The organism is Roseibium sp. AWQ4_290 (assembly GCF_056160985.1).
In genome coordinates, this window is sequence record NZ_JBSWYG010000010.1 from 1 (window position 1) to 113,939 (window position 113,939).

Consider the following 113,939-nt stretch of genomic DNA (forward strand, 5'->3'; position numbering starts at 1 on the left):
ACGTCGGCGTAGGCGGCGGTGGCGGTGGCGGCGGCGGCGTAGGCGGCGGCGGCGGCGGCGGCGGCGGCGGGTACCATATCCTGGGCTGGATATTTGCGCGCAGCCCAGGATATGAGGCTCGCCCGGAAAACCTGCAAAAGCAAATCTTTTTGTATAGGCACTTTGACAGACGATCCGGTGACCAGATAGCTCAGCGGCTGCACTCTAAGTGCCGCTCGAACGGCAATCACCTGCGCCCAGTCAGCCGGTTTGTCCTGGAGCCATTCTTTCAGGCCCTCTTTTGACGAAATTGTAAGTGCCACGCCCGCGCCCTAATCCCGTTACAGCACCGCAAAGTTGCAAATCCCTCCCGGGCCTGCAACTCTTTTCGTAACGGAAGGTGCGGGCAAGGGCATCGGCCGCAGGCGCCCGCCGCCTTGACAGCGCGCCCTCCTCTACCGGGTCCCGGCTCTTCGCTACGCTAAGGCCGGGACGGCAAGCTGGCCCCCTCAGAAGCCAGCCGTCCCCCCTTGCCCCAGACCTGCCGGAGGCGTGCCCGAGGCGCCTCCCGAGGCGTCTCCGGCGCCGTCACGCGGCTGCGGCGCTGTCCGGGATCAGGGTGCTGAAAATATCCAGATCGGCTGGCAGAAGGGTCCCGTCCGGAGACACCCAGGCCGGCTCGCCGAGGAGCTTGGTGTCCGTGACCCCCAACGCCGGAAAGGTGAGCCCCATGGAATGGGCCGTGGCAACGCGGCGGCCCGGCTTTGGGTTCAGCCCGCAGCAGATGTCCCGGGTGCCCAGTTTCAAATGGTGGGCAATGTCCCATTCCAGCACCACGCCGTCGTGGCGGGTGACCACCCAGCAATGGCCGTCTTCGCAGGTGCCGTTCTTTTCGTCCGGGAAGAAATAGCCATAGACATAGCCCGCCTGAAACCCGGCAGCCCGCAGGGAGGCGATCAGATAGGTGTTGATGTCCACGCAGGAGCCTTCCGTAGTGCCGCAGGCCAAATAGGGAATTTCCTCGCAGCCATCATTGAAGCGCACCTTCGGATGGGCGTAGTGGAATTTTTCCGCAGCCGCATTCACCAGCGCCTGAATGGCGCCATGACCATCCCCTGCGGCCTCCGCGATGGAGATTGCATCCGCCACCAGATCCCGCGCGGCCCGCGTATAGCGGTTGAGGCGCGGGGTGAACAGGGCGTCCGGATACCCGGAGCCACCGTCCTGGAACAGATAGGTGACCGTGACCGGCTGGCCCGGCTCCGGCGTGATCAGTGCCGCCATCTGGCCGGTGGCGGTCTCGCCGCTCAATTCCATCCCTCCGCCGGACACCTTGAAGGAGACCGGCGTTTGATGCGGGGTCGGGATGCCGGCCGGGACCAGCAACTGGCGCGCCCCGCCATCATGAGGGGCAATGGTTACGGAAACAGACGTCTGCATTGTTGCTCTCTCAGATCACAAGCTGGAAAATCAGGCCGGACAGCACCGCACCGGCAAAGCCAAGGCCCAGATACGTGGCAAACACTTTCGGCTTGACCAGCGACCAGACCGCCGCCATGGCCGGGATGGAGCTGACCGCACCGGCAATCATGAAGGCCATGGCCGCCCCCGCGCTCATGCCCTGGTCCATCAGGCCGGACAGGAGCGGCGGGGCCACATAGCTGTTGAGGTAAGCGGGCATGCCGACAAGGGCCGAGATCACGATGGCGCCAATGCCGTCCCCGCCCACGGCCCCGGCAATGAGGCTGGCCGGAACATAGGTGACGAGCGCAGCCTCCAGCACATAGGCAAGGGCGAGCCATTTCACCAGAAAGAACGCATTGGATTTCAGCTCGCCAAAAAACGAGGCAGTGCGATCCGCCTCCCTCCAGAAAGCCCAGACGGGACGGCCGGTTTTGGGCGAGGCGCCGCAGCCGCAGCCGCTGGCCACGGAGCCGGGCCGGACCGGATTGGCAAAGGCGCCAGACCGGGTCAGAAGGGAGACCAGAAAGCCGCCAAACAGACCAAGCGCCACGGCAAACACCGCCTTGCCGATGGCAAAGGGCCAGCCAAGGGCGCCTGCGGTGATCAGCAGGGTGGGCGGATCAATCAGCGGCGAGGACAGCCAGAAGGCCATGATGGCCGACAAGGGCGCTCCCACGGCCAGCAGCCCGGCAATGAAGGGAATGACCTCGCAGGAACAGAAAGGAGCAAGCCCGCCAAAGAGGGCCGCCAGCAGGATCGCCTGGGTCTCGCGTCCTTCAAACGCCCGGCCGACATAGGCTTCGGCGCCAGCCGCCTTCAGCCAGGCAATCAGGACCACCGCAAAGGCAATATAAGGCAGCGTGCCGAGAAACGCTGTGACCGCGAATGTCACAAAGGGCACGAATTGCATCCGGTCGAGCACCAGCACCAGCGCCGGGCCGCCCACAACAAGGGTCCAGGTCGACAGGAGCCAGTCCTTTGCGGGCAGGCGCTGCCACCAGCTTGTGGGCGCGTCCGCGCCCGGGCAACAAGTGGTTTTCGGGGCGCAGCTGCTGGCGCCGCTACCATCCGCCTCAAGCTCGATCCGCTCAGCAGTCTCTGACATATGCCTTCATCCTTCTTGGGCCTGGTATCAGCGGGTTTCGTCCGCGCAGCACTCTTTCAAGATATAACCGGCAAGGTTCTGGAGATGGCCGAAGGCCGCCCGGCTCACCACCGACCGGCCATCCTTTTCCTGCACCACCAGGCCCGCCGAGGCGAGAAACCTGAGATGATGCGCCAAGGTGGACGCCGCCATGCCGGTGCGGGCCTGAATATCGCCCACCGTCAATCCGCCCTGCCCCGCCTTGACCAGCGTCAGAACCACCTGAAGACGCGCTTCAGACCCCAGGGCAGCAAACCCTTGTGCCGCTTCTTCCAGATCCATTCCTGCCTCTCACTATATAACCATATTTCTAGTTATATAGTTTTTAAAGCCCTGTCAACGGGCGCGCAGGCAAACCGGCCCGCAGCCTGCAAGATGCGACGCCAGATCAGAGCAGAGCAAAGCAGGCTGCGCAGATGACCGGCAGCCAGAAAGGTCAAGGAAAGATCAGGGAGGACCGGACCGGGTCAGCCCGCAGCCGGGACAGGTTCCCCGGCCCCTTTGACCTGATCGATCCAGGTCTGAAGATTGTAATAGGTGGTGATGCGGGCGATCTTGCCGTCCCGGATCTCAAAGAAGGACCCTGCGGGCAGATCGTAGGTTTGCCCCTGGGCCTCCGGCAGGCCTTCATCGGTGTCGATATAGGTGCCGTGGACGACAAACTCGGCCGCCGCTCGGGTGCCGTCGCGATTGACGAACAGAACAATGTCCGACAGCCGCTCCTTGTAACAGCGGCTCATATGCACATTGAAAGACCAGAACTTGTCCTTCCCGATCCGGCGTTCACCCTGGTTGACATCATGAACCAGGTCTTCCGCGACGAGGCTTTCCATCTTTTTGGTATCGCCCGCATTAAAAGCAGCGAAATAAGTATCAATGAGAAAGCGCGATTGCTTGTTGGGCATGGGATCTCACAAAGGCAGGATGGCAATCGGGCCGAGTGTGCCTCCGGGCCCGCTGCAGCGCAAGAGGAAAGCGGCAGCGCTGGTTTACAAATCCTTCCTGGAATTTATCCAAATGGACATCTGCTCATCCCGGCCCGCCCGAAGCTAATAGTTGCCAAAATGCAACTAAACGTTACTCAAAAAGCACATGCTCGGAAGATCATAAAATTGTAACTTGAACGCAGCTCCGCTTTCGGCGTATGACATCGCCACCGATCAGAAAATCTGGCGCAGACGTCTTTGGAAAGGCTATTTCCTGCCGCCCGCGTGATCCGGCCCTGCCGTCTTCACGTCCGGATGCTGCTCAGATGGGTTGGTGACCTCACATGTAGCTCAGCAGGTAGAGCATCGGGATTGTTGCCCGAAGGTCACAGGTTCAAGTCCTGTCATGTGTACTTGGTTAGCTCATGTGGTTATACCAATCACACTTGATAGAGACCTATCTGATGGCTTTTTCCAATTTGCAGGCAAGGCGCGGTGTGCAGGACGGCCTGGTTGGCCGTTCAAGCAGCGCAACGCTGTCCGGCAGGTTGGAAAAAGCCACCGGAGGCCGGTTTGGGAGCCCCTTCGGACTTTGTTGCAGATCTTGCCCGATACCGGTATCGCGCTGCGATCTGCGCCTCGCCGAAAGACCTCCAAAACCGGTCAGATGGGTCTCTGTCATGTGTGGTTGGTATAAAGCGCTGGACTGGTAATCCGGAGGCGGCGGGTTCGATCCCCGCCACAAAGGTCAACGCTTTGCGTTCGGGTTCGACTCCCGATCCGCTCCTCGCGGGGCGGCAGCTTTAAGCTGTTTTACAACATGGGATCTGAAGGGAGCTTGCGGAGGCAGGCGGACGTGCGCCTGCGGGTGCCCGCACCGGTCTGCCAGAGCCAGGTCTTCCGTCCGGTGTCCGCCCAAGTCCGCGCCGTGGACCGGCCGCAACCACCTGTTTTCGAATGGGCGCGCCCTACCGGTCCACCGCAAGGCCCTCTGGCCGGTCCCCCGCCGCAAGCCCTCGTGCTCGCTTCAGGTCTCCCGCTTTTTGGCAGGACACCCCTGCCCAACCGTTTTCATCCCGGCACGCCGATCCCGGCGCTCCGGACATCGTCAACCTCAAACTATCCGAAACCCGAGAAAGGACAGCCACGTGCCTTAGAGCCATGGAAGGAGTAATGAAATGATGACTTTTCTCGACAAGATCCGCGGGCGGACCCGCGTATTGATTTCCGAAAACGAACGGGCGCTGCACCTTGTAAAAGGCGAGCTCCAGGGCATTCTGGGGCCTGGCGAGCACATTCTGGCCAAGGGAGACGGCACGCTTGTGGTCGACCGGCACCCGCTAACGCAGCCCGAGTTCAAGTCCGGATATGAGAAAGCGCTTTTCGACAAACTCCCGGATGTGGCCAAAAAGCACCTGACCGTTATCCGGACGGGCCCCGGCGAAGTCGCCATCATCCAGCGGGACGGCCGCCTGCACACAGTCCTTGGGCCTGATACCCGGCTGGTTCTGTGGACCGATGCCGGACCATGGACCCATGAGCTGGTCGACACGGAGGCGGAACCGCAGCTGCCACCGCAGCTGATGCGTCGGCTGGGCGAGGCCAAGCTCGGACAGCACTACGTGGTTGTTCCGGTTTCTGAAGGTAACGTTGCGCTGCTCTTTCTTGACGGCGTGCTGGTCCGGACCCTTGCGCCCGGCGTGCACGGGTTCTGGAAGGTCGGCCGGACGGTGACCCAGCGGCTCATCAACATGATGCGCCAGAACCTGGACGTCACCGGTCAGGAAGTCCTGACCCTCGACCGGGTCACGATCCGGATCAACCTGTCTGCGGATTACCGCGTGGTGGACCCGGTGAAGGCGGCGACCGAGGTGAAGGAATTCACCGTCACGCTGCACCGGGCCTTGCAGATGGTGTTCCGCAAACAGCTGGGCGCCATGAAGCTGGATCAGATCCTGGAACGCAAGGGAGAGGTCAATGCGGATGCGACCGCTCGGATCAAGGCTGATATGGCCGAGATCGGGGTGGAGATCTCCGACATCGTCCTCAAGGATGTGATCCTTCCGGGCGACATGCGCGAGATCCTGAACATGGTGGTGACGGCTGAAAAGGAAGCCGAAGCTAACGTGATCCGGCGCCGCGAAGAAACCAACGCGACCCGTTCGCTGCTGAACACTGCCAAGGTGATGGCCGAAAACCCGGTCATGCTGCGGCTCAAGGAACTGGAAGCGCTGGAAGCCATTGCCGGAAAGGTGGACCGCCTGACGGTCCACAACGGCACCGGCGGCCTGATGAACGACCTCGTCAAGCTGCGGGACGAACCGGCAGCTTGAGGGCAAAACGGCGCGGAGCACTCTGCGCTGTTTTTTGCCGTTTGGGGGCCATTTTCCCGGCCCCTCGCCCCTTCCGGACTGCCCCCAAGAGCCGCCTAAAACGAAACAGCGCCGGGCAAGGCGCGACACCCAATTTAAAAAAGTGATCAAGAACAATGACTGACGATAAAAAAATCTCAAAACAAATGTCTTTCTGGCTGCGCCACAAGCCGGAGGATGCCGGGCTTGACCTGAGCCGTGCCGGCTGGGCCGATGTGGCCGCTCTGCTGGAAGCGCTCAACAAAAAGGGCCTTGCCTGTGACAGAGCCAGGCTGACCGCCCTCGTTCAGACCAACGACAAGAAACGGTATGAATTTTCCGGAGACGGGCACCAGATCCGGGCGAGACAGGGTCATTCCGTCTCTGTCGATCTGGGCCTTGCCCCGGTCCTCCCCCCGGATCGTCTTTTCCACGGTACCGCTGAGCGGTTCTTGCCTGCGATCCTTAAGGATGGGCTCAAGCCGATGAAACGGCATCATGTGCACCTGTCCGGCGACACAGACACCGCCCTGAGCGTTGGCAGGCGCCATGGAAAGCCGGTGATCCTGACGGTTCAGGCCGGTGACATGGCCGCAAACGGGCATGTGTTCTACCGGACAGACAACGGTGTCTGGCTTGCCGCCTCCGTTCCACCCGGTTTTCTCGCCCTGACATCAGACCCTCGTTGATCTGGCGCCAGATCAACGGAACCGGAGACCGGTCTAGCACCTGGGATGGTTAAAGAGTCTAACGCGTGCAACCGCTGTCAAGCGGCCTTGTCTCTTGCGTTGACATCTCTGAGGTCAGGCCGCGAAAGACACATCCAATCAAAAGCGATTTGCTCCAAATCCAGAACGCGAAGTGCGCTGAGGCCGCTTCAACAGGCCCTTTTTGTCTCGCCCCGAAATAAAATAATATTTTGCTTTCTATATTTGAACGCCTAATTTAGAAAGGAATATCTTTTCATATTGAGGTTCCCATGTCTGTCTTTTCGCCTGCGCGGCGGCCCGCCACCGGCAGCTCTCTCACCACATCCCTGTTCACGCCGGGCCGGATCGCCAGCACGCTGGCGCTCATTCTGGGTGTCGGCTCCCATGCCTTGAACGGTTTTGTGACAACAGCAGTTCTGCCGGACATCCTGCGCGACCTTGGCGGTCAGGACCGGGCTTTCTGGGTCTTCAGTTCCTTTGAAATCATGGCCCTTCTGGCGGGATGCCTCACAGGGGCGGCCAAGATCCGGCACGGGGCACGGCTGCCCTTTCTCGCCGCCACCTGCCTTCTGGCGGCCGGATCGGTCCTGGCCGGTCTCAGCCCGTCTTTGGAATGCCTGATCGCCGGGCGGGCGCTGCAGGGCTTTGGGGAAGGCATGATTGTCGCGCTGTGCTATTCCCTGATCCCGGACCTGTTTCCCGCAGCGGCCGCCCCGCGTGTCTTCGCGCTGCTGGCCGGGGTCTGGGCGCTCGCCGCCGGAATTGGCCCGGTCTCGGCCGGAATGCTCACCGAGGTCTGGTCCTGGCGGGCAGCTTTTCTTGTCAACATACCCCTGACCGTGGTTCTGTTCCTCTTGATGAATTCGGCCCTGCCGGAAACAGCGCCCGCACTGGGCCGTGCCACTCACGGAACATCTGTCCGGTCAGGCCCCCGGCTGCCGCTGCGCCTTGCACTTTTGACCCTCACCATTCTTCTGCTGACCCTGATCGGAAACATCCATGAGCCGCTGCCACTTGCCGCAACCACCCTCACCGGTCTGGCAACCGCCGCACTTCTGCTGAAACTCGACCGGGGCAGCCGCCCGCGCCTCTTCCCGAAGGATGCATTCAGACCCCGGACCCTGATTGGGCTGGGCACCTGGATCGCGTTCCTGATGTCCGCAACCGTGGCCGTGCGCGCCCTCTTCATGACCACATTTGGGCAAGTCTTCTGGGGGCTTGGCGTCACCCAGGCCAGCTATGTCGCCGCAAGCCTGGCATTTGCCTGGTCCTTTTTCGCCTGGATCTCGTCCCGTGCGCCGTCCCGGGCCCGGGAACTCACCTATCTCGTCACCGGTCCCGTGCTCGTGAGCGCCGGGATGGTGCTGACTGCCGCAGCTCTTGTGGTGGCCTCCTTGCCACTGTTTGTGCTGGCTGCGCTGGTGGCCGGAGCCGGTCACGGCCTGTACAACCAGATCCTGCTGCGCAGCCTGATGTATTCTGCGCAAGACACGGAACGGGATCTGGTCTCCAGCATCCTCCCGGCCCTGTCTTCTGCCGGAATAGCGATCGGCGGCGGTTTTGCCGGTCTCATTGCCGTCTTAAGCGGTCTCGTGCCTCCGGAAACCGGCACACTGGTGACCCATGAGGCCATCGCCCGGTCCGGCCCCGTCGTCTTTCTCATCCCGGCAGCCCTGTCTCTCCTGCCCGCCGGGGCCATGCTGGTGCTGCGGCACCGGCTCAGACAAGAAGAGCGGGCAACAGCGCAAAGTGTGACGTAGCGGCATTGACGGGTGCGCGGTCTGCGCCGACACTGGGGCACGTTCAATGCAAAGGATTGCCTGACACATGGGATTTCCAGCCGCGCGCGTGACCGATATGACCGCCTGTCCGATGATGACCCCCGCCGTCGTGCCCGTGCCCCATGTGGGCGGTCCGATCATCCCGCCCTGCTGCCCCAGGGTTCTCACCGGCAAGATGCCCCAGGCCCGGGTCGGGGATATTTCTGTCTGTGCGGCGGGCGGCCCTGCCACCATCATCACCGGGGCCTGGAATGTTCTCGTCGGGGGCTCGCCGGCGGCGCGGATCACGGACAAGACCAACCATGGCGGCATGATTGCGACCGGCTTCGTCACCGTGCTGATCGGCACGTCTGCGGGAAGCGGTGGCGGCAGCCCGGCCGCCGGTGTGACAACGGGGCTGGGCGCCGATGTGGATGATCTGGTTGCCCTCTCCCCCAGTTTGAGCGCCAAGGTGGACGGCCTTTTGCAGGATGGCTGGACAATCGAAGGGCGCGATGGCGGCGGCTCGGCCACCAACCGCGCTGAAAAGACGATGTATATCGACACAAGCGAAGGACGGTCGGCGGAAGACCAGGTCAGGAGCCTGTCCCACGAGGCCGGGCATGCGGCCTTTGACACCGGACCAGCTGTGCCCCCGGACGGCCTGACCCGCGAGGAATATATCGAAGCCAACACAAATCAGCGGGTGCGCGGGGAAGGGGAAGCAACGCTTTCCAACATCGAGGCGCGCAACGAAATCGCCGCCAATGGCGGGCCGGATATCGGGATCTCCGGCAATTCGGACAATCACGCCGATTATCAAAGATCCTACGAAGACTATCAAAGGACCGGGGACCGGGAAGCCGCCAGAGAGGAAATCGGCGGCACCTTTCTGGACGGCGAGACAACCAGTACAACCAATGAATCTTACAGGGATTTCTACGAAAGACAGTACGGTGCGCATTATGACCGGGCGCAGAACTAGCGCTTTTTTCAAAACGCTCACCCTTTCGTTCCTCCTGCCGATCTGCGGAGCAGCCATGGCCACGACAAAATTTCAGGATCTGCGCAAGACAGTCGAAGCAATTGCACTGGAAAAGACACTCGACCCGGACCGCCTCGGGGTGCTGCTAACCGGCGAGTTCCAGCCGACCCGCAAGATGACGGCCTATCACCAGACCTATGAAGGCAAAATGGCGCCCGGCTCGCTCTTCACCGGCTGCGAGTTGCGCTATCCGAAATCCCCCAAGGCCAAGAGCGCCGTACTTGTCTGCCAGCTGTCCCCGCAGGTCCAGGTGCACCAGAGCGAGGTGGAGGCTGCCTATAAAGGCCATGTGGATTTCACCCCCTCGCCCGCCAGCGGGCTTGCGGGCGATCCTGCCTACCTGTCCGTGTCGGACGACACGACAAAAATCAGCTTCGGCTTTCCCGGCAACACGGAGCGGGCCTCCGTGGTTGTTGTCGATATGAAGATCCAGTGAGCCAGTTCAGAGCGTACCGCGTTCGTGCGGATTGAAGTCATTTAGTCTTTTGCATGAGAAGCTATGATTTCAGTCCGCCAACGGCAAAGCCACACCCAATTCAACGCGGTTTGTTTTAAAATCCCGTCAGCCCCCGGCTGAGCCATTGTGACTTCGGAATTTCATTGCCGATCCGGAAACCAAATTTTTCCACCCTTGTTACGCCGCTGTCGGTTTCACAGCGGAACGACACGTCAAACCAGCGCCCGAGGCTGCGGAACGCCGCCCGGCGGGGCTCCAGAACAGTGCCACCGCGCGGCCGGAAGCTGGGCAAAAGCTCTGGCGGCACCGCGCTGGCCGCGCTCAACTGGGCGCGCAACTCCGTCATGCATAACAGATTGAGCCGCTGGCCCTCTGGCATGCCGCGCATGGCGGTGCGGGCGCGCTGGTCCCCGAGAATGTCACTGGAATAAAGCTGGCGCGCAGCGATCAGATTGCCACCGCCGCCACCGCCCGACGGGGCCTCCCGGCGCTGACCGCCGCCGCCGCCCTGCCTTTGGCCCTGTCGGCCCGTCTGGCGACGGGAGGGCGCTGGCGGTTTCAAGGCGGGCACCGCCGCCGTCACAATGGGGCCGACGGTTCCATAATCCTCCGGCGCGATCTCGTCTGCCTCGCCGACATTCACCTCAGCCCCGGTCCCCGCGTCCCCGGTTTCCTGCGGCTTCACTTCCGGAACGGGCAACTGTGTGCTCGCGGTCCCGCTTTGCGGCCCGGCCAGCGGGTCCACCTCTTCTCCCAGATCCGTCTCCGCCTGGTCTTGCGACTGAACCTCGTCCTGCACGTCTTCGCTTGTTTCTGGCGGGGGCTGAGCCGCAAGATCCTCCGGCGCGGCGTCTTCCGTGCCCTGATCCGTCTCCCCGTCAGCGGCCCCAGCAGCGCCAGACTGCTCCCCGGCATCCGCCTGGCTCTCCTGTGCAGGCTCCTGTGTGGTGTTATCCGTCACCACCCCGGGCGCCTCGGCCTCCGGCCCCTCGCCCGGCCGCACATCGGCAGGCGCACTTTGATCCTGGCTGGTGGTTTCAGCATCCGGGGCCGTGTCCTGCGGTTCGGCCAGCGGTGCGTCGGAAGTCTGGGCCGGAGCACTGTCCTCTTCGGCAAATTCCTGCACCGGCTGCATCACGGAGGCTGCCGGCTCGGCGTCAGCGGTCTCTGCCGGCGCGGGCGCAGGTTCTTCTTCAGGGGCCGGTTCGGGCTCTGGCTCTTGCGGTTTTTCTTCTGCCTGCTCCTGGAGTTGCTGCCGGGTCTGCTCCGGCGGCACTTGCTGCTCCTGCTCCTGCGCTTGATCCTGTGGCTGGTCCTGCTCCGGGGGCTGGTCCTGCGCAGGTGGCTCTTCGGCGGCTGGCGTTTCCTGCTGCGGTTCGGGCGGTGTTGTCTCTTCCGGCAGCTGCAGTTCGGGCACCGGGACAATCTGAACGTCAATCGGCGTCTGGCCCGGCTGGGTTTCGTAGCCGGAGATCTTGCCCAGCAGCACCAGCGCCACCAGACCATGCAGCAAAATGGCAGCCAGCAGACCCCAGACAAAGTCCAGCCGGTCAGTCTTTCCCGGATCCGGCACCGGCCGGTTCACATCTGCGGTTATCGTCAAAAGACGCCTCGAACAGAAACTGTCAAAAGGGGCATATCTTCCAGAGCACTTCCAGCCAGAACAGACAACGGTTTCACATCCGAAAGTGCGCAAAACCACTCAGAGCGAGCCGTTCTGCCGGGCCATAGCCTGTTGACCGGGTCTGACCCCGTCCCCAGGGACGCCTGTTTCAAGCACCCACTTGGAGCGATTCTGGGGCAACTGCCAAGGGGGAGGGCCCTGATCCCCCGAAAACCGGGACCAAAGGAAAAGTGCAGGAAGAGAGACCCGTCTTCAGGGAAGCACAGGCCCTGACAGTCCGGCTGACAACCTCCGGACGCGAGACCGGAAGGCGGAAATGTCCACCGCCTTCCCTTAAAAACAGCCTGATAGCGTGCCGTGTTCTACCGGGAAACCGGTTTGTCATTCGCGGTGAACTCTCTGAGTTCAGATAGCGAAAGACAAATCCGGTGACACGCGATGGGCGTTAGCTGTCGAGGAACGAGCGCAGCTTGCGGGACCGGCTCGGATGCTTCAGCTTGCGCAGCGCCTTGGCTTCGATCTGGCGGATACGTTCCCGGGTGACCGAGAACTGCTGCCCGACTTCTTCCAGCGTGTGATCAGTGTTCATGCCGATGCCGAAGCGCATGCGCAAAACGCGTTCTTCGCGCGGCGTCAAGGATGCCAGAACGCGGGTTGTGGTTTCGCGCAGGTTCGACTGGATGGCCGCGTCGATGGGCAGAACCGCATTCTTGTCCTCGATGAAGTCGCCCAGATGCGAATCTTCCTCATCGCCAATCGGCGTTTCGAGGGAAATCGGCTCCTTGGCAATCTTCAGAACCTTGCGGACCTTTTCCAGCGGCATCTGAAGCTTTTCAGCCAGCTCTTCCGGGGTCGGCTCGCGGCCGATTTCATGCAGCATCTGGCGCGAGGTCCGCACAATCTTGTTGATCGTCTCGATCATATGGACCGGAATCCGGATGGTGCGGGCCTGATCGGCAATCGAACGTGTAATGGCCTGCCGGATCCACCAGGTCGCATAGGTGGAGAACTTGTAGCCGCGCCTGTATTCGAATTTGTCCACCGCCTTCATCAAGCCGATATTGCCTTCCTGGATCAAATCGAGGAATTGCAGGCCGCGGTTGGTATATTTCTTCGCAATGGAAATCACGAGACGCAGGTTGGCCTCGACCATTTCCTTCTTGGCGATGCGTGCTTCGCGCTCGCCCTTTTGCACCATGGCCACGATGCGGCGGAATTCGGTGATTTCAAGGCCCGTTTCGGTGGCGAGCGTCTGGATTTCCTGACGCAGTTCGCGAACGGTTTCCTTTTCCTTGGCAATGAAGTTTTTCCAGCCACGGGTGGACAGGTTTGCCACCTTGCGCAGCCAGTTCGGGTCCAGCTCGGCCCCCTGATACTGTTTCAGGAAGTCGGTCCGGTCGACATTGTAGCTGTCGGCCAGACGCAGGAGGCGGCCCTCATAGCCCATCAGCCGCTTGTTGATGTCGTATAGCTGGGCAACGAGAGCATCAATACGGTTCTGGTTGAGCGAAAGGCTTTTCACATCAACAATGATGTCTTCCTTCAGCTTCTTGTAGCGGCGCTCCTGGCTCGGCGACAGGGTCTTGTTGGCCAGCTTGTTTTCAACCAGCTGATCCTGCAGACGGCGCAGCTTCTTGTAATTGTCGGCGATGTTGTCGAACGTTTCCAGAACGCCCGGCTTCAGCTCGGCTTCCATGGCGGACAGAGAGACATTGGCCTCGAACTCGTCGTCGTCCTCTTCGCTCTCGCCTTCCCCGCCTTCGGCTTCCGTGTCTTCGGAGGCACCGCTCTCGGCCGCCTTTTCCCCGGACTGCTCGCCCGGCGCCACATCGTCGTTGGCCACGGCAGGCCCCGCCTTGGCGTCCGGACCGGCGTAAGTGGCTTCCAGATCGATAATATCGCGCAGAAGCACCTGGGCTTCGTTCAGTTCGTCACGCCAGATGATGATAGCCTGGAATGTTAGCGGGCTTTCACACAGCCCCGCGATCATGGCTTCCCGACCCGCCTCGATACGCTTGGCAATTGCGATCTCGCCTTCGCGTGACAGAAGCTCGACCGAGCCCATTTCGCGCAAATACATGCGCACGGGGTCATCGGTCCGGTCGGCCGGTTCCTTTGCCGTGGTGGTCTTGGCTACGGCGGTGGTATTCGCTGCGACCAGCTCACCCCCGTCCACTTCCTCCGGTCCCTCTTCCGCCTCTTCGGAATCGATCACATTGATGCCCATGTCCGACAGCATGGACATGGTGTCTTCAATCTTCTCCGAAGAAACCTGCTCTGACGGCAGAACCTCGTTCAATTCATCATAAGTGACATAGCCGCGTTTTTTGGCGGCCTTTATCATCTTCTTGACGGCTGCATCCGAGAGGTCGAGCAGCGGGCCGTCCGGGCCGTCCGCACCTGATTCCTGCGTCTCGTCTGCTTGTGTCGCTTTCGCTACCATATCGTGCTCCAGTTCGTGGCCCAAAAGGCCACGCACGCCCCATTACCGGCTTAAAATCAGCTCAACTCCAGCGCGCCAGCATCTGTTGCGGCCGCGTCCGGAAGAATCAGTTTGAATAGATTTGTAAGCCGTGTCCCTTAAGTCCCAATTAACCGTGTCCGCATCACCATTGACAAAATTCTGAATCAATGACGCTCACAGCCTTCTTTTTCAGAGCTTCCAGACCGGGAAGCGCCGAGCGGTATTCAACGGGTTTGCAGCGTTGTTCAGACTATCTGCCGCCAGCTGGCTTTGAGCTGCGGCGCTTTGAGGGCTGCAAAACTTCTATTTAGCTCGGTGAGCGTGATTCGCAAGCCTGATTCGTCATTGGTCAATCAGAAAATGCACTTTTTCTCGGCTCACACACATGTTGCAGAGCCTTCCACTGCAAACGAAGCCTGTCCGGCGGGATCCCGTCTGGCAAGCCAGGCCCTACTGGGCCGCGGCCATCGGCGGGGCGGATCTGATTTTCTTTGCCCGTTCAGCAAGATCCGCTTCGTCGCGGGCGCACTCCTCCCGACGGCGGCTCAAATCCTGGGTGAGCGCCTGAATGCGCGACCAGGACTGCTCGTCCAGTTGCTCGTCCGCCTCGGCCAGTTCCCCCGACAATTCCTCTTCCAGCGCATTGAGCTCCAGAAGATCAAGGAAATGAACGAAAGCGGCTTCGACAAAATCCTCAGGCGGGTTGGATTTCAGAAGCGGGAAACGGTGGTTCAAGGCAAAGAACTCTGCCTGGCGTTGCTCCTGCAGGCCGATCGTCTCCAGCATCATCTCTTCCATAATGACGCGCAGCGGCTCCTCAAAACCCGAAATGAGCTCGGCCACGGGCGCGTCTTCCAGATCGTCGACAATGCGGCATAAAATGTCCCGCACCTGCCGGTGCAGTTCGTTGGTGAAAGGCAGGCGCGAAAAGCGCTCGAAATTCTTGTCGAGCAAATGTGGAAAGCGCAGGCCAAGGCCCAGAACCAGCCGCTCCGTTCCAAAGTCATTGCTGGCGGCCACCCGCTCCCGCCCCTCTTTCAGGGAGGGGGAGGTTTCCGCGCCCTTGCCCCCCTTGCCCCCTTTCCGGCTCTGGCGGGCCTGTTCGAAAAACAGGTTCGACAGCTTGAATTTCAGATCCAGCTGATAGCGACGACGCACCCGCTCATCGCGGATGGTCGCGATTAGATCATCGAAACGCTTTTCCAAGGCGGCCTTGCGCTCCGGCGTGTCCAGCCGCGACACGGATATCTCACGCTCCCAGACCGCATCAAACAGCGCCTGCGCCTTGGCAACTTCCTCCTGAAAGCCGGTCAGCCCCCGCTGCTTGATCAGATCATCCGGGTCCATGCCGTCCGGCAGAAAACAGAACTGGAACGAATACCCGCTCTTGAGCACGGGAAAAATCCGGTCAATCGCCCGGTGGGCAGCCGAGACCCCAGCCGCATCACCGTCAAAGCAAATCACCGGTTCAGGCGCAAATTTCCACAGGCGCACCACCTGGTCTTCAGTGAAGGCCGTGCCCAGGGAGGCCACCACATGGCGGATGCCTGCCTGCCACAGCGCTATGGCATCCATATAGCCTTCCACCACGACCGCCTCCCCGGCCTTGAAGGCTGGTTCGCGCGCCCGGTGGGCGTTGAACAGCATCACCCCTTTGTGAAAAAGCGGCGTTTCGGGGGAGTTCAGATATTTCGGCTGACCGTCGGGCAAAAGCGTACGCCCGCCAAAGGCCACCACCCGGCCACGCTCGTCATGGATGGGGATCATCAAGCGCCCCCGGAACCGGTCATAGGCCGGGCGCCCGTCCTCCGGCTTGATGGTCAGCCCGGCTTCCACCATGGCCGCTTCCGGCACGTCCCGCGCAGCAAGATAGGACTTCAGCGCATCCCGGCTGTCCGGCGCAAAGCCAAAGCGGAATTCCGACAGGATTTCCGGGGTCAGCCCCCTTTTTTGAACATAGGAGCGGGCTCCGGCCCCACGGCCACCGGCAAATTCGGCCTGGAAGAACTGGGCGGCCATTTCACAAATATCGGCCAGCCCGGCCCGTTTTTTCTCTCGCCGGGCGGCTTGGGGATCTGGCGCCGGCAGCGCAACGCCTGCCTGTTCGGCAAGCCGTTCAACGGATTCAGGAAAGCTCAGGCCTTCCGTCTCGCAAAGAAACGTGAAGTGGTCGCCGGAGGCCCCGCAGCCAAAACATTTGTAGCGGTTGCGCCGGTCATCGACATGGAAACTCGGGCTCTTCTCCTGATGGAACGGGCAGCAAGCCCAATAATCCCCTTTGCCCGGCTGGGTCTTGCGGCGGTCCCAGGTCACCCGGCGCGCGACAATATCCGACAGGGTCAGCCGGGCGCGGATTTCATCAAGGAGACGCGGTTCAAAACGCATGTTCGGATCGGTTTGCCAGGTTCATTGGGTTGAGCAGGCTCAAAGAAACATAGCCGACCGGCGGTGCCGCTTACCGCCGCCGGGGGTCTCCCAAAATAAACAGTCTTCCCCGCCCACGCCAGAGGGATGGGCCCTTAGGTGTCCCATTTTGGATGACCTGTTGATAGAGAGCCTTCCCACCCATTGGTGAAAAGGCATGTTTGGCGAAAAGGCTTGGGCCCCTGCCAAGCTCCACCAGATGTTCCAGGGAGCGGCCGGCGTCAGTCCGTGCCGGCTTCATCCCCCCCGGGTTTGGCCTGGCTGCCATTTCCGTTGGCCCGGAGCATGTCCTTGACGAAACAGGACGCCTGCACAAAATCCATCTTACCCGGATAGCGTGCCTTCAGCTCGCTCATGCAGCGCCCGATGTCACGCAGGCCATGGGCATCAATGTCCTTGAGCGTGCTCTCACACAGATCCCGGATCTCGTCATCGCTCAGCTGAACAGGCAGGAATTCCCGCAGGATTTCCTGTTCCTGCCGCTCCTGTTCGGCCAGGTCCAGCTGACCTCCGGTCTCGAATTCCTCCGCAGAGCTTTCCCGCTGGCGGACCATCTTTTGCAGGATCTCGACAATTTCCGCCTCACCGACCCCGTCCCTGCCATTCTCACGGGCAGCCGCTTCCCGGTCTTTGACGGCTGTCTGGATCAGCCGCAAGGTTGCGCACCTGCGCTTGTCGTCTCCAGCCTGCGCTTCTTTCAGCGCAGCATTGATTTTGTCGCGCAATTCATCGCGCATGGTTCACCCTACCCCTGCCGCACTGAGGCCGCGAGTGCACGGGCACTCTTTTCAAGCGGTCAGTCAAGCCTTTGAATTTTAATGATCTTTTTTCAACGGATCAATATTGACGATCCAAGCCGCTTCCCATAGAGTCCCGCGCTTAATGCAGGCGGCCAGATGCAGACTTTTCGGCCTGCCCCAGACGCCTTTCCTGCAGCGCATGATGTCACCAACAGACTCTGGATACAAGACATGACGACTGCAGACGCATGGTCTGAGACCCCGGCGACCGCCCTGCTTGTGCTTTCCGACGGGAGCATCATCAAGGGCCAGGGCCTTGGCGCCACCGGCCAAGCCGTTGGTGAGATTTGCTTTAACACTGCCATGACCGGCTATCAGGAGATCCTGACAGACCCGTCCTATTCCGGCCAGATCATCACCTTCACCTTTCCCCATATCGGCAATGTCGGCACCAATGACGAGGACATTGAAACCGTCAACATGGCGGCTGACAGCGGCATCCGGGGCGTTGTGCTTGCGGCCGGTATCACCGATCCGGCCAATTACCGGGCGGCGCGACATCTGGACACCTGGCTCAGGAGCCGGAACCTGATCGGCATTTGCGGCGTGGACACACGGGCCCTCACCGCCCTCATCCGCGAGAAAGGGGTCCCCAACGGGGTGATCGCCCATGCACCGGACGGAAGATTTGATGTGGACGCGCTGACGGCAACGGCCGCCGACTGGCCAGGGCTGGTGGGCATGGATCTGGCCAAGGACGCTTCCACCACCCAGTCCCATTCCTGGTCCCAGACCACCTGGGCCTGGGACAAAGGCTTCGGAGAAGCAAAAGGCGGCCAATTCAAGGTGGTTGCCATCGACTTTGGCATCAAGCGCAACATTCTGCGCCTTCTTGCCGATGCCGGCTGTGACGTGACCGTTCTTCCGGCAACCGCCACTGCGGAAGACGTTCTGGCCCACACCCCGGACGGGGTGTTCCTGTCAAACGGTCCCGGCGATCCGGCAGCGACCGGCACCTACTCCGTCAGCATGATCAAACAGGTGATCGATGCGGGCGTTCCGACATTCGGGATCTGCCTCGGCCACCAGATGCTGGCGCTGGCGCTGGGCGGGGAAACGATGAAAATGCATCAGGGGCACCACGGCGCCAATCACCCCGTGTTCGATCACACCACAGGCAAGGTGGAGATCACCTCGATGAACCATGGCTTCGCCGTGGATGCCAAGAGCCTGCCGGATAATGTCGAGCAGACCCATGTCTCCCTCTTCGACGGCTCGAATTGCGGTCTGGCAATGAAAGACAAGCCGGTCTTTTCTGTGCAGTACCACCCGGAAGCCTCCCCCGGCCCCCGGGACAGCCACTACCTTTTCCAGCGCTTCACCGACCTGATGCAATCGGCAAAATCAGCCTGACAAAACGGGCCGGGAGCAACGCGTCTTTGGAAGGCCAATTCAGCAGACGCGGGCACCGGTTCGTATCCGCCTTTGCAACTGTCTGCAGGGTGAAAGCAATTGCGCAGCTTTGCCTTCAATGCTCCCGCCAAAGCGCATGACGCGGCCGGTCATGTGGTACTGAAAACGGTCAGTGCCGCCGTGTCTTTGAAGAGAGCCGCATTCATCTGACGTCAAACCAGTTTGCCTTTTGCATTGACAAATCTGGTTTCAGGACGCGCAAGGCAAATCAGATTGAACGCGATTTGCTCTATGGCGAGGGAACGTGTTGTTTTTCTGAAGCATGCGCTAAAAGAGTGGATGAAGATGATCATAAACCCGATCAAGTCATTCCCAAACAAATTCAGAAAACCGACGCAACTCTTCTGAAACACAAAGATATCTTCCAGTGCAAGACGCTGAACTGAATCCTGATCCACGTTCATTTGATGGATCAACCACTCAACGCCGCGACAAACACTCCTGCAAAACCGGGCAAAATTAAGCAGCAGCGCGATACGAACGCAGGCTCAGGCAAGATCTCTCCCGGTTCAGAAAGGCCTCCAAACCGGTCAGATGGGTCCATCAGGTGAGAGTGGCAGAATAGAAAAAGGCACCGCAGCCCGCACCACCTCGGCGCAAACAAAAGACAAATCAGCCTGAAAGGAAAGAATATCTCAGCCCGCAAGGGTGAAAGCTTGCGAGGCTATCCCAAAGAGGCTCCCCCGCCCGTCACGAAGCCTGGAGAGGCGTCAGCAACCTGCAAAGGGAAAGCGCGAACATAGGTTCGCACAACCTGATTTAGACGTTAAAAGGCCTATAAAGCATTCGGCCCCGGCTCCCCTTAGGGACCGGGACGGAATGAAATTCGGAACCTGACCTAAGCAATCAGCTCGTCAAAAGCCATCAGAATCTGCTCGACTTCTGCAACCTGCTCGTCGAGCATCTGCTTCTGTTCGATCAAGATCTCTTGCTGTGCTTTGCAGATTTCCTGAAGTTCCTTGAACTGGTCCTGCTTGTTGGTCTTTCCTTCGACCAACTTGATCACCCTACGGATTTCCGCAAGTGTCAAACCGATCTTCTTCGCCTGAAGAATGACCTGCATCCGCGACACGTCACGCGTTCCATAGAACCGGCGCGCCCCTTTGCGGACAGGGTTCAAAAGACCCTTTTCCTCATAGAAACGCAGCGTACGCAACGTAACATTAAACCGCTCTGACATCTCAGAGATCGCAAGAACGCGGTCTTCAAGCGTCAAGTCCAGTCCCACACCAGCAATGTCTGGGATTGCGACCATATTGGTTGCAGCATTGTTCATAGTTTATAGCCCGATCTTTTTCTTTTGATCCGAGTTCTGCTGTCTCCTCCAAAGCTCCTGATCAACCGGTCCCACTTCCGGTTTTTCAGGTCCCACTAGCCCTGCAAAAAACAGCGTCTCAGCTTTTGCTATCGCACATGACGAAAAGCCCCAATCAACATACTGGGACGTAGCATTCAGACCAATACACCCGTTTGATAGATAAAATCTAGGAAAAAATGAGATTTATTGACCATTTTTCGCAAAAATTTCAGAAGAACGAAAATTAAAATTATTCCAATAGAAACAAGAGCAGACAACCGCCCAAATTTAATTGATCACAAGGATGTCGAAAGGGTATAAATATTAATTATCGATAACGCCGCATCAATAAATCGCGCTTTCATTCTAGGGAAGTCAAAACTTCAGAACCCTACGGTACGCCGCTAAGCCGAAACGCAAAAAAAACAAATAAAACAGAATATTGTCAAAATTAACCTTTCGCGAAAGTTTCTTTCGCCGCCGACTCATTCCCCCCCAACGAAAACATGAAGTATAAGTCATGTTTCACAACTTATAGACGTTACATTTAATAAATACTCTTTTTTAGATATGCGCCCATCAGATGCTTCAGTTTTAGAATTATTCCACATTTTACCTCTAGGGGACTTTTGTCACCCCAACACATGCCTTCAAAACACGCCTGACATAGCCTGAGAGCTCGAACTTAGAACATAAGACTAGGTTCTTCTTTTGCTAGGGAACGCCTCAATTCATGCCATCAAAAAACTTTTTCCGGCAACTTGAAGGCAGATCCCCGCCTTAAAAAGAGCACATTGTGCACTTCCCGATTGACAAAGCCTGATCCAGGTTATTTGTGTCAATCAAATCAGCGCCAGAGACAAATCTGCGCGTGTGACATGAAGAGACTGTGGACTATTGTGAAAATGCCCGATTCAAAACCAAAAACCTCTGTGCCTGGAATGACACCTCAACAATTCCGCACCTGGCGCCGGACTCTCGGGCTCAAACAAAAAGATGCAGCTGACCGGCTGGGCCTGAAAAAGCGTATGATCCAATATTATGAAAAAGGCAATCGGGACGGCCGCCCGGTGGAGATCCCCAAATCCATCCGCCTGGCTTGTTACGCCCTGTCCAAAGGCATCGGCGACTTTGACGGTCAAGCGACAACGCCCCTGGTTCTCGAGCCGGTCGAAGCCGACTGACTCCGGACCATTTCCCCGGCATACGAAAAACATGCCGTTATCGGTCCGCCGGGGTTTCCTAGTGCAGCGCTTTTGCCTATAAGACGCGCTCAGCCAACATAGTCATTCACCACTTGATCGTGTCAGACCGAATATGCCCGAGTGCTTATCCGGACTGGCCGCTGCGAGCTGCGAGCCGAGATGCCAAAACGCACAGATATCTCTTCCATCCTGATCATTGGCGCGGGCCCGATTGTCATCGGCCAGGCCTGTGAATTCGACTACTCAGGAACCCAGGCCTGCAAGGCCCTGCGCGAAGAGGGCTACCGCATCATTCTGGTCAACTCCAACCCGGCCACGATCATGACCGACCCGGATCTGGCCAATGCCACTTATATCGAGCCGATCACCCCGGATCTTGTGGCCCGGATCATCGAAAAAGAGCGGCCTGACGCCCTGCTGCCCACCATGGGCGGGCAAACCGCCCTGAACTGCGCCCTGGACCTGGAGCAGATGGGCGTTCTGGAAAAATACGGCGTGGAAATGATCGGTGCCCGCGGCGACGTCATCGAAAAGGCGGAAGACCGGGAAAAATTCCGGGCCGCCATGGACAAGATCGGTCTGGAGAACCCGCGTGCGGCCATCGCTTCCTCCCCGGCCATCCGCGATGACAATGGCAAGATCACCGGATATGACCGCAATGCGGGCTATCTGGAAGCCATGCGCGCCCTTGACGAGATCGGCCTGCCAGCCATCATCCGTCCCGCCTTCACGCTTGGCGGCACGGGCGGCGGCGTTGCCTATAACCGGGAAGAATTCGAGACCATCGCGCGCTCCGGCATCGACGCCTCGCCGGTCGGCCAGGTTTTGATCGATGAAAGCCTGCTAGGCTGGAAAGAATATGAAATGGAAGTGGTCCGCGACAAGGCGGACAACTGCATCATCATCTGCTCCATCGAGAACGTGGACCCGATGGGGGTTCACACCGGCGATTCGATCACGGTTGCCCCGGCGCTGACCCTGACCGACAAGGAATACCAAATCATGCGGGACGCCTCGATTGCGGTCCTGCGGGAAATCGGCGTGGAGACAGGCGGTTCCAACGTTCAATTTGCAGTCGATCCCGACACTGGCCGCCTTGTGGTCATTGAAATGAATCCGCGTGTCTCCCGGTCTTCAGCCCTGGCCTCCAAGGCCACCGGCTTCCCGATCGCCAAGATCGCCGCCAAGCTGGCGGTTGGCTACACGCTGGACGAACTGGAAAACGACATTACCGGCGGCGCGACCCCGGCCTCCTTTGAGCCGACCATCGACTATGTCGTGACCAAGATCCCGCGCTTTGCCTTTGAAAAATTCCCCGGCTCCGAAGCCACCCTGACCACGGCCATGAAGTCGGTCGGTGAGGTCATGGCCATCGGCCGGACCTTCAATGAAAGCCTGCAAAAGGCCCTGCGCGGCCTGGAAACCGGCCTCAACGGCCTGGACGAGACCGACATTCCGGGCCTTGATCAGGGCGACGACCGGAACGCCTTGCGCGCAGCCGTCTCCACACCGACACCGACACGCCTTTTGAACGTGGCCCAGGCCATGCGCCTTGGCATGAGCGTTGAGGAGATCAATCAGGCCAGTGGCATCAATCCCTGGTTCCTGGAGCAGATTGCGGACATCCTGGCCATGGAAGCCAAGGTGCGGACCGTTGGCCTGCCCCGGGATGCGGCCAATATGCGCAAGCTCAAGTCCATGGGCTTTTCCGACGCCCGCCTGGCCAGCCTGGCCGGAACCGATGCCGAGGAGGTGGTGGCCCTTAGAACGGCGCTGGATGTTCATCCAGTCTATAAGCGCATTGACACCTGCGCGGCGGAATTCGCCTCCCCTACCGCCTATATGTACTCCACCTATGAAGCCCCCTTCATGGGCAGCCCCGCCTGCGAGGCCGCACCATCCGACAAGAAGAAGGTGGTCATTCTGGGCGGTGGCCCGAACCGGATCGGCCAGGGTATCGAATTTGACTATTGCTGCTGCCATGCGGCCTTCGCCCTGAACGATGCCGGTTATGAAACCATCATGGTCAACTGCAATCCGGAAACCGTGTCCACGGACTACGATACGTCCGACCGGCTCTATTTCGAACCGCTGACCCCGGAAGACGTTTTGGAAATCATCCGAACCGAGCAGAAGAACGGCACGCTGCACGGGGTGATCGTCCAGTTCGGCGGCCAGACCCCGCTCAAGCTGGCACAATCTCTTGTGAAAGCGGATGTGCCGATCCTGGGCACCGCGCCGGACATGATCGACCTGGCGGAAGACCGGGACCGGTTCCAGAAGCTCCTGGTCAAGCTGGACCTGAAGCAGCCGGAAAACGGCATCGCCTATTCAGTGGAACAGGGACGGTTGATTGCCGGCCAGCTTGGCCTTCCTTTGGTCGTGCGCCCGTCTTATGTGCTCGGCGGCCGGGCCATGCAGATCATCCGCGACGACGAGGCCCTCAATTCCTACCTGCTCGGCACCCTGCCCGAGCTGGTGCCGGCGGAAGTGCGCGCCAAATACCCCAATGACAAGACCGGCCAGATCAACACGGTTCTGGGCACCAATCCGCTGCTGTTCGACCGCTATCTGGAAGGCGCTATCGAGGTGGATGTGGACGCCCTGTGCGACGGCAAGGACGTTTTTGTCTGCGGCATCATGGAGCATATCGAGGAGGCTGGCATCCATTCCGGCGACAGCGCCTGCTCCCTGCCGCCCTTCTCCCTGTCGCAGGATCTGATTGCGGAGCTGAAGCGGCAGACAAAGGCCATGGCCCTTGCCCTTGAGGTCGGCGGCCTGATGAATGTGCAATATGCCATCAAGGACGGTGAGATCTACGTTCTGGAAGTCAACCCGCGCGCGTCCCGAACCGTGCCCTTTGTCGCCAAGACCATCGGCGAGCCCGTTGCCAAGATCGCCAGCCGGGTGATGGCGGGCGAGAGCCTGGCCTCGTTCGGCCTCAGCGAGAAAACCCTCGACCATATCGCGGTCAAGGAAGCCGTCTTCCCGTTTGCCCGGTTCCCCGGTGTCGACACGATCCTCGGCCCGGAGATGCGCTCCACAGGGGAGGTCATGGGTCTCGATACGGCCTTCGGCACCGCATTTGCCAAGTCCCAGATCGGCTGCGGCACCGGGGTTCCCGAACAGGGCACCGTGTTCGTGTCCATACGGGATGCGGATAAGGAAGGCGTTGTAGAGGCGGTTCGCCGCCTTGAAACTGCTGGCTTTACAATCATTGCGACCGGCGGCACCCAGAAATATCTGGAGCAGCGGGGTATTGCGGTGAAGAAAATCAACAAGGTGCTTGAAGGCCGACCCCATATCGTTGATGCTGTGAAGAACGGGGAGGTTCAGCTCGTCTTCAATACGACAGAGGGCGCGCAAGCCATCGCCGACAGCCGGTCGATGCGCCGGGCGGCGCTCTTGAACAAGGTTCCGTATTACACGACCCTCGCAGGATCTGTCGCAGCAGCCAAAGGCATTGCCGCCCACAAGGCGGGGCGCCTTGAAGTAAGACCTTTACAATCCTACTTCGGCTAAGGCTATTATACTCGTTGACCGGCCGGGAAAGCGCGCCTTTCCCGGCTTGGTTTGTTTTTGTAAATGCGCGGTCCCTGCAACAGGCCGAACAGGCTGACAAGGGACCCAATAAGCTGAAGGTCTGAGACCCATGGAAAAAGTTCCGATGACCTCTGCCGGGTACAAAATGCTTCAGGATGAACTGAAGGAACGTACTGCGGTCGAGCGTCCGCGCATCGTGGAGGCCATTGCTGAAGCCCGTGCCCACGGCGATCTGTCGGAAAATGCCGAATACCATGCGGCTAAAGAAGCCCAGAGCCTGAATGAAGGCCGTATTTCGGAACTGGAGGACAAGCTGTCGCGCGCCGAAGTCATCGACGTTACCAAGCTGACCGGCGATGTTGTCAAATTCGGCGCGACCGTCTCCCTCATCGATGAGGATACGGAAGAGGAAAAACACTACATGATCGTCGGCGACGTGGAGTCCGACGTGAAGCAAAACAAAGTGTCGATTTCCTCTCCGATTGCCCGCGCTCTGATCGGCAAGTCCGTCGGCGACAGCGTCGAAGTGGCCGCCCCCGGCGGGGCCCGGTCCTACGAGATTGTCGAAGTCAAATTCGCCTGATTTCACTGACCTTTGCTGCCCTTTCGACGGATCAGAGCCGGACGAAAAACAACCCTGGGTAAGCTTTTCCTTTGACCGCCACCGGTCAGCCGCTAAACTGGTGGCTCAACGTGTCGGAGGGCAAGCAATGGTCTTTCATGCAATTGGCATGTGGCTGCTGGCGGCAGCCGTTCCGCTCTGGATCTACCGCTGGATTGTTTTTGCCCGGCTGGACCCGCGCGAGCGTCAGATCTTCCGGCGTCTTGTGCGGCAGCGGCACGAAAGCGCTCTGGCCTTTGTTGTGAAAATGTTCGGCTTTTTGGTGGTTCTGGCCGCGTCCGTGTTTGCGCTGATTTACGGCCTCAGCTACGTCAAACGCGGCAGCCTGGACATAGGTGCCTATAGCGATACGGTGCGCAGCCGCCTCTATTCAGGGCTGGAGCCTTTGGATCAGGCTCTGGATGCCTATCACTACGACCAGCTGCTGCCCGTGGCCATTATGACCACATGCGCCCTGTTGAGCGTCGCGTTCACACTGGCCGCCACCGCCCTCAGGGACATCACCCTAGCCACCCGGCTGCACCGCAAGGTCACAGGCCTGCGCCACCGGCAGGCCGTTGCCAGCTGACGCAAATTGCCTGTTGCGTTCAAATCGCTCAAACCGGTTTGTCTTTTGCGTTGGCATCTGTGACTTCAGGCAGCAGACAACCGGCCTTTACAAACCCGGCTGGCGTCAGCCTTCAATCGGGACGACCGGCTCATCCTTGGTGCGCCGGATTGTCAGTGCCGTGCGCACACTGTCCACATTGGGCGCGGCGGTCAGATCGCGGATGACAAAGTTCTGGAAGGTCTGCAGATCGGGTGAGACACATTTCAGCAGAAAATCCACCTCTCCTGACAGCATGTAGCTTTCACGCACCAGCGGCCAGTTCGTAACCACCTCTTCAAAGGCGATCAGATCCGCTTCCGTCTGGCTGTGCAGCCCCACCATGGCAAAAGCGGTCACATCATATCCGAGCTGCTTTTCGTCCAGCAGCGTCCTGTACCCCTGGATAAGGCCTGCCTCTTCCAGCGCCCGCACCCGGCGAAGACAGGGCGGCGCGGAAATGCCGACCCGGCGGGCCAGTTCCACATTGGTCATGCGTCCGTCGCCTTGCAATTCTTTCAGGATTTGCCAATCGATGGCATCGAGCCGCGCTTTCAATCCTGTCTCCTTCGGACTGTTTCCAAGGGGGCTGCCTGTGGGCAGAGCCGGATCAAGAGGAACGTCCCCTTGCCGCCGGCCAAGGCGCCACGATAACCTGTCTGTGCGTGCCGGATTATGATTTTTTACGCGATTGTGCAAGACTATAACAAAATCGCGCACGATTCAGAAAGTTCACGACAGGGAAACTTCTCCATAAATGCAAGCTGAGCCGGAGACCTTCCCCGCCTCCATCTGGGTCCTGACCGATGGCAAGGCCGGCGATCTCGCGCAATGCGCCGGTGTGGCCGAGGCCCTTGGAGCCCCTTACGAGACACGTACGGTTGCTCCACGCCCGCCCTTTTCCTGGTGGCTGCCTTTCGGACCAACCGACCCGCGCGAGTGGGAAGGCAGGACAAGCAGCCCGATTGCCCCCCCTTATCCGGACATTGTCATCGCATCGGGACGGCGGGCCGCTGGCTATCTGAGACGGATCAAGCGGCGGTCCGGTGGACGCACCTTCACGGTTTTCCTCAAGGACCCCAGAACCGGTCCGAAGGCCGCCGACCTCATCTGGGTTCCCGAACATGACGGCCTGCGCGGCCGCAATGTGCTGGTGACCCCGACCTCGCCTCACCGGTTTTCCGCAGAGCGTCTGGCGGATCTTCGCGCAGCCCCGGCCGTGGAGATCGACGCACTGAAGTCACCGCGGGTTGCGGTCCTGATTGGCGGCGACAGCCACCACCACACCTTTCTGGAGGCTGATCAGCAACGCCTGTTGACCGGCCTGCGGCAGGTGGCCGCTCAGGAGAACGCCCGCTTCATGATCACGGCCTCACGCCGCACGCCCGCCCCGCTGGCCTATGGATTGTCCAGCCTCGCCAAGTCGGGCGGCCATCTATACTGGACGGGACAAACGCCCAATCCGCTCGGCGCTTACCTCGCCAAGGCAGATGCCATCGTCGTGACCGCCGATTCGACCAATATGATCAGCGAAGCCACCGCAACCGGCAAACCCGTCCACGTGTTCCATCCCAGTGGCGGTCACAGGAAAATCACTCGTTTTTTGTCGGCTTTGGACCGGTTGGGCGTGACACACCCCTTCCCAGGACCGCTAAAAACAACTACCTACGAGCCGATAGACGCAACGCCGATCATTGCCGGGCGCATCCTTGACGAGTTCTCGGCCTTCCGGCAGCACCAGACGACCACGTGACCCTTCCCGGACCGAAGGGGCAGGCTGACACAAGAAGACGAGGAAAAAGGTGGCCTCATGAGCACGGAACACAGCAAGCTTTTGATCATCGGCTCCGGCCCGGCCGGTTATACCGCCGCCATCTATGCCGCCCGCGCCATGATCCAGCCGACACTTGTTGCTGGCATCCAGCCCGGTGGCCAGCTGACCATCACCACAGATGTGGAAAATTATCCGGGCTTTGCCGATCCGGTCATGGGCCCATGGCTGATGGAACAAATGCAGAAGCAGGCAGAAAATGTCGGCACGAATCTGGTCTATGACACCATCGTGAAAGCAGACCTCTCCCAACGCCCGTTCCGCCTGGAAGCCGACAGCGGCACCACCTACACCGCCGATACGCTGGTCATTGCCACAGGGGCCCAGGCCCGCTGGCTCGGCCTGCCGTCCGAACAGGACTATATGGGGGCCGGCGTGTCGGCCTGCGCCACCTGCGACGGCTTTTTCTACCGCAACAAGGATGTCGTTGTCGTCGGAGGTGGCAACACGGCGGTCGAAGAAGCTCTCTATCTCGCCAATCTGGCTTCAAAAGTTACCCTTGTGCACCGGCGCGACAGCCTGCGTGCGGAAAAGATCCTGCAGGACCGGCTGTTCCAGAACCCGAAAATCGAGGTGGTCTGGGACCATCAGATTGATGAGATCCTGGGCGGCGGCACACCCAAGGCCGTCACCGGCGTGCGGTTGAAACACACCAGCAGCGGCGAGACACGGGAGCTGGCGACGGACGGTGTCTTCATCGCCATCGGCCATGCCCCTTCTGTTGAGCTGTTCAAGGATCAGCTGACTTTGAAACCCAATGGCTATCTGGAAACGGCCCCGGATTCGACCAAAACCTCCATTCCGGGCGTGTTTGCCGCCGGGGACGTGACCGACGATATTTACCGCCAGGCGGTAACCGCCGCCGGCATGGGCTGCATGGCCGCACTTGAAGCGGAAAAGTTTCTGGCCGAACATGAAGCGGCATCCACACAACAGGCGGCCGAATAAGGCCGTCTGAGGTTGAACGGAGGGGCTCGCATGGACTGGGACAAACTACGCATCTTTCATGCGGCGGCGCAGGCCGGCAGTTTCACTCATGCGGGCGATACCCTGCATATGAGCCAGTCAGCCGTCAGCAGGCAGGTCAGCGCCCTGGAGCAGGACCTGGGCGTAGCCCTGTTCCATCGCCATGCCAGGGGGCTTTTGCTGACCGAACAGGGCGAACTGCTCTACCGGACCGCAAGCGACGTGCTGATGAAGCTGGAATCCGTCCAGTCCAGCCTGACGGACAGCAAGGAAAAACCATCCGGTGTCCTCAGGGTGACCACAACTGTTGGCCTTGGCTCCACCTGGCTCACCTCACGCATCAAAAATTTTATCGACCTTTATCCGGAGGTTGACCTGCGCCTCCTGTTTGACGATGACGAGCTGGATCTAGGCATGCGCCAGGCAGATGTGGCCATCCGCCTGCGCCAGCCGACCCAGCCGGACCTGATACAACGTAAACTCTTTACCGTGCATTTCCACGTCTTCGCCGCGCCGGAATATGTGCAGCGCTTCGGGGCGCCAACATCGATTGAAGACCTGGATGATCACCGCATCATCACCTTCGGGGAGCAGGCCCCTGCCTATCTGCGCTCCATGAACTGGCTGGAATCTGCCGGAAAACCCACCGGCGAGACCCGGCGCTCCGTGTTGAAGGTCAACAATATCGTTGCGATCCGCAGGGCTGTTCAATCCGGTGTCGGCATCGCCATGCTGCCGGATTACATTATTGACCACACTACGAATGCGGTGCCCGTCCTGACCGAGCAGGAGGATAAGGTGCCTTCGTTCGACACCTATTTTGTCTATCCGTCCGAACTCAAAAACACCGCCCGCGTGACGGCCTTCCGTGAATTTCTGCTGTCCAGCGCGGAAAAGTGGACCTATTGAGGTTGCCGCGGCGTCAGACCGCCAAACGGCCCAATTTCTAAGCAACGTGAAATCAGACGCTTTGTTAAGCAAACCCGCCTTCGAAGGCGGTATCCAAAATTTTTTTAGCCTGCTTGTCTATTAAGCTCAGGTGAAAATGTCGAAATTAAACTCCCTAATAGACTGTTTTTAAAGGATTTTAGACATTTCGCGCAGAACTGGCAGAGAGCTCTGCGTAAAACGCATATCAGAATTGCGCGCCTGCCACTTGTTTATGCAGCTTGTGCACCGCATATAAGCATCACTGTTGGTCACACGGACATCACGTCCTCCTCCCAGTGATGTTCTGACCAGCTGTTCCCCTCTGGAAGGTGATTCCACTGTTTTCAGTGAATCAAATCAAACTGCCGGGTCCTTGGGCCCGGCATTTTTTTTGCCTGAAAAGCAGATGCCGCGCAAAAAGCGCCTGTCCTAACAGGCGCTGAAACGCCTTTGCCCACCCCCCCTGCACTCAAGAGCAAAACGTTATGACGACGGTCACTTTTGCCTCCACTCACCCAGCACACCCTGGTCCTGATGCGGCAGCACCCCTTGCGTCCAGCCGGTCCCGGCGTACCGCCCCGATACATACCAAAAAACCAGACAGCCAAGCAGGCTTGGAACGGAGAAAAACAAAAGGTCAAAACTCAAAACGAAGTCTCTTTTATCACTTAAAATATAAACGACAAAACACATGATAAAAAACGCACAAATCAAATGAAAACAAAGGCTTCTTATGGATAAAACCTCAGAAATCACAACGAATAAGATGAAGGGGACAATTGTAAAAATTACAATCCAGAGACACAAAACAAAAACCATAAAAGAAACTAAAAATATTATATCTAATACTTCATGCTGATGAGTCGATTTAGATAAAAAAATCCAGGGAATCAAAAGGGAAAAGGCAGCAACAACGCAAGCCAAAAGATAACCTTTGAATATTCTCAACGTTGCCAAATAAGCCCCCTTAACTGAAACCGGCTGTTCGTTTTGCCGGATCGATACGCCTTCAAAGTATTGGCAACAAATGAAACAAACCTTTGCAGAACGGGCTTGAGGCAAGTCACGTTTCAGCGGATTTGACTTGCGCAGGCTGAAATCAGGGAGTGCAACGCAAAAGAGGGACCCAAAGAGCCCCTCTTTGCGTCACCGTCCAGGACAAACCACCTCAGGCGGCCTGTTTGCCGGAGCGCTGCAGCGCCAGTTCCGCCGCCTTTCCGGACAGCTCTGCCATATGATCAAACTCGGACGTATAGCTGGCAACCCCGGCGGTCGCTGATCTCAGCTCCACAATCAGGTCTCCGATTTCCGCTTCTGGCATCAGCGCCTGCACCTCGTCCCAGCCGGGCCAACCGGGCCTGGCATCAAAGCCCAGAAGCTGGCCCCGGCGGGCGGAGACAATGGCATTGACCCGCGCCGTGGTCTCGCTCGGGCAGACCACGGCCACCTTGTGGATCGGCTCCAGCAGGACCGGTTTGCAGTCGGGCAGGCCCTCGCGGATTGCCAGAATACCAGCCATCTTGAAAGCCTGATCGGAACTGTCCACCGAATGATAGGACCCATCCGTCAGGCAGACAGCCACATCCACGACCGGAAAGCCCAGCGCCCCCCGCTGGAGCGCTTCCAGTACCCCGTCCCGGACGGAGGGAATATATTGTTTGGGCACCACCCCACCGGTGATCGTGTCGGTAAACTGGACGCCTTCGCCCCTGGGCAAGGGCGTAATCTCAAGAACCGCATCCCCGAACTGGCCATGGCCGCCCGACTGTTTCTTGTGGCGTCCCCGCACCTTGGTTTTCCCGCGTATTGTCTCCGCATAGGGCACATGCGGCGTGCTTGCAGAAACCGTGAGGCCGTATTTTCCCGCAAGCCGCTCCTGGGCAACCCGCAAATGCATTTCCCCCTGCCCCTGGAGCAGGGTTTCAGCCGTGGTCTGGTTCTGGCTGACCGACAAGGACGGATCCTCTTCCTCCAGCTTGGCCAGGGCGGCCGACAGGCGCACCTCATCCTTGCGCTGGGCTGCCGCAACAGCGGCGGCCAGCACCGGCGGGCGGGGCACCAGCGGCTGGCTTGAGCGTATCGGCCCCTCTTCATGGCTCAAGACATCTCCGGTCATGACATCCTCCAGCCGCCCGAGGGCCACCAGATCCCCCTTCCGGGCGGCTGGGATCTTGCTGGCATGCTGCCCCAAAATAGAAAAGAGCCCGGACACCTTCACCTCTTGCCGCCCGTTGCGGAACAGACTGTCCCCATCCGACACCTCTCCTTCCAGAATGCGGGCAATGGAGAGTTTGCCGCCATGCTGGGTGTGCAGGGTCTTGACCACATGAAGCAGCGCACGCTGTCCGGCTTCTGCAAGACGGTGTTTGAGCACATCCACACCAGGCGCCTCATGGCGCAGCGCCTTCAGAAGACGGCCCACCCCGTTGCCATGCTCGGCAGAGCCGAAAAAGACCGGACAGATCAATCCGTCGCGCATGTCCCTGACCAGATCGGCAAACACCAGATCCCGATCGGGGGCGATATCCTCCAGCAGCGCCTCCATCAGATCATCATCGTGATCGGCCAGGTGCTCAAGCATGGTGAACCGCGCCTCGTGTTCGCGGGTCCGGTCTTCGCTGGACATGTCGATCCGCGTGCTCGGCTCCTTTTCGTGATAGACATGAGCCCGTTCCAGCGCCAGATCGATGAAGCCGGTCGCCTGCCCGTTCTCCCAGATCGGGATCTGCCGCAAGACCAGCGGCACAGCGGAAGCAGGCTGCAGCAAGCTCAAGACATCGCGCACCCGGCGGTTGCTCTTGTCGATCTTGTTCAAAAACAAAACCCGCGGAATGGCGCGGGCTTCAAGGGCTTTCAGGATCAGCTGCAAGGCTGGCACCTTGCGCTCATCATCCTCCGCCACCACGACGGCAAGATCAGCGCCGCCAAGCACACCGTCCATTTCGCTCAAAAATTCCACCGAACCGGGGCAATCGGCAAAAACAAACCGGTCTCCCAAATACTCCGCCCCGGCGATATTGACCTCAACACTCATGCCATGGGCCCGCGCCTCCGGCGAAGCGTCTCCAACCGTATTGCCATCTCCAACCGTCCCCTGCCGGGCCAGATTATCCGTTCGGGCCAGCAAGGCCTCCAGCAAGCTGGTTTTGCCGCTGCCAAAGGGTCCGACAAGGGCAATGCAGCGCGGCGTTGCGCCGGCAGCAGATCCCTTTTCTTTTGTAGTGTGTGCCATAATGAGCCTCCCGTTGTGAACGAGGAATCCCTCGGTACAACGCGGCAAGGCCGTTGGACGCGGGCTGCCGCGTCTCGCCCCGATTTCTTGCAGGCCCTGTACAGGCCAGACGCGCCAAGCCTGAAACGGGCCGGACGGCCGGGGGCGCCCAGGTATCGTCGCGCCGTTTCAGGGGCAAAAGCAAGGGAATCTTACGCCGCAGTGCAGCAATACCGGACTCCTTGCGCCTGCCCCATTTCCCGGGCAAGCTGGCCAAGCTATCCGTAACGGCAGATCTGTCATCACAAAGGACCTGAGACATGGCCAAGCTGCGTCGAAGAAAATTCCCTCAGAGCAGGAAGCTGTCGACCGTCAGTCAATCTGAAGCCGCCAGATGCATGGCCCTGCCGGCCATGCTTGTCTCCGCTGCCCTTGGCGCCCTGCCCGCACAGGCACAAAGCACCCAACTGCGCGGTTTGCCGGAGAGCGGCTCCTCCCTGCTGCCTTCGGCCCAGCAGCAGCTCAACCAGAATTTGACCCGCCAGAAAACCGACTTCACCATTCAAAGGCGGATCGACCAGATCAACCGGCTCAACCGGACCGAAAACCTCAACCGGCAGAGTGTGGAGCGGGCCAGACGAGCCGCCCAGGACGCGGCCTGTGAAACCCCGCCCTGCACCGGGAAACGATGACAAACCCCGCTGCCCGCCGGGCAGAAGCTCCAGCGGGCAGACGGTCCTCCCGTGTGAAAAAAGGGCTTGCTGTTACTTGGAGGCTTCCAGCGTCAGCTTGCTGACACCGAGGGTCAGATTGGTGCCCGTCTGGCTTTCCAGACTGAACGGATTGAGGGCAATCGACCGGTCCAGCCCCCCCAACAGGGCATTGGCCTTGAGGCCCGCGCCAAGGCTCACCCCCGCCGTCACACCGCCATAGGTTCCCGTCAAGAGGCCTGGTTTGTGGTTCGCCGAGGGAGCCAGAACGCCCCAGACAAGCTCGGCATTGCTGGTCTTGCCGATATCAAGACCATAGTCGCGGATCTTGCCGTGATACGGCTCGGCCACCCCGCCATCGGCCGGGGCAAAGCTGCAGCTGAGCTCCGCAGAAGACCCGACCAGGAAGCTGTGCTCTCCTTCCACCTGGCAGCTGAGTTTCCCGATTTCAATCTTTGGATTGACCGCGGCCGCCTGGGACGGGACTGCCAGAAGACACAGGGACACCGCAAGCACCAGACATTTCAAACGCATTGACTTCACTCCATTCTGCTGGGGCTCCTCAAACCTTGGCGCACTGGAGAGACGCCCTGGTGCAATGGATCAACCGGGACCGGAGCGTATGTGAAGGGTCAGGCGTTTCAAGGCCGGAGCAGACAGCATGTGGGAAGCCATCACGTCAAAATCTGGGCGGACCTGAATTCGCCCCTCCGGCGCGGGCCTGCCCTGTGTCAGCCAACAAAAAAGGCGGCCGAAAGCCGCCCTTTTCCAGCTCAGCTGCCAACGCAGCTTATTTCAGATTGCCACAGAACCGCTGAATGCGGGTGCAGGCTTCTTCCAGCGCTTCCGTCGAGGTTGCATAGGAGATCCGGAAATTCGGGCCCAGCCCAAAGGCGGAGCCGTGGACAACAGCAACACCTTCGGTCTCCAGAAGCTCGGTGACAAAATCCTCGTCGCTTTCGATCACCTTGCCGGACGGCGCGGTCTTGCCGATGGTGCCAGCGCAGGACGGGAACACATAAAACGCCCCTTCCGGCACTGGGCAGCTGAGGCCTGTGGCCTGGTTCAGCATGGACACCACAAGATCCCGGCGCCCCTTGAAGATCTCGTTGTTTGCAGGGATGAAGTCCTGCGGACCGGACAGGGCTTCCAGCGCCGCCCACTGGGCAATCGAACACGGGTTGGAGGTCGACTGGGACTGTACCTTTGCCATGGCCTTGATCAGATCGGCCGGTCCACCGGCATAGCCGATCCGCCAGCCGGTCATGGCATAGGCCTTGGACACACCATTCACCGTCAGGGTGCGCTCATACAAGGACGGCTCGATCTGGGCCGGCGTCGTGAATTTGAAATCGTCATAGACGAGATGCTCATACATATCATCCGTCATGACCCACACATGCGGATGCTTCACGAGCACCTCGGTCAAGCCCTTCAGTTCCGCTTCCGTATAAGCGGCTCCGGACGGGTTGGACGGGGAGTTGAAGATCAGCCATTTGGTGCGCGGCGTGATTGCCGCCTCCAGCGCCTCCGGCGTTATTTTAAATGTGGACTTGTCCGCTTCCACGATCACCGGCTCGCCACCTGCCAGCAGCACCATGTCCGGATAGCTCACCCAGTAAGGTGTCGGCACGATCACCTCGTCGCCCGGATTCAAGGTGGCGATCAGAGCATTGTAAAGCACCTGCTTGCCACCCGTCCCGACGGTGATCTGGCTGGTGGTGTAGGTGAGGCCATTTTCCCGCTTGAATTTCTCGACAATTGCCGCTTTCAGCTCCGGAATACCATCGACGGCAGTGTATTTGGTCTTGCCGCCATTAATGGCGGCAATGGCAGCGGCCTTGATGTTTTCCGGGGTGTCGAAATCCGGCTCGCCAGCGCCGAGGCCGATCACGTCGCGGCCTGCGGCTTTCAGCTCGCGCGCCTTGTTGGTGACGGCGATGGTCGCAGAAGGTTGAACACGCGCCAATGCGTCAGCAAGAAAGCCCATAAGATCCTCCAGAGGGAAACGGAATTAACAGCGCGCGGACCGTAGAACCGCGCGCCCTGGAAGACAAGACTTGTTTGTAAAATGACGCCGGGACGGACAGGCCCCTTGCAGGCCCCTTGACGCTTCGATCCCCCGCGCCCGGACTTACTACCAAGCCCAGTTGCTGCTGGCTGCAGACCATCCAAGCGCGGTCACATGGGGCATGATCAGTTGTGCTGGGTATTACTTGCGCTCGAGCGTTTCCAGCATCGTCTTGCACTCTTTCAGAAACGCGCTGTCCTGGAGCCGGTCCAGCAGGTCTTGAATGGTGACCGCTGCGTCGGAAACGGAATTTCCGTGATTTTCCAACCGCTGAAACTGATCTGCAAGTCCAGACGATGTCTTTTCCTTGAAGAACCCACCCGAAACGCCTTCGTTGAATTCCTGAAACATATCAAACTCCGAGCTGTTTGGCTGCAAGATGGGCGAATTCTCTTAAGAATGCGTTTATTTTTGCCGCTTAAATTTTATGAGGTGCAGGAAAGGCCGATCTAAGCCACGCAAGCAGGTTAACAGATGGTTTATTTTCAAAAGGGCTACGATATTGGAGACATTCCCAATCTCGATCTGATCGTGAGAATGGCAGAAGGCCTGAAAACCGCAGTCGTCATCACCGGCCCGCAGATTGACCGGCCCGGGCCCTATATTGCCTATGTGAACCCGGCCTTTTCCCACATGACCGGCTTCGACAGGACCAGCGTGATCGGCAAGTCGCCGCGTATTCTGCAAAAAGGCGTCAAGCGCACCTCCTTCTTCCGAGGCATCACTCAGGCGCTGAAACTCCGGAAACGCTTTCACGGCGTGCTGGAAAATGCGCGCTCAAACGGCGATCTTTATTATTGCGAGGTCGACATCACCGCGCTTTTCGCTGCAGATGGAACCGCTGGCGGGTTTCTGGCTTTTGAGCGGGAAGCCATCCGGCGCAAGGGGCGCCCGTCTGCCGGCAACGCCAACCGGTTCACCCCCTTGCTGCCGGAAACGCAAAACGAGATCCCCGGAGCCTTCGGGGACGCATGACACGCTTCATGCCCACCCCAACGGAGTGACATCGGCCTGATGGGGCCGGTCTGCAAGCACCGGCGCGCGCCCCCAAGGCCTTCCTGTCCACCCTTGACAAGATTATCAACCCAAATAAAAACATGTATAAAATTTGAAAAACCACAATTTCTACTTGGTGTAAGAAAATTTTTTAATGGTTTTAATTTTTCTTATTCTCATTAGGGATCGATTAAATTTTTAAGGGGATCGTCAAGAAACATAAATTGGGAGAGAATTGCATGACAAGCGTGTTTTCGACTGAAAAACTATTCGGAAGGAGCGCATTCGACGCCACGTCGATAATTGATAATCTTCCCATTGCTATTATGACGTGCGAGCTCGACGGGTTTTGCATTGACTATGCGAATGAAGCCTCGCACAAGATGCTGTCGAGCCTCACCCATGTTCTGGATCTTGATCCGGACAAGATTGTCGGCACCTGTATTGACCGGTTCCACAAGGCGCCGTCCCATCAGCGCAAGCTGCTCTCCAACCCGTCAAATCTGCCTTTTGAAACGCAAATCACACTCGGGGAAGAGTATCTGGACCTGAATATCTTCCCGCTCTTCAACTCCAAGGGAAAATACTACAAAGCCGCTCTTGTCTGGGCGGTCGTGACGGAGCGCGTTCGCGCGGAAAAGGAGCAAAAGCGGCTGTTGCAGATGATCGACAAAATGCCGATCAACGTGATGACCTGCGACCCGCAGACCTTTGAAATCAACTACGTCAACCAGACCAGCATCAACACGCTTGCGCCCCTGGAGCAACACCTGCCTGTCAAGGCCTCTGAACTTTTGGGCCAGTCGATCGACATCTTCCACAAGAAGCCCGAGCATCAGCGCAAGCTTCTGTCCGATCCGGCCAACCTGCCCTGGCGCGCCAACATCCGGGTCGGACCGGAAGTACTCCGGCTCGACATTTCCAGCATTCAGGACGAGCACGGCACCTATCTCGGCCCGATGCTGTCCTGGTCGGTGATCTCCGATCAGATCGCTGTCGCAGAACAGGTGACAGAGGTTGTCGGCTCCATGAACGGGATCGCCGACGGGCTCGTCTCGACCTCGACAGAACTGATTTCCATCGCGGAATCGGCCAAGTCGCAGAGCACATCCGTAACCTCTGCCGCCGAAGAAATGACCGCATCGATCGCGGAAATTTCCGACCGCATGAACCAGGCTGCCGAAATCTCCAAGGCGGCAATCTCCCGTGCAGACGATGCATCAAAGCAGATCGAAACCCTGAAATTGGCGTCAGAGCAGATTGGCTCTGTCATGGGCACAATCCAGTCCATTGCGGACCAGACCAAACTGCTTGCCCTCAACGCAACCATTGAAGCGGCCCGGGCAGGAGACGCCGGACGGGGCTTTGCGGTCGTTGCCGCTGAAGTCAAGGAACTGTCCGAGCAGACCACGTCGGAAACAGACCAGATCCGCAGCCAGATCGAGACCATGCAGCATGAGACGAATGAAGCGCTAACTGTGATTGAAACGATTGCGAAGGTGATCGCCGAACTGGATGAACATGCGGTTGCTGTGGCGGGCGCCATGACCGAGCAGCAGGCCGCAGCCCAGGAAGTGGCGCGCGCCATTTCAGGGGTCACGGAGGCCAGCACCTCAACGGAGACCTCCGCCCGCTCGATTGAGTCCATTACCCGCGAGATGGAAGGTCTGAAATCCGCCAACGAGGACATTCAAAGGTTCTTGAACGACCGCTGAGCCCAGCAAGGCAAGCACACAACAAGAGAAAAGGGCGGTGCAGGTGCACAGCCCTTCAGCCCCTCAGCCCATGTTCCCAGCCACACCTGACAGGGCCCCGGCGGCCCCGCCCCGGACGGCTACCGCCGTAGCGCTTCCGTGGAGACCCTGCACCAGAGTGTCCGCCCCCAATTCCTGCGAGAAAGCTGCGCCGTCAAAAGCCTGGGACCAAACACCTTGAAACACGGCACTCACGTGGAGCGCCGCCAGCGCCTGTCAGCTGCGCGTTTCCAGGATCAGCTTGGGTTCCGCCTTGTCCTCGTCGATCAGGCTGCACTTGAACCGCTTTTTCTTGGTCTGGCCATTGAGGATATTGACCGGAACCGACAGGGGCACATCCGAGGCCTGTTTGGCCGCGCCCAGAAGCGACTGAAAGCTGTCCGCATGCAGCAGCACCTCCGTCACAGGCTGGACGTCCAGGCTTTCCGGGGTCAGGTGATAGGTCTTCATAGCCGCCTTGTTGGCTGCGATGATCATGCGCGACTGGACATTGATGACCAGAATGGGCGCACTGCAGATTTCAAACACCTTGGCGAAATCAACATCACCGCCCACATGACCTGCGGAAAACAAGACCCCGCCGACAGATCCGCCGACGCGGAAATACATGGCGTCGTAGTTAAGTTCGAGACTGTCACTGGTGGCCAGAAGAAACTTGCCCCGCCCAGTCGCGCTGGCCCGGCGGGTCAGAGCGGCCAGAGCCAGGGAGACGATGGTCCGGCCTACCCGGTTCTGGATATGGGCAATGTTCCGCCCCAGGATCAGCCGGGCATCCTCGATCTGGAAACTCTTCAAAAAGCCGTCGCTGGCAAAGCGCACATAGCCGAAATTGTCGATCAGAAGCACAACCCGGGTGGAGGAGGCGACGAAGTGTTGCAGGATCGGCGCCAGCCCGAGCACAACCTTGCCCGGATTGTCATCACTCTCGCCAATGGAGGGAAAGCAGATGGCCAGAATGCGCCCGTCCGGCAGCTCATAGCGGTAGGCCACAATCGGAATGCCGGGGATACGGTGATCCGGCCCGCCGCCCACGTCGAACGGCCCCGACTGACCGTCCCGTATGGCCCCTTGCACAAGCCGCAGAATGGTCTTCCGGTCTTCCGGCGACAAATGCCGGAGGGCTTCATTGGAAGGGGCTTCCTGAAGGTCTTTGACTTCGCTGCTGAAGCTCTGGCTGCCGACCTCATGCCACAAGATGGCCTTGCGGCTGATATCAGCGATAAAAAACTGCAGCCCGGCCAGAGAGAGGGCCGGACCTTCCTTGTCCCCCTTATAGGGTTCCAGAACCTTTTGTGCTGGCTCCGGAGCGTCACCGGTGTCTGCTGGCTTTTGGGCTAAGGCGCGCTGCGCCGTGTTGACTGTCATTCCCTGCCCGACCTGTTTGAAACGTGATCTCCCGGAGATAAATCATGCCGCGAAAAAGCAAATAAAGATTAAAACCTGAGGCGAAAATCAGCACGACCGGTAGCCTGTCACCGCCCAAAAACGCTGATGTCTTGAGTATTGCAGCACTGTCCGGCCTGGCGAAAATGCCTCAAAATTGTCACGAAATTTCGCAGCTATGCCCGAATGCAGTCGGCCTGGAGGCTCAATTTTCCATCAGTCTGGATTTTGGAAAGACGATGGAGGTCCCCATGCGCCATTGGACATCGACGGCCAATCATGTTGGCGAAACTCAGCCAGGCTTCGGCCCGGCGCTGCTGTTCCTGGCGGCAGCGGCTCTTTTGACCCTGATGTCTTTGGCCGAAGCGTCGGCCGCCGCCCTTCCCCTTGTCGCCTTTCTGGCCATGGCCGGAGCGACCCGTAGTTTGGGCCTGCGTCTTTGTAACGACCTGGTCCACGCCGGCAGCACCGGCGCATCAAGACCTCAAGACGGTCGCGCAACTTCAGCCAACCGGTCCACGGTCTGGCCTGCAGAAGTGCCTGGAACAAAGAACTAAGAGCCCTTCCTGGGCGCTGCACCCCAGGAACCGGCTCCAGATCCCAGAGAGAGAGACGGCTGACGAATGACAATGGCAGACCTGAAATCCACGCCCCACCGCAAGGACAACGACCGCAGCACCATAATGCGGGACGCCAAACCCCTCTTGCAGGCCATCTTCCTGGGCATTGTATTGGCCAGCGGGCTCGTCGCCGCCGCCGCGCTCGCCAATTCCGACACAGGCAAGGAAATCAGCCGGCACAACCCGTTCCAGAACCGTCTGACCTATGACACCGGGCATTCGGCCACGCCAAATGGCGTCTTTTGAAGCACACACATCCGCAGGATTGCAGCGCACTCCAAGACACAAAACCCCGGCAGAGAGACACCGGGGTTTTGTTTTTTATTGTTGTTCCAGACCGCTGGGGCCAGACGTGCGGTTGCCCTTCAGGCGGCCAGGTGGACCGAGGTCCTGAAAAGGGCGCTGTTGGCAGCGACAATGGCAACGGCATTCATGCGGTTTTTCGCGCCGAGACGTGTAATCGCATTGCGGATATGAACCTTTACGGTGGCCGTTGAGACACCAAGGTCATAGGCAATCTGCTTGTTCACCTTGCCCTCACACAAAAGCAGCAGGATTTCCAGCTGCCGCTGAGTGAGACGGTCACAGACACTTAGCGGCCGCTGACCGCTGGTGGCAGAAGCGGCATGCGCAAGGGAACCAGCCTTGGTGTCGAGGGCAACATGAACAGTCATCTCGGGGTCCAACTTGTAGCGTTTCCAATTTTTATGGACCGACTTTCCCTCAATCGCATCATGTTGTAAAATGTTAAAAAGCGTACTAAATATTGCTAAATTTTAGCAATTTACCAATGGACCGCCATGAACAGGAAGCTCTATTCCGGCCACACCTTGCGCCAGATCCGAACCGATCTCGGCCTGTCCCAGACCGACTTCGCCAAGAAAATCGGCCTGTCCACCGCCTATGTGAACCAGATCGAAAACAACAACCGTCCTGTCACCGCCTCGGTGCTGATCACGCTCAACCGGACCTTCGGCATTGATCTGGCCGCCTTTGAGAAGAACGATCTCGACCGGCTGGTGCAGGATCTGGAAGAGGTGTTCGCCGACACGCAGTTTCACAATGCAGATGTCAGCCGGCAGGAAATCCAGGAGCTGGTCACCCGCGCCCCTTCCGTCACGCGGGCGATCATGGATCTTTATGGCGCCTTACGCGGCTATCACGACCGGGACGTGCTGGAAGATGACCTGGTTCAGATGAGTGGCGCCGAGGACCAGGGCACAGGCGTCCAGAAGTCCGCCTATGACGAGGTCCGTGACTATTTCCACTATACGGACAACTATATCGACAGCCTTGACCGGGCCGCCGAGAAGCTCTCCTATGAGATCAGCCTGCACACTTGCCAGAGCAAGTTTGACCGGCTGACCGCCTGGCTGCGCAAACGGTTTGACATCACCGTAGACCAGACCCTCGACGATCCGGACACCTTGATCCGGCACCAGGATTATACGCGGACCATCTCGATCTTCCGGGCCATTCCTCAATCCACCAAGAACTTCCTGCTCGGCTCCGTCATCGCCGAATTGTGCGTGAGGGACCTGATCGGCGAAGAAGTCAAACGCGCCAATTTCCGGAGCGGGTCCGCGCGCAGCATCGCCACGCTCGCCCTGCGCAACTATTTTTCCGGCGCCCTGCTGCTGCCCTATGACGACTTCCTGCGCACAGCCACAAAATGCCGACACGACATCCAGTTTCTCGCCAACCACATGGATGCCAGCATCGAGACCGTCTGCCACCGGCTATCGACCCTGCAGCGCCCCGGTGCAAAGGGACTGCCGTTCTATTTCGTCAAGATTGACCGGGCCGGAAATGTCGTCAAACGGCACAGCGCCACACGCTTTCAATTCGCGCGGTTCGGCGGCTCCTGCCCGCGCTGGAACGTGCATCAGGCCTTTGAGCAGAATTCAGGAAAATTCACAGCCCAAGTCGCCCAGATGCCCGACGGGGTCGAATATCTCTCGATTGCCACCAGCATCACCAAACACCAGGCCGATTACCATACGGGCGAGCGCCGCTATGCCCTCGGGCTCGGCTGCGAGGTGAAATATGCCGATGCGATTGTCTATGCCGACGGGCTGGCGGTGACAGAAACGGCCTCACCGGAGCCCATCGGCGTCAACTGCCGGATCTGCCCCAGAGATGACTGCGACCAACGCGCCTTTCCCGCGATCGGCAAGGAGCCCTTCATCGATCCCGCGCAGCGCGGTATCCTTCCTTACCGGGTGAAGGAAGCTGAGCAAAAAACACTCGGGAAAATGGATGGCTGAACGTCCTTGACCCGAACGGAGGCTCTAGCGCGCGGCTGCCGGAAGCATCACCTCTGCCAGACGGACCGCCGCCGAAACCCCATCGACAACCGGCACCCGAAATTCCCGGGACAGAGTGCCGGCCAGACCAGCCATGCCCGCACAGCCAAGGGCAATCGCCCCGGCGCCATCCTTTTCAACGGCTGCGGCGATTTCACCGCGCAATTTGCCTAAGGTTGCCTCGCTGGCCTCTTCCAGTTCCAGGACCGGAATTTCGGAGGCCCGCACGCTTGCGCAGCGCGGGGCAAGGCCCTGGACCTGCAGATTGTGCGTCAGAACAGGCACGGAGACCGAGAGGGTCGTCACAACGGAAAACCGCTCCGCCTGCAGCGCAGCCAGGTGATAGGCCGCCTCCCCGATCCCCAGAACCGGAATGGACAGCGACGCCTTGAGATCCCAGAGCCCGGTGTCATCGAAACAGGCAATCACTAGTGCATCATAGCGCTGGCCGGAGGCGAGCGCTTCCCCCACCAGCGCAAACAGTCCGGGCAATGCCGCAGCCCCATCTTCCGGCCCCTGAATGGCGGCGGGTCCCGACGGCGGATTGATGGCCGTAATCCGCGTGCCTGGCCCCGCCGCCGCTCGGGCGGCCTCCCCGATCTTGCCGGTCATGGAAACCGTTGTGTTCGGGTTGATGATCAGGATGTGCCGGCTGCCAGGCGCCCCAACCATCTCAGACCAGCCCTTTGCCCGCATCCGATCCCTGGCGTGCCTGCCGCCGGCGCAACAGCGCAAAGCCGGTCAGGAACGACCCGATGATCAGAAGCGAAAACACGGTGGTCAGCGTGCCGAGCGCATAGAGAACAGGCGACGTGACATTGGTGGTCATGCCGTAGATCTCAAGCGGCAGCGTGTTGTAGGACCCGCTGGTCAGAAGCGTTCTGGCAAATTCATCATAGGACAGCGTGAAGCCGAACAGGGCGACCCCGATCAGCATGGGCGCGATGATCGGCAGCACCACATGCCGCACGGTCTGCCAGGAGCTGGCCCCAAGGTCGCGCGCGGCTTCCTCATAGGATTTGTCAAACCGGTTGAAGACGGCAAACATGATCAGCAAGCCAAAGGGCAGCGTCCAGGTCAGCTGCGCTCCGAAGCCGGAGGTCGCCCAGTGCACTTCCCAGTCCAAAATGTTGAAGATCAGGCCCACCCCGAGCGAGACCAGAATGGAGGGAATGATCAGGCTGGCCACGATAATGTAAAACAGCAGGCTGGATCCGCGGAACCGGTTGCGGAACGCCATGCCGCCCATCACCGAGACCACAACAGTGACCAGCATAACCATAAGCCCCAGTGCAAGGGAGCGCCGGAACGACCCCCAGATGTCGCCAACCGCCTGCTCCTGAAACAGGTCATAGAACCAGTGCAGCGACACCCCGTTCATGGGGAAGGTCAGCCCGCCATTCGGCCCCTGGAAGGACAGAATGCCGATGGTGACCACGGGTCCATAGAGAAACAGCAGGAACAAGGCAAAAAAGGCAGCGAGCACATAAAAGGAGCGGCTTCGTTTCTCCATTCTCACAGCTCCTTTCGAATGTCGACAAAGCGCATCATGATGCCGATCATCAGGAGCACGGTGCACAGGAGCACGACGGAAGACGCCGCTGCAGCCGGGTACTGCAGCAGAGAAATCTCGTTGGAAATGATCCGCCCTACCGACGCGCTCTGGCCGCCCGACATGTGCCGGACGGTGATGAAGTCGCCCATAACCAGCGTGACCACAAAAATCGAACCGATCATGATGCCCGGTTTTGCCAGCGGCAGGACCACATTCACAAGGATCTGAAATCCGCTTGCGCCCGCATCCCGCGCAGCTTCGATCAGGGATTTGTCGATGCGCATCATGGTGTTGAAGATCGGCACGACCATGAACAGCGCATAAAGATGCACAAAGGCCAGAACCACGGCAAAGTCGGAATAGAGCAGCCACTCCAGCGGCGCGTCGATCACTCCGAGTTCAAGCAAGGTGGAATTGGCAATGCCGTTGCGCCCCAGAAACGGGATCCAGGAAATCATCCGGATGATGTTGGAGGTCCAGAACGGTATCGTGCACAGCAAGAACAGCGCGATCTGCATGGGCAGGGTGCGCACATGAAAGGCCAGGAAATAGGCCACCGTGAAGCCGATGGCGGTGCAGAACACCCAGGTCAAAGCCATGAATTTCATGGTCTTCAGATAGGTTTTCCAGGTGACCGGGGATGTCAGGTGGAAGACATAGTTCTCGAAGATGAAATCGGGAAAAAACGACCACTCGTTGTAATTCCAGAAGCTGACCACAACGATGATCGCGATTGGCAGCAGCAGAAACAGCCCCAGAATGCCGACCAGCGGTGTGACCAGCAGCCAGCTCACACGCTCCGCCCGTTGTGCCGGATCAAGGCGGCGGCGGGCCGGTTTGGCCGGACCGGACGAGGGGGCCCCTGCCCGGCTGTCCGCCGGGCAGGTTTCGACATGCGCTTTTGTCATGCTGCGATGAACTCGTTCCATTTGCGGACCATGTATCGGTTTTCGTCCATGACCGCGTTCCAGCAGGCCACAGCACCCATGCGGTCGTAGAAGGAGCCGCCATCGCGCACGGCACCGGCTTTTTCCATGACATCTCCAAACGGGTTGACGATGTCCTCGGTCGCCGCCTTGCCCTCGAACCAAAAGCCCCATTCATTGTCGGACATGTAGTTCTTGGAGGTTTCCGGCACGGCGGAATAGTAGCCCTGACGCATCAGGAAGCCGCCGACCCAGCCGTCGAGATACCAGTTGATATATTCGTAGGCCGCCTCCAGCTCCAGGCCGGACAGGTTCTTGGACAGGCCCAGACCGCCGCCCCAGGACCGGTAGCCTTCCTTCAGGGGCTGATAGACACAGGGGATACCCTTGGAACGCACAGCGGTGATCGCCGGGGACCACATGGACTGGATAACCACTTCGCCGGACGCCATCAGGTTGACGCTTTCGTCAAACGACTTCCAGAACGCGCGGAACTGGCCATTCTTCTTGGCTTCGGTGAAGATCGCCATGGTCTTGTCGATCTCTTCGCGGGTCATGTTGCCCTTGTCGCCATATTTGATTTCACCCATGGCCTCACAGACCATAGCCGCATCCATGATACCGATGGAGGAAATGTCGAGAATGGACGCCTTGCCTTTGAATTCCGGGTTTAGAAGTTCCGTCCAGCTTTCAATCGGGCGGCCGATCAGGTCCGGCCGTATGCCAAGCGTATCGGCGTTGTAGATGGTCGGGATCAGGGTCATCCAGCCGGTTTCTTCCGAGGCAAAGGTCTTGCCGTCCGGCCCATCGACGAAGCCGACCGTGTGCGGGGCCGTGCCCTGGGCGATGGTGGACTCAGGCGTCAGCTTGCCGTTTTTGAAAATGCCGACGATCTTGTCGTAATTCTTGATCTTGGACGTATCCATCGGCTGCAGGTTGCCCGCACCCCAGACCTTTTTGCAGATCCAGTATTCAATGTCGGCAATGTCGAAGCTTTTCGGCTGGGTGGCCGCCCGCTGGGTGACGCTGTCACTGTCGAGCGCGGTCATTTCCAGTGTGAAGCCGAGATCTTCCTTCACCTTCGTGGCGACTTCATTCAGGTTCGACACCCCGGTTCCGAACTGGCGCAGCGTGACGTCCTTGATATTCTGCGCCCAGATGGTCGGAAATCCTGTCATGGCTCCGGAGCCAAGCGCGGCGCCGGCAGCCGCCGCACCGCCCTTCAGGATGCTGCGGCGGCTGACGCCCTTCCCGTTTTTCATATCTGTCATGACTGTTACTCCTCGTCCCTTTGAAGGTTGTGCCCTTGTCCCGGGCAGTACGGCAGCGCTCAAGCCGCCAGATTGTGCGCATCTTCCGGCTTCCAGGAGAGGAAGACGGTCGCGCCAATTTCGATCGGATCGTTGAAAAAGATCTGGTCCGGCAGGGCTGCGGTCAGATCTCCCAGAGCGGGTGAGCTGACGGCCACATTCACCGAAGAGCCGAGATATTCGACATCGCGGACACTCGCCTCATAACTGCCACTTGCGCCTCTCGACGTTTCGACACTCAGACGGTCGGCACGGACGGCGACAGCCCCCCCGTCCACCTGGAGCACATTGTGCCCCCCGATGAAGCGTGCGACGAATTCCGTTTCCGGCGTATTGAAAACGTCCTTGGGCGGTCCGGCCTGCTCGATATGGCCACCATTCATGACGATGATATCATCTGCCAGCGCCAGGGCCTCATCCTGGGAATGGGTAACATGAATGAAGGAAATGCCGAGATCCCGCTGCAAGCGCTTCAACTCCAGCCGCATCCGGATGCGCAAAAATGGATCAAGCGCCGACAGGGGCTCATCCAGCAGCAGGACGGAGGGTTCGGTGATCAAGGCCCGCGCCAAAGCCACCCTCTGCTGCTGGCCGCCCGACAGCTGGGACGGCAGCCGCCCCGCATAATCCACCATGTCGACCAGCTCCAGGCGCTCCAGCGCCCGCGAGCGCCGGGTGGCCTTGTCCACGCCGCGCATTTTCAAGGAAAACGCCACATTGTCGGCCACACTTAAATGGGGAAACAGGGCATAATTCTGGAACATCATCGCCGTACCGCGCTTGGCTGGCGGCAAATCGGTGATGTTCTGCGCTCCCAGCAGAATATCTCCGTCGCTGACATGTTCATGACCTGCAATCATGCGCAGGGTCGAGGACTTGCCGCAGCCGGACGGTCCAAGCAGGCAGGAATAGGTCGCCGCCTTGAACCGGTGATTGATCGCATCAACGGCAATGGTGCCGCCATAGCGCTTGGTTGTTGCAATAAGTTCGAGATTTTCAGTCTTGGCCATGAACACACTCTTGGAACCGCAGTATCCCGAGCGTGTTTGCACGTCGCGTGCCAATCTAAAAAAAACGCCGTTTCTTGCGATTTCGAACCTTTAGCGCCACCAAAGACCCCAATTTCGTGCGCAAAAAATAGTCAATTTACATACAACCTGACCAAAAATTGTATACGATCTGATTTGCGATCGAACACAGTGACCTGTATAAATTTCTAGAATACCTTTCACCTGATCCTGTTCCACCCAATGATATTCAAATGGTCAGATCACTGACAGATCCTTCCGGCTTTGGAGCCGCTGCGACGGACGAGACCTTTCAGCTCCCGCCGGGCCGCACACTCGATATTTGCCTGAAGCTGCATACGGCCATTCTGGAACACCGGCTTGCCCCGGGCATGAAACTGTCGGAGGATGAAGTCGGTGAGATTTACGGGGCCAGCCGGACCGTCGTGCGCGCAGCGCTGCAGGCGCTCGCCCATTCCGGCCTGGTGACGATTGCCCGTAACAGGGGCGCCTTTGTTTCCCGCCCCAGCATTCGCGAAGCCCAGGAAGTGTTCGAGGCCCGCGCCCTGATCGAGCCACGGATTGCCCGGCTTGCCGCCGAGGCGGTCAAGCCGCCGGATCTGAAAAAGCTGAAACAGCATATGGATGCGGAACATGCCGCACTGGCCTCCGGCGACAAGGGCAAGGCGCTTGCCCTTTCCGGCGCGTTTCATATTGCCATTGCCGAGATCGCGGACCAGCAGGTTCTGTCACATATGGTGCGCTCTCTCATCTCCCGCTCGTCGCTGATCATCGCTCTTTACTGGCGCCGGGCCGACACAACGTGCGAGAGCCACGCCCACCATGCCCTGCTGAAAGCCTTTGCCGACAAGGACGGCGCTGCGGCGGAAGAGATCCAGAAAAGCCACATCATCGACCTGCATTCCGGCCTGGACCTGCGCGAAGCAAAACAGCCCAACTCCTCGCTCGCCGATGCGCTGAAAGCCGACTGACATCCTGTGCCAGCACCCAAAGCGCCGGGCTCCGGTAAGGGGCCACGGCCAAGATTTATGGCCCAAAGTGTGTGGCCCCAGGGGCGAAGCCAAAAGGGCGCGGAGCGCAGCCCCCCGCGGGCTTAACGGCACGTCCAATCACGCAGCTTGAGTGGAAAAGAGGACCCGGGCCCACGCCTGTCGCGTGAGCACCGGGTCTGAAGTGCCCGGTCCGCCCCGGTAGCCGACATTCCTGTCTTTGCCCGCCCCAAAAAAAGCGCAAAACGCTTCCCCGTGAAACGTAAATACCTTAGGGGCCCGATAGGGTTTGATGCGGGTCAAGGACAGAAAAAATTTCGTCGGACAAGTAAAGCAAGAGCGGTATGCCCCTGCAAGAGACTTTGCCAGGGCGACGTTCACCTGTCCGTCAATTAACTCGATCCGAGTTTAAATATAAGAATTTCCGTTGATAACCTTGGGGAAAGTTTCGAGATGGCGAATGAAAAGGAAATCGCTTGATGACCATTGCCAACAGAGAAATCAGGACCGATAAAGAAATGGCAGGAATGTCGGAGGCGGCCATGGAACTGAACCTTTCTCTTTCGGCGGATACGATCCGCATGCTCGTACAGAAAACACGCGCGGCCGCATCTGTGATGCGCGACACATTCGAGGATGGCCATGAGGGCGAGGTTGAATTTGATACCGAAACGCTTGAGGAAGGCCACAATCACGACGGCCTGGCCGAAGAAGAAAATGACGACCTGTCCGATGAGGAAGTGCGCGAGCTGATCGAAGACCTCAACGTGGATGAAGCTGCCGAACTGGTGGCGGTTGCCTGGATCGGCCGCGGCGATTTTGAGGCCGAAGATTTTGCCCAGGCCACCAACGAAGCCCGCGAACGCGCTGTCGGCTCGACCGCCACCTACCTGCTTGGGATTCCCCTTCTTGCCGACTATCTGGAAGCCGGGCTCGACGCTCTGGATCTCTAGAGTCCAGCCCTTGGGCTGGCAGAAGCGTTCGTCCGGACTGCAGTGAGAGACCGGCACTGGAGACAGAAGAAAGGTCTTGTCTTCCGGTACCTGCGTTAAAATACGGTCCCCGGCATCACATAGGTTGAAGTCAAGATCCGTTCCGCCGGTCAGGAGCAGTCCCTTTTGTGGCGCTTCGAAAAGAAATGCCCCCCCATCACACTCAATGGCGCATTTCAGGTAGTCACCACCCGGTGCGCAAAACACATCGGTTTTCTGGGCCAGTCTCTTTCCTGGTGCAGGTCGTGACCTAGAAAAGCCACGGCATGAAAGCGTTCCGCGGTGTCGCGCGACCTGGACAATGCGCCACATCGCCCTGCGACACGCACCTTGCTGAACGCTCTCATGTCGCGGTCGAATAGGGCCTCATACCAACCTCAATAGATAGAAAGGGCTTGCGTCTGGCCCCTCCGTGGCTCGCCCTGTATCTGCCCCCATCCGTGATGGAAACCCCACACCCCGGAACAAACCGCCCTGGCACACAAGCCTGCGGCCCGCAGAGAAAGAAAGCGGCCTCGGGCTGCCCCCTCCGAGCAGTAGATAACGCTCCGCGTCCAATAGGTTGCAAAGGTCAACAGGCAAGACGTTGTTTTGTCGGATACTCCACACCTGAATGTTTTTCTTGGGAAAACAAAAGCGGAGACCATTTCTGATCTTTTCGAAGACCACAATTTGTCTCACTGTCGCCCCACTTCATGGTGGTAGGGAGTTGAGGGCAATGCTGCAAGATCCAGCGAACCGCGATGCGTTTACCGCACACCGTCCGTCTCCATGGCCCTATGTGGGCGCTATGATCGGGGCGACCGCTCTGATTACGGGCTTGGTCATGGCCTTTGGCAGCTGATACCGGGCACAGCATTTCAAGCGCCTGTTCCTGTAGCGCTCAAGCGCGGGGCAGCCCCGGCCCGGAGAAATGGGGAATGCCCATTCAGGCACCTTTTTGCTGCCGCCCGGGTTACGTCCCCAATACCCATCGCAACTGATAGGGTCCGTTCAGATGGGTCTCTATCACTTGAGTTGGGTATGTCCCCTGCTTTCATGCGGCCTTCAGTGCATGCCGCCCCGCCCAGAAGATAGCCTTTTTTCGCTGTTCGGGACCGGAAACCTGCCAGGGTTCCCGCACTCTCACGCCATGAAAAGACCCATTTCGTCTGCGACCTGACAGCGTGTTATAAATCCGTCCCTGAGAGCAAGGCGCATCGTATCGGGTTTGCCTTTCGCTGCCTGAAATCACAGGTTTCAACGCGAAAGACAAAACGGTTTGAATCCATATGAACGCGGCATGCTTGAGCCCACAGATCAGGAAAACCTGAATATGCCAACAACACGTTTGGCCGTGCCGGATCTGGCCCGCGGTCTCGCCGTCGTTGCCATGGTGATCTATCACCTGTCCTGGGATCTTTACTGGTTCGCCTTTGTCGACTGGCCGGTCGCGCAAGGGCCGGGCTGGCGCGCCTTTGCGGCCATGATTGCAGGCAGCTTCCTGTTTCTAGCCGGGTTCAGCCTTGATCTTGCTCATCACCGGTCTCTCCGCTGGCACGCCTTCTGGCGCCGTTTTGCAGTGATTGCGGCGGCAGCCGCTGCCGTCTCGCTAGTCACCTCCTTTACATTCGGCAGTAGCTATGTCCGCTTCGGCATCCTGCATTGCATCGCCGCCAGCAGCCTCATCGCCTTGCCCTTTCTGCGCTGGCAGCTCCTGCCAGCCCTGGCAGGTGCCGTGTTCTTTCTGACCCTGCCTTTCTGGGCAAGCTCGTTTATATTCAATGGCCAGCTCTGGCTCTGGACCGGACTGGGCACTCCGGACTTTGGCAGTGTCGACTATGTGCCCCTTGCCCCCTGGACCGGTGTCTGCCTGTCCGGGCTGGCCGCCTCCAAAGCCTGCAGGCGCTTGGCTCTCTGGGACAAGATTTCAGCGCTCGCGTTTGAGGGCAAGGCGGGCCGCAGCATCCGCTTTCTCGGCCGGCATTCCCTGCCGATCTATCTGCTGCATCAGCCGCTGCTTTATGGCCTTGTCTGGAGCCTGTCCCTGCTCGCCCCGCACCATGACCGGGCCGCAGATGCTTTTGTGCAGAACTGCTCGGCCAGCTGCCAGGACACGCTGGGAGCGCCGGATATCTGCGAAGAGGCCTGCAGTTGCACCCTCTCCTTTCTGGAAGCCGACGGCACCTGGACCCTGCTGACATCAGACCCCGCCAATCAGAACCTCAGATCCCGCATGAACGAGCAGTACAAGGCCTGCCTGGCCGACCCCGCCATGCGGCCGCCCATTGTCGACTGATATCAACCTCAATAGATAGAAACCCATCTGATGGCGCTGGTCCGGATTGGCCGGCAAGGCGCGTTGCGCAGGACGGCCTGGTTGGCCGTTCAAGCGGCGCAACGCAGTCCGGCGGGCCGGAGCAGGCCACCGAGGCCGTGTTTGAGGACTGTTCAGCTGCGTCCCAGGTTTTGAACGATAAACCATATCGCCCTGCAACCGGCTCCTTGCCGAACAGTCCCCAAACACGGTCAGATCGGTTCCTATCTATTGAGGTTGGTATGAGCTGGGCTTTAAAAGGAGTCCAGATGCGACAGCGCCCGATCCCGCCGCAACCGCGCAAAGGTGCGGAAATCAGTCTTGGCACTGCCCTTCATGAGTTGCTCATAGGCCCAGAGCGCGGAGACCGTATCCGCCAGGGCCTTCATCAGGGTAAGTCCGAGTGGTGCCGGGACCTGCCCGCCGCCCGACCGGTACCCGGCCAGAAACCGTTGTTCCTCCGCTTCAGAAAAGCCATGCTCCAGAGCCGCATAGGCCAGGTCCCAGGCCGGGTCCGCCATTCCGGAGTACTCCCAGTCGATCAGCCACAGGGCCTTCCCGCTCGAAAGGCAGTTCCCCGGTGAAAGGTCTCCGTGACTAGGCACGAGGATCAGCCCACCGTCTTCTTCTCTTTTGTCTTCCGCTTTCAGGCGGACCTCCCGCAGCGCTCTGACAAGCGGAGCGATATCTGCCGATAAATCGGAGAATGGTGCAAGGCTCTCGATCTGCCGGTCTATGACGACATCGGGCGCCAGCCTGCCCTGGAACGGAACACCGGAGCCATGCAAACACGCCAGAACCGCCCCCAGCCGAACCGGCAGTTCAAGACCGGAAGCTTCCTGCGGCTCAATAGCGTGCGTCAGCAAAATTCCCGCTTCCGGACTGCAAAATAGCGGCGGCAAGGCAATCCCAAGAGCCACGGCCTGACAGATATTCTGCGCCTCAGCAAACCGGTCCACCATTCCGGCCGTTTCGGCCCGGGGCAAGCGCAAAAAGAACGCGCCCCTTTCCGACGTCAAACGGTAGACCCGGTTGCTCAATCCGGCCTGGGGCACTGCTGCTTCGACAAACCCGCATGTCTGCGCAAGCTCTGGATAGCTCTCAAACGCGGAAAGCAAAGCGGCAGACACACCGTCTGGTATTTTGGTATCGAAATATGGCACAAGCGCCGTGCTTCAATTCTTTACAAAAAGGTCAGACCCCGTGTCCGACAGTCTGAAACCCCATATCACCATCACCTATTGCCGCCAATGCAATTGGCTGCTGCGCTCCGCCTGGATGGCCCAGGAGATCCTGAGCACCTTCTCAGAGGAGGTGGGCGCCGTTTCACTTGTGCCGGGAACCGGTGGAATCTTTACAATCTCCTGCAACGGGGACCTCTTGTGGGAGCGCAAGGTGGATGGTGGCTTTCCCGAGGCCAAGGTCCTAAAGCAAAGGTTGCGGGACCGGCTCTGGCCCGACCGGGATCTGGGACACGCCGACCGGCCCTCAGACTGACAACTTGGAGGGCCGGATAGGCGCTGCCTCCCACGATCTGAGCAAAGGAACTCTCCACTCAGGGCTTCTCCTATCCGCAACCCGGAAGTGCAAAATTTTTCAGCGGCCCCTAGGTAATTTGCACAAAAACTCAACTCTTTAAGCAAAGATATTTGAGGTTTCTTCGGCTCTTGTTAAAGATTTAAGATAAGACTCCTTCGCGCCTCAGGAATTCGGAGCCGTTGAATGAAGTCCTCTCCAAACCTCTCTGCGACCACCGGACCGCAGAGGTTCTTTTTTGACTGGTCGATCAAGAAGCAACTGCAGATTGGCTTTGGCGCCCTGCTGATTTGTACCATCGGTGTTGGTACGAGCGGCCTCATTGCCGCGCTTAAGGTGCAGGACTCCGTAACCACCGCCAAGACCGCCAACGAGCTTCTTGGCCGGGTTCCCGAACTCTTGACCACCGCACAGTCCTTTGGCCGGTCTGGGGCCGGCGAAGACGCGGCTCAGGTCCGGTCCAAGATTGCGGACCTCTCCGGCGACGTGGACCGGTTGGCAGCCACCGGCCTTGGCGCGGCGGCCAATCTGGGGACAATTGTTGCTGAGCTGAAAGACAGTTTCCGGACCTTGGAGCAGAACCGGGACAGCCGGGACAAGGCCATCGACCAGCTCGGCTCGCTGACAGAGACACTCGTGGGGACCACGGGCGCTGCAATTGCCGACTACAAGGCACTGGCAACCTACCGGTCTTCAATTGCCATCACCAATGAGGGCAAAATCACCAAGTTGTCCCAGCTCTCACCCCGGCTGGCAAACATGCGCCTTGCGGCCAAAGTGCTGGAACAGGAAGCCGCGCTCTTTGCCAAAACGCCGAACAAACAGACCACAAAGCTTCTGACCGATCATGTCAAGGGGCTGGAAAAGGATGCCAAGGCCGTCCGGCGTGCTGTAAAGACCAAAGACATCAAGGCCAATGTCAAAAAGCTGACCAAGCAGGCAAAGGCTTTTGAAAAGCAGATCAAGGCCCAGCTCAAGAAGGGCGCTGTCAGCGATGAAGCCTGGACACAGAACCTCAAGCCCGCCGTTGACGGTCTGGCGGCCCTGGCGTCCACAATCGTGGCAGCGACTGAACAGCCGATCAAGGACCTAACCCAGGAACTGCGCCAGTTTGAGCGCGCCAGCGCGGATCTCCGGTTGATGTCGGATCAGACCCAGAGCATCGCCGCCAGCATCCTGGGCCTCAAAAGTTCCTATCTCGACTATCTGAGCAGCGGCTCGCAGACTGCGGCCGAGTCGTTTGACACCTATCTGTCCAGCGCCAGCAGCCAGTTGGAAACGCTGGCCAGGCTGATGAACACCAGCCTCAAGGACAGTCAGGACAAGCTTCAGGACGACCTTCTGAATGGCCCGCTGAAAACGCTGGTCAGTGCCGGGCAGGACAGCCTGCCGCTATTGCAGGAAAGCTTTGCCAACGTGGCTTTGGCAACCCAGGAGCTTCAGACCCGTCAGGACGCCTTTTCCAAAGCAGCCGGAAGCTTGACAAAGGAGGCAGAAACGATCAGTGCCTCGTCCGGTGGTACCGCGGTAAACGGCGCAAAGGCGGCCCAACTCCAGATCATCATCTCTCTGGCGCTGGCGCTTGTGCTCGGCATCGCCTTTGTTCTGCTCCTGTCCAGCGCCATCATCCGTCCGATCCGCTCTTTGACGTCAGCCATGCAGAAGCTGGAAAAGGGTGACACGGATCAGACCATTGCTGCCACCCACCGGAGCGACGATGTCGGCCACATGGCCCGGGCTGTTGCCACATTCTGTGAGCGGGAAAAGGAACGCATGCGCCTGGGGGCCGAGACCTCGGCGCGCCAGCAGGACGTTCAGAAGCGCCAGCAGCGGGTGGATGCTCTGGTCTCCGAATTCCGCCAGGATATCGAGGCCGCCCTGTCAACCGTATCCGGCAACATGGAGCAGCTTGACCAAAATGCGGAAATTCTGTCGGAAATCGCCCGCACCACCAGCGGCAAGAGCGAAGATGTCAGCTCCGCCGCCAGCCAGGCCAACGACAATGTCCAGACCATTGCTGCTGCAACAGAAGAACTGAGCACCTCGGTTCAGGAAGTCGGCCGCCAGGTGGAAGCCACCTTGAGCCAAGTTCAGAGCGTGACGGACGCCACCCGGACCTCCAACGAACAGGTCAAGGGCCTGACGGCGGCGGCCGAACGGATCGGCCATGTGGTTCAGCTGATCCAGGACATTGCCGAACAGACCAATCTTCTGGCCCTCAACGCCACCATCGAGGCTGCCCGGGCCGGAGAAGCAGGCAAGGGCTTTGCCGTGGTGGCCTCTGAAGTGAAGTCCCTCGCCGGTCAGACCGCCAAGGCCACCGATGAAATTTCCAGCCAGGTCTCCGAGATTCAGGGCTCGACCAGTGCGGCCGTCCAAGCCATCAGCTCCATCATGGGCATGATGGAAGACGTCAATGACACCGCTGCAGCCATGGCCGCTTCCGTCGAACAGCAGGCCTCAGCCACGGAGGAAATCTCAACGGGTGTCGGCCGCGCTGCCGCCCAGACCAGCAGCGTGACGCAGACAATTGGCGATCTGTCTCAGGGGTCCAGCGAAACCAGCCGCTCTGCGCGGGATGTGGAGGATATCAGCGGCTCGGCGACACGGCAGCTGTCAGACGTCACCCACCGGATTGAACAGTTCCTGCAGGACGTGGCCGCCGCCTAGCGCACGATGCTCTAAAACAGCAAACATTGGCACCAGGCGGCTCCGCGCCGCCTCCTCACCTGCCGTTAATACATAGCGTCATTCCGGCGGCCACTCTCCTGAGCCTATGCCGCAGAAACCGAGCCTATACACCTAGGGCAGCTCGGCACTCCCAAGAGAAAGTCAACCAGGCCTTCGAGGATATGGGCTGCTGCGGGCAGAGGCTGAGCGCCTTTACTGAAGCCGGGCCGTCGCGATTTTCAGGCCCGCTGCAGCGAAGCCGACAGCAAAGGCGCCTTCAAACGCACGGCGCAAGCGAATATAGAGCCGGGTCATCGGCGCGAAGGAAAACAGCAGCGCATAGCCGAAAAAGATGGCTGCACTCTGACAGCCGACGGCGGTAACAACGGTTGCCAGCATGGCGGGACTGGCATCCGCCGGAACACCGAGCGAATAAAGGGCGCCGAAAAACAAAATGGCCTTGGGGTTGGTAATGTGCAGCGCTGCACCGCGCAGGATCAGGGATCTGGCCTCCCCCGCAATGGCCTTGGCTTCGATGTCGCGGGAAGAAACCGCCGACCGAGCGGCCTTGAAGGCGAGATAGAACAGGTAAAGGACCCCTGCATAGCGGATCGTTTCCAGAACCCAGCCATGCGCCAGCATAAGAGCACTGAGGCCGAGAGCGGCGGCAATCGACCAGCTCAAGGATCCGAGCTGGATGCCCGAGGCCAGCAGAAGCCCTGCCTTGCGGCCGCGCCTCATGGACGTTCCTGCAATGGCAAGCGTGGCAGGCCCGGGGCTCGCCACAGCAACAAGCGCAGCAGCCATGATCAGTCCCAGGTTTAACGCGTCCGGCATGGCGCATCCCTCATTTTGCAAGAAATCGGATACCCGTCTCAACTGAGAAAAATCCATCAGATCGGTTTCGACCGGTTGAGCTTGGTTTGAGTAGACAGCCTTTTGCACCGCAATACAATGCCGCCTCAAATGTCGGTCCACGCCAGTAGGCAGCTGCCTTGCAGCGCGCTCGTGACGCGCCCCAAGGCACCGTTGCGGCTGAATTTGCTGAGGGTCTGAACAGACCCTTTGGCTTAGCCGCTCGCAGCCGCTGTGCGGTCAAACACCTCCTGGGCCACATTCAGGCCGTTGATGGCCGCTGGCAAGCCGCCATAGACCGCCATTTGCCAGATGACCTCGACAATTTCCTCCCGGCGCGCCCCGGCCGCAAGAGTATGCTCGATATTGACCGCAAGCTGGGGCCCGGTCTGGCCACCCAGGGCCGTCAAGGCCGCAAGAGTGCAGAGCTGCCGGGTCTTCAGATCGACGATGCCGCGGGCATAGTGCCGGCCATAACCCCATTCGATCAGGCTTTCCGTGAAGCCTGGAACGAGCTGGTCGTATCTGTCCGCCAGAACCGTTTCCAGCTCAGGATTCAGCTGACGCGCCACCTCCCGGCCTTTTTCCAGAACCAGGGAAGCAGAGGTCGCGGCTGCTGTGTCAAGTGTCATTGTCATGTCCTTTCCCGGACCTGGCGCGCGCCGTGTCCGGTCCGGGCACACTGTTCAAAGGAAGGATCAACGGGCTTTCCCGCCTCCATCTCTTTGTAAAGATCGATTTTTTCGTCCAGCACAGCCAGTGTTTCGGTGAGCTTGGCCAAGTCAAGACGCACCTTGTCCCGGTGCGCCTCCAGCATCTGCCGGCGCTCCCTCATGGACGCCGCTCCCATGGTCCTCAGGTCCGCATATTTCAGCCGATTCCTGATGCCCATGCCGGTTGACTTGAGCCGGTCCAGAAAGTCGATCCAGCGCAGGATCGTCTCGTCATAGACACGGCGCCCGCCCGAGTCGCGCAGCGCTTTGGGCAAGAGGCCGATTTTCTCGTAATACCTGAGAGTGTCCGTCGAAAGCCCGGACTTTCGGGCAAGATCACCAATTCGCATACCTGTCTCCGAACAGAACGATCTCAGTCAGATACAGGTTGGAGTGCGCTCCAGGTCAAGCCCGGAACGCACGATCTTTCAAAAAAGGCCTGACGGCGTGGTTCAGGCGAACCACCAGCGCTCGATCGCACGCAGCCCGTCCAAAGCCCAGTTGGCCCCGACCTGTTCAGGATGCTGAACCTTTTCGGAATGGGCCATCACATAGCTGGCGAACATCGGCACGATCACGCCGCCTTCCGTACGCACGAGGTTCTGCATGTCACCATACATCTGCCGGCGCTTGTCCTCGTCCAATTCGGAGCGGGCCGCCACAAGAAGCTCGTTGAACGGTTTGTTGTCCCAGTAGCTGTCATTCCAGGGAGCCCCGGCCGAATACCCTACCGTGAACATCCAGTCCTCGGTCGGGCGGCCGCCCCAATAAACGGCACAAAACGGCTTTTTCATCCACACATCGGACCAGTAGCCGTCATTGGGCTCGCGCACCGGCGTGATGGTGATCCCGGCCGCAGACGCGCTGTTGGCGTAAAGAACGGCCGCATCCACAGACCCCGCAAAAGCGGCTTCCGCAGCCGAAAGGCTGACATCGAGACTGTCCAGGCCAGCCTGTTTCAAATGGTATTTCGCCTTGTCCGGATCATAGGTGGTCTGCTCCAGATCCCCAGCATGGAACCGGTTCGACCGGCCGATCGGATGGTCGTTGCCGACCTCGCCATAGCCAAACAGGATCTTGTCGACCAGTTCCTGCCGGTTGATGCCGTATTTCAGGGCCAGACGGACATTGTTGTCGTTGAAAGGCGCAGCGCGCGTATCCATCGCAAAGGTGTAGTGCTGGGTGCCGGTGGTCGACAGAATCGAGACATTGGGCGCGCGCTGGAAAAGGGACACGGTTTTCAGGTCGACCTGATCGATCACATCCACATTGCCGGTCAACAGTGCCGATTGGCGGGCCGCCGGATCGAGGATCGTGAGCAGATGAACACCATCGAAATGCGCCCGGCCCTCTTTCCAGTAATTCGGATGGCGCGTCATTTCAGCGATCACGCCCGGTTCATAGGAGACCACCTTGTAGGGGCCGCAGCCATCGCTGCTGGTCGGGTCCAGTTTGCCGTCCTTGGCCTTCATGATGGGCATGTGATAGTCGGTCACCACAAACGGGAAATCCGCATTGCCCGCCTCCAGCGTCACGACAACGCTGTCGCCTTCCGCTTTAAGATCGGTAATCGGCGCCACAAACGGCTTGATGGCCGACGTACTGTCCTCGCCCCGGTGATAGTTGATCGAGGCAACCACGTCCTCCGGGGTGACCGTGCCACCACTGTGATATTCAACGCCCTTGCGGATCTTGAAGGTCCAGACCCTGGCATCCGGCGAGGCTTCCCAGCTTTCTGCCACCTCGCCGATCAGCGAGCCGTCAGCAGCAACTTCCACGAGATACCCGTGGCGTGCGGTGGCAAACACCTGCACATAGACATTGTCCCAGGTGCCCGGATCATAATTCTCGCTGGTGTTGCCCGCTGCAATGCCGACACGCAAGGTGCCGCCCTTCTTTGGCTGCGCGGCCGCGGGCACGGCGCCGAGGGATCCGGCAAGGGCCGCAGCCCCGAAAGCCGCCGTCCCTTTCAACACGCCCCTGCGCGAAAGTCCGGAAAGAAGAGGGGGAACCTGAGAATGGCTCATCGGGCAATCCTTTTTCTATTGTCGATCACCGCGTTGTTTTTGCACATTAAATTTTTCAGTTCAAACCGCTCTTCCGGAGACAGTTCCCAGAACGCATCCTTTGAGCATCCCGAAAGCGGGTCCCTCATCTGCGGCGTTTTCTCAAAACCCGAAAAAACTCTTGCCCCCGGCACCCCGCTAGGCGCTATGGTTCCCGTTATGCGCCAGCCGAAGCTTTTCACCACGCTTAAAACCTATTCCAGACGCTAGTTCATTGCAGACCTCACCGCCGGGGTGACGGTCGCCATGGTCGCCCTGCCGCTGAGCCTTGCCATCGCCATTGCCTCTGGCGCACCGCCAGAAAAAGGACTGGTCACAGCCGTTGTGGCCGGGTTCCTGATTTCCGCGCTGGGGGGCAGCCGGGTGCAGATCGGCGGGCCCACAGGGGCATTCATCGTTGTGGTCTTCGGAGTGATTGCCGGGCACGGCTATGACGGGCTGGTGCTGGCCACATTCATGGCCGGCCTCATGCTGCTGGTGGCCGGTTATTTTCGCGCGGGCAACCTGATCGCTCACATTCCGGAGGCGGTGATCAACGGCTTCACCATTGGCATAGCCCTCATCATAGCCACCAGTCAGATCAAGGATTTTCTGGGTTTGGATGTTGCGGCTGTTCCTGCCGCCTTTCTGGAAAAGATCCCGGTGCTATGGGATGCCCGTGCCAGCCTCAACATTTTTGCCATAGCGCTGGCCCTGTTCTCCGTTGCGGGGATTGTGATCCTGCGCCGGGCCGCCCCGCGTTTTCCGGGACTGATCGTTGCGGTCGGGCTTGCATCCGCTATTGCGGCCGCGTTTCATCTGCCCGTCGACACGATTGCCTCCCGCTTCGGTGACCTGCCGGGCAGCCTGCCCTGGCCCGCCCTGCCGGACTGGTCTCTGGAGCGATGTGTGGAGTTGTTTCCGTCCGCCCTGATCATAGCCTTTCTCGCGGGGGTGGAATCGCTGCTCTCAGCCATGGTCGCTGACCGGATGATTTCAGGCAATCACCGGCCGAATGCGGAACTGACGGCCCAGGGGGCCGCCAATATCGGCTCGGCCCTGTTTGCCGGTCTGCCCGCCACAGGTGCAATTGCGCGCACCGCGACGAACGTAAAAGCTGGCGGCAAGACCCCGGTTGCCGGAATTGTGCATGCAATGGTGGTGCTTTTGGTGGTCCTTGTTGCCGCGCCCCTGGCGGGCTATCTCGCCATGCCCGCCCTGTCTGCCCTTTTGCTGGTCACCGCCTGGACCATGAGCGAGCCCCATAAATGGGCCACCTATGCTCAACAGCCGCCCAGCGAACGGCTGCTGCTGGTCCTGACGCTCAGCCTGACAGTTCTCGTGGACCTGACCGTGGCAATCGGCGCCGGGGTCGCCCTCGGACTAGCCCTTCGGCTGAGCCGCAAAACGCCAAATGAAAGCGACTGGACCCCACCGGACAGGTGATTTCTCTTTCAGGCCAACCCCTTACCGCCGCTGCGGGAAATCCGGGCACCCAACAACCGATAACGCTGCGTTAACTTCATTTCCCGAAAGCCTGGCAAATCGTCCTCCTGCCAACAGGATGTTTAGAGCCCGGGTCCAAAGTCGCCAAAACAGCAGACGCGGGAAAACGGACAAAGGCATGGCGGCAGCCGCTCAGGACACCAGCTTCAACAAGATTGACACCACCGGCAGCGGAACCGGCAGGAAGACGCCTCCCGGGCGCCGGGCGGGCCTGCGCCACCTGGCCTATGGATCCATTGCCCTTCTGATCGCTGGCGGCCTTGCCGCGATGGTCTATCTGTTCCTCAGCACCACCAAAGCGGCCGACACGCTGGCACTCCGCCATGAGCGCGCCCTGGTCTCCGAGGCCCTGACCCATCGGCTTGATCTGGAAGCCCGCAACCAGACCTTCGTGGCGGTGAACGACAAGAGCGCCCGGGAAGTCCAGGTGAACGACGCCATCGACCCACGATTTGCCCGGGAGATTGCCCGGCAGATGTGGCTGGACTTCAACCACGACTGGACCCTGATTGTCGACGGCCGCAACCGGCCGGTCCTCGTTGCCGCCGAGGAGGAGGTGGTACCACTGGACGCGGGCCTGCCAATCCTTGAAACCACACGGGATCTCATTGCCAAGGCCAGGATCGGCTATCAGACAGCCCGCCGCCCGTCTGCCGGGGGCTACAAGATCAGATATGTCGAAAAGGGCCAGCTTGCGCCGATCTATGCCACTGATATCCGCGAGATCAAGGGCCAGCCCGCCCTGGTCAGCGCCATGGCCATCGTGCCGGAGAGCCCGCACGTGTCCCTGCCTGACGGCCCACCGGGAGTGATCCTGTCCATTTCCCTGATCGGCCCGGCGCTACTGGCGGATATCGGCACCACGCTGCTCCTGCAGAATTTTGCCTATCAGGCTGAGGCCAGCAGTTCCCCTGCGAGCGTGCCCGTCACAGCCCATGATCAGACCCCGCTCGGTGCCTTTACCTGGACCAGCGAAGCCCCGGGCAGCCGCATCCGTGCAGCCATTGGTCCGATTGCCCTCTGCCTGATGCTCGGATTTGCAGGGATCGGCATCCTGTTTGCCCGCCATCTGGCCCGGAAGTCCCATGCGCTGGAAGTGAGTGAAGAGCACAACAGGCGCTTGGCCACCCAGGACATTCTGACCGGCCTTGCCAATCGCTCATCCTTCCAGGAAACACTGGCCTCGGCGCTCCGGAACTGCGCCACCACGCCCTGCACGGTATTGGCCATTGACCTGGACCATTTCAAGCCGGTGAACGACACTTTCGGCCATGAGGCCGGGGACATGGTGATCCGGCAAGTGGCCCAGCGCATGCGCAAGGTTCTGTCCGGCAAGGCGGTGCTGGCGCGCACGGGCGGCGATGAGTTCATGGCTCTTATGGCGGGTCCCATGGATTCCCAAACCCTGCGCTGGCTGTGCGATGCCCTTGTGGAGGAAATCGCCCAGCCCATTCCTGTCTCCGGCGGCCTAGCCCGGATCGGGGTCAGTATCGGCTGGGCCTGTGCACCGGCCCATGCGGACACTCCGGCCCATCTGCTCGCCCTGGCTGATCAAGCCCTCTACCGGGCCAAGGAAACCGGCCGTAACCGGGCTGTGAGCATTGAGGATCTTTACCGCTCTGCCAGCGGCGAAGTTCCCGATCAGCCGCAGCCGCACCGCCGGCTAATCCGGACGTAGGGCAGAAAGAAATCAGCGTTCTGGGTTTGACTGGCACAAGCAAACGGATAAACTGAAGCCAGCAGTCCAAAAAATCAAAAGATTGAATGTCTTACGCCGTTTTCTACTACAAAACAGACAGTCCCTATGACGATATCAAGGGTGTCAAACATCACTTCCCCAAGCAATATCTCAAGACGGTCGAGAGCGCTCTTAACGGATGGATCGTTTACTATGGCCCTTTATCAGGCAAGAAGAGCCGCTACTACACAGCGATTGCACGACCGAGAAATCTCGTTCAGGACCCTGACAAGGCAGGCCACTATTATGTCTACTTCGATCAATATTTAGACTTTGACCGGCCACTCAACTATTCGGAAGAGGGTGGATATGAGACAGGTCTTTTCAAACAAGATGGCAAACCGAATGGCGGCAAAATCATAAATGCCATTCGCCGTATCAGCGAAAGTGATTTCGAAAAGCTCATTCAAGCCGGATTGTCTGAGGAGGAGAACTGGCCAGCCCGGACGGATGAGACGGACACTGACGATCCTCTCAGTGGCTTTGGAGAAGATGAACAAGCCCCTCTTGAGGGGCCATTTGGTGATCGGCCAATCAAAACATTGCTCGTGAATAAACCTTTTCGAAAAGCCAAATTCCGGCAGAACATTCGAAAAGCGTATGATAGAACATGCGCCTTTACTGGGCTTCGGCTCATAAATGGCAAAGGCCGCCCGGAAGTGGAGGCGGCACATATTATTCCTGTTGAAGATGGGGGAAATGATTCCATTCAAAACGGCATTGCTCTTTCAGGCACCGTTCATTGGATGTTCGACCGAGGTCTTCTAACGTTATCAAATAGCTACGAAATCGTCGCCTCGCGGCATCTCAACTATGACGTTTCGCATCTTTTGCACAAAGACATGAAGGCAAGGGTACCAGATGCTCCAGCCGACAGACCTCACCCGCATTACCTTGAATGGCATAGGCAAAATAAGTTCAAAACTTAAAACCTCCTGACACCTTCCTGTCAGGAGACGGACAGAGAGTTCGGGAAACCCGGCGGAAGCCCGCTCTGCCCCCTTTTCTCGCGCGCGCAACCGGACCATATTGCCGCCATGAGCAAGCGCCCGACCAAATCCCGATCCGATGACAACATGGCCAGCCCTGACGGGTTTGGCGAAGCCCCGCAACAGCCACTCTCCGGTAAGCCCCTGTCCGGTTCCATCAGCGACTGGGCAGCGGAGATTGCCGAGGAAGCGGACGCAGCTGCGCCCAGGACAAAAACAAAAATCAAGGCCCCGGCTGCACCAGCGGATCCCGTCCCCGGAGCGCCGGGAACAGTCAGCCGCACGGCGCGGACCTCCTCACGCGAACGCGAGCGCGCAGGCGGTGACGGAGCGGTTGCCAAAGACGTTCAGGAAGGCCGCAAGGCAAAATTGTCCCCCAAGGGCGCGAAGGCTGCGGGCAAGATCGAAAAACCAGCCAAATCCGCGCGGGGAACGTCCATCGGAAAAGCCGACAGCGCGCGCGAACGGGCGGCGGGCGGGCTCAATCCGGTGGCCGGGCTCGACATGTCGCTGGAAGAGGCGGAACAGCTTGAGGCCAAGCTGAAGCAGCACAAGAAGGACAACAAGAAGAAATCGGCGGCGGATGGCCGCTATGGCGATCTCGGCGGCAATCAGGGCGCCACCGCCACCGTGGAGGCTTTGTCGGCCCTGATCGAATCCGGCAATCCCCTGCATAAAAATGGCGAATTGTGGGTGCCGCACCGGCCCGAACGCCCGGCCAAGTCGGAAGGGGGCGTCGAAATTGTCCTGAAATCCGACTATGAGCCCCGGGGCGACCAGCCTACTGCCATAGCCGATCTGGTGGAAGGGATAGGCAGCGGCGAACAGACCCAGGTGCTGCTCGGCGTCACCGGGTCCGGCAAGACCTACACCATGGCCCAGGTGATTTCGCGCACCCAGCGCCCGGCCCTGATCCTGGCCCCGAACAAGACGCTTGCCGCCCAGCTATATGGCGAGTTCAAAGCTTTCTTTCCGGACAATGCAGTCGAATATTTCGTCTCCTATTACGACTATTACCAGCCGGAAGCCTATGTGCCACGCACAGACACCTATATCGAGAAAGAAAGCTCGATCAACGAGCAGATCGACCGCATGCGCCACTCGGCCACCCGCGCCTTGCTGGAACGGGATGATGTGATCATCGTTGCTTCGGTGTCCTGCATTTACGGTATTGGCTCGGTGGAAACCTATACGGCCATGACCTTCGCCATTGAAGTGGGCGAGCGCATCGACCAGCGCCAGCTGATCGCCGATCTGGTGGCCCTGCAATATAAACGCAACGATGCCGCCTTCCAGCGCGGCGCCTTCCGGGTGCGCGGCGACACGATCGAATTGTTCCCGGCCCACTATGAGGACCGGGCCTGGCGCATTTCCCTGTTTGGCGACGAGATCGAGGCCATCACCGAATTCGATCCGCTCACGGGCCAGAAATCCGGCGAGCTGAAAAGCGTCAAGATCTACGCCAATTCCCACTATGTGACGCCCAAGCCGACCCTGAACCAGGCGGTGAAGTCGATCAAGGAAGAGCTGAAGCAACGCCTGGAGGAACTCAATGCCCATGGCCGCCTGCTGGAGGCCCAGCGGCTGGAACAGCGGACCATGTTCGACCTGGAAATGCTGGAGGCAACCGGCTCCTGCGCAGGCATCGAAAACTATTCCCGCTACCTGACCGGCCGCAATCCGGGCGAACCGCCCCCCACATTGTTTGAATATCTTCCGGACAATGCCCTCGTCTTTGCCGATGAGAGCCATGTCACCATTCCCCAGATCGGCGCCATGTACCGGGGCGACTTCCGGCGCAAGGCGACACTGGCCGAATATGGCTTCCGCCTGCCCTCCTGCATGGACAACCGGCCCCTGCGCTTTGAGGAATGGAACGCCATGCGGCCGCAATCGGTTGCAGTCTCCGCCACCCCCGGCTCCTGGGAAATGGACCAGTCCGGCGGCGTGTTCGCCGAACAGGTGATCCGCCCGACCGGCCTGGTCGACCCGGTGATCGACATCCGCCCGGCCAGCTCCCAGGTGGATGATCTTCTGGGCGAGGTGCGCGAGATGGCCCAGAAGGGCTACCGCACCCTGGTCACCACCTTGACCAAGCGCATGGCGGAGGACCTCACTGAATATCTGCATGAAAACGGGGTGCGCGTGCGCTACATGCATTCCGACATCGACACGCTGGAAAGGATCGAGATCATCCGTGATCTTCGCCTGGGAGCGTTTGACGTTCTGGTGGGCATCAACCTGCTGCGTGAGGGCCTCGACATTCCCGAATGCGCTCTGGTGGCCATTTTGGATGCGGACAAGGAAGGCTTCCTGCGCTCCGAAACCTCGCTGATCCAGACCATCGGCCGCGCAGCCCGCAACGTGGATGGCAAGGTGATCCTCTATGCGGACAATATGACCGGCTCCATGGAGCGGGCCATTGCCGAGACCACCCGGCGCCGGGAAAAACAGCTCGCCTATAATACCGAACACGGCATCACCCCGGAAAGCGTCAAACGCAACATCGCTGACATTCTCGACAGCGTCTATGAGCAGGACCATGTCACTGTGGATGCGGGTTTTGCCGAGGAAGGTTCGCTGGTCGGGCACAATCTGGCGGCCCATATCGAGGACCTGGAAAAGCAGATGCGCGATGCGGCTGCCGATCTCGACTTCGAGACCGCCGCCCGCCTGCGCGACGAAATCAAGCGCCTGCAGGAAACGGAACTGGCCGTCGCCGACGACGCCATGGCCCGCCAGTCCGATGTCGACGGCAAGACCGGCGGCTTCAAGGGCGACCGCAAATTCGGCGCCGGAGGCACCAAGGCGGGCGCTTCTGGCAAGAAAAAAGAAACCGCCCGCGACCGGGCCCGCGCCGCCAGGGACAAAAGCGCCCTGCCCGCACCGAGCGCGAAGGTCCGCAAGAATTCCCTCGATGAGATGACCGTGGGCCGCACGGAAGTTCCACTCGGCTCAGACGATCCGGTCAAACCCGTGATGCGGGGGAAAATCGGTGCAGGATCTTATGAAGACCCCTCCGAGGAAAAACGACGCCGCGGGCGGCCGAAAAAAAGCGGACGACCGGGGCAGTAAGACCATCGCACACGCTCTGGAAACGCGTGGTTCCCCGGTCACACCTGTAGGCCAATCCACCTCTCCAGGCGCAGCGGCATTCTTTGTCCTCCATATCCGCCAAACGGCTGCACGCCCCCCCCTTTTCCACCGGCATCCCCGATTATCTGGCTTGGCAGGGGCATTCGCTTCCTGAAACACCGGACAGCGCACGGGGACAGCAGGCGCGTGGCCCGGTGGCTGGCTTTCGGATCACGGCGCTTCTGTGCGGCAAGGTCCAATTGACTTGCCCGCCCGCGCCATCATGCTGGCCGGGCGGCCCGGAGCACGGGATCACCGGCCCACCGGAGACCTGGCCGGTCTCCGGTCGCCTCAACAAGATGGGGACCTGACGAAACAGGAGACGGAACACAGTTCCTCACCACCCGCCCGGCTTATATTTCCGTATCGGCAAGTCTTGTCAGAAATTCCAGTGGCCCTGCAACCGCCAGCGCCCAATTCGTTAACCATAGGTTTAAAGGTGGCTTTCAACCGTGGATATTTCGCTTTTTGGGCTCACATATCCAGATATATTCTGGGTGGCAGCCCTGCTGAGTCGTTGAATCAGCCCCCTAAAATGGGTTAATAAAGGGTTAAAGTTGCGTAATCCCGCCGGTGCGGCGCCAGCGGGACAATCAGGAGATGATCATGGGCATTTTCTCGAAATCCACGCGTCCCGGCGAAGAGGCGGAGCCAAGGATCGAGACCGGCGAAGAGGCTGCCGGCGGCCTGGAGGACATACAGGCATCCGATCAGGGCGGAAATGTGGAGAAGCTGTCCCCTTTCGCGCTGAAAATGCAGGAAAAGATGAACCATCTGGACGGGCTGAAGTCCCGGGTTGGCGGACTGAACCAGATGTTTGATCAAATGGCGGCTTTCGCCTCCGAAAGCCAGACCAGCATCCGCATGATGGCCGAATATATCGAGACCTCGCGCCACAGCGTGGAGACCGAGGTCCGGCTCAAATCCGAAAATGCCAAAATCTCCACAGATCTCCTGGACGCGGAACACAAGGTCAAGTCGCTCACCACCCAGCTGGAAGACGCTCAGGCGGAAGTCCATTCCCTGCGCAAGCGCTCCACGGAAACCCGGACCGCTCTTGAGACGGCGCGTAACGACATCGTGTCGATCCGCGACAACAACAAGAAGGTCAATGATGAATACCGGCTGCAAAGTGCCAAACTGGTGGAAGCCAACGCGCAGGTTGCCGAACTGACCGGAAAGACCAACGATCTGACCGCCAAGCATGAAACCCTGGAAAAGCATGCCGAGAGCCTGAACGAGGATCTTGAGGCCCTGCGGCACCGGGAGAAGGAACTCCAGCAGAACCTGTCCGAAAGCGCCAAGCTGCTGGAAGATGAGGTCCGCAAGAACAACCAGGCGACGAGCGAACTGGAATCCGCCAAGCGCGAGCTGATTGAATTTCGAAACGACAATATCGATCTCAAATCCCATCTGGACGTGGCCAATCAGGAACTGGTCTACGCCAAATCCCGGCTGGAGGAAGAACAGCGCAAACATGACAACGAAGTCTATGCGCTGAATGCGGAAATCGAGAACTTGTCGTCCCAGCGCCGCATCGGCGCCCAGTCGCTGCAGGAAATGGCTCGCGAAAATTCCACGCTAAAAGAGCGTGGCCGCGATCTTCTCAAACGCATGCAGGAGATCGAGCATCTTCTGGACAGCGCCCAGAAGAACCACGAAAAGGACCGCAACGAGCTGATGGCGACCACCGCCAAGCTGAGGGAGGTCAACCTGCGCTACAATTCGGCCCTGACAGACCTGAACCACCAGCGCAACCAGAACCAGAAATTCGCCGACAATCTGGAAGATCTGGTGGAAGAGAACAAGCGCCTGCAGCGCTACAAGATCCAGGTGGACACGGCCAACGAACAGATCGTGCAGCTGAAGGCGGTGATCGCCAATTACCAGATGGCCATGGAAGGCCGTGGACCGGCGGAAGAGCTCGGCCTGACCGGCGCATACGATCCGGCCGCAGACCTTGGCATCACCGAACCACTGAAAAGCGATCCGGCACCGGTCAAAGTGGACACGGATGTGCTGGAAAGCGATGACAACGGACCGGACGACGACGCCCCCCGCGGCGGTGACGACAAGATCGTCAAACTGCACGACTGATCCAGGGCCGCGCCCGCGCTCCTGTGTGAAAGTCACAAAAAGACGGCTTGCACCCGCATTTTGCGGTGGTTTGGCTGTTGGAAGCGGGATCTGCGGAGGCTGACGGATCCCGTCGGCCTTCTTCGGGCACTTCATCCTCTTGTCAATCCCGCAAAAGCAGGCCCCGGTGCGCACGGACTGCCCCGGCCTCTCACACGCTGCCGCAAACTGGTTCCCGGCACCCGGCTGCGCTGCAGCCGCAATGGTAAGGAAGAGAGAGGCTGTTGCCGGAGGACGGGACCGCCTGCCAAAGGCTCACAAGATGCCTGCTGAGGCTCTATTCCGGTTCGACGGTGAATTGCAGCGGGTAGCCGAGCTGGCCTGCTGCATCAATCGCCCGGGTGGCCTTGGTCTCGGCGACGTCCTTGGGATAGACGGAGACGACACAGGCACCTTTCTGGTGCGCGGTCAGCATCACGACTTCGGCCTGGGCCATATCCAGCCGGAACTCCGCCTTCAGGATCAGAACGACGAACTCCCGCGGCGTATAATCATCATTCACCAGAATGACCTTATAGAGCTTCGGCTTCTGAACCTTGGTCTTTCGCTGCAGTTTCGGTTTCAGATCACTGTCGCCCATCGCACTTGTCCAAACTCGCCGCCCGCCCGGTTGCGCGGGATTTTTTTGAAAACACCGTGTCCTGCGGGATCCGGCACGGTCCGGACCCTCAAACACCCCACTCACGCAGTCTCTTGCGTCCATCGGAAATCAGTTGGCGGGCCGCTGCCTTCTCAAAAGAGCAGCACGTCCCCAGGCGCACCTCTTCCGGGTGATGCCCGCATCCAGGTCTAAACACACCGGCGGTGATGGCTGGTCTCTCCTCCGTCCGCCGGGTCAAGGGCAGTATAATGCATCGCAAAATCGAAGAAAACATGACGGTGCCAGATCGGCGGATGACAGGCGCGCCCAAAACCGCTTCCCGGCAAGAAAGACGGCGGTGAGGCGATCCGGCATCGCCGCGCTTGCGTAAGGGTTGGAAAGCTCCACTCAGCCCCAGCCGGAGGGACACGTCATGGGACCGCAGAGCAGACCGATCCAAACACACTGGCCGTTTCTTGCCTTTTTCTGGAGCTTGCTGACCGCAGCCAGCCTGGCGCCCTTGCCTGCCAGCGCGGACCTCGGACCGGCCGCGCGTGTGGTGCCCGCGGCTGAGCTCGTTGGTCAGGGACGGATGACCTATCTGGGCTTCAAGGTGTTTGACGCAGAGCTTTATGCCCCCAACGGCGTCTACCGCGCCTCCGGCCCGTTCGCGCTGAAACTCACCTATCTGCGCAATTTCAAGGGCAAGGACATCACCCAAAGCTCGCTGAAGGAAATAAGGCGGCAGGGCGGTGCATCCAAGGCCCAGCTTGCTGACTGGGACAAAAAGATGCGAACGATCTTTCCAGATGTGCGTGCCGGCCAGTCCATTACCGGGGTCCGCGGGCCCAAAGGCAGCACGGTGTTTTATCTCGGCAGCCGCAAGCTCGGCACGATCAGCGATCCGGCCTTCAGCAAACGGTTCTTTTCCATCTGGCTGGGACCAAACACCCGCAATCCGGCCCTGCGGGCCCGGCTGGTCGGGACCGGTTCGTGACAGCAGCGCCCGCAAAGACGGTGCGGGCACATGCCCCGGACCTGCAGGTGGAAACGGCGTCACACGCCAAAATTGGTGGCGTGTCCCTGGCAGCCTACAGCGCCATGGCCTTTCCCCTCGCCTTTGCCGGGCTGCCGATCTACCTGCATGCGCCTGACTTTTATGCTGTGATGCTGCAGGTGCCGCTGACCACCCTTGGCGCGGTTCTCCTTGCACTGCGCCTCGTGGATGCGGTTCAGGACCCACTGATCGGGCGGCTCAGCGACCAGTTCCATCACCAGCGCGGCGGCATCCTTGTCCTTGGGGCTGTACTGCTTGGAGTCGGGTTCTGGATGCTGTTTCACCCGCCCGGCTCTCTCCCGGTTTTGTGGTTCGCGGTCTCCGTCTTGATCTGCACCACCGGGTTTTCCATTGTATCGATCAACTTTCAGGCCCTGGGCGGGCTCTGGAAAACCACTTCTGAGTCCCGCACGAGGATCACGGCCGCACGGGAAGCGGCGGGCCTGATCGGCCTTCTGGTTGCCGCTGCCGCCCCGCCGCTGCTGGCCCGGGCCACCGCCCCCGCTACAGCCTTTCACTGGCTCACCCTCGCTTATCTGCCCCTGCTGGCGCTTTCATTGTGGCTGCTGATCCGGTGGATGCGCTCAGCCTCCCTCGAAACACCGGCCCAGAATGCCAAACCGGTTTCCTGGCGCGGTCTCTTCCGCAACCGGTGGCGGGCCTGTTTCTTCGCGCTGGTGTTCCTCAACACCTTTGCCAGCGCCATCCCCGCCGTGCTGGTGCTGTTCTTCATCCGCGACCGGCTGGGTGCCGAAGCCTATACCGGGCTCTTTCTGCTGATCTACTTTCTGGCAGGTGCCTTTTCCATGCCGATCTGGACCTTTCTGGCAAAGCGCGTTGGAAAGGTCCGTGCCTGGCAGCTGTCGCTGGCCGCCGCCATTGCCACTTTCTGCTGGGCCGCTTTGCTGCAGCAGGGGGATCTTGCCGCCTACGGGCTTGTCTGCGTCCTCTCCGGCCTGGCCCTTGGGGCCGATCTCGCTCTGCCCCCGGCAATGCTGGCCGACCATATTGACGCCGACGGCCGCCAGCAGGATGCATCCAGCCTGTTTTCGGTCATGGCGCTCCTGTCCAAATCTGCCCTCGCCGTCGCCACCGGTCTTGCCCTGCCGCTGCTCGGCCTGTTCGGCTACCATCCGGCGGTCCCGATGACAGCCCAGCTGAATCTTGTCTTGAGCATCAGCTATGCGGGACTGCCCTGCCTGTTCAAACTGATTGCCCTGATCGGCCTTTTGCACTTTGGGCACAGCCTTGAGCTCCAAAAGTCCGCACCGATGATTGACAGATGACGGGCGGACGCTTTCAATCGCTGCGCCAGACCAGATTTTGACCAGACCCATGAGCGCAAGATCCGTCCTATGAGCGTAAGACCACCCCAATTCACCAGACCAGAGGACAAGGACCCTCTGGCTGCCGCCCTAGAACAGGAGATTTTCAGCGAAAAGGCCAGCACCCTGAACCGGCTGACCAAAAGGCTGGAACAAGCGCTGGAGCAGCTGCGCGCAGCCGAAGACGATCCGGACAGCCCGCCGGACCTGCGCCGGGATCGTCTCGCCCAGGCCGGTGAGGCCCTGTGGAACGTGACGATCCAGCGGGAGCTGTGCGGTCTGCGCCGCCACCGGGAGTTCAATGACCATATGGGCGTTCCGGCAGCAGTCAGAGCCTCGATGGGCCCGGCAAACGTTATGAACAAGACCTCAAACAAGAAAATGTGAACCCGGCTTGAGTGTCGGGACACAGCCATCCTGTGACACAGGTCACTTCCTTGTTGATGGAGACTGCCGTAAGGAACAGAAGCAGTTGCATCTTGATTGCGACGGTGCTTTTACAAGGTCTTATCAATTCATGTGTTATTTACTGTTGTGTTCAGTGGACTATCTAAAATCGCCTAGATTGGCGGGCATGAAGGGCACCGCCCGGCTTCCCGCCAAACGATAATGCCAGGCGATGACCAAATAGTATGTGCAGGAAAGCGCCCCCGTGAGACTTTTGCCGATTTTGATGTCCGTCTGTCTTCTTTTGGGGCTGATACTGGCTCCCGCCGGGCTGGACCTTGGCGTGACCCAGCCGGCATTTGCCCAGAAAATCCGCGTGGTTCCGGAAGGCAACCGCTACAAGTCCCAGCCGAAAATTCCCTATGCCTCGGCCCGCCGCACGTCCTCGTCCAAATCGACTTATGATGCAAAGTTCAACAAGGTTCTGGCCGTCCTGAAACGGGACCGGCGGCTGATGGGCTCCATCAAACGGGTAGCCGCCCAATACAGCATTGATCCGATCCATATCGTCGGCGCAATTGTGGGCGAACACACCTATAATTACGACACGCTGGACAGCGCCCAATCCTATTATGTAAAGGCGCTCGCCTATGCCGGGATCAACATTCAGTTCGAACTTAACGGCGAGCATGTGGACGCATTCGTTCAACGGCCACAATTCGACAGCTGCCGCAAGGACCATATCCAGAAAAGCAGCGACCGGCGCTGGACCTGCTATGAAAACGTCTGGAACAGCAAGTTCCGAGGCCGGCGTGTTGACGGTGTCCGCTATCCGAAAAAGAACTTCAACGAGGCCTTTTTCCAGCCGCTCTATGCGGGCCAGAGCTTTGGGCTCGGCCAGTTGAGCCCGCTCACCGTCCTCAAGATGACGGACCGGGTCGCACGCCAGAGCCGGAACCGCAAACTGAGTGCAGCCAACGCCGAGGCGGTCTACAAGGCCACAATGGACCCGAATATTTCACTGCACTACATGGCTGCGATCATTCAGGACGCTATTGCCGCCTACAAGTCCGTCGGCAAGGTGGATATTTCCAGGAACCCGGGACTGACGGCAACGCTTTACAATCTGGGCAATCCCTGGAGCCGCGCTGCCAAGTTCCGCCGCACCGGCAGAGCCTGGCCCCGGGAGAACTACTATGGCTGGCTGGTCAACGACCGGATCGATCAGCTGCGCGCCCTGCTCTGAGCAAAGGGCGCGCCTCGCAGAACCGCCATCCCGCACACCATCATATCCTCAGGTCAGAAACGGGTTTGTCTCCCGCTCGTGACCAAGGCTGGACGCCTGGCCATGGCCCGGCAGGAAGGACACATCATCTCCCAGCGGAAGAAGTTTCTCCTTGATGGAGCGGATCAAGGTTTCATGATCGCCACCGGGCAAGTCGGTACGCCCGATCGATCCGGCAAACAGCACATCCCCCGAAATCGCAAAGCGCAGCTCCTTGGAGAAGTACACCAGATGCCCCGGAGAATGGCCCGGACAATGCAGAACGTCGAAACTGTGCCCGGCGATGTCCAGCACGTCCCCGTCCGCCATCCAGCAGTCCGGGCTCACCGGCTTCACATTGGCAACGCCAAACTGAGCCGCCTGATCCGCCACCCGTTCAATCAGGGGCTTGTCCGCCTCATGGGGGCCTTCCACGGGAACCTTCAGCGCGGCCGCCAGATCAGCCGCCCCGCCCACATGGTCCAAATGGCCATGGGTCAGCACGATCTTTTCAACCGTCACACCGTGTTTTTGGATGGCGTCCTGAATGCGCTCAATGTCGCCGCCCGGATCAACCACAGCCCCGCGCAGGGTCTTCGGGTCCCAGATCAGGGAACAGTTTTGCTGGAAAGGCGTGACGACAACGACCATCACTTGAACGGGCGGCAAGTCTTCCCTGCCAGATTGTGTGGTTTCTTCAGTCACAATCCTCTCCTTCCACACCAACACACCTATTTTGATAACAATTTCGGCACAAAAAAGGGTCGGTATCGTGTTTCTGTATCTTAGCGGCTTCACCTTGCCGCCTGCTTTTCGTACAAGAAGTGTACGCCTCTGAGAAGATGGCACTCGAAATCGGGTCACCGGAGATAATGAAGCTAAAACTGCTTTCCTTTCTGAGTATCGCTGCCGCAGCGCTGTTGCAGATGAGCACGGCCCAGGCGCAACCGGGCCGCAGTTCTCCGGTGTTCCGGGACTGGAGCGTTGACTGCGTCAACACCGGCGCCTGTTACACCTCCTCCTTCACCCGCAGCCAGTCTGTCTGGGTCGATGTCAGGATCGTGCGCGACTGGCAGGCCGAAGCCCAGCCGCTGATCCGCCTGACCACCAACACCGAATTGCCGCAGGACGGCACGCTGCGCTTTGATGTGGACGGCACACCGGTGGAAGAATTGCCAATCGAGCAGCTGCGCGAGATGCAGCCCGGCGTTACGGCCCCGGCCGGATTCCGTCCACTCGGCGGGGAAGGCTTCTGGTACCCCTCCGGTCCGGCCTCCGCCACCTTGCTGAAAGCCATGCAGGAAGGCAATGTTCTGACCATCACCCTGCCGGCCGTCGGCGGGTCGAAGCCGATTGCCGTTCCCATTCCGCTGCTCGGCCTGACCGCAAGCCTGCGCTGGCTCGACAACCGGCAAGAGCGCGCCGGCACGGTGGCCGCCATCATCTCCCCCGGCACGGACCCTGCCAAAGATGCGCCCCATGCCCTGCCCATCGTGAGTTCCGACCAGCTGCCGCCGGAAGTCGCCGCCATCTGGTCCGCCAACCGGCTGTGCTCGGAAATCGACCCGGCCATTTTCGCCAGTCTGAATGCGGTCCGGGTCCCCGTGGCCGACAACGCGTCGCTCTATATCATCCCCTGCGGGGCCCCAACCGCCTATAACAGCCCTTACGTCGCCATCCTGTCCGGACAGGATGGAGCTGCCCGTCAGATCCATGTGGCCCGCATGTCCGACAAGGGGCCCATCGCCTCAGACCTGATCTACAACGCCAGATGGTATCCAGCCGACCAGCATCTGGTCAGCTACTTCAAGGGCTCTGGTGTCGGCGAGTGCGGGCTGTGGAACCGCTGGATCTGGAATGGCAACGGTCTGGTGCTTCTGGAAGAGGCCACACGCAAGACCTGCGACGCTACGGAACCTGACTTGTCCAATTGGTCAAACACCTGGCCTTTAAAAAACGCCGTCGATTAGGCCGCCGCCCAAGGAATTTCTTGCGATTTTGTGCATCCCGCCCTTATGATAGAGCCGCAGCGGCTGGTGCGGGATGCGGCAATTCTGTTTCAACCCGGCCCCAGAATGTTGAGCAGGCGTACAGGGTGCGCCTGGCTGGAAGAGCTCGGCTGTTAAGACGGGTGAGATTGGCGGAGATGTGCCGGAGGGGCACAGAAATTTAGGGTGATTCAGTAATGCACGATGGCGATTCGGACCGGAGGTCGCGTGGTCGGCGCGGCGGCAAGCGCGAGTTTGGCGGTCCGCAAGACTTCGGCAGTGACTTTGGCGGAAGCGATTTCGGTGGTGATTTTGGCGGTGGCCGTGATGGTGGCTACCGGGGCGGACGCGACAACGATTTTGGTGGTGGCTACGGCCGCGACGACAGAGATGGCGGACGTGGCGGCTATGGCGGCGGCGGACGCGGCGGCTATGGTGACCGCGACGGCGGCGGCCGGGATGGTGGACGCGGCGGCTATGGCGGCGGTGGCGGCCGGGACGGCGGGTATGGCGGCGGCGGTGGCCGTGGCGGCTATGGCGGCGGCGGCCGGGACGGCGGTTATGGCGGCGGCGGCGGCCGTGGTGGCTATGGCGGCGGCGGACGGGACGGCGGTTATGGCGGCGGCGGTGGCCGGGACGGCGGTTATGGCGGCGGCGGCGGCGGAGATGGCGACGGGTTCCGGCAGAGTCGGCCGCGCCGCGACGGCCCGCCTGTGGAACGCGGCCCGCGCCAGAACGGCACCGTGAAATTCTTCAAGACGGACAAGGGCTTCGGCTTCATCACCCCGGATGAGGGAGATGCGGATGTGTTTGTGCATATCTCTGCGGTGGAACGCTCCGGCATGGCCTCTCTCGACAGTGGCCAGCGGATCTCGTTCGAGACCGAACCGGACCGCCGGGGCAAAGGTCCCAAGGCGGTCAACCTGCAGGTGATCGAGGATGACGGCAGCGCCCCTGCCGAAGACAGCGCTCCGGCCCCCGAAGACGATTGATCCCTTGCGGAAGAGACCGGCCCGTGCCGGACCGGCAAGATTACAATCCGGACGCGGCGTGGCCGCGCCCGGGCCCCTCCTGAAGCCCGCTTGTGTTTCCCTCCCTTTTCAAGCGCGGTTCCTCTAACTATAAGGTGGGCCTTCCTTCCAATCAGGTGCCTGCCATGTCCTCTGCCTCCGTCCATATCCGCCCCTTTGAACCCGGCGATCTCGGAGACCTTGTGCATTTAAACAATGCAGCTGTTCCCGCCGTGAGCGGCTTGAGCGCCGAAACCATGCTGGACCTGATCAACCAGGCGCTGATCGCCCTTGTGGCCGAGGTTAACGGGTCTCCCGCCGGGTTGCTGCTGTGCCTTGGCGAGGGCGCCGACTATGACAGCCCCAACTATGCTTGGCTGAGCGCGCGCGTCCCGCATTTCGCCTATACTGACCGGATCTTTGTCAGCGAAACGCAGCGCGGGCTGAAAGTCGGTGAGGCCCTTTATGCGGCTCTCTTCCGCCACTTTGCAGGATCGGACCGCAGCTTCCTGTGCGAAGTGAATGAACGCCCGGCCAATCCGGGCTCTCTGCGCTTTCACAAGCGCCTGGGCTTTGAAGAGATCGGACGGGCCGACAATGGCGACAAGGCCGTCGTCTACCTGCAACGCGCCGCCGAACCTGCCGCCGCCTCATGAACTACAGGCACGCCTATCATGTCGGCAATATCGGAGACGTGCTCAAACACGCGGTCCTCTCCCGGCTGATCGTCTATTTCCAGAAGAAGAACAAGGCATTCCGCCTTCTGGACACCCATGCGGGAATCGGCCGCTACGACCTGACCTCCGAAGCTGCCCTGAAGACCGGCGAATGGCAGAATGGCATCGCCAAGATCCTGGACGCGGCAATGCCGGACGAGGTGGCCGGGCTGCTCTCGCCCTGGCTCTCTGTTTTGCGGGATCTCAACCCGGACGGGAAGCTGTCCGTCTATCCGGGGTCGCCCTGGCTGGCCCGCAAGCTCCTGCGCCCGAATGACCGCCTGACATTGACCGAACTGCATCCGGAGGACGTCAGGACGCTCTCGGATCTGTTTGCCGGTGACCATCAGGTCAAGACCATTCACCTGGACGGCTGGCTGGCTCTGGGCAGTTTTCTGCCCCCCAAGGAAAAGCGCGGCCTTGTCCTGATCGATCCGGCCTTTGAGGCACTGGACGATTTTGAGCGCATGACTGCTGCCGTTCTGACCGGCTGGAAGAAATGGCCCAGCGGCACCTATGCGCTTTGGTATCCCCTTAAGGACATGAAAGCCGTCACGCGCATGCATGGCGCTTTCAAGGAGGCAGGCCTGCGCGATCTTCTGTCTTTGGAACTGCGTGCCGGCAAAAGCGGCCCCGATACAAAAATGTTCGGTTCTGGCATGACCTTGATCAATCCTCCCTACACGCTCGCGGCGGAGATGCGCTGCCTGCTTCCTTGGTTCAGCGCCGTGTTGCACCAGGGCCCTGGTTCCGGATGGGCGGTGACGCAGGTGATTGAGGAATAACTGCCCGCCATAGTCATTTTTGACGGAGAGAGTTCTTGACCTTCCGGCCTCGCTCCCCCATCGTCTGTCCCAAAGTTTGCCTCTCGGAGACCATACCGTGCTGATTGCCCGTTTTGCCCGCCTGACCCTGTCCGCATTCGCCGTTGCGGCAGTTCTTGCCACTCCGGCTGCGTCGGAAGAATTCAAGCCGTATTTTTCGTTCAGCGGCAAAAAACGCCTGCCTGATTGCACCGCCTCTTCCGTGACCGGGGCCGTGACCGGGACCGTTTCCCGCGCCCAGAAGTCCTACAATGATGGTATCCGGATTGTCGGAATCGACAATATTCAGGAAGTTGCCTATCAGGCCAACGGCGTGAGCCCGATTGCCCGCCGCTACTGCAACGGCAAGGCCAGCCTCTCAGATGGCAGCTTGCAGCAGGTGCACTACATGCTGGAAGAAAATGCCGGATTTGCCGGTGTCAGCTGGCGCGTGGAAGCCTGCCTGTCGCCGCTCGACAAATGGCATGTCTATGGCGGCGATTGCAGCACCACCCGTCCACATTAAGGCCAGGGCACCATGGCGGTCTCCCGCCGGCAGACTGGTATGAGGGGGCTGCGGCGTTTTGCAAGAAATATCCAGCCCGGAGCCATCCGGGCCGCCATGGTCCTTTTTGCGGGGCTGGCGTGTCCGGGCCTGACCGCCGCAGCAGAGCCCGGCGACTTCGACTTCTATGTCCTCTCCCTGTCCTGGTCCCCAACCTATTGCAAGCAGGAAGGACAACATGCCAACCCGCATCAATGTGATGTGAGCGCACCCCATCGGTTCGTGGTCCATGGTCTTTGGCCGCAATATGAAAAGGGCTATCCGGACAGCTGCCGTGGCCCTCAGCGGATCGGCAAACAGATTGCGATTGGCATGGAAGACATCATGCCCAGCCACGGCCTGGTGTTTCACCAATGGCGCAAACACGGCACCTGCTCGGGGCTCAGCCCGCAGGCCTATTTCGACCTGACCCGGAAGGCCTTTGACAAGATCAGAATCCCCGGTGCCTTCACCTCGCTCACCAAACGGGCCAAGGCCGCGCCCGAGACGGTGGAAAAAGCCTTCCGACTTGCCAATCCGGGCCTGACAAACGCGGCCATGGCTGTCACCTGCTCAAAGGGCGAGCTGGACGAAGTCCGGATCTGCCTGACCAAGGACCTCGGCTTCCGGTCCTGCAAAACCGTGGACCGGTCCGGCTGCCGCGCCACCAGCCTCTCCGTTCCCCCGCCGTTCTAGGGCAAATTACAATTGAGCGGATTTGACTTTGGCTGCCTGACGACAAAGATCTCAAACGCAAGTGACAAAACGATTTGAAACCGGATCAACGCGGCACGCGCTCATTCCCACCCGCCATCCAGTCAGGGGCCTTGCAAACCGGCCCTGAAAGATCCGCTTCACCATCTGCCGCCAGACGCAGCCTTTAAGAACACACTGCTTCGCGAAACGATACAAATAGGAGGAAAGTCCATGCTCACTCTTCGCTCATCCCTCGCCTCACCTTTCGGTCGGAAGGTGAAGCTCGCCGCTTCCATTCTTGGGCTGAAAGACCGGATCGACATTCAGGACACAGACACCACCGATCCATCAGACAGCATCCGCTCCCAGAACCCGCTCGGGAAAATTCCGGCCCTGGTCCTGGAAAACGCCGAGGTGCTTTATGACAGCGCCGTGATTCTGAGCTACCTGGATTTTCTGGCCGGTGGCAGCAAGATTTTCCCGGCTGGGGAAGCCCGGTTTCCGGTTCTGAGGGACCAAGCGCTGGCCGATGGCATCATGGATGCGGCCCTCCTGCGCGTTTATGAAAAACGCTTTCGGGAGCCATCCTACCGGCACCCGGGCTGGGACAGCTATCAGGCCGAAAAGGTCAAACGGGGCCTTGACCATTTTGAAGCCAATCTTCCGGCAGCCGCCGCAGACATCGACGCGGCGGCGATCAGCCTTGCCTGCGCTCTTGGCTATCTGGACCTGCGTTTTGAAGGCAGCTGGCGGACCAGCCACCCGAAGCTTGTGGCGTGGCTGGAGGTCTTTGAAAAGGCCGTCCCGGCCTACGCGGCTTCCAGACAGGAGCCGGCTCCGGTTTCGGACACCGCGCCCGTTATGGAGCTGAAATAGGCCGTCAGGAGCCACCTCCCGGCAAGGAGGCGCGCCCCCGCGCCTTCAACAAGCGCCGCCCGCTGGACACTGCCTGCCCGACATCCCTCTGGACAGCCAAAAGCGCAGGTACCAGCAGGATCACCAGAAACAGGCCCACCCCGAGCCCATAGGACAGGGTGATCACGGTAGGTTTCAAAAACTGGGCCTGGCGGCTGGTTTCAAACAGAAGCGGCGCCAGGCCGAACACAGTCGTCGCCGTTGTCAGGACCACCGCCCGCAACCGGTCGCACACGCCGTTGACCAGCGCTTGCCGGAACGGTTGTTTGCGGGCGTATTCATCGATGGTCGTGACCAGAACGATGCTGTCATTGATGATGATGCCCGCCATGCCGATAAAGCCAACCACGGAGAACATGGACAGCGGCACGCCGTGCAGATAATGCCCCCACAACATGCCGATCGAACCGAACGGGATGATGAGCATGATCATCAGGGGCCGGGTCCAGGATTCAAAGATCCAGCACAAGGTCAGGTAAATGCCGGCGAGACAAAGCGCAAACCCGAGCGTCGCATCTGACAGGAACGACCGCTCCTGTTCCGCCAGCCCGCTCAATTCGCTTTCCACGTCAAACTCGGCCGCAAGCTGCGGCAACAGCTCGTTTTCCAGAAGCGCCGTTACCCGGGCGGCGGCTTCCGGGTCGTCCTCCGAGACATCGCCGCTCACCTGGAGCGTCCGCAGGCCGTCACTGCGCCGCACGGAGGCAAAGCCGTAGCTGCTGTCCACCTTGACGATCTCGCTCAAAGAAACGTAGGCCCCATCCTTGGTGCGGATCCGGGTCGTGGTCAGAAAAGCGGCGTCCGTTTCTTCATCCGGCATCAGCACCTTGACCTTTGCCGTTCTCCGGCCGACCGGGAACTCGGCCACCTCAATGCCTTCCAGCCGGTTGCGCAGGATCCGGGCGACATCATCGGTCGTGAAGCCGAGCGCCTCGCCGCGCGGGGTCAGGGTCAGGTTCAACTCTGGCTTGTCATAGGCAAGTGTATCCTCCAGCGCGCTCACCCCTTCCAGCGGTGCCAGCGCCTGTTTCAGACTTTCCGCAGCCGCTTTCAGGTTCTCCGTCGACGTGCCGTAGAGCCGCACATCAATCGCGTCTCCGCCCGGGCCGGAGCGCTCACCCCGCACCGCCAGCGTTTCCAGAAGCGGCGGGCGGCGGACTTCCTTGCGCCAGTCACCGATGAATTTGAACGCCGAATAGGGCCTGAGATCCGGGTCGATGAGTTCGATGGAAATACCGCCGAGCTGGTCGACATCCTTGGTGTCCGCTCCGGCCAGCCCCCGGCCCGCCGTGCCGCCGACCGTCGACAGGGCAAAGGATACCGGCGCCGTGCCATAGGCCTTTTCATAGCGCTGATTGACCACATCCAGGGCCCGCTCCAGCTCTGCGATCATCGCCTTGGTGTCGCCGCGCTGCGCGCCCGGCATCATGGCAATGCTTGCCGATACGACCGAGCGTTCCGGCGCATTGAAGAACCGCCAGCGCACGCTCCCATCGGCGAAAAGCGACAGGGACAACAACAGAACCATGACCCCAAAACCCAGAACCGGGTATCTCACGGTCAGAATCCAGTTGATGAAACGGCGGAACACGGTTTCCCGGAACCGGACAAAACCCCGGTTGAACAACCGGTTCGGCAGATCGTACCAGCGCGGTTTCCGGCTTGCTGAAAGGGCATGGTTCATATGGGCCGGCAGGATCAGGAAAGATTCCACCAGGCTCGCGATCAGCACCACGGCCACGGTAAAGGGAATATCGGCGATCAGTGTGCCGAAGCGGCCGCCAATGGCCGTCAGTCCGACAAAGGCGATCAGTGTGGTGATCGAGGCGCTGAAGACCGGGGCGGTCATCCGGCGCGCCGCCAGACTGGCCGCCTCGGCTGGCGGATAGCCGCGCCGGTGCAGGAAATCCGCGTGCTCGCCCACAACGATGGCATCATCCACCACGATCCCGAGACAGATGATCAGGGCAAAGACCGAAACCATGTTGAGGGTCAGCCCGAATGCATACATGAGGCCGATGGTTGCGGCCATGGCCACCGGGATGCCCGCCGCCACCCAGAAGGCCGTGCGCGAGGACAGGAACAGGAACAGGAAGGCCAGCACAAGACCGAGGCCGAACAGGCCGTTCTCGATCAGGATGTTCATCCGGTCTATGATGTTCTGCGACCGTGTTCTGGTCAGTTTCACCACCACACCGTCGGGAAGGGTCTTTTGAAACGCCGCCGTCAGCCGCTCAACCTCGCGCTGGATCGAAATCGTATCCCCTTGCGCGCTGCGGTCCACCCGCAAGAGCACTGCAGGCATGCCCTTGTGAGAATAGGCCCGGCCGCTTTCCACACCTTCAGTCACAATATCGGCCACGGAGCGCAGCTGCAGTTTTTCCCCCTGGCTCGGCGCTTTCAGCACAATCGCGCCAAGTTCCTGTTCGCTTCTGCGGGTCTGGCCCGTGCGCAGCCGGGCTCCGCTGCCGCTTACATCCCCGGCCGGGGTCGTTTCCATTTCCGCCGACACCACATCGGCAATCTCGCGCAAGGTCAGATCATGCTTCACCAGCATGGTCTCGCCCACATTGACGCGGATGATCGGATTGGACAGGCCCCGGATCGAGACCCGCGTCACCCCCTCCCGGAACAGGATCGTCTGCAAGTCCTCGGCAAACCGGGCCAGCTGATCGATATCAACTGGACCAAAAAGGACGATATCCGTTACCCTGTCCCGGTAGACACTGCGGCTGACCACCGGCTCCTCAATACCGTCCGGCAGGCTTGAGCGGGCCTGATCGACGGCGGCTTTCACCTCGTCGGTGGCCTGGCCCATGTCCCAGCCGTCCTCAAATTCCAGATTGATGGTGGCGCTGCCCTCCCGGGAAACGGACGTGGCCTCATCCACACCATTGATCGCCAGCATCTGCGGCCCGAGGATTTCCACCACCGAGCGGTCCAGATCCTCCGGTCCCGCCCCCGGCCAGGAGACTTTGACATCCACCTCTTCGCGCACAAAATCCGGAAAGAACTGTGTTCTGATCTGCGTGCCTGCAGCGGCACCCGCCAGCAGCATGAGCACAAGCAGCAGATTCGCGGCCGTCCGGTGCCGCACCATGTAATCCAGAAAAGAGGCAAATCGCGGCCCGCCGGGCGAACGCATTCCACTTCACTCCTCTTGCAAGCTCCCGCAACCGGCCCAACTGCCGGGCAGTGCGGGCACGGGCTGGCCCCGCTCAGCCCTTGCTGCCGGACCGCTGTTCCAGCCGCTCAACCAGCTCCTTCGGCACGCGCGGCGCACTCAACAGTGCCAGCAGGCGTGCCTTGCGGGCCTCCGGCAGGGCTGACTGGTTCAGCTGCGCGATGAGCGCCGCCCGCCGCTGCGGGTCCAGTGTCACCAGCTCTCCAGTCTCCTGATCCCCGGCCTCTTGTTCAGCGGTCCGTTTGCCTTCAGGCCTGTCTATGCCGGGCTGTCGCCCTGTGGCTTCGGCACTCTTGGAAGAACCGGCCGGATTTTGGGACTGGCCGCTGCGGCGCGGCGTCACCTTCAGCCCCTTGCCAAGCTGGGGAAGGCGCTCGCGCACATAATCCGAGCCAAAGGGCACATCCGCCAGCACCACATCATTGCCGGTGCGGCGCAGAACCGTGGCGCGGATTTCCTCAATCCGCTCCCCTTCCCCAATGATCAGCAGCCGCCCGTCCTCGGTGACCGCCGCCGCCGGGACAATGGCAACCCCGGACAATTCCGGTTCTTCAACCGCCACTTTCACAAAGTCGCCCGGGCGCAGAACCGTTCCGGTTTGCAGATCCAGTGCCGCAAAAAGAGTCCGTCCCGCTTCCCCATCCGTTACGATGGCCGCAGCCCGGTCGACCTGACCGGATACGTCCACGGACCGGTTGCCCAATTGGAGGGTCACGGTCACCGGCGCCTTGATCAAAGCCCCGTTTGCATCCAGAAGCCGTGAGAACTCCGACGTGGACAAAGAGAATTTCACTTCCAGCGCGGACGGATCAATCAGCAGCGCTAGGGTTTCGGAGGGGCTCACACGCCGTCCCAGGGTCGCATTCACCTCCGAGAGATAGCCGTAAAACGGCGCTGTCAGCGTGGTCTCGTCCAGCACCCGGCGGGAATCATCCAGGGCGAGCCTTGCCCGCCGGACACTCAAATCCATACGCTCAATGCGTTTGCGCGCGGAAATGACCGATTGCAGCCGGTTGTTCAAGGCCTGCTCCAGGGAGGCCACCGCCAGTTCTTCGGTTTCCACCTGAACGGCGGTCGAATACCCTTTGTCGCGCAACTGCTGCTGCCGGTCGAGGGCCTGTCGCCGCAGGCCAAGCTGGCGCCGGGCCGCCTCAAGTTCCTGTTCAGCCACACCAATGGCTTCTTCGGCTTCCGCCTTTTGCGCTTCGGCATCCGAAAGCGCCGCTTCGGCGTCAAGCACCTGGAACTCCGCATTGGCCGGGTCAATGCGCAGCAGCAATTCCCCTTCAGCCACCGCCGCCCCGTCCCGGAACTTGGCTGCCACATCCACAAGGCGCCCTTCGGAACTGGCACGCAGCTGCAAGGTCCGCCAGCTTTCCACCTGGCCATAGGCTGTGGTGACGGGAGCAATGGACACAGGGGTCAGCTCGGCCACATTGACGGTGTAGCTGCGTTCGCGCGCGGGGCGCTGGCGTACGGTTTCTTCCGCAGTGAGCGCGTCATAGAACCGATAGGCGCCAAAACCGGCAAAGCCGATCATCACCGCCATCAATGCCAGACCGGCCAGTCCGCGCATCAAAAACCGCATACACCTCTCCCACTCAACCATACCCCGGCCGACCCCGGACGGGCTGACAGGTCATCTAGGGCACCGGGCGCTCATGTGAACGCACCAAGATGCCGGATGCCGTGACGCTGCTCCTTCGGTCAAGAACCGCCTGCGGCGGCCTGAGCACCGGCTGATCTAGCACCAGAGCAATGATTTATCATGGAACTGGAGCAATTATCAGAAAAGGTTGTAAGCAGTTGTAACAAAAAACCGGCCCCAGAGGGGGCCGGTCTTTTTGAGATCAGATGGGGCGCTGATCAGAATTTGTAGCCGACACCAAAGCGGACTTGCTGGTTGCTGAAGTCGGACGTGACGCCCGTTCCATTCAGATTGAAGTCCTGATCGCCGAAATCCTGATAGGCATAGTCCAGACGGGCTGTGACATTGTTCGTGACCGCAGCTTCGCCGCCGACCCCCAGTGTCCAGCCAACGGCTGTCTTGCTGTCCTTGTCGCCATTGCCGGACACTTCCAGATCCGCAAGCGCCAGACCACCGGCACCATAGACCAGGTAACGGTTGAAGTTGTAACCGACACGGGCGCGGATATTTGAGTTCCAGTCCGACTTGGACTGCAGCGTCACACCGCCTCCGGATTTGGTTTCTTCCAGATCGGTGAGCGTAAAGTCGGCTTCCGCACCCAGAACCACATTCGGAGTGACCTGGAAATTATAGCCCGTGTAGAGACCACCGGAGACACCATTTGCATCCGTGTCCAGAGACGCACCGGCTGTGCGGTTGTCGAATTTGCCGAAGGCCCAGCCGAGATTGCCACCAACATAAAGGCCGGTCCAGTCAATGCTCTGTTGAGCAGCCGGAACCGCCTCATATGCGGGAGCCGGGGCCGGCGCCTGTGGAAGATCCGCCGCCCACACCGACTCCGTTCCAACTGTCGCGGCAGTTGCCGCCAGGCCTGCAAGTGCAAGACGTTTCATCAAAGATACTCCAGATCCTCATTGTTCCTACTGAGCTGGCCAAACGGATTGGCCTGAAGAGAAGGACGGTTAAGCCGCGCCCTCACTCTCCCCCGTTCGCAGATATGGAAGCTCTTTGTGGCGGATCGGAAATGAGAATTAGGAGTTTTGGTGACAAAAGCGGGCAACTTTCTGTCCTGGTAAATTGGCTCTTAAGGCTTTTGCAATTTGCAACCCGACACATGCAAAGATGCTTGTCGCCGGGTTTCCCCAACCCAATCTATTGCGTATAAGGCGCGCAACTGACGTGCGCGCCCCCGCCAAACGTTGTACGAGCCGTCGCGAACCCCGAACCGGAACTCTTAGATGCTGTTTGACTATATTAGCCTCGCAGGCGGACTGGTTGTGCTTATTATTGCCGGCGACGTCCTGGTCAGGGGCTCCGTCGGCGTGGCCCAGCGTCTCGGGATTCCCAATCTGGTCATCGGCCTTACCATTGTTGCCTTCGGCACCTCGGCACCCGAACTGGTCATTTCCCTGAAAGCCGCCATGGACAATGCCGCCGGGATCGCAATCGGCAATGTGATCGGATCCAACATTGCCAATGTACTACTGGTGCTCGGCATGCCCGCCCTGATCGCCGCCACCCCGTGCGGGGAAGAGGGCGCAACTCGCAATGCTCTGTTCATGGTCGCGGTCACCGTGGTCTTCATTGCCATGTGTTTTTATCCCCCGATCGGCCTTGGCGACGGCCTCATGCTGCTGGCGCTGCTCGCGCTCTTTCTGGGGGCCTCCACTCTTGTCGCCCGGCGCCACCGGCGGGAACAGAAAAGCATCGCGGCGGCGGCAGCCGGTGCGGCCGTGGCCGACTTTGATTCGGACGACGATGAAGAGGACGCGCTGGACGATGTGGAAGACATTCCAGAATCCGTGTGGATCGCCCTGGTCTATATCGGCCTCGGGCTGGTCGGCCTGCCGCTCGGCGCCCATTTCACCATTTCAGGCGCCACTTCCATTGCAACGGACTGGGGTGTCAGCGACGCCGTGATTGGACTGACCATTATCGCGCTCGGCACGTCGTTGCCGGAACTGGCCACCACCGTTATGGCCGCCATCCGTCAGCAGGGCGCCGTTGCCATCGGCAATGTCATCGGATCAAACATCTTCAATCTTCTGGCCATTATCGGCATCACTGCGGTGGTGATCCCGATTGACGTAACGTCCGAGGTCTTGAAGCTGGATGTCTGGGTGATGCTGGCCTGCGCGGTTCTTCTCACCGTTCTCGCCGGTTGCCGCATCTGCCTCAACAGATTAGCAGGCCTTGCCATGACTGGCGCCTACGCGCTTTATATTGCCATTGTTTATCTGGTCGGCAATATCAGCTGACGGACTGGTGTCACCAGCCGGGATCAAACGCTTCAGAATAGCTGCCTGATGCACTAAATACCTGTCATGCAGGACACATCCGATTCTCCAGACGCGCCCAAAGCTGTTTCCCCTGAAAGCAACGGGGTTCCTGACAGCACCGGGACCCATGACAGCAAGGAAACGCCAAAGGCGAAGCTCAAGGGCGTTGAGGTGATTGCCAATGAGGTCAAGCGTCTGCCCAACGGGCCCGGCGTCTACCGGATGATGGACGAGGCCGGGGACGTGCTCTATGTGGGCAAGGCCCGGAGCCTGAAAAAACGGGTGACCAGCTACACCCGGCTTCAGGGTCAGTCCAACCGGATCATGCGCATGATCCTGTCGACTGCGGCCATGGAATTTGTCGTTACCCGCACAGAACCGGAAGCCCTGCTTCTGGAAGCCAACCTGATCAAACGGCTGCGCCCCCGGTTCAATGTACTGCTGCGCGACGACAAGTCGTTTCCCTATATTCTCGTCACCGGGGACCACGAGGCTGCTGCAATCGTCAAGCACCGGGGCGCCAGAAAGCGCAAGGGCGACTATTTCGGCCCGTTTGCTTCTGCCGGAGCGGTAGACCGGACCATCAACGCGCTGCAAAAGGCCTTCCTGATCCGGACCTGTTCGGACAGCTACTACGAGAACCGCTCCCGCCCTTGCCTGCAATACCAGATCAAACGCTGTGCAGGCCCCTGCACCGGAGAAATCGATCCGCAGGACTATGCCGGGCTTGTGTCGGAAGCCAAGGCGTTCCTGTCCGGACGCAGCCAGCTGATCAAGACCCAGCTGGCCGAACAGATGGAAAAGGCCTCTGCGGATCTGGAATTCGAACGCGCCGCAATCTACCGGGACAGGCTCGCCGCCCTGTCCCATGTTCAGTCCCACCAGGGCATCAACCCCCAGTCGGTCCAGGAGGCGGATGTCTTTGCGATCCACCAGGAGGGCGGCCAGACCTGCGTTCAGGTGTTCTTCTTCCGCACGGGCCAGAACTGGGGCAACCGGGCCTATTTTCCAAAGGCCGACAAATCACTTGAAGAAGCGGAGGTCCTGGAGAGCTTTCTGGCCCAGTTCTACGATGACAAGCCTGCCCCGAAACAGATCCTGCTGACCCATGCCCTTGCCGAACAGGACCTTCTGGCCGAAGCCTTGAGCGAACGCACCGGGCACAAGGTGGAGGTCGCCGTGCCCCGGCGCGGCGAAAAAAAGGATCTGGTGGCCCACGCCCTGACCAATGCCCGCGAGGCGCTTGGCCGCCGTCTTGCGGAGACTTCCAGCCAGGCCCGGCTGTTGAAAGGGGTTGCCGACGCCTTTGACCTGTCCTTCCCGCCCCGCCGGATCGAGGTCTACGACAACTCGCACATCATGGGCACCAATGCGGTTGGCGGCATGATCGTTGCCGGCCCGGAAGGCTTTACCAAAGGCCAGTACCGCAAGTTCAACATCAAGTCGGAAGATCTTGTGCCCGGCGATGACTACGGCATGATGCGCGAAGTGCTGACCCGGCGGTTTTCAAGGCTGCTGAAGGACCACGCACGGGAGGCCGCTCCCACCGCCAGCCCGGAGGCACCCGGAAGAGGGGAAGACACACCGGAGAACGCCTCCGCCCAGGACACGGCACCAGATCTTTCCACTGACATGCCCGCCTGGCCGGATCTGGTGCTGATCGATGGCGGCCTGGGCCAGTTGAGCGCGGCCAGGGAAACCCTTGAAGCCCTCGGCATCACCGACATACCACTGGTCGGCATTGCCAAGGGGCCGGACCGGGATGCGGGCCGGGAAAAATTCTTCATCCCCGGCAGGCAGTCCTTCATGCTGCCGGAGCGCGATCCGGTGCTCTATTTTGTCCAGCGCCTGCGTGATGAGGCCCACCGCTTTGCCATTGGCAGCCACCGGGCCCGGCGCAAGAAGGATATTGTCCGCAATCCTCTGGACGAGATCTCCGGAATTGGCCCCACACGCAAGAAAGCTCTCCTGCGCCATTTCGGCACCGCCAAAGCCGTGTCCAAGGCAGGCCTTGAGGATCTGGCCGCTGTTCCTGGTATTTCCGAAGCCATTGCCCGTCTGGTTTATGACCACTTCCATGAGTAAATTTTAGGCGTTAAGCGCCCCAAACCTGTTTGATGCCGACAGAATCCGGCATCTGTGTTAGGGACGGCTCCAACGTTTATGCCTTCCGGCGTCTCTTGAAAACGCCACAGTTCTCCTGATTGATCCCGCTATGTCTTCTTCCGCCCCTTCGCTCCGCCGGTCACTCCTTGCCCTTTTGGCCAGTCTTGTCTGCTGGGCAGCCCTGTTCGGCGCTGTTGTTTTCAGCGTTCTCGGCCTTGCCGCCTTTGTGGCGCCGGACAACTGGTTTGCGGACAATATGAGCTTCTTTCTGCGCCAGTTCCTCGGCCTTGGCCTTGCGGGCTGTGCCACAGGGCTTGCAGGGCTGTGGCTGCCACACCGCTTCCCAAGGCTTTACCGGGCCGCCTTTGCGCTCACCGTTCTGGTCTTTGCAGCTCTGGCCGGCCTGACAGGCCTGCGCACTCTTGACAACACAGCACGCCTGGAACCGGCCCGGGACGGCGGCAAGCCGATCAAGATCGTCTCGATGAATATTGAGCGCAAGTTCCTGGGCGACAAGGAAGTCACGTCCCTTCTGGAGCGGGAGAAGCCCGATATTGTCGTGATTCAGGAAGCCATGTGGTATCTGCAGAAACGGCGCTGGAACAAGCTTGATCTTGAGGTCGGCAGCGTCGGCAAGAACGGCTTTCCAGGTTACCTGAAGGTCGGAGCCTCGGAAGACCTGGTCATCTACTCCCGGTTTCCCATTCTCAAATCCGCATCACGCATCGTCAAAGGGAAACTGCATGCGGGCGCCAGCGTCATCCATGAGGCTGACCGGGAGCTGCTGCATGTGGTTCTCGACACGGGCTCCGACGCCCTGCATCTGATCGCAGTCCACCCGGACAGTCCGCGCAATCCGGTCCGCTGGGAAAACCGGCGGCTTTATCTGGAAGAAGCGGATATGCTGGTGCAGGACATTCAGGACCAGGGGGCCGATCCTCTGGTGATCATCGGCGACTGGAACACCGCCCCTTGGTCCAGCCGCTTTCAGGATCTTCTGGCCGGCAATAACCTGAAGACCGCCTATCCGGGCGGCTGGCCGCAGACTACCCGGTTCTTCTTCGACTACCGGCTGCACTGGATTCTGGGCGCCCCCGTCGACCAGTTTGCGGTCTCCCAAAACGTGACTGTGCAGAGTGTTGCCGTGGGCCCGGACATCGGGTCGGACCATGTGCCCCTGATTGTCGACCTGGACCTTCCCGCGCAAGGCAAGATTTAGAACATCGGGCGGCAAGCCCTGAAAAAACGGCCCCAGCTGTGGTTTACCGCGGAAAGTATTTGAGCATGGCGCGCGGATTGGGAAAACTGCCCCGGATGTGAAACCGATTCCCAAAGGCAGCGGGCGGCTCTTTGACCGCCGGCAAAAGCCCGACCACTTGAAAGGCACCTCAGCCGGGACCCATGCGAAAGCCGCCCCGGCTGACCCGGAACGCGCATATATGGCCAAACTCTATTTCAACTATTCCTCCATGAATGCCGGCAAGTCGACGGTGCTGCTGCAGGCCGCGTATAACTACAAGGAGCGGGGCATGACCACGCTCCTGCTCATTGCCGCCTTTGACGAGCGGGCCGGAAAGGGGCGGATCGCATCGCGGATCGGGCTGGCAGCGGATGCGGATATCTTTGCCAGCAGCGACGATATTCTGGAACATGTGAAGCGTGCCCATGCGGCCCGGAGTGTGGACGCTGTTTTCGTGGACGAAGCCCAGTTTCTGACCGAGCGCCAGGTCTGGCAGCTGGCGGATGTGTCTGATCAGCTGCGCATTCCGGTCATGTGTTTCGGCCTGCGCACGGATTTTCAGGGGAAGCTCTTTCCCGGCAGCGCCGCCCTTCTGGCCATTGCCGACAATCTGAAGGAAATCAAGACGATCTGCTGGTGCGGCCGCAAGGCGACCATGGTTGCCCGCCTCGACAGCGACGGCCGGATCGTTGAAGAAGGCGATCAGGTCGTGATCGGTGGCAACGAAACCTATGTGTCCCTGTGCCGTCATCATTGGCGGCAGCGGCAGCTCGGGTAACCGCCAGCCTCCTTGGGCGCCCCCGCGGCCCCATGCGGCTTTCTCTTCAGAGCAAATCACGGGTCAGTGGATTTGCGTGCCGCTGCCTGACATCAGGTATTTCAACGCAAACAACAAGACGGTTCGAATCCCCAGAAACGCGGTGCGCTCCTGCCAACCGCCCGGTTCCAAACATGTCTTTGCCCCTTGAAGCGGCCCGCACACGCCCGTAAAAGGGGGCAAATGCAATGGGAGTGGGCGGCAATGCTCGGCAAGATGTTCAAGACGCTGTTCGGGGCGTCCTCAGACAGCGCGGCCAAGGCCGCCTCAAAGACAACCACGGTTGAGCATGACGGCTTCCGGATCATCGCCGAGCCCATGTCCTCCGGCGGCCAGTGGCAAGTTGCCGGCCGGATCGAAAAGGATGTGGACGGGGAGACCAAGAGCCACCGTTTCATCCGCGCAGATGTGATGCCTGGAGAAACAGATGCGGCCAATGAAATGATCCGCAAAGCCAAAATGATGATTGACCAGCAGGGCGACACCCTGTTCGATTGAACGAGGGCCGGAACGTCCGGCAAGGCGGACGGCCCCGACCCCGTCTGCATATCCTACGGCAGCCTGCCCGGCCGGGCCCATTCCACGCTTGAAAGCCGACATGAAACGAAACGTTGCTCTGAGCCTGCCCAATCTCCTGACTTATGGGCGCATCCTGGCGGTTCCCGCCGTTGCCGCCTGTTTTTACTTCGAGGGCGCAACCCCGCGCTGGATCGCGCTCGGCCTGTTTGTGATCGCGGCCATTACAGACTTCTTTGACGGCTATCTGGCCCGGGCCTGGCAGCAGCAATCCGCCCTCGGGCGAATGCTGGACCCCATTGCAGACAAACTGCTCGTCTCCGTCTGCCTGCTCATGCTGGCTGCAGACGGCACCATCGGCAACTGGTCGCTGGTGGCCGCCATCATCATCCTGTGCCGGGAAATCCTCGTGTCGGGCCTGCGGGAGTTCCTGGCCGAACTACAGGTCAGCGTGCCTGTGACCAAGCTTGCCAAATGGAAGACCACCGTACAGCTGATCGCCATTGCCTTTCTGCTGGCTGGTCCCGCCGGAGACACAGTCTTTGCCTATACAACCCTTACCGGCCTGATCGCGCTCTGGCTCGCCGCAACTTTGACCCTATATACGGGCTACGACTATTTCCGGGCCGGGATCGGCCATCTTATCACCGAATAGGCCCGGTCTGCGGCACCGGCCCCCGGTGTCCAGCCACGGCCATGGCCTGAAGGACGCTTATGATTATCCGCTATTTCGCCTGGGTTCGTGAACGGGTTGGCCTTGAGGAAGAGCAGCTTGACCTTCCCGCCAACCTTCAGACCGTTGCCGACCTGATTGCCCATCTCAAAGGCCTGGATGCCTCCCATGAAGCCGCCTTTGAAGACGAAGAGGCCATCCGCGTGGCGCTGGACCAGGAACATGTGGAGCTGGATGCCCCGCTCGGCAGCGCCCGCGAGATCGCGTTCTTTCCGCCCATGACCGGCGGCTGAGCCATGACGGCTGGGGCTCCCGCACACGCCGGCTCGATCACGCCGCTCGTCCGTGTTCAGGCACAGGATTTCAGCGCTGAGGACGAAGCCCGGCGACTGACCGCAGGACGCAAGGATGTGGGCGCTCTGGTGACATTCACTGGGCTCTGCCGGGATGAGGCCGGAACGCTGGAAGCGCTGGAACTGGAACATTATCCGGGCATGGCCGAAGCGGAACTGGAGCGCATCGCGCAAGAGGCGGCGACCCGCTGGCCGCTGACCGGCCTGACCGTGCTGCACCGCTATGGCCGGATTCCGCCGGGCGAAAACATTGTGCTCGTGATAGCGGCCTCCGCCCACCGCCGGGCCGCCTTTGAGGCGGCCAATTTCCTGATGGATTTCCTGAAGACCCGCGCCCCGTTCTGGAAAAAGGAACATCTGGCCGACGGCAGCACAAGCAACTGGGTTGAGGCCAAGCAAAGCGATGACAAGGACGCCGCGCGCTGGACGTGAGCAGCACCACCAAGTATACTCCTGATCGTTGATTGCACCCAAGAAATTTGTGCATTCCTCCCAACAGTTGGCTTGCCCTTCCGCCACCCTGAACTGGTTCCGGCCCCGTGAAACACGAATTGAATTCTTCCGATGCTGCCGCTGACGGACAGCAGACGGTGTCCCCGTCCCAGGCTTCTGCAGAACCTGAAGTGCTGCGCGATCCGGGCATCCCCTTTGCCGAGTTTGTTACCATTATCGCCATGATCATGGCCCTGAATGCCATGGCCATCGATGTGATGCTGCCCGCGCTTCCGGCCATTGGCGAAGCTTTGAACATTGTTGAAGAGAACAATCGTCAGCTTGTGCTCCTGTCCTATCTTGCCGGATTCGGCGGTGCCCAATTCTTCTTTGGCCCGGTGACCGATGCCTTTGGCCGCCGCAGGGTTCTGGTTGGCGGTTTGGCCCTTTACAGCTTGGCCAGTGTGGCGGCGATCTTCGCCAATGACCTGGGCACCCTGCTTGCCTCCCGCACCCTGCAAGGGGTCGGCTGCGCGGCAGCCCGGGTCGCGGTTCTGTCCGTGGTCCGGGACTGTTACACCGGCCGGCGCATGGGCAAGGTGATGTCGCTGGTGATGATGGTATTCATGGCGGTGCCCGTGGTGGCCCCCTCCATCGGACAGGCTGTTCTGCTGGTGGCCGGCTGGCACTGGATCTTCGCCCTTCTCCTGGCTTCGGGTGTCATCATGATGGTCTGGTCTGCGGTCCGGATGCCGGAGACCCTGGCTTCGGAAAAGCGCCGCCCCATGGTTCTGCCGGCCATTCTCAGCGCCTATGCCACCGCCCTCACCCTGCGCGTCAGCCTGGGCTATACGGTCGGAATGGCCTTCATTTTTGGGGGCCTGTTCTCGTTTCTGGCCATGTCCCAGCAGATCTTTGTCGAGATCTACGGCCTTGGCACCTTGTTCCCGCTGGTCTTCGCGGCCATCGCGATAACCATGGCCGTCTCGTCTTTTACCAATGCGCAGCTTGTGGAGGCCCTCGGTATGCGCCGCCTGTCCCACGGCGCGACAGTCGTCTACACAGCCCTCGGGTTTCTCCTGTGGCTGTGTGCAGCCCTCGGACTGGACACGTTCTGGGTGTTTCTTGTGCTCGTGACCCTGACCATGACCAGCTTCGGCTTCATCGGCGCTAATTTCAACGCCATGGCCATGGAACCTCTCGGCGAGATTGCCGGCACCGCCTCTTCCGTGATCGGCACGGTCAGCACCCTGGGCGGTGCTATTCTCGGCTATATTATGGGCCAGTTCTTCAACGGCACAACCCAGCCTCTCAGCCTTGCCTTTTGCCTTTACGGCCTGTGCGCTATGGGCTGTATCCTGTTTGCCGAACGGGGACGGATGTTCCACGCGCTCCATGAGGACCCTGCCCGGCAAGCCTGAAAGACAAAAGGCGGCGCCCCTGATGGGAACACCGCCTTTGACTGCGCGTCTTGCTTTGCTCTTTCGGGAAAACCAGCTTGAAGCTCAGCCAGCAGCCGCCTTGAGTTCAGGCGCATTCGGGCGCACTGCAGCGTCATAATCTTCCATCAAGGTCTTGATGATGTCGCCCACCTGGAAAGAGGTCCCGGCAATCTCGGAGACCGGCGTGACTTCCGCAGCCGTTCCGGTGACGAAACACTGTTCAAAACCGGGCAATTCATCCGGCAGGATGGTCCGCTCGACCACCTCGATTCCCCGGTCGCGGGCCAGAGCGATCACCGTGCGCCGGGTGATGCCATCCAGAAAACAGTCCGGCACCGGCGTGTGGATCTTGCCCTCCTTGACGAAGAACACATTCGCCCCGGTGCATTCCGCCACCTGCCCCCGCCAGTCCAGCATCAGCGCATCCGCGTAGCCCTTGGCCTCGGCCGCATGTTTGGAAATGGTGCAGATCATGTAAAGACCCGCCGCCTTGGCTTTGTAGGGAGCGGTCTTGGGATCCGGACGGCGGTACTCCGCCATGTCCAGCCGGATGCCCTTCAGGCGCTCTTCCGGCTTGAAATAGCTCGGCCATTCCCAGGCGGCGATGGCCAGATGAATGGTGTTGCTCTGGGCGGAAATGCCCATCATCTCACTACCGCGCCAGGCCACCGGGCGGATATAGGCATCGCTGAGTTGCATGCGCTGAAGGGTGTCTTCCTTGGCCGCGTTGATCTCATCCGCGCTCCAGGGGATCTCGAAGCCCAAGGTCCGTGCAGATTCCAGCAGACGCTCTGTATGGTCCTCAGATTTGAAAATCTGGCCGCCATAGGCCCGTTCGCCTTCAAACACGCTGCTTCCGTAATGCAGTCCGTGGCTCAGCACATGAAGCTTCGCATCCGACCAGGGCACAAACACCCCGTCGTACCAGATATCACCACTGAGCTGATCAAAAGGCGTTCCTGCCATGTTTCATCTCCCGCCCGCTCACTGAGCGCTTATTGTTTTCTTGCAACAGACGCAAATAACGCCAAAGGCTTGCGTCAGTTTTGCTGCCGTATCTTTTGCACAGCACGCCAACTATCGGTATCCTGATGGCCGCCGAAACGGTGAACGGATTCGTTTAGCATCAGATGCTTAAAAAAGCATCTTTGAGACCGATCATTTCGTTCGCGGCTGCTGACAAGTAACAATCGACCAGAATTAAGTCAATATGGCTGACGTAAATTTCAAACCGGCCCCGCAGGACACTGACAGCCCGCCGGCCAGCCCGGACCGGACCGGTGACTGCACAGCCCTGCCCCATGACCTGATCGAGCTGCTGTTCTTCGCCTACAAGGATTTTACCGGCGATCCGGATGAAGTTCTGGCCGGGTTCGAATTCGGCCGGGCCCATCACCGCGTGCTGCATTTTGTCAGCCGCAATCCGGGCATCATGGTCACCGATCTTCTGGCCATCCTGCGCATTACCAAGCAGAGCCTTGGCCGGGTTCTCAAACAGCTCGTCGATGAAGGCATGATCGAGCAGCGCGCAGGTCTCAATGACCGCCGTCAACGGCTCCTCTACACCACGGACCGGGGTTTTGAACTGGCGGAAAGCCTGATCCGCCTGCAGCAAAAACGCCTTGAACGTGCCCTAATTGGGTTGCCAGATGGCAGCGAGGAAATCGTGCGGCAATTCCTGCTGCAGATGATTGATCCGGATGCGCGCGCGGACATTCTGAAGCTTGTCAGAAGCCCGTTCCCGCTCAAGGATTGAGCGCCACTCTCCTGCGCAACTGGCTCCGGACCAGTACGCAAAGGGGGCTGCGCAATAAAATGGGCGAGCTTCTTTGTGCGGTTAAAATGCCGCTTGAGGCTCAAGCAGATAAGGACGTACCGGCCACCATGAAAGACCCCGTGCCCGACGACAATGCCAACCATATTCTTCTGGTCGATGACGACAAGCGTATCCGGGACCTTCTGTCCCGTCTCCTGAAAGAAAACGGGTATCGGGTCTCCTCAGCGGCCAATGCCGCCGAAGCCCGGACCTGCCTCTCAGGCCTGGAATTCGACCTGATCATTCTGGATGTGATGATGCCTGGGGAAACCGGCCTGGAACTGGCTGCGGACCTGCGCCGGGACAATACGGTGCCGATCCTGATGCTCACTGCCCGGTCCGAGGCCAATGACAGGATCGCCGGGCTGGAGGCGGGCGTGGACGACTATCTACCCAAACCTTTCGAGCCGCGGGAGCTTCTCTTGCGGATTGCCGCGATCCTGCGGCGCGGAAATGCCCAGCCCTCGACGGCAACAGAGGAGATCCGCTTCGGCCCGTTTTCCTTCAATGCCTCCCGGGGAGAACTCAAGAACGGCGATGATCCGGTTCGCTTGACCGACCGGGAAAAGCAGATTCTGTCCATCTTTGCCGAACAGCCTGGAGCCACCGTACCGCGCCACAAGATTGTCGGCGGCGACAGTGGTCTTGGCGAGCGGACGGTGGATGTGCAGATCAACCGGCTGAGGCGCAAGATCGAGGCCGACCCCGGCAACCCCATCTATCTTCAGACCGTCCGGGGCATCGGCTACCGGCTGGCCTGCGACTGACCCGCAGGATATGCTCAAACCACCTCCTCTTTTGCGCAAACTTGTCCGGTCCACACCCATCCGGTTACTGCTGCGCGCCTATCGTGCCCTGTCCCGGTTCATGTACCGGATCATGCCCAAGGGGCTCTATACCCGGACCTTCCTGATCATCATTGCGCCCATCGTGATCCTGCAATCCGTGCTGGTCTTTGTCTTCATGGAGCGCCATTACCAGCTCGTCTCCCGGCGCATGTCGGAGGCGGTGGTGCGGGAGATTGCGGCCATCGTCTATGTTCTGGAGGCCTATCCCCAGGATCCGGACTACGCCAAGATCGAGCAGATGGCGTCCCGGGCCCTTGGCATGTCGACCACCATTCTGCCGCTGGAACCCCTGCCGCCACCTGCCCCGAAACCCTTTTTTGATGTCATCGACAAAGAACTCAGCCTCGCCATCAGCAAGAAGATCGGCAAACCCTTCTGGATCGACACGGTGGGACGCTCACGTTTTGTGGAGATCCGCATCCAGCTGAAGGATTCCATCCTAAGGGTGTTTACGCGGCGCAGTCAGACCTTTGCCTCCAACTCCCATATTTTCCTGGTCTGGATGTTTTCCACCTCCCTGGTCCTGCTGATCATTGCGCTTTTGTTCCTGCGCAACCAGATCCGGCCGATCATCCGCCTTGCCGATGCCGCAGAGGCCTTCGGCAAAGGCCGCACGGTGGACAATTTCCGGGCGACCGGCGCCCGGGAAGTGCGCCGCGCCAGCAGGGCCTTCATCGACATGCGCAGGCGCATCGAGCGCCAGATCGAACAGCGCACCACGATGCTGGCCGGGGTCAGCCATGATCTGCGCACCATCCTGACCCGCATGCGCCTGCAGCTTGCCTTCCTGTCAGACACACCGGAGCGGGACGCCATGCGCAAGGATGTGGACGAGATGAGCCACATGCTGGAGGACTATCTGGCCTTTGCCAGCGGCGATGCGGATGAAGACACACAAACCGCCGACATGGCCCTGCTTCTGGAAGAGCTGGAAGAGGAAGCGGAGATCTCGGGCCACAATGTCAGCACAAGGTTCGAAGGCACATCAGAGGCCGAGGTCAAGCGCCTGTCCATGAAACGCTGCCTGTCGAACCTTGTCACCAATGGCTGCAAATACGGCAACCGGGTCGAGGTTGACGGCCGGATTGAGCGCGGCTGGCTGACAGTCTGTGTGGATGATGACGGCCCCGGCATTCCGGAAGAGGAACGCGAGATTGCGTTCCGGGCATTTCACCGGCTGGATCTGGCCCGCAATCAGAACGAGACCGGCAGCGGTCTCGGCCTTGCAATTGCAAGGGACATTGCCCGGTCCCATGGCGGCGATCTTTATCTGGAAGAAAGCCCCCTGGGCGGCCTAAGGGCCCGGCTCCGGGTGCCGGCTTAGGCAAATCGCACTTCATCGGATTTGTCTTTCGCTGGCCGACACCGGCGATCACAGCGCAAAGTCAAACAGATTGACCCCACCGGAACGCGGTGCACTCCTGCAATCAGCCGCGTTCTGCATGCTCAGAAAAGCCGCCCGCCGATGGGCACATCCTTGTCTGGGGCCATCAGAACAACCTCCCCGTCCGCATCCGGCACCCCAAGGGTCAACACCTCGGACATGAGCGGCCCGATCTGGCGCGGCGGGAAGTTCACGACGGCCATCACAAGCTTGCCAACTAGCGTTTCCGGTGTGTAGTGCCTTGTGATCTGGGCGGAGGTTTTCTTGATGCCGAGATCCGGGCCGAAGTCGATCCGCATCTTGTAGGCGGGTTTCCGCGCTTCGGGAAAAACCTCTGCTTCCACAATGCGTCCAACCCGGACATCCACTTTCATAAAATCGTCAAAACTGATCTGCTCGCTCACGGTCTGTCCTCTTTCTTTGAGCCAAACCATGCCCGGACCGTCTTTGAGGTGCAAGGGAGAACCCGGACCAAACCGTTCCGTGGAGATTGCATAGGCCAGGATCAAGCGAGTTTGGCCCAGCCCATCATACCAAGCTCAGTTGATCATGCCCCATTTGACCGCGTTTGGTATTACGCAGGGGCTTCTTCGCCATAGTCGGTGTCGGACGTTTCCTCCTGCCTGTGCCTACGGCGGCGGCCTGAAGATGCCCGCTTCAGGAACGAGCGCACCCCGCCGGCCAGCCTGTCCAACCCATTCAGGCGCCGCATGAAGGCGGAGCCCTTGTCCAGCTCCTTGTCCAGCTTTGCCATGGTGCGCGGCATGCCTTCATCCACTTCGTCCAGCCAAACCTCGACGACCCTCGCAAAGGCAATGGCAAGCCCCTGGGAGGCCGCCGCCGCCTTCAGGCCGGACAGCTGCATACCAGCAGCCATCATCATCCATTTCTGGGAGCGCACTTCCAGGCGGTTGAACTCCAGCGCCAGGGCTGGGTCCCGGCGCGCCGCCCGGTGCAGGGCCCGCACGGCGTCTTTGTGGCCAGCCAGCGCATCTATACGGGTCATCAACACATCAAACAGCCGGTCCCGGGGCGGCTGGTCGTCCATATCCTGATCAAAGTCTTCCAGAACCTTGGTGTCGATCAGATCCGTGAAGGCCATCACAAGGTCGAGCTTGGAGGCAAAGGCAGCACGCATGTCGGCCAGCTTGACCTGAGCCGTGTCAGCCACCAGCGGCAGCGACACGTCCTCATAGGGGTGGTCTTTGAGAAGATCCAGAAAGGTTTGAAAAATCTTCTGTTTGGTCTTTGCGGTTACCATGGGCTGCCTTCCTATGACTTTGTCCCTGAACATAGGAGACAAGACGGCGCGCGGAAAGGGTGACGCTGCGCCGCAGCCCGGCAAAGACTGTGCACTCCGGCGGCATTTTCCGTGCACATCATAAAATAGGCCACTCCCAGACGGCCAGAGAGGCCAGCCGGGAGGAACGCCAGTCAAAGAAGGACCTACTCCTCCGCCAGTTCCCGCGCCCGTTTCACGGCAGCAGCAACGGCTTGGGTCATGACCGGTTGAAGTCCGTCCGGATGCATCAGAACATCGAGCGCTGCGGCCGTTGTGCCATTCGGGCTGGTGACGTTCTGCCTGAGGATGGCCGGATTTTCTCCGGACTGATACATCAGTTCGCCCGCCCCACAAATTGTGGCAACCGCCAGCTCATGGGCAATCTCGCCAGGAAGCCCGGCGGCCTTGCCCGCCTCGCTCAAGGCTTCAGTGAGATAAAACACATAGGCTGGCCCGGACCCGCTGACACCGGTGACAAGATCAATCTGGTCTTCGCTGTCGAGCCAGACCACCTTGCCAACGGCCGACAGCAGTTTGGTTACGTCCTGCTTCTGCGCCTCAGAGACATTTTCCGTCGGGTAAACCGCCGTGATGCCACGCTTGACCATGGCAGGCGTGTTGGGCATGCACCGGCACACCGGAACGTCCCCAAAGGCCGACACAAAGGTGGACACAGGCGTTCCGGCTGCCACCGACATGACCAGCGTGTCCTCCAGCACCGCACTGGCCAGGCTAGGCAGCACCGCCTCCATCATCTGCGGTTTGACTGCCAACAGCAGCGTTCCTGCTTTCAGATCATCCGGGAGGGACGTCACATGGCGGACACCATGGGCTTTCAACAGCGTGTCCATCTCATCGGACAGGCCAGGATCACAGATGACGACGGCGGCCGGGTCAATCCCATCCGCCATCCATCCCGACAGCATCGCTCCTCCCATTTTGCCGGCTCCGACAAGAACAAAAGGACGGTCTTTGGAAAAACTCATGCTTCCCCTGCGGTTTCAAACAAGGCCGAATTCATAGCCTCTGTGGCGGAGTGACCCGCCCAGACGACGAACTGGAAGGCTTGATAGAAACGCTCGCAGTTTTCAAGTGCATTTGTCAGCATGGCTTCAATCTGGGCTGAAGACGCTTCCGCCCCCCCGCTCAAAAGCAGAGACTGGCGGAACATGATGACGTTCTCTTTGTGCCAGAGATCAAAATGCCCCATCCAGAGCTGTTCATTGATCAGGGCAAGAAGGCGCACGATTTCGGTCTTGCGCGGCTCCGTCACTTTCAGATCAAAAGCACAGGCCAGATGCAGCGCCTCGACATCTTCCATCCAGGAGAAGGAGACATGATAGTCGCACCAGCTTCCTCCGAGGGAGATGGTGATCTCGTCCTCGTCCGAGCGTTCGAAAGCCCAGTCGTTCAAGGCAGCTACGGTCTCTATGGTGTCGACGGGATTGCCAGGTCGCTCGAATTCGATCTCGATGAGGCTCATGATGCCTTCTCCCCTTTCGAGCCGGGGCCGAATACCCGATCAGGATAACCGGGTGGGCCGCCGGGATAAGTCCCATGCCGGAGGAGCAAAACGTCCTATGCTGGCTCTTCAAGGTCGCGAACCGGTTCCGTCTTGCTCCGACGAATCCCTGTTAACTTCGAGTATAGGATCAGGAATGTTTTAAGGGATACACATCACTTCGAACAAAAAAGCCAAAACTTGTGGACGACTCGGCCTGTTTTTTCAGCATTCAGCTTAAAAACTTTGCGTTTCCGCCGCGTTTGCCCGTCTTATTTCTGTCATCAACAATCAACAGTTTCCTGTCACACCGCCGTCACAGAACCAGTTTCAAGCCTCTCCGTCCGCAGCAGGCGCCCCCGCTTCCAGCTTTTCAAGCCTTGATTCGAGCTCTTCAATCCGGTCCAGAGCCCGCACGGCCATCTCCTTTACGGCCTCATGCTCTTCCCGGGACACCATGTCCATATCGGACAGGAAGCGTTCGGCCTGCGCCCGGAAGGCGGTTTCCACTTCGCGCCGGGCGCCCTGTGCCACACCGGCGGCATCGGTCATCAGCTTGGCGAAATCATCAAGAAGGCGGTTCGGGCCCTGGGTCATGCAACCCTCCTGTGCGCAAAAGGTTTGTGTTGTGTCAGAGGTATGGGGGAATGGCCGCAACTTCAAGAGCCAATTCCGCCGCAGGCACCGAAGGTCCGCACGCCTGACCCGTGCCGCGCTTGACGGACGCAGCAAGATGGCGCAAGCGTTGCGCCGACCGTTTCCGGCCAGGCTGATCAAGCGGGCCGATTGCAAAGGACCTGCCGTGCCGACTGTTTTTGTTCTGCCCTATCCGGCCATTGACCCCGTCCTCATCGAATTCGGGCCTTTTGCGCTGCGTTGGTATGCGCTGGCCTATATCGCCGGCATCCTGTTGGCCTGGCGCTACATGCGCGCCCTGGTGCTGAACGACAGGCTTTGGGCCGGCGTCAAACGGCCGACACCGCTCGATCTCGACGACTTTGTTCTGTGGGGAACGCTTGGCATTATCCTGGGGGGGCGGATCGGCTATGTCTTGTTTTACAATCCCGCCTATTATCTGGCCAATCCGCTGGAAGCCTTCGCGGTCTGGAGCGGCGGCATGTCCTTCCATGGCGGTTTTACCGGAACAGTGATTGCCATGCTGCTGTTTGCCTGGCGGCGGGGCTTGTCGGTCTGGACCCTGTTTGACCTGGCCGGCTGCGCTGCCCCCATCGGGCTTTTTTTCGGCCGTATCGCCAACTTCATCAATGGTGAGCTATGGGGCCGCCCGGCCGATGTGCCCTGGGCCATGGTGTTTCCGGGCGCCGGACCGGATCCCCGCCACCCCAGCCAGCTCTATGAGGCCGCTCTCGAAGGGGTTTTTCTGTTTCTGGTGCTGCGCCTTTTGAGCGCCCGGTTTAAATTGCTGCAAAAGCCGGGGTTCATGGCCGGAGCCTTTGCCTGCGGCTATGGAATTGGCCGGTCGGTTGCCGAGCTCTACCGGGTCCCGGACGCCCAGATCGGCTATCTGGCCGGTTTTCTCACCATGGGCATGCTCCTGTCCCTGCCAATGATTCTGGCCGGTCTGGCCGCCATGATCTGGGCCGCCCGCAAGCCTTCCGGGGACCGCACCTCTTGACCGCCCTTGGCGACAGGATCAAGACCCAGATCCGGGCGGATGGACCCATGTCCGTTGCCCGGTTCATGGCGCTCTGCCTGGGAGATCCCAGGTCCGGCTATTACACGGCACGTGAGCCGTTCGGCCGGGCAGGCGATTTCATCACTGCCCCGGAGGTGAGCCAGATGTTTGGCGAGCTGGTCGGCGCAGCCTGCCTGTCCGCCTATGCCAGCATGGGAACCCCGGACACGGTGCGTCTGGTGGAACTGGGCCCGGGCCGGGGCACGCTGATGGCGGACCTCCTGCGGGTCGCAAAGCTCCGGCCGGGCTTTTTGAATGCCGCAACGCTTCACCTTGTGGAAACCAGCCCGCGCCTGCGCGCGCAGCAGCACACGGCACTGGCCAGCGCCCCCCTGCGCCCCGAATTTCATGACACTCTCGACACGCTTCCCGGCGGGCCGGTCCTGCTGGTGGCCAATGAATTTTTCGATGCCCTGCCGATCCATCAGTTCCTCAGGACACAAGACGGCTGGCACGAACGGGTGATCGGCCTCTCCGCCGATGGAGACCTGGCCTTTGGCACCGGCCCGGCCCGTCTTGCCGATGAGCAGATCCCGGCGGCGGCCGCAGACAGTCCGCAAGGCACCATCCTGGAAACCCAGCCGGCGGCCAACGCGATTGCCCAGTCCCTGGGCCAACGGCTGGCCGACCAGGGCGGCGCCGCGCTGATCATCGATTATGGCTATGTGAAAACCGCACCGGGCGACACATTGCAGGCCCTTTTCCGCCATGCTTTTGATGACATTCTTGCCCATCCTGGGGAGGCTGATCTGACGGCCCATGTGAATTTCGAAGCCTTGGCGCAAGCAGCTGAGTGCGGAGGCGCGACGGCGCACCCGCCGCTGACCCAAGCCGATTTTCTGCTGCGCTCCGGGCTTCTGGAACGGGCCGGGCAGCTTGGCGCCGGAAAGTCCCACCAGGAACAGGAGGCCATCCGCGATGCTGTGGAACGCCTTGCCGCCCCCGATCAGATGGGAGAGCTTTTCAAGGTGCTGGCCATCAGTGGCGGGCCTGAGGCTTTCCCTCCGTTTGACAGCACCCCATGATGCCTTCAAGGATCTCAGCCAAGAGACCCGATTCCCCCAAGCCCGCAGCCTGTCGGGGCTTCACTCAGGACCGGTTGACATGATCGAAGCAGAAGGATTGAAACTGGACGGCCTCCGGCACGGCTTCTTTACCCGGGAAGGCGGCGTGTCAGGCGGGATCTACAAAAGCCTGAACATCGGCCTGGGCTCGGGTGACCAGCGCACCAAGGTCCTTGAGAACCGGAGCCGGGTTGCCGGCGCCCTTGGCGTGACCGCCGACTGTCTCGTCTCCCCCCACCAGATCCACTCACCCGATGTCATCATTGTGGAACGGCCCTGGCAAGACGGGGATGACCGGCAGGCGGATGCCCTGGTCACGAACACGCCGGGGCTGGCCATCGGCGTTGCGACGGCTGATTGCGGCCCGGTCCTGTTCGCCGACCCGGAAGCCAGGGTCATCGGCGCCGCCCATTCGGGCTGGAAGGGTGCGATTTCAGGGGTTCTGCAAAATACGGTTGCTGCCATGACCAGCCTTGGCGCGACCCCGCAAAACATCATCGCGGTTCTGGGGCCGACCATCTCGCAATCCGCCTATGAAGTTGGCCCGGAGTTCCACATCCGCTTTCTGGAAGTGTTCGAGGGCCATGGGCGCTACTTCAAGCCGTCCGGGCGGGACGGCCATTTCCTGTTCGATCTGCCGGCTTTCATCACCGGCTGTCTGCACGACCTTGACCTTGCCGGCGTCGAGAACCTGAACCTGTGCACCTATGCTCACGAAACCAGGTTCTTTTCCTACCGGCGCACAACCCACCGCAAGGAACCGGACTATGGCCGCCAGATCAGCGCCATCAGCCTGGAAACCGCCCCTTAAACACTGCCCCTTTTCCCATCCGTGAGGACACCCATGGCCCTGCATTTTTCCGATGCCGAATTCGAGACCCGCTTTGACCGGCTGAAAGCCGCCATGGACGCGGAAAAACTGGATGCGATGCTGCTGTTCGCCCAGGAAAGCATGTACTGGCTGACCGGCTACGACACGTTCGGTTTCTGCTTTTTCCAATGCCTTGTGGTCACGCGGGACGGGCGCAAAGTGCTGCTGACCCGGTCCGCCGACCAGCGGCAGGCCCGGCACACCTCCAACATCTCCGACATCCGCATCTGGATCGACCGGGGCGCCGCCAGCCCCGTCGGCCAGCTCAAGGATATGCTGTTCGACATGGACCTGCTCGGCAGCCGGATTGGCATCGAATATGACACCCATGGCATGACGGGAAAAACGGCGCTCCAGCTCAATGCCGAACTCACCAGCTTTGCCGATATCGGCGATGCCTCGCAGCTGATCCCGGACCTGCGGGCCATCAAGAGCGCCGAGGAAATCACCTATGTGCGCAAGGCGGCAGACCTGGCGGATCAGGCCTACCACGCCGCCATGGGCGAAATCCGTCCTGGTGCAGATGAAGGCCGGATTCTGGCCGCCATGCAGGGCGCGATTTTCGAAGGCGGCGGCGATTATCCCGGCAATGAATTCATCATCGGCTCCGGCCATGACGCCCTGCTGTGCCGCTACAAGGCAGGACGGCGGATCCTGTCCGCGCAGGACCAGATCACCCTGGAATGGGCCGGCAGCTACCGGCACTATCACGCTGCGGTAATGCGCACCGTTGTCGTCGGCACCCCGACCGACCGGCACCAGGAAATGTATGTTGCGGCCCGCGAAGCCCTGGCGGCTGTTGAAACCCAGCTTGTACCGGGCAAGACCTTCGGCGACATTTTCGATGCCCATGCGGAGCGCGTGGATGCCCACGGCCTGATGCAGCACCGGCTGAATGCCTGCGGCTATTCGCTCGGAGCGCGGTTTACCCCGAGCTGGATGGACGCGCCGATGGCCTACCGCGCCAATCCGGCCGAGGTGAAACCCAATATGGTCATCTTCATGCATATGATCTTGATGGATTCGACCACTGACACCGCCATGACGCTCGGTCAGACCTACCTGACCGGTGATGGCGCCCCGGAATGCCTGTCAAAGCTGCCTCTCGACCTGCCGGTCAAGTCAGGCTAAACCAAGATCACTTCTGCGCTCCGGCGGCCTGATTTAGCAAGGCTGACGGGGACGCGGCCGACCAGATACCGACGAAGAGAGCCCGACCCTTTCATGCTCGCATACACCAGCAAGACATTTTTTCCGGTCCTGCGCCCTTTGGCAGGCCTTGTTCTTCTCGGGGCTCTTGCCGCCTGTCAGTCCTCCCCCCAGCCGCCCGCACCCGTGTCCGGGCAGGTGTCCACCCCGTCCATTGCCGCGCCCCAGACCGCGGAAGACGGAGTGACCTTTGCATTTGAACCCTTTACCGGGGCGCCCGGCAATATCGCCGACCAATTGTCCGAAATGATCGGACGTGAAGCCCGTTCCAGGAACATCCAGCTGGTCCGCCGGGTTGGTGCCACGGCCACCTACCGGGTCAACGGCTATCTGGCGGCCACCGGGCAGCCTTCAAACGGCACCCTTTTCTATGTCTTTGATGTTGTTGACGCCAATGGCCGCCGCGTGAAACGAATCTCCGGCACCGAAGAGACAGGCGGCGCGTCCGGCGATCCCTGGCAAGCGGTCGGCAACGGCACCTTGTCCCGCATTGCCGCACGCTCCTTGATTGAATTGGAGGCTTGGCTCAACCGTCAATGATATATTTGCCGGTTAAATACCTGCCCGCGTCATGAAAATTCAAAAAAACAGCCGCACAGAGCCTATCTCCTGTTGTGGTCCGGTTGCTTGATTGTTACAACGCCGCCGCCTGCTGGGGGTTGCACGCGACTCTCCGCTTCCGGCACTCGACACGACCTAGGCCTTTTCCGCGTGTTTGCAGCGCCTCTTGCCTGCACACCGGCGTCGCACCAGAAGGGACTTGCGGCTCATGAAGATCGTCGCGGGCAATTCCAACCGAGCCCTGGCTGAGGAAATTTCCAATTATCTGGATGTTCCACTGGCCAAATGCCAGGTCCGGCGGTTCGCCGACCAGGAAATCTTCGTAGAGATTCAGGAGAACGTGCGCGGCGAAGATGTTTTCGTTGTGCAGCCGACCAGCTATCCGGCAAACGACCACCTGATGGAACTGCTGATCATAATCGACGCGTTGCGGCGGTCTTCCGCCCGCCGCATCACGGCCGTCATCCCCTATTTCGGCTATGCCCGCCAAGACCGGCGCGCCTCCGGCCGGACCCCGATTTCCGCCAAACTGGTAGCCAATCTGATCACCGAGGCCGGAGCCGACCGAATCCTGACGCTCGACCTTCATGCCGGTCAGATTCAGGGTTTTTTCGACATTCCGACGGACAATCTGTTCGCCGCCCCGGTCATGACCCGCGACATCAAGGAACGCTATGCGACCGACAATGTGATGGTTGTCTCCCCGGATGTGGGCGGTGTGGTTCGGGCAAGGGCCCTGGCCAAGCGGATCGACGCCCCCCTCTCCATTGTCGACAAACGCCGTGACAAGCCTGGAGAATCGGAAGTCATGAACATCATCGGGGATGTGAACGGCTTCGACTGTATTCTGGTTGATGACATTGTCGACAGCGGCGGCACGCTCTGCAATGCCGCCGAGGCGCTGCTGGCTAAAGGCGCTGAATCGGTGACAGCCTATATCACCCACGGCGTTCTGTCCGGCGGGGCCGTGGCCCGGGTCACCTCTTCCAAGCTGAAGGAACTCGTGATCACGAATTCCATCGAGCCGACCGCAGCAATCACCGCCGCAACCAACATCCGCGCAATTTCCATCGCCCCGCTGATGGGCGAGGCGATCAACCGCACAGCTCTGGAAAAATCGGTTTCGAGCCTGTTCAACTGATCCTGGCACGGTCTCATGGAAACGCCGGAGCTTCCGGCGTTTCCAGATCCCTTGCAGCGCGGCGCACAGCTCTGGCCCGCCGGTTCCTGGACAACTCCTGTCCAGATTTTTCCCAATTGTTCAAAAAACCGCACCCGAGACCCCATGCCCATCTTGTGGGCATGCGTATTATGTGATCAAATTTTGATGCATAACTTGTTCCAGGGGACTCAGATGCTCAATTCAAAACCGTTTTCCGGGCTCCGCAGGGCCCTGCTGTCGGCCGCACTGGCTGTCACAGTCACCACAGGCCTGTCGCTGACACCGGCCACCGCAGAGCCGCTCAAGGTCGCAGCCATCTACACCGTTCCGGTCGAACAGCAATGGGTCAGCCGGATCGACAAGGCGCTCAAAACCGCCCAGGAGCGCGGCGACATCACCTACACCTTCTCTGAAAATGTCGCCAATACCGACTATGAACGGGTGATGCGCGAATATGCCGAACAGGGCATGGACCTGATTGTCGGCGAAGCCTTTGCCGTGGAGCGCGCGGCCCGCAAGGTGGCCGCCGAATATCCTGACACCGCTTTCCTGATGGGCTCATCATTCGGACCGGCCAAGCCGAATTTTTCCGTCTTTGACAACTGGATTCACGAGCCGAGCTATCTCTCCGGCATGATTGCCGGGGCCAGCACCAAGTCCAATGTGATCGGCATGGTCGGCGGCTACGCGATCCCGGAAGTCAACCGGCTGATGAATGCGTTCATGGACGGGGCCACCGCCGTCAATCCGGATGTGAAGTTCCTCGTGACCTTCATCAACTCCTGGTACGACCCGCCCAAGGCCAAGGAAGCCGCCTTTGCCATGATCGACAAGGGCGCCGACATTCTCTACGCGGAACGGTTCGGCGTCTCTGATGCGGCCAAGGAAAAAGGCATTCTGGCCATCGGCAACGTCATCGACACCTCCGCCGACTATCCAGGCACCATCCTGTCCTCCGCATTGTGGCATATGGAGCCGACCATTGACCGGGCCATTGCCGCCGTTCAGGACAAGTCCTTCGAACCGGCCGATTTCGGTCCTTTCAGCTTCATGTCCTATGGCGGCGGCAGCTTTGTTGTCGATGAGACCCTGGCTCCGGCAGACGCGGTGTCCGCAGCGAAGACCAAGGAGCAGGAAATCCTGGATGGCCTTTTCCGCGTCAACGTGAATGACAGCGAACCGAAGTCGACCATGTAAATTCGGGCCCGGCCCGCCACTCCGGCGGCTGACCCTCTCAGCCGCCGGACCGTTTTTTTCCGCCGCCTCAAGCGGCGCTCCGAACCTTTCTGGAGGTCCGCATGACGGGACCCGACACAACCGGCGCCCAAGCGGATGCGGGTGCCCCTCACAAAACGTCCCACGCCCAAGCGAACTCCCGCGGCGATGCGGAGACCGTTCTGAAGCTGGACGGCATCACAAAACGTTTCGGCGCCCTAACGGCCAATGGCGATGTGACCCTAACCCTGAAGCGCGGAGAGATCCTGGCACTCCTGGGGGAAAACGGCGCCGGCAAAACCACCTTGATGAACATACTCTTCGGCCATTACGTGGCCGATGAAGGCCGGGTTCTGGTCGCCCCCGGTGCCGGTGGCCTGAGCGAACTTGAGCCGGGCTCGCCCCATGCTGCGCTGGCAGCCGGGATCGGAATGGTGCACCAGCATTTCACGCTTGCCGAAAACCTCAGCGCCCTCGACAATATTCTTCTGGGCACGGAGCGCCTGTCCGCCCTCACCTCCGCCCGATCCCCTGCCCGCCGCAAGCTGGAAAACCTGATGACCCGCTCGGGCCTCGCCGTGCCGCTGGACGCCCGGATCTCCGAGCTTTCCGTTGGCGAGAAACAGAGGGTGGAAATCCTCAAAGCCCTTTACCGGGAGGCCAAGGTGCTGGTTCTGGACGAACCCACAGCTGTCTTGACGCCTCAAGAATCGGACACCCTGTTCCAGACCCTGACCAAGCTGGCCGCAGATGGCCTTGGTATCATTTTCATCTCACACAAGCTCGCCGAGGTGATGGCCTCCTCCCACCGCGTCGCGGTTCTGCGCGGCGGCCGGAAAGTGGCCGACCTGCCCACCGCCGAGTGCGACCTCAGAAAACTGGCCGAACTCATGGTGGGCCACGCAATCGTGGAAACTGTGCGCGAGCCCGGCGCCCCCGGGGCGCCGCTGCTTGTGCTCGACAAGGTGTGTGCCGGGAGCGGCCGCGATGCGCTGCAAGCGATAGATCTGAACCTTCATGCTGGCGAAATTCTCGGTATTGCCGGGGTCTCCGGCAACGGCCAGACCACTTTGGCACGGGTGCTGTCAGGACTGGAACCGGTCACCTCCGGCACGATGACACTGGACGGCACCTCAAGGACCGGAGCCAATGCCCGTACGATGATCGACTGTGGCCTCGCCCGCATTCCCGAAGACCGCCACCATGACGGCATTGTCGGCGCCATGAGCGTGTCGGAGAACCTGGCGATTGAAGCCTTGCGCAAGCCGGAGACCCAGCGCTTTGGCCTGTTGCGCTTTGCCACCATGCGCGCCCGCGCCCGGCGCCTGATCGAGGCCTATGACATCCGCTGTCAGGGGGAAGACAGCCCCGCCCGGCTACTGTCCGGCGGCAATATCCAGAAAATCGTGCTGGCGCGGACCCTGGACCGGGACCCCCTGGTGGTTTTGGCCGCCCAGCCTTCCCGGGGCCTCGATGTCGGCGCGACCTCCGATGTCCACAAACGCCTTCTGGCCGCCCGCAAACGCGGCGCCGGGATCCTGCTGATTTCTGAAGATCTCGACGAACTCATGCGCCTGTCAGACCGTATCGCCGTCATTCACCGGGGCCGCCTCTCCCCGGCAGACACCACCGAAACCCTGGACCGCGGCACGCTCGGGCTGCGCATGGCCGGGCAGAATGGAAGGGACGCCGCATGATCCGGTTCGAACCCAGAGGCCCGGTTCCCGTCTCCCGCATGCTGCTGGTCTCGCTTGCCGCTGCTCTGGCCGCGCTGGTGCTGGCCGCCATTCCAATGGCCTTTGCGGGCCTCTCAGTGGTTAGTGCCTATGGCCTGATGGTCACTGGCGCCTTCGGCTCGCTCTTTGCTTTCACCGAGATGCTGACCCGGGCCACCCCGCTGATCCTGACCGGCCTTGCCGCAGCCGTCGCCTTCCGGGCCAGATTGTGGAATATCGGTGCTGAGGGCCAGCTCTATGCCGGGGCCCTGGCCGCTGTCGCAGTTGGCACTGGTCTGGTATCCGGCCCGTCCTATGTGCTGATCCCGCTCGTTGTTCTGGCCGGGGCTCTGGCGGGCGGGCTGGTGATGCTCGGCCCGACACTTTTGAAAACCCGGCTCGGCGTTGATGAGGTCGTCACGACGCTGCTGCTGAACTTTGTGATCCTTCTATTTGTGCAGATGATGCTGGAAGGTCCCATGAAAGACCCGATGGGCATGGGCTGGCCGCAATCGGAACCGATCCTGGATCAGGCGGCGCTGCCCAAACTCATGGACCGCATGCGCATTCATGCCGGACTGCTGATTGCGCTGGCCGCATCGCTCGGTGTCTATTTTCTACTCAAACGCACGGTTTGGGGCTTTGAAATCCGGGCCGTCGGCGAGAATGCACCTGCCGCACGCCATGCGGGCCTACCCGTCACGGCCACCTTCATCCGTGTGGGGCTCCTGTCCGGGGCGCTTGCCGGACTGGCCGGTGTCGGCGAGGTCGCAGGGCTCAAAGGGTATCTTACGGCAGATCTGTCCCCCGGCTTCGGCTATTCAGGCATTGTGGTCGCCATGCTGGCGGGTCTGTCCCCCATCGGAGTGGTGTTCGCCGCCCTCTTCATTGCCAGCATTTTTGTCGGCGCCGATTCCATGTCCCGCGCCACGGGCGTCTCCAACTATCTAGCAGACCTGATCGTCGCCATGGCGCTCCTGTGTGTGCTCGTCTCCGGCCTGTTCTTGAGGTTCAAGATCCGCATTGTCGGAGCGCCCGGAGCAAAAGGAGCTGCCCAATGACCGAGATCCTCGACATTCTCCTGTCCGCGAATTTCTGGGCGGCAGCCCTGCGCATTGCCACACCGCTGATCTTCGGCGTTATCGGCGCCCTGATCTGCGAACGTGCCGGGGTGCTTAATCTTGGCATTGAGGGCATTTTCACCGCCGGCGCCATGGCGGGCTGGATGGCAGTCTGGCTCGGCGCCGGGCTGTGGGGCGGCGTTCTGGTGGCCGCCTGCGCCGGTGGGCTGTTCGGTCTGATCCATGCGATCCTGACCGTACCGCTTGGCCTGTCCCAGCATGTGTCCGGCATCGGCGTAACGCTGCTTGCCACATCGGCGAGCTATTTCATCTACCGCACGGCCCTGCCGGATGTGTCCTCCCCGCCCCGGATCGAGGCTTTCCAGCCGCTGGACATTCCCGTTCTAAGCGATCTGCCCTTTCTCGGCCCGGCCCTGTTCCAGCAAACGCCCCTCACCTTTCTGGCCCTCGCCCTGGTGCTGGCCGCCGCCTATGTGCTCTACCGCACGCCCCTTGGCCTCGCCATTCAGGCGGTTGGCGACAATCCGGCTGCCGTGGCCTCCCAGGGCCTGTCCGTCTATGCCCTCCGCATGGGCGCGGTGGTGGCGGGATCCGCGATCATGGCTCTGGGTGGCGCATTCCTGACCATGTCCGCCTTTGACGCGTTCTTTTTCGGCATGGTCAATGGCCGGGGCTGGATCTGCATCGCCCTGACGGTGTTTGCCTCCTGGCGGCCGGGCAAGGCTCTGATTGGCGCGATCCTTTTCGGGGCCTTCGACGCCTTTCAGGTCCGTCTCCAGACCGAGATCGGCAGCGTTATCCCCGGGCAGGTGTTCCTGATGATGCCCTATCTTCTGTCCATCGCGGCCCTTATTGTCGTTGCCCGCCGGGCGGACTATCCGCGCGCGCTGCTGGTGCCCTATTTCAAGGGACAGCGCTAGAGGAATTCCACCCAAGGAGAACACCGGCCTTGCGCTGGAACTTGCATGAAAACAACCCGTTGCAACATGTCTCTGTCCAGGCTCGCACCGGACTTATCCAACCCTCCGGCTTTGGAGCTGTTTAGAAAGAGGGCTTTATGAGCTTTGATCTGATTGTCAAAAACGCAACTCTGCCCGATGGCCGGACCGGCATCGACATTGCCTGCCGGAACGGTCGGATCGAGGCCGCCGAGGCCGGAATTACGGCCGAAGCCGGGACACGGATCGACGCTGGCGGCCAACTGGTGTCACCGCCCTTTGTCGATAGCCATTTCCACATGGATGCAACGCTTTCCCTTGGCCTGCCGCGCATTAACACAAGCGGCACCCTGCTGGAGGGCATAGCCCTTTGGGGCGAGCTGAAGGACATCCTGACGGTCGAGGCGGTCGTGGAGCGGGCGCTGAGATATTGCGACCTGGCTGTTTCCCAGGGGCTTCTCGCCATCCGCAGCCATGTGGATGTCTGTGACGACCGGTTGACCGGCGTCAAGGGCCTTCTGGAAGTGCGTGACCAGGTCAAGGACTATATCGACCTGCAACTGGTCGCCTTCCCCCAGGATGGGCTCTACCGTTCGCCGAACGCGGAAA

General features: G+C 60.2%; 103 protein-coding genes and 1 tRNA gene (1 of these 104 running past the window's edge). 65 read left to right on the forward strand and 39 right to left on the reverse strand.

The features are described from left to right. The 5 genes from ACXAH0_RS11465 to ACXAH0_RS11485 form a co-directional block, all read right to left on the reverse strand. A partial coding sequence (locus ACXAH0_RS11465) for a hypothetical protein (protein WP_475191334.1) occupies window positions 1–302 on the reverse strand: 302 nt, incomplete at its 3' end. A 265-nt stretch (window positions 303–567) separates the two neighbouring features. Further along, on the reverse strand, window positions 568–1,419 hold the full coding sequence (locus ACXAH0_RS11470) for a transglutaminase domain-containing protein (protein WP_475191335.1): 852 nt from the start codon (window positions 1,417–1,419) through the stop codon (window positions 568–570). A 10-nt stretch (window positions 1,420–1,429) separates the two neighbouring features. Beyond that, window positions 1,430–2,548, reverse strand: coding sequence for a permease (locus ACXAH0_RS11475; RefSeq protein ID WP_475191337.1), 1,119 nt, complete (start codon window positions 2,546–2,548; stop codon window positions 1,430–1,432). A gap of 27 nt (window positions 2,549–2,575) precedes the next feature. Then, window positions 2,576–2,869, reverse strand: a complete 294-nt coding sequence (locus tag ACXAH0_RS11480) for an ArsR/SmtB family transcription factor (RefSeq protein ID WP_475191340.1) — start codon at window positions 2,867–2,869, stop codon at window positions 2,576–2,578. A 185-nt stretch (window positions 2,870–3,054) separates the two neighbouring features. After that, window positions 3,055–3,492, reverse strand: a complete 438-nt coding sequence (locus ACXAH0_RS11485; RefSeq protein ID WP_475174658.1) for a ketosteroid isomerase-related protein — start codon at window positions 3,490–3,492, stop codon at window positions 3,055–3,057. Window positions 3,493–3,854: 362 nt separating this feature from the next. Between ACXAH0_RS11485 and ACXAH0_RS11490 the strand changes: the two genes are divergently transcribed. The 6 genes from ACXAH0_RS11490 to ACXAH0_RS11515 all read left to right on the forward strand — a co-directional run bounded on the left by ACXAH0_RS11490 (window position 3,855) and on the right by ACXAH0_RS11515 (window position 9,815). After that, window positions 3,855–3,926 (forward strand) — tRNA-Thr (locus tag ACXAH0_RS11490). 768 nt (window positions 3,927–4,694) lie between these two features. After that, on the forward strand, window positions 4,695–5,846 hold the full coding sequence (locus ACXAH0_RS11495) for a slipin family protein (protein ID WP_475191562.1): 1,152 nt from the start codon (window positions 4,695–4,697) through the stop codon (window positions 5,844–5,846). 155 nt (window positions 5,847–6,001) lie between these two features. Continuing rightward, the gene (locus tag ACXAH0_RS11500; RefSeq protein WP_475191344.1) at window positions 6,002–6,553 is read left to right on the forward strand and encodes an RNA 2'-phosphotransferase; all 552 of its coding nucleotides are present in this window, start codon (window positions 6,002–6,004) and stop codon (window positions 6,551–6,553) included. Window positions 6,554–6,843: 290 nt separating this feature from the next. Beyond that, a complete protein-coding gene (locus ACXAH0_RS11505) occupies window positions 6,844–8,334 on the forward strand; it encodes an MFS transporter (RefSeq protein WP_475191347.1) in 1,491 nt (496 codons plus the stop codon). Window positions 8,335–8,401: 67 nt separating this feature from the next. After that, the gene (locus ACXAH0_RS11510; RefSeq protein ID WP_475174664.1) at window positions 8,402–9,319 is read left to right on the forward strand and encodes a PAAR domain-containing protein; all 918 of its coding nucleotides are present in this window, start codon (window positions 8,402–8,404) and stop codon (window positions 9,317–9,319) included. Window positions 9,320–9,374: 55 nt separating this feature from the next. Beyond that, entirely contained in the window at window positions 9,375–9,815 is a 441-nt protein-coding gene (locus tag ACXAH0_RS11515; RefSeq protein ID WP_475191350.1) for a hypothetical protein, read from the forward strand. Between the two features lie 115 nt (window positions 9,816–9,930). Here the strand turns inward: ACXAH0_RS11515 and ACXAH0_RS11520 are convergent, their stop codons facing one another. The 4 genes from ACXAH0_RS11520 to ACXAH0_RS11535 all read right to left on the reverse strand — a co-directional run bounded on the left by ACXAH0_RS11520 (window position 9,931) and on the right by ACXAH0_RS11535 (window position 17,073). Further along, window positions 9,931–11,439, reverse strand: a complete 1,509-nt coding sequence (locus ACXAH0_RS11520) for a DUF930 domain-containing protein (protein ID WP_475191353.1) — start codon at window positions 11,437–11,439, stop codon at window positions 9,931–9,933. Window positions 11,440–11,905: 466 nt separating this feature from the next. Continuing rightward, a complete protein-coding gene (gene rpoD, locus ACXAH0_RS11525; protein WP_475174672.1) occupies window positions 11,906–13,903 on the reverse strand; it encodes an RNA polymerase sigma factor RpoD in 1,998 nt (665 codons plus the stop codon). A 471-nt stretch (window positions 13,904–14,374) separates the two neighbouring features. Beyond that, complete coding sequence (gene dnaG, locus ACXAH0_RS11530; protein ID WP_475174674.1) at window positions 14,375–16,309, reverse strand: DNA primase; 1,935 nt, start codon at window positions 16,307–16,309, stop codon at window positions 14,375–14,377. A 260-nt stretch (window positions 16,310–16,569) separates the two neighbouring features. After that, window positions 16,570–17,073: a GatB/YqeY domain-containing protein gene (locus ACXAH0_RS11535; protein WP_475174989.1), complete on the reverse strand. Its 504-nt coding sequence runs from the start codon at window positions 17,071–17,073 to the stop codon at window positions 16,570–16,572. A 246-nt stretch (window positions 17,074–17,319) separates the two neighbouring features. Here ACXAH0_RS11535 and carA point away from each other — a divergent pair, with 246 nt between their 5' ends. Continuing rightward, window positions 17,320–18,501 (forward strand): glutamine-hydrolyzing carbamoyl-phosphate synthase small subunit, encoded by a 1,182-nt coding sequence (gene carA / locus ACXAH0_RS11540; RefSeq protein WP_475191356.1) that lies wholly within the window; start codon window positions 17,320–17,322, stop codon window positions 18,499–18,501. A gap of 898 nt (window positions 18,502–19,399) precedes the next feature. On the opposite strand, the gene ACXAH0_RS11545 is transcribed toward carA, so the two are convergent. Next, window positions 19,400–19,837: a MerR family transcriptional regulator gene (locus ACXAH0_RS11545; protein WP_475174679.1), complete on the reverse strand. Its 438-nt coding sequence runs from the start codon at window positions 19,835–19,837 to the stop codon at window positions 19,400–19,402. A gap of 962 nt (window positions 19,838–20,799) precedes the next feature. Here ACXAH0_RS11545 and ACXAH0_RS11550 point away from each other — a divergent pair. The 4 genes from ACXAH0_RS11550 to ACXAH0_RS11565 all read left to right on the forward strand — a co-directional run bounded on the left by ACXAH0_RS11550 (window position 20,800) and on the right by ACXAH0_RS11565 (window position 25,796). Continuing rightward, the gene (locus ACXAH0_RS11550; protein WP_475174681.1) at window positions 20,800–21,042 is read left to right on the forward strand and encodes a helix-turn-helix domain-containing protein; all 243 of its coding nucleotides are present in this window, start codon (window positions 20,800–20,802) and stop codon (window positions 21,040–21,042) included. Between the two features lie 180 nt (window positions 21,043–21,222). Continuing rightward, entirely contained in the window at window positions 21,223–24,585 is a 3,363-nt protein-coding gene (gene carB / locus ACXAH0_RS11555) for a carbamoyl-phosphate synthase large subunit (RefSeq protein ID WP_475191358.1), read from the forward strand. Between the two features lie 130 nt (window positions 24,586–24,715). Next, complete coding sequence (gene greA / locus ACXAH0_RS11560; protein WP_475174686.1) at window positions 24,716–25,189, forward strand: transcription elongation factor GreA; 474 nt, start codon at window positions 24,716–24,718, stop codon at window positions 25,187–25,189. 127 nt (window positions 25,190–25,316) lie between these two features. Further along, the gene (locus ACXAH0_RS11565; RefSeq protein ID WP_475191360.1) at window positions 25,317–25,796 is read left to right on the forward strand and encodes a hypothetical protein; all 480 of its coding nucleotides are present in this window, start codon (window positions 25,317–25,319) and stop codon (window positions 25,794–25,796) included. A 105-nt stretch (window positions 25,797–25,901) separates the two neighbouring features. Here ACXAH0_RS11565 and ACXAH0_RS11570 read toward each other — a convergent pair whose 3' ends face one another. Continuing rightward, a complete protein-coding gene (locus tag ACXAH0_RS11570; protein ID WP_475174691.1) occupies window positions 25,902–26,372 on the reverse strand; it encodes an Lrp/AsnC family transcriptional regulator in 471 nt (156 codons plus the stop codon). Between the two features lie 199 nt (window positions 26,373–26,571). Between ACXAH0_RS11570 and ACXAH0_RS11575 the strand changes: the two genes are divergently transcribed. From ACXAH0_RS11575 to ACXAH0_RS11585, 3 genes are read left to right on the forward strand one after another with little or no spacing between them, the layout of a single operon-like run. Continuing rightward, window positions 26,572–27,567: a mitochondrial fission ELM1 family protein gene (locus ACXAH0_RS11575; RefSeq protein ID WP_475191363.1), complete on the forward strand. Its 996-nt coding sequence runs from the start codon at window positions 26,572–26,574 to the stop codon at window positions 27,565–27,567. Between the two features lie 57 nt (window positions 27,568–27,624). Further along, complete coding sequence (gene trxB / locus ACXAH0_RS11580; RefSeq protein WP_475174695.1) at window positions 27,625–28,593, forward strand: thioredoxin-disulfide reductase; 969 nt, start codon at window positions 27,625–27,627, stop codon at window positions 28,591–28,593. Between the two features lie 30 nt (window positions 28,594–28,623). After that, on the forward strand, window positions 28,624–29,520 hold the full coding sequence (locus ACXAH0_RS11585) for a LysR family transcriptional regulator (RefSeq protein ID WP_475174697.1): 897 nt from the start codon (window positions 28,624–28,626) through the stop codon (window positions 29,518–29,520). Window positions 29,521–30,036: 516 nt separating this feature from the next. On the opposite strand, the gene ACXAH0_RS11590 is transcribed toward ACXAH0_RS11585, so the two are convergent. Both ACXAH0_RS11590 and ACXAH0_RS11595 read right to left on the reverse strand, forming a co-directional pair. After that, window positions 30,037–30,603 (reverse strand): hypothetical protein, encoded by a 567-nt coding sequence (locus tag ACXAH0_RS11590; protein ID WP_475191366.1) that lies wholly within the window; start codon window positions 30,601–30,603, stop codon window positions 30,037–30,039. A 106-nt stretch (window positions 30,604–30,709) separates the two neighbouring features. Then, complete coding sequence (locus ACXAH0_RS11595; RefSeq protein ID WP_475191369.1) at window positions 30,710–32,773, reverse strand: elongation factor G; 2,064 nt, start codon at window positions 32,771–32,773, stop codon at window positions 30,710–30,712. Between the two features lie 377 nt (window positions 32,774–33,150). On the opposite strand from ACXAH0_RS11595, the gene ACXAH0_RS11600 reads away from it, so the two are divergent. Beyond that, entirely contained in the window at window positions 33,151–33,444 is a 294-nt protein-coding gene (locus ACXAH0_RS11600) for a hypothetical protein (RefSeq protein ID WP_475191370.1), read from the forward strand. Window positions 33,445–33,516: 72 nt separating this feature from the next. On the opposite strand, the gene ACXAH0_RS11605 is transcribed toward ACXAH0_RS11600, so the two are convergent. The 3 genes from ACXAH0_RS11605 to ACXAH0_RS11615 all read right to left on the reverse strand — a co-directional run bounded on the left by ACXAH0_RS11605 (window position 33,517) and on the right by ACXAH0_RS11615 (window position 35,884). Further along, window positions 33,517–33,996, reverse strand: coding sequence for a DUF992 domain-containing protein (locus tag ACXAH0_RS11605; RefSeq protein WP_475191372.1), 480 nt, complete (start codon window positions 33,994–33,996; stop codon window positions 33,517–33,519). 256 nt (window positions 33,997–34,252) lie between these two features. Then, entirely contained in the window at window positions 34,253–35,452 is a 1,200-nt protein-coding gene (locus ACXAH0_RS11610) for a pyridoxal phosphate-dependent aminotransferase (protein ID WP_475174708.1), read from the reverse strand. Window positions 35,453–35,674: 222 nt separating this feature from the next. Beyond that, window positions 35,675–35,884 (reverse strand): hypothetical protein, encoded by a 210-nt coding sequence (locus ACXAH0_RS11615; protein WP_475191376.1) that lies wholly within the window; start codon window positions 35,882–35,884, stop codon window positions 35,675–35,677. A 123-nt stretch (window positions 35,885–36,007) separates the two neighbouring features. Here ACXAH0_RS11615 and ACXAH0_RS11620 point away from each other — a divergent pair, with 123 nt between their 5' ends. After that, complete coding sequence (locus tag ACXAH0_RS11620) at window positions 36,008–36,508, forward strand: PAS domain-containing protein (RefSeq protein ID WP_475191379.1); 501 nt, start codon at window positions 36,008–36,010, stop codon at window positions 36,506–36,508. Between the two features lie 404 nt (window positions 36,509–36,912). Then, a complete protein-coding gene (locus ACXAH0_RS11625; protein ID WP_475191382.1) occupies window positions 36,913–38,244 on the forward strand; it encodes a methyl-accepting chemotaxis protein in 1,332 nt (443 codons plus the stop codon). Between the two features lie 255 nt (window positions 38,245–38,499). Here ACXAH0_RS11625 and ACXAH0_RS11630 read toward each other — a convergent pair whose 3' ends face one another. Further along, window positions 38,500–39,648 carry a hypothetical protein gene (locus tag ACXAH0_RS11630; RefSeq protein ID WP_475191386.1) on the reverse strand — a complete coding sequence of 383 codons (1,149 nt, stop codon included), beginning with the start codon at window positions 39,646–39,648 and terminating at the stop codon, window positions 38,500–38,502. Between the two features lie 269 nt (window positions 39,649–39,917). On the opposite strand from ACXAH0_RS11630, the gene ACXAH0_RS11635 reads away from it, so the two are divergent. Further along, a complete protein-coding gene (locus tag ACXAH0_RS11635) occupies window positions 39,918–40,223 on the forward strand; it encodes a hypothetical protein (protein WP_475191389.1) in 306 nt (101 codons plus the stop codon). A 66-nt stretch (window positions 40,224–40,289) separates the two neighbouring features. Beyond that, entirely contained in the window at window positions 40,290–40,532 is a 243-nt protein-coding gene (locus ACXAH0_RS11640; RefSeq protein ID WP_475174715.1) for a hypothetical protein, read from the forward strand. 119 nt (window positions 40,533–40,651) lie between these two features. Here ACXAH0_RS11640 and ACXAH0_RS11645 read toward each other — a convergent pair whose 3' ends face one another. Continuing rightward, a complete protein-coding gene (locus ACXAH0_RS11645; protein WP_475174718.1) occupies window positions 40,652–40,960 on the reverse strand; it encodes a helix-turn-helix domain-containing protein in 309 nt (102 codons plus the stop codon). 126 nt (window positions 40,961–41,086) lie between these two features. Between ACXAH0_RS11645 and ACXAH0_RS11650 the strand changes: the two genes are divergently transcribed. After that, a complete protein-coding gene (locus ACXAH0_RS11650; RefSeq protein ID WP_475174720.1) occupies window positions 41,087–42,553 on the forward strand; it encodes a helix-turn-helix domain-containing protein in 1,467 nt (488 codons plus the stop codon). A 24-nt stretch (window positions 42,554–42,577) separates the two neighbouring features. Here the strand turns inward: ACXAH0_RS11650 and ACXAH0_RS11655 are convergent, their stop codons facing one another. Genes ACXAH0_RS11655 through ACXAH0_RS11675 form a run of 5 tightly spaced genes read right to left on the reverse strand, consistent with a single transcriptional unit; the run spans window position 42,578 to window position 47,393 of the window. Beyond that, window positions 42,578–43,264 carry an aspartate/glutamate racemase family protein gene (locus tag ACXAH0_RS11655; RefSeq protein WP_475191390.1) on the reverse strand — a complete coding sequence of 229 codons (687 nt, stop codon included), beginning with the start codon at window positions 43,262–43,264 and terminating at the stop codon, window positions 42,578–42,580. 1 nt (window position 43,265) lies between these two features. Next, window positions 43,266–44,105, reverse strand: coding sequence for an ABC transporter permease (locus ACXAH0_RS11660; protein WP_475191392.1), 840 nt, complete (start codon window positions 44,103–44,105; stop codon window positions 43,266–43,268). 2 nt (window positions 44,106–44,107) lie between these two features. After that, complete coding sequence (locus tag ACXAH0_RS11665; protein ID WP_475174726.1) at window positions 44,108–45,055, reverse strand: ABC transporter permease; 948 nt, start codon at window positions 45,053–45,055, stop codon at window positions 44,108–44,110. Further along, window positions 45,052–46,344: an ABC transporter substrate-binding protein gene (locus tag ACXAH0_RS11670; RefSeq protein WP_475191394.1), complete on the reverse strand. Its 1,293-nt coding sequence runs from the start codon at window positions 46,342–46,344 to the stop codon at window positions 45,052–45,054. Before ACXAH0_RS11670 ends, ACXAH0_RS11665 begins: the two co-directional genes overlap by 4 nt. A gap of 59 nt (window positions 46,345–46,403) precedes the next feature. Next, complete coding sequence (locus ACXAH0_RS11675; RefSeq protein WP_475191397.1) at window positions 46,404–47,393, reverse strand: ABC transporter ATP-binding protein; 990 nt, start codon at window positions 47,391–47,393, stop codon at window positions 46,404–46,406. 251 nt (window positions 47,394–47,644) lie between these two features. Here ACXAH0_RS11675 and ACXAH0_RS11680 point away from each other — a divergent pair, with 251 nt between their 5' ends. The 4 genes from ACXAH0_RS11680 (at window position 47,645) to ACXAH0_RS11695 (ending at window position 51,670) form a co-directional block, all read left to right on the forward strand. Beyond that, on the forward strand, window positions 47,645–48,382 hold the full coding sequence (locus ACXAH0_RS11680; RefSeq protein ID WP_475191398.1) for a GntR family transcriptional regulator: 738 nt from the start codon (window positions 47,645–47,647) through the stop codon (window positions 48,380–48,382). A 536-nt stretch (window positions 48,383–48,918) separates the two neighbouring features. After that, window positions 48,919–49,353: a DUF3775 domain-containing protein gene (locus ACXAH0_RS11685; RefSeq protein ID WP_475191401.1), complete on the forward strand. Its 435-nt coding sequence runs from the start codon at window positions 48,919–48,921 to the stop codon at window positions 49,351–49,353. 757 nt (window positions 49,354–50,110) lie between these two features. After that, a complete protein-coding gene (locus tag ACXAH0_RS11690) occupies window positions 50,111–50,236 on the forward strand; it encodes a hypothetical protein (protein WP_475174735.1) in 126 nt (41 codons plus the stop codon). Between the two features lie 471 nt (window positions 50,237–50,707). Further along, window positions 50,708–51,670 carry a heparan-alpha-glucosaminide N-acetyltransferase gene (locus ACXAH0_RS11695; RefSeq protein ID WP_475191404.1) on the forward strand — a complete coding sequence of 321 codons (963 nt, stop codon included), beginning with the start codon at window positions 50,708–50,710 and terminating at the stop codon, window positions 51,668–51,670. A 272-nt stretch (window positions 51,671–51,942) separates the two neighbouring features. Here the strand turns inward: ACXAH0_RS11695 and ACXAH0_RS11700 are convergent, their stop codons facing one another. Continuing rightward, window positions 51,943–52,818: a phosphotransferase gene (locus ACXAH0_RS11700; protein ID WP_475191407.1), complete on the reverse strand. Its 876-nt coding sequence runs from the start codon at window positions 52,816–52,818 to the stop codon at window positions 51,943–51,945. Between the two features lie 73 nt (window positions 52,819–52,891). Between ACXAH0_RS11700 and ACXAH0_RS11705 the strand changes: the two genes are divergently transcribed. Further along, entirely contained in the window at window positions 52,892–53,185 is a 294-nt protein-coding gene (locus tag ACXAH0_RS11705) for an Rdx family protein (RefSeq protein WP_475174741.1), read from the forward strand. 225 nt (window positions 53,186–53,410) lie between these two features. After that, a complete protein-coding gene (locus ACXAH0_RS11710) occupies window positions 53,411–55,894 on the forward strand; it encodes a methyl-accepting chemotaxis protein (RefSeq protein ID WP_475191410.1) in 2,484 nt (827 codons plus the stop codon). Window positions 55,895–56,107: 213 nt separating this feature from the next. Here the strand turns inward: ACXAH0_RS11710 and ACXAH0_RS11715 are convergent, their stop codons facing one another. The 4 genes from ACXAH0_RS11715 to ACXAH0_RS11730 form a co-directional block, all read right to left on the reverse strand. After that, the gene (locus tag ACXAH0_RS11715) at window positions 56,108–56,731 is read right to left on the reverse strand and encodes a LysE family translocator (protein ID WP_475174745.1); all 624 of its coding nucleotides are present in this window, start codon (window positions 56,729–56,731) and stop codon (window positions 56,108–56,110) included. A 233-nt stretch (window positions 56,732–56,964) separates the two neighbouring features. Then, window positions 56,965–57,381, reverse strand: coding sequence for a carboxymuconolactone decarboxylase family protein (locus ACXAH0_RS11720; RefSeq protein WP_475174748.1), 417 nt, complete (start codon window positions 57,379–57,381; stop codon window positions 56,965–56,967). 2 nt (window positions 57,382–57,383) lie between these two features. Further along, the gene (locus ACXAH0_RS11725; RefSeq protein ID WP_475191413.1) at window positions 57,384–57,812 is read right to left on the reverse strand and encodes a MerR family transcriptional regulator; all 429 of its coding nucleotides are present in this window, start codon (window positions 57,810–57,812) and stop codon (window positions 57,384–57,386) included. Window positions 57,813–57,914: 102 nt separating this feature from the next. Then, window positions 57,915–59,489: an ABC transporter substrate-binding protein gene (locus ACXAH0_RS11730; protein WP_475174752.1), complete on the reverse strand. Its 1,575-nt coding sequence runs from the start codon at window positions 59,487–59,489 to the stop codon at window positions 57,915–57,917. A 252-nt stretch (window positions 59,490–59,741) separates the two neighbouring features. Here ACXAH0_RS11730 and ACXAH0_RS11735 point away from each other — a divergent pair, with 252 nt between their 5' ends. The 5 genes from ACXAH0_RS11735 (at window position 59,742) to ACXAH0_RS11755 (ending at window position 68,972) form a co-directional block, all read left to right on the forward strand. Next, entirely contained in the window at window positions 59,742–60,953 is a 1,212-nt protein-coding gene (locus ACXAH0_RS11735) for a SulP family inorganic anion transporter (protein ID WP_475191565.1), read from the forward strand. A gap of 178 nt (window positions 60,954–61,131) precedes the next feature. After that, the gene (locus tag ACXAH0_RS11740) at window positions 61,132–62,691 is read left to right on the forward strand and encodes a diguanylate cyclase domain-containing protein (protein ID WP_475191416.1); all 1,560 of its coding nucleotides are present in this window, start codon (window positions 61,132–61,134) and stop codon (window positions 62,689–62,691) included. A gap of 86 nt (window positions 62,692–62,777) precedes the next feature. Continuing rightward, window positions 62,778–63,680, forward strand: a complete 903-nt coding sequence (locus tag ACXAH0_RS11745) for an HNH endonuclease (RefSeq protein WP_475191419.1) — start codon at window positions 62,778–62,780, stop codon at window positions 63,678–63,680. A gap of 147 nt (window positions 63,681–63,827) precedes the next feature. Continuing rightward, entirely contained in the window at window positions 63,828–66,815 is a 2,988-nt protein-coding gene (gene uvrB, locus ACXAH0_RS11750; RefSeq protein ID WP_475191567.1) for an excinuclease ABC subunit UvrB, read from the forward strand. A 666-nt stretch (window positions 66,816–67,481) separates the two neighbouring features. Next, window positions 67,482–68,972, forward strand: coding sequence for a hypothetical protein (locus ACXAH0_RS11755; protein WP_475191422.1), 1,491 nt, complete (start codon window positions 67,482–67,484; stop codon window positions 68,970–68,972). A gap of 316 nt (window positions 68,973–69,288) precedes the next feature. On the opposite strand, the gene clpS is transcribed toward ACXAH0_RS11755, so the two are convergent. Beyond that, on the reverse strand, window positions 69,289–69,591 hold the full coding sequence (clpS, locus tag ACXAH0_RS11760; RefSeq protein ID WP_475174762.1) for an ATP-dependent Clp protease adapter ClpS: 303 nt from the start codon (window positions 69,589–69,591) through the stop codon (window positions 69,289–69,291). Window positions 69,592–70,024: 433 nt separating this feature from the next. Here clpS and ACXAH0_RS11765 point away from each other — a divergent pair, with 433 nt between their 5' ends. The 4 genes from ACXAH0_RS11765 to ACXAH0_RS11780 all read left to right on the forward strand — a co-directional run bounded on the left by ACXAH0_RS11765 (window position 70,025) and on the right by ACXAH0_RS11780 (window position 73,606). Continuing rightward, window positions 70,025–70,588, forward strand: a complete 564-nt coding sequence (locus ACXAH0_RS11765) for a chalcone isomerase family protein (RefSeq protein WP_475191424.1) — start codon at window positions 70,025–70,027, stop codon at window positions 70,586–70,588. Beyond that, window positions 70,585–71,934 (forward strand): MFS transporter, encoded by a 1,350-nt coding sequence (locus tag ACXAH0_RS11770; RefSeq protein ID WP_475191427.1) that lies wholly within the window; start codon window positions 70,585–70,587, stop codon window positions 71,932–71,934. Before ACXAH0_RS11765 ends, ACXAH0_RS11770 begins: the two co-directional genes overlap by 4 nt. 69 nt (window positions 71,935–72,003) lie before the next feature. Further along, entirely contained in the window at window positions 72,004–72,360 is a 357-nt protein-coding gene (locus ACXAH0_RS11775) for a DUF6665 family protein (protein ID WP_475191430.1), read from the forward strand. Between the two features lie 286 nt (window positions 72,361–72,646). Then, on the forward strand, window positions 72,647–73,606 hold the full coding sequence (locus tag ACXAH0_RS11780) for a DUF1402 family protein (RefSeq protein ID WP_475174993.1): 960 nt from the start codon (window positions 72,647–72,649) through the stop codon (window positions 73,604–73,606). A gap of 48 nt (window positions 73,607–73,654) precedes the next feature. On the opposite strand, the gene ACXAH0_RS11785 is transcribed toward ACXAH0_RS11780, so the two are convergent. Continuing rightward, on the reverse strand, window positions 73,655–74,275 hold the full coding sequence (locus ACXAH0_RS11785; protein ID WP_475191570.1) for an MBL fold metallo-hydrolase: 621 nt from the start codon (window positions 74,273–74,275) through the stop codon (window positions 73,655–73,657). A 221-nt stretch (window positions 74,276–74,496) separates the two neighbouring features. Here ACXAH0_RS11785 and ACXAH0_RS11790 point away from each other — a divergent pair, with 221 nt between their 5' ends. From ACXAH0_RS11790 to ACXAH0_RS11820, 7 genes are all read left to right on the forward strand, one after another. After that, window positions 74,497–75,594, forward strand: a complete 1,098-nt coding sequence (locus ACXAH0_RS11790) for a DUF1176 domain-containing protein (RefSeq protein ID WP_475191432.1) — start codon at window positions 74,497–74,499, stop codon at window positions 75,592–75,594. A 731-nt stretch (window positions 75,595–76,325) separates the two neighbouring features. Further along, window positions 76,326–76,604, forward strand: a complete 279-nt coding sequence (locus tag ACXAH0_RS11795) for a cold-shock protein (RefSeq protein WP_475174997.1) — start codon at window positions 76,326–76,328, stop codon at window positions 76,602–76,604. A 164-nt stretch (window positions 76,605–76,768) separates the two neighbouring features. Continuing rightward, window positions 76,769–77,278 (forward strand): GNAT family N-acetyltransferase, encoded by a 510-nt coding sequence (locus ACXAH0_RS11800; protein WP_475191434.1) that lies wholly within the window; start codon window positions 76,769–76,771, stop codon window positions 77,276–77,278. Beyond that, a complete protein-coding gene (locus ACXAH0_RS11805) occupies window positions 77,275–78,123 on the forward strand; it encodes a 23S rRNA (adenine(2030)-N(6))-methyltransferase RlmJ (RefSeq protein WP_475191436.1) in 849 nt (282 codons plus the stop codon). The genes ACXAH0_RS11800 and ACXAH0_RS11805 overlap by 4 nt, the downstream gene beginning before the upstream one ends. A gap of 97 nt (window positions 78,124–78,220) precedes the next feature. Continuing rightward, window positions 78,221–78,667 carry a cytoplasmic protein gene (locus tag ACXAH0_RS11810; RefSeq protein ID WP_475174775.1) on the forward strand — a complete coding sequence of 149 codons (447 nt, stop codon included), beginning with the start codon at window positions 78,221–78,223 and terminating at the stop codon, window positions 78,665–78,667. A 96-nt stretch (window positions 78,668–78,763) separates the two neighbouring features. Then, window positions 78,764–79,381 (forward strand): ribonuclease T2 family protein, encoded by a 618-nt coding sequence (locus tag ACXAH0_RS11815; RefSeq protein ID WP_475191440.1) that lies wholly within the window; start codon window positions 78,764–78,766, stop codon window positions 79,379–79,381. 231 nt (window positions 79,382–79,612) lie between these two features. Beyond that, on the forward strand, window positions 79,613–80,257 hold the full coding sequence (locus ACXAH0_RS11820; RefSeq protein ID WP_475191443.1) for a glutathione S-transferase family protein: 645 nt from the start codon (window positions 79,613–79,615) through the stop codon (window positions 80,255–80,257). A gap of 4 nt (window positions 80,258–80,261) precedes the next feature. On the opposite strand, the gene ACXAH0_RS11825 is transcribed toward ACXAH0_RS11820, so the two are convergent. The 3 genes from ACXAH0_RS11825 to ACXAH0_RS11835 form a co-directional block, all read right to left on the reverse strand. Then, window positions 80,262–83,441, reverse strand: a complete 3,180-nt coding sequence (locus ACXAH0_RS11825) for an efflux RND transporter permease subunit (protein WP_475191445.1) — start codon at window positions 83,439–83,441, stop codon at window positions 80,262–80,264. 73 nt (window positions 83,442–83,514) lie between these two features. Beyond that, the gene (locus tag ACXAH0_RS11830) at window positions 83,515–85,068 is read right to left on the reverse strand and encodes an efflux RND transporter periplasmic adaptor subunit (protein ID WP_475191449.1); all 1,554 of its coding nucleotides are present in this window, start codon (window positions 85,066–85,068) and stop codon (window positions 83,515–83,517) included. A gap of 278 nt (window positions 85,069–85,346) precedes the next feature. Next, window positions 85,347–86,021 carry an outer membrane protein gene (locus tag ACXAH0_RS11835; RefSeq protein ID WP_475174786.1) on the reverse strand — a complete coding sequence of 225 codons (675 nt, stop codon included), beginning with the start codon at window positions 86,019–86,021 and terminating at the stop codon, window positions 85,347–85,349. A gap of 345 nt (window positions 86,022–86,366) precedes the next feature. Here ACXAH0_RS11835 and ACXAH0_RS11840 point away from each other — a divergent pair, with 345 nt between their 5' ends. From ACXAH0_RS11840 to ACXAH0_RS11880, 9 genes are all read left to right on the forward strand, one after another. Further along, complete coding sequence (locus tag ACXAH0_RS11840) at window positions 86,367–87,386, forward strand: calcium/sodium antiporter (RefSeq protein ID WP_475174788.1); 1,020 nt, start codon at window positions 86,367–86,369, stop codon at window positions 87,384–87,386. A gap of 66 nt (window positions 87,387–87,452) precedes the next feature. Further along, window positions 87,453–89,492 (forward strand): excinuclease ABC subunit UvrC, encoded by a 2,040-nt coding sequence (uvrC, locus tag ACXAH0_RS11845; protein WP_475191453.1) that lies wholly within the window; start codon window positions 87,453–87,455, stop codon window positions 89,490–89,492. A gap of 130 nt (window positions 89,493–89,622) precedes the next feature. Beyond that, window positions 89,623–90,732 (forward strand): endonuclease/exonuclease/phosphatase family protein, encoded by a 1,110-nt coding sequence (locus ACXAH0_RS11850; RefSeq protein WP_475174793.1) that lies wholly within the window; start codon window positions 89,623–89,625, stop codon window positions 90,730–90,732. A gap of 220 nt (window positions 90,733–90,952) precedes the next feature. Then, the gene (locus ACXAH0_RS11855; protein WP_475174999.1) at window positions 90,953–91,531 is read left to right on the forward strand and encodes a thymidine kinase; all 579 of its coding nucleotides are present in this window, start codon (window positions 90,953–90,955) and stop codon (window positions 91,529–91,531) included. A 243-nt stretch (window positions 91,532–91,774) separates the two neighbouring features. Beyond that, window positions 91,775–92,068: an HlyU family transcriptional regulator gene (locus tag ACXAH0_RS11860; RefSeq protein ID WP_475174795.1), complete on the forward strand. Its 294-nt coding sequence runs from the start codon at window positions 91,775–91,777 to the stop codon at window positions 92,066–92,068. A gap of 100 nt (window positions 92,069–92,168) precedes the next feature. Further along, complete coding sequence (gene pgsA, locus ACXAH0_RS11865) at window positions 92,169–92,741, forward strand: CDP-diacylglycerol--glycerol-3-phosphate 3-phosphatidyltransferase (protein WP_475174798.1); 573 nt, start codon at window positions 92,169–92,171, stop codon at window positions 92,739–92,741. A gap of 59 nt (window positions 92,742–92,800) precedes the next feature. Further along, entirely contained in the window at window positions 92,801–93,052 is a 252-nt protein-coding gene (gene moaD, locus ACXAH0_RS11870; protein WP_475174799.1) for a molybdopterin converting factor subunit 1, read from the forward strand. A gap of 3 nt (window positions 93,053–93,055) precedes the next feature. Then, the gene (locus ACXAH0_RS11875; protein ID WP_475191455.1) at window positions 93,056–93,544 is read left to right on the forward strand and encodes a molybdenum cofactor biosynthesis protein MoaE; all 489 of its coding nucleotides are present in this window, start codon (window positions 93,056–93,058) and stop codon (window positions 93,542–93,544) included. A gap of 107 nt (window positions 93,545–93,651) precedes the next feature. Next, window positions 93,652–94,965 carry a multidrug effflux MFS transporter gene (locus tag ACXAH0_RS11880; RefSeq protein ID WP_475174802.1) on the forward strand — a complete coding sequence of 438 codons (1,314 nt, stop codon included), beginning with the start codon at window positions 93,652–93,654 and terminating at the stop codon, window positions 94,963–94,965. 84 nt (window positions 94,966–95,049) lie between these two features. On the opposite strand, the gene ACXAH0_RS11885 is transcribed toward ACXAH0_RS11880, so the two are convergent. Continuing rightward, window positions 95,050–95,952 carry a branched-chain amino acid aminotransferase gene (locus ACXAH0_RS11885; protein WP_475174804.1) on the reverse strand — a complete coding sequence of 301 codons (903 nt, stop codon included), beginning with the start codon at window positions 95,950–95,952 and terminating at the stop codon, window positions 95,050–95,052. A 244-nt stretch (window positions 95,953–96,196) separates the two neighbouring features. Between ACXAH0_RS11885 and ACXAH0_RS11890 the strand changes: the two genes are divergently transcribed. The 3 genes from ACXAH0_RS11890 (at window position 96,197) to ACXAH0_RS11900 (ending at window position 98,974) form a co-directional block, all read left to right on the forward strand. Continuing rightward, window positions 96,197–96,742 (forward strand): MarR family winged helix-turn-helix transcriptional regulator, encoded by a 546-nt coding sequence (locus tag ACXAH0_RS11890; protein ID WP_475174806.1) that lies wholly within the window; start codon window positions 96,197–96,199, stop codon window positions 96,740–96,742. Window positions 96,743–96,870: 128 nt separating this feature from the next. Next, entirely contained in the window at window positions 96,871–97,569 is a 699-nt protein-coding gene (locus ACXAH0_RS11895) for a response regulator (protein ID WP_475174809.1), read from the forward strand. 100 nt (window positions 97,570–97,669) lie between these two features. Then, complete coding sequence (locus ACXAH0_RS11900) at window positions 97,670–98,974, forward strand: ATP-binding protein (RefSeq protein WP_475191572.1); 1,305 nt, start codon at window positions 97,670–97,672, stop codon at window positions 98,972–98,974. Between the two features lie 122 nt (window positions 98,975–99,096). On the opposite strand, the gene ACXAH0_RS11905 is transcribed toward ACXAH0_RS11900, so the two are convergent. From ACXAH0_RS11905 to ACXAH0_RS11925, 5 genes are all read right to left on the reverse strand, one after another. Then, the gene (locus tag ACXAH0_RS11905) at window positions 99,097–99,468 is read right to left on the reverse strand and encodes a tRNA-binding protein (RefSeq protein ID WP_475191457.1); all 372 of its coding nucleotides are present in this window, start codon (window positions 99,466–99,468) and stop codon (window positions 99,097–99,099) included. Between the two features lie 140 nt (window positions 99,469–99,608). Beyond that, a complete protein-coding gene (locus tag ACXAH0_RS11910) occupies window positions 99,609–100,295 on the reverse strand; it encodes a TetR/AcrR family transcriptional regulator (protein ID WP_475191459.1) in 687 nt (228 codons plus the stop codon). Window positions 100,296–100,480: 185 nt separating this feature from the next. Then, a complete protein-coding gene (gene proC, locus ACXAH0_RS11915) occupies window positions 100,481–101,302 on the reverse strand; it encodes a pyrroline-5-carboxylate reductase (RefSeq protein WP_475174815.1) in 822 nt (273 codons plus the stop codon). Next, window positions 101,299–101,799: a type III secretion system chaperone family protein gene (locus tag ACXAH0_RS11920; RefSeq protein ID WP_475174817.1), complete on the reverse strand. Its 501-nt coding sequence runs from the start codon at window positions 101,797–101,799 to the stop codon at window positions 101,299–101,301. The genes proC and ACXAH0_RS11920 overlap by 4 nt, the downstream gene beginning before the upstream one ends. A 348-nt stretch (window positions 101,800–102,147) precedes the next feature. Continuing rightward, the gene (locus ACXAH0_RS11925; protein WP_475174820.1) at window positions 102,148–102,414 is read right to left on the reverse strand and encodes an accessory factor UbiK family protein; all 267 of its coding nucleotides are present in this window, start codon (window positions 102,412–102,414) and stop codon (window positions 102,148–102,150) included. A gap of 205 nt (window positions 102,415–102,619) precedes the next feature. Here ACXAH0_RS11925 and lgt point away from each other — a divergent pair, with 205 nt between their 5' ends. The 11 genes from lgt to ACXAH0_RS11980 all read left to right on the forward strand — a co-directional run. Beyond that, a complete protein-coding gene (lgt, locus tag ACXAH0_RS11930) occupies window positions 102,620–103,453 on the forward strand; it encodes a prolipoprotein diacylglyceryl transferase (RefSeq protein WP_475174821.1) in 834 nt (277 codons plus the stop codon). Continuing rightward, complete coding sequence (locus tag ACXAH0_RS11935) at window positions 103,450–104,538, forward strand: class I SAM-dependent methyltransferase (protein ID WP_475191462.1); 1,089 nt, start codon at window positions 103,450–103,452, stop codon at window positions 104,536–104,538. The genes lgt and ACXAH0_RS11935 overlap by 4 nt, the downstream gene beginning before the upstream one ends. Before the next feature lie 79 nt (window positions 104,539–104,617). Next, window positions 104,618–105,388, forward strand: coding sequence for a peptidoglycan editing factor PgeF (gene pgeF / locus ACXAH0_RS11940; protein WP_475191464.1), 771 nt, complete (start codon window positions 104,618–104,620; stop codon window positions 105,386–105,388). A gap of 33 nt (window positions 105,389–105,421) precedes the next feature. Beyond that, window positions 105,422–106,579, forward strand: a complete 1,158-nt coding sequence (locus tag ACXAH0_RS11945; RefSeq protein ID WP_475191465.1) for a M24 family metallopeptidase — start codon at window positions 105,422–105,424, stop codon at window positions 106,577–106,579. Between the two features lie 93 nt (window positions 106,580–106,672). Continuing rightward, window positions 106,673–107,197, forward strand: a complete 525-nt coding sequence (locus ACXAH0_RS11950; RefSeq protein ID WP_475174828.1) for a hypothetical protein — start codon at window positions 106,673–106,675, stop codon at window positions 107,195–107,197. A 229-nt stretch (window positions 107,198–107,426) separates the two neighbouring features. Then, window positions 107,427–108,359, forward strand: a complete 933-nt coding sequence (locus ACXAH0_RS11955) for a ribose-phosphate pyrophosphokinase (protein ID WP_475174830.1) — start codon at window positions 107,427–107,429, stop codon at window positions 108,357–108,359. A 213-nt stretch (window positions 108,360–108,572) separates the two neighbouring features. Continuing rightward, window positions 108,573–109,577: a BMP family protein gene (locus ACXAH0_RS11960; RefSeq protein WP_475174832.1), complete on the forward strand. Its 1,005-nt coding sequence runs from the start codon at window positions 108,573–108,575 to the stop codon at window positions 109,575–109,577. Window positions 109,578–109,678: 101 nt separating this feature from the next. Next, the gene (locus ACXAH0_RS11965) at window positions 109,679–111,292 is read left to right on the forward strand and encodes an ABC transporter ATP-binding protein (protein WP_475174834.1); all 1,614 of its coding nucleotides are present in this window, start codon (window positions 109,679–109,681) and stop codon (window positions 111,290–111,292) included. Then, window positions 111,289–112,371 carry an ABC transporter permease gene (locus tag ACXAH0_RS11970; RefSeq protein WP_475174837.1) on the forward strand — a complete coding sequence of 361 codons (1,083 nt, stop codon included), beginning with the start codon at window positions 111,289–111,291 and terminating at the stop codon, window positions 112,369–112,371. The genes ACXAH0_RS11965 and ACXAH0_RS11970 overlap by 4 nt, the downstream gene beginning before the upstream one ends. Continuing rightward, a complete protein-coding gene (locus tag ACXAH0_RS11975) occupies window positions 112,368–113,312 on the forward strand; it encodes an ABC transporter permease (protein WP_475174840.1) in 945 nt (314 codons plus the stop codon). Before ACXAH0_RS11970 ends, ACXAH0_RS11975 begins: the two co-directional genes overlap by 4 nt. Before the next feature lie 137 nt (window positions 113,313–113,449). Beyond that, window positions 113,450–113,939, forward strand: partial view of an amidohydrolase family protein gene (locus ACXAH0_RS11980; RefSeq protein WP_475191469.1) — the start only. The gene runs 803 nt beyond the window's last position; the window shows 490 of its 1,293 coding nt (coding positions 1–490); its start codon is at window positions 113,450–113,452; the stop codon falls past the right edge of the window.

What these genes read in the sequence shown, in the direction of transcription:
- ACXAH0_RS11470 (WP_475191335.1), bottom strand. Translation starts at nt 1,419, where the DNA reads ATGCAGACGTCTGTTTCCGTAACCATTGCCCCTCATGATGGCGGGGCG.
- ACXAH0_RS11475 (WP_475191337.1), bottom strand. Translation starts at nt 2,548, where the DNA reads ATGTCAGAGACTGCTGAGCGGATCGAGCTTGAGGCGGATGGTAGCGGC.
- ACXAH0_RS11480 (WP_475191340.1), bottom strand. Translation starts at nt 2,869, where the DNA reads ATGGATCTGGAAGAAGCGGCACAAGGGTTTGCTGCCCTGGGGTCTGAA.
- ACXAH0_RS11485 (WP_475174658.1), bottom strand. Translation starts at nt 3,492, where the DNA reads ATGCCCAACAAGCAATCGCGCTTTCTCATTGATACTTATTTCGCTGCT.
- ACXAH0_RS11495 (WP_475191562.1), top strand. Translation starts at nt 4,695, where the DNA reads ATGACTTTTCTCGACAAGATCCGCGGGCGGACCCGCGTATTGATTTCC.
- ACXAH0_RS11500 (WP_475191344.1), top strand. Translation starts at nt 6,002, where the DNA reads ATGACTGACGATAAAAAAATCTCAAAACAAATGTCTTTCTGGCTGCGC.
- ACXAH0_RS11505 (WP_475191347.1), top strand. Translation starts at nt 6,844, where the DNA reads ATGTCTGTCTTTTCGCCTGCGCGGCGGCCCGCCACCGGCAGCTCTCTC.
- ACXAH0_RS11510 (WP_475174664.1), top strand. Translation starts at nt 8,402, where the DNA reads ATGGGATTTCCAGCCGCGCGCGTGACCGATATGACCGCCTGTCCGATG.
- ACXAH0_RS11515 (WP_475191350.1), top strand. Translation starts at nt 9,375, where the DNA reads ATGGCCACGACAAAATTTCAGGATCTGCGCAAGACAGTCGAAGCAATT.
- rpoD (WP_475174672.1), bottom strand. Translation starts at nt 13,903, where the DNA reads ATGGTAGCGAAAGCGACACAAGCAGACGAGACGCAGGAATCAGGTGCG.
- dnaG (WP_475174674.1), bottom strand. Translation starts at nt 16,309, where the DNA reads ATGCGTTTTGAACCGCGTCTCCTTGATGAAATCCGCGCCCGGCTGACC.
- carA (WP_475191356.1), top strand. Translation starts at nt 17,320, where the DNA reads ATGACGACTGCAGACGCATGGTCTGAGACCCCGGCGACCGCCCTGCTT.
- ACXAH0_RS11545 (WP_475174679.1), bottom strand. Translation starts at nt 19,837, where the DNA reads ATGAACAATGCTGCAACCAATATGGTCGCAATCCCAGACATTGCTGGT.
- ACXAH0_RS11550 (WP_475174681.1), top strand. Translation starts at nt 20,800, where the DNA reads ATGACACCTCAACAATTCCGCACCTGGCGCCGGACTCTCGGGCTCAAA.
- carB (WP_475191358.1), top strand. Translation starts at nt 21,223, where the DNA reads ATGCCAAAACGCACAGATATCTCTTCCATCCTGATCATTGGCGCGGGC.
- greA (WP_475174686.1), top strand. Translation starts at nt 24,716, where the DNA reads ATGGAAAAAGTTCCGATGACCTCTGCCGGGTACAAAATGCTTCAGGAT.
- ACXAH0_RS11565 (WP_475191360.1), top strand. Translation starts at nt 25,317, where the DNA reads ATGGTCTTTCATGCAATTGGCATGTGGCTGCTGGCGGCAGCCGTTCCG.
- ACXAH0_RS11575 (WP_475191363.1), top strand. Translation starts at nt 26,572, where the DNA reads ATGCAAGCTGAGCCGGAGACCTTCCCCGCCTCCATCTGGGTCCTGACC.
- trxB (WP_475174695.1), top strand. Translation starts at nt 27,625, where the DNA reads ATGAGCACGGAACACAGCAAGCTTTTGATCATCGGCTCCGGCCCGGCC.
- ACXAH0_RS11585 (WP_475174697.1), top strand. Translation starts at nt 28,624, where the DNA reads ATGGACTGGGACAAACTACGCATCTTTCATGCGGCGGCGCAGGCCGGC.
- ACXAH0_RS11595 (WP_475191369.1), bottom strand. Translation starts at nt 32,773, where the DNA reads ATGGCACACACTACAAAAGAAAAGGGATCTGCTGCCGGCGCAACGCCG.
- ACXAH0_RS11600 (WP_475191370.1), top strand. Translation starts at nt 33,151, where the DNA reads ATGGCCCTGCCGGCCATGCTTGTCTCCGCTGCCCTTGGCGCCCTGCCC.
- ACXAH0_RS11605 (WP_475191372.1), bottom strand. Translation starts at nt 33,996, where the DNA reads ATGCGTTTGAAATGTCTGGTGCTTGCGGTGTCCCTGTGTCTTCTGGCA.
- ACXAH0_RS11610 (WP_475174708.1), bottom strand. Translation starts at nt 35,452, where the DNA reads ATGGGCTTTCTTGCTGACGCATTGGCGCGTGTTCAACCTTCTGCGACC.
- ACXAH0_RS11615 (WP_475191376.1), bottom strand. Translation starts at nt 35,884, where the DNA reads ATGTTTCAGGAATTCAACGAAGGCGTTTCGGGTGGGTTCTTCAAGGAA.
- ACXAH0_RS11620 (WP_475191379.1), top strand. Translation starts at nt 36,008, where the DNA reads ATGGTTTATTTTCAAAAGGGCTACGATATTGGAGACATTCCCAATCTC.
- ACXAH0_RS11625 (WP_475191382.1), top strand. Translation starts at nt 36,913, where the DNA reads ATGCTGTCGAGCCTCACCCATGTTCTGGATCTTGATCCGGACAAGATT.
- ACXAH0_RS11630 (WP_475191386.1), bottom strand. Translation starts at nt 39,648, where the DNA reads ATGACAGTCAACACGGCGCAGCGCGCCTTAGCCCAAAAGCCAGCAGAC.
- ACXAH0_RS11635 (WP_475191389.1), top strand. Translation starts at nt 39,918, where the DNA reads ATGCGCCATTGGACATCGACGGCCAATCATGTTGGCGAAACTCAGCCA.
- ACXAH0_RS11640 (WP_475174715.1), top strand. Translation starts at nt 40,290, where the DNA reads ATGACAATGGCAGACCTGAAATCCACGCCCCACCGCAAGGACAACGAC.
- ACXAH0_RS11645 (WP_475174718.1), bottom strand. Translation starts at nt 40,960, where the DNA reads ATGACTGTTCATGTTGCCCTCGACACCAAGGCTGGTTCCCTTGCGCAT.
- ACXAH0_RS11650 (WP_475174720.1), top strand. Translation starts at nt 41,087, where the DNA reads ATGAACAGGAAGCTCTATTCCGGCCACACCTTGCGCCAGATCCGAACC.
- ACXAH0_RS11655 (WP_475191390.1), bottom strand. Translation starts at nt 43,264, where the DNA reads ATGGTTGGGGCGCCTGGCAGCCGGCACATCCTGATCATCAACCCGAAC.
- ACXAH0_RS11660 (WP_475191392.1), bottom strand. Translation starts at nt 44,105, where the DNA reads ATGGAGAAACGAAGCCGCTCCTTTTATGTGCTCGCTGCCTTTTTTGCC.
- ACXAH0_RS11665 (WP_475174726.1), bottom strand. Translation starts at nt 45,055, where the DNA reads ATGACAAAAGCGCATGTCGAAACCTGCCCGGCGGACAGCCGGGCAGGG.
- ACXAH0_RS11670 (WP_475191394.1), bottom strand. Translation starts at nt 46,344, where the DNA reads ATGACAGATATGAAAAACGGGAAGGGCGTCAGCCGCCGCAGCATCCTG.
- ACXAH0_RS11675 (WP_475191397.1), bottom strand. Translation starts at nt 47,393, where the DNA reads ATGGCCAAGACTGAAAATCTCGAACTTATTGCAACAACCAAGCGCTAT.
- ACXAH0_RS11680 (WP_475191398.1), top strand. Translation starts at nt 47,645, where the DNA reads ATGGTCAGATCACTGACAGATCCTTCCGGCTTTGGAGCCGCTGCGACG.
- ACXAH0_RS11685 (WP_475191401.1), top strand. Translation starts at nt 48,919, where the DNA reads ATGGCAGGAATGTCGGAGGCGGCCATGGAACTGAACCTTTCTCTTTCG.
- ACXAH0_RS11690 (WP_475174735.1), top strand. Translation starts at nt 50,111, where the DNA reads ATGCTGCAAGATCCAGCGAACCGCGATGCGTTTACCGCACACCGTCCG.
- ACXAH0_RS11695 (WP_475191404.1), top strand. Translation starts at nt 50,708, where the DNA reads ATGCCAACAACACGTTTGGCCGTGCCGGATCTGGCCCGCGGTCTCGCC.
- ACXAH0_RS11710 (WP_475191410.1), top strand. Translation starts at nt 53,411, where the DNA reads ATGAAGTCCTCTCCAAACCTCTCTGCGACCACCGGACCGCAGAGGTTC.
- ACXAH0_RS11715 (WP_475174745.1), bottom strand. Translation starts at nt 56,731, where the DNA reads ATGCCGGACGCGTTAAACCTGGGACTGATCATGGCTGCTGCGCTTGTT.
- ACXAH0_RS11720 (WP_475174748.1), bottom strand. Translation starts at nt 57,381, where the DNA reads ATGACACTTGACACAGCAGCCGCGACCTCTGCTTCCCTGGTTCTGGAA.
- ACXAH0_RS11725 (WP_475191413.1), bottom strand. Translation starts at nt 57,812, where the DNA reads ATGCGAATTGGTGATCTTGCCCGAAAGTCCGGGCTTTCGACGGACACT.
- ACXAH0_RS11730 (WP_475174752.1), bottom strand. Translation starts at nt 59,489, where the DNA reads ATGAGCCATTCTCAGGTTCCCCCTCTTCTTTCCGGACTTTCGCGCAGG.
- ACXAH0_RS11740 (WP_475191416.1), top strand. Translation starts at nt 61,132, where the DNA reads ATGGCGGCAGCCGCTCAGGACACCAGCTTCAACAAGATTGACACCACC.
- ACXAH0_RS11745 (WP_475191419.1), top strand. Translation starts at nt 62,778, where the DNA reads ATGTCTTACGCCGTTTTCTACTACAAAACAGACAGTCCCTATGACGAT.
- uvrB (WP_475191567.1), top strand. Translation starts at nt 63,828, where the DNA reads ATGGCCAGCCCTGACGGGTTTGGCGAAGCCCCGCAACAGCCACTCTCC.
- ACXAH0_RS11755 (WP_475191422.1), top strand. Translation starts at nt 67,482, where the DNA reads ATGGGCATTTTCTCGAAATCCACGCGTCCCGGCGAAGAGGCGGAGCCA.
- clpS (WP_475174762.1), bottom strand. Translation starts at nt 69,591, where the DNA reads ATGGGCGACAGTGATCTGAAACCGAAACTGCAGCGAAAGACCAAGGTT.
- ACXAH0_RS11765 (WP_475191424.1), top strand. Translation starts at nt 70,025, where the DNA reads ATGGGACCGCAGAGCAGACCGATCCAAACACACTGGCCGTTTCTTGCC.
- ACXAH0_RS11775 (WP_475191430.1), top strand. Translation starts at nt 72,004, where the DNA reads ATGAGCGTAAGACCACCCCAATTCACCAGACCAGAGGACAAGGACCCT.
- ACXAH0_RS11780 (WP_475174993.1), top strand. Translation starts at nt 72,647, where the DNA reads ATGTCCGTCTGTCTTCTTTTGGGGCTGATACTGGCTCCCGCCGGGCTG.
- ACXAH0_RS11785 (WP_475191570.1), bottom strand. Translation starts at nt 74,275, where the DNA reads ATGGTCGTTGTCGTCACGCCTTTCCAGCAAAACTGTTCCCTGATCTGG.
- ACXAH0_RS11790 (WP_475191432.1), top strand. Translation starts at nt 74,497, where the DNA reads ATGAAGCTAAAACTGCTTTCCTTTCTGAGTATCGCTGCCGCAGCGCTG.
- ACXAH0_RS11800 (WP_475191434.1), top strand. Translation starts at nt 76,769, where the DNA reads ATGTCCTCTGCCTCCGTCCATATCCGCCCCTTTGAACCCGGCGATCTC.
- ACXAH0_RS11805 (WP_475191436.1), top strand. Translation starts at nt 77,275, where the DNA reads ATGAACTACAGGCACGCCTATCATGTCGGCAATATCGGAGACGTGCTC.
- ACXAH0_RS11815 (WP_475191440.1), top strand. Translation starts at nt 78,764, where the DNA reads ATGGTCCTTTTTGCGGGGCTGGCGTGTCCGGGCCTGACCGCCGCAGCA.
- ACXAH0_RS11820 (WP_475191443.1), top strand. Translation starts at nt 79,613, where the DNA reads ATGCTCACTCTTCGCTCATCCCTCGCCTCACCTTTCGGTCGGAAGGTG.
- ACXAH0_RS11825 (WP_475191445.1), bottom strand. Translation starts at nt 83,441, where the DNA reads ATGCGTTCGCCCGGCGGGCCGCGATTTGCCTCTTTTCTGGATTACATG.
- ACXAH0_RS11830 (WP_475191449.1), bottom strand. Translation starts at nt 85,068, where the DNA reads ATGCGGTTTTTGATGCGCGGACTGGCCGGTCTGGCATTGATGGCGGTG.
- ACXAH0_RS11835 (WP_475174786.1), bottom strand. Translation starts at nt 86,021, where the DNA reads ATGAAACGTCTTGCACTTGCAGGCCTGGCGGCAACTGCCGCGACAGTT.
- ACXAH0_RS11840 (WP_475174788.1), top strand. Translation starts at nt 86,367, where the DNA reads ATGCTGTTTGACTATATTAGCCTCGCAGGCGGACTGGTTGTGCTTATT.
- uvrC (WP_475191453.1), top strand. Translation starts at nt 87,453, where the DNA reads ATGCAGGACACATCCGATTCTCCAGACGCGCCCAAAGCTGTTTCCCCT.
- ACXAH0_RS11850 (WP_475174793.1), top strand. Translation starts at nt 89,623, where the DNA reads ATGTCTTCTTCCGCCCCTTCGCTCCGCCGGTCACTCCTTGCCCTTTTG.
- ACXAH0_RS11855 (WP_475174999.1), top strand. Translation starts at nt 90,953, where the DNA reads ATGGCCAAACTCTATTTCAACTATTCCTCCATGAATGCCGGCAAGTCG.
- ACXAH0_RS11860 (WP_475174795.1), top strand. Translation starts at nt 91,775, where the DNA reads ATGCTCGGCAAGATGTTCAAGACGCTGTTCGGGGCGTCCTCAGACAGC.
- pgsA (WP_475174798.1), top strand. Translation starts at nt 92,169, where the DNA reads ATGAAACGAAACGTTGCTCTGAGCCTGCCCAATCTCCTGACTTATGGG.
- moaD (WP_475174799.1), top strand. Translation starts at nt 92,801, where the DNA reads ATGATTATCCGCTATTTCGCCTGGGTTCGTGAACGGGTTGGCCTTGAG.
- ACXAH0_RS11875 (WP_475191455.1), top strand. Translation starts at nt 93,056, where the DNA reads ATGACGGCTGGGGCTCCCGCACACGCCGGCTCGATCACGCCGCTCGTC.
- ACXAH0_RS11885 (WP_475174804.1), bottom strand. Translation starts at nt 95,952, where the DNA reads ATGGCAGGAACGCCTTTTGATCAGCTCAGTGGTGATATCTGGTACGAC.
- ACXAH0_RS11890 (WP_475174806.1), top strand. Translation starts at nt 96,197, where the DNA reads ATGGCTGACGTAAATTTCAAACCGGCCCCGCAGGACACTGACAGCCCG.
- ACXAH0_RS11895 (WP_475174809.1), top strand. Translation starts at nt 96,871, where the DNA reads ATGAAAGACCCCGTGCCCGACGACAATGCCAACCATATTCTTCTGGTC.
- ACXAH0_RS11900 (WP_475191572.1), top strand. Translation starts at nt 97,670, where the DNA reads ATGTACCGGATCATGCCCAAGGGGCTCTATACCCGGACCTTCCTGATC.
- ACXAH0_RS11905 (WP_475191457.1), bottom strand. Translation starts at nt 99,468, where the DNA reads ATGGTTTGGCTCAAAGAAAGAGGACAGACCGTGAGCGAGCAGATCAGT.
- ACXAH0_RS11910 (WP_475191459.1), bottom strand. Translation starts at nt 100,295, where the DNA reads ATGGTAACCGCAAAGACCAAACAGAAGATTTTTCAAACCTTTCTGGAT.
- proC (WP_475174815.1), bottom strand. Translation starts at nt 101,302, where the DNA reads ATGAGTTTTTCCAAAGACCGTCCTTTTGTTCTTGTCGGAGCCGGCAAA.
- ACXAH0_RS11920 (WP_475174817.1), bottom strand. Translation starts at nt 101,799, where the DNA reads ATGAGCCTCATCGAGATCGAATTCGAGCGACCTGGCAATCCCGTCGAC.
- ACXAH0_RS11925 (WP_475174820.1), bottom strand. Translation starts at nt 102,414, where the DNA reads ATGACCCAGGGCCCGAACCGCCTTCTTGATGATTTCGCCAAGCTGATG.
- pgeF (WP_475191464.1), top strand. Translation starts at nt 104,618, where the DNA reads ATGATCGAAGCAGAAGGATTGAAACTGGACGGCCTCCGGCACGGCTTC.
- ACXAH0_RS11945 (WP_475191465.1), top strand. Translation starts at nt 105,422, where the DNA reads ATGGCCCTGCATTTTTCCGATGCCGAATTCGAGACCCGCTTTGACCGG.
- ACXAH0_RS11950 (WP_475174828.1), top strand. Translation starts at nt 106,673, where the DNA reads ATGCTCGCATACACCAGCAAGACATTTTTTCCGGTCCTGCGCCCTTTG.
- ACXAH0_RS11955 (WP_475174830.1), top strand. Translation starts at nt 107,427, where the DNA reads ATGAAGATCGTCGCGGGCAATTCCAACCGAGCCCTGGCTGAGGAAATT.
- ACXAH0_RS11960 (WP_475174832.1), top strand. Translation starts at nt 108,573, where the DNA reads ATGCTCAATTCAAAACCGTTTTCCGGGCTCCGCAGGGCCCTGCTGTCG.
- ACXAH0_RS11965 (WP_475174834.1), top strand. Translation starts at nt 109,679, where the DNA reads ATGACGGGACCCGACACAACCGGCGCCCAAGCGGATGCGGGTGCCCCT.
- ACXAH0_RS11970 (WP_475174837.1), top strand. Translation starts at nt 111,289, where the DNA reads ATGATCCGGTTCGAACCCAGAGGCCCGGTTCCCGTCTCCCGCATGCTG.
- ACXAH0_RS11975 (WP_475174840.1), top strand. Translation starts at nt 112,368, where the DNA reads ATGACCGAGATCCTCGACATTCTCCTGTCCGCGAATTTCTGGGCGGCA.